The organism is Micromonospora sp. NPDC047793 (assembly GCF_040642635.1).
Taxonomy (GTDB): Bacteria; Actinomycetota; Actinomycetes; order Mycobacteriales; family Micromonosporaceae; genus Micromonospora.
On the sequence record NZ_JBEYSG010000022.1, the window covers coordinates 1 to 92792 of the forward strand.

The 92792-nt window shown below is 72.0% G+C and carries 77 protein-coding genes and 2 pseudogenes; 51 read left to right on the top strand and 28 right to left on the bottom strand.

Annotation, left to right across the window (positions count from 1 at the left end):
* Nucleotides 1-254: pseudogene (locus ABZ738_RS28870) on the bottom strand (phytochelatin synthase); the annotation flags it as partial.
* Between the two features lie 429 nt (nucleotides 255-683).
* Here ABZ738_RS28870 and ABZ738_RS28875 point away from each other — a divergent pair.
* On the top strand, nucleotides 684-2357 hold the full coding sequence (locus ABZ738_RS28875) for a right-handed parallel beta-helix repeat-containing protein (RefSeq protein WP_357218341.1): 1674 nt from the start codon (nucleotides 684-686) through the stop codon (nucleotides 2355-2357).
* A 7-nt stretch (nucleotides 2358-2364) separates the two neighbouring features.
* Here ABZ738_RS28875 and ABZ738_RS28880 read toward each other — a convergent pair whose 3' ends face one another.
* Nucleotides 2365-2544: a hypothetical protein gene (locus ABZ738_RS28880; RefSeq protein ID WP_176092180.1), complete on the bottom strand. Its 180-nt coding sequence runs from the start codon at nucleotides 2542-2544 to the stop codon at nucleotides 2365-2367.
* Between the two features lie 19 nt (nucleotides 2545-2563).
* Between ABZ738_RS28880 and ABZ738_RS28885 the strand changes: the two genes are divergently transcribed.
* The 5 genes from ABZ738_RS28885 (at nucleotide 2564) to pulA (ending at nucleotide 11000) form a co-directional block, all read left to right on the top strand.
* A complete protein-coding gene (locus tag ABZ738_RS28885) occupies nucleotides 2564-3253 on the top strand; it encodes a hypothetical protein (protein ID WP_131056377.1) in 690 nt (229 codons plus the stop codon).
* Nucleotides 3254-3290: 37 nt separating this feature from the next.
* Nucleotides 3291-3680 (top strand): hypothetical protein, encoded by a 390-nt coding sequence (locus ABZ738_RS28890; protein ID WP_131056378.1) that lies wholly within the window; start codon nucleotides 3291-3293, stop codon nucleotides 3678-3680.
* A gap of 139 nt (nucleotides 3681-3819) precedes the next feature.
* Nucleotides 3820-4551: a hypothetical protein gene (locus tag ABZ738_RS28895; protein WP_357218346.1), complete on the top strand. Its 732-nt coding sequence runs from the start codon at nucleotides 3820-3822 to the stop codon at nucleotides 4549-4551.
* A gap of 170 nt (nucleotides 4552-4721) precedes the next feature.
* Complete coding sequence (locus ABZ738_RS28900; RefSeq protein WP_176094612.1) at nucleotides 4722-5357, top strand: cellulose binding domain-containing protein; 636 nt, start codon at nucleotides 4722-4724, stop codon at nucleotides 5355-5357.
* A gap of 144 nt (nucleotides 5358-5501) precedes the next feature.
* Entirely contained in the window at nucleotides 5502-11000 is a 5499-nt protein-coding gene (gene pulA / locus ABZ738_RS28905) for a pullulanase-type alpha-1,6-glucosidase (protein ID WP_357218348.1), read from the top strand.
* Between the two features lie 73 nt (nucleotides 11001-11073).
* Here pulA and ABZ738_RS28910 read toward each other — a convergent pair whose 3' ends face one another.
* The 3 genes from ABZ738_RS28910 to ABZ738_RS28920 form a co-directional block, all read right to left on the bottom strand.
* Nucleotides 11074-12744: a hypothetical protein gene (locus ABZ738_RS28910; protein WP_131054736.1), complete on the bottom strand. Its 1671-nt coding sequence runs from the start codon at nucleotides 12742-12744 to the stop codon at nucleotides 11074-11076.
* A 322-nt stretch (nucleotides 12745-13066) separates the two neighbouring features.
* On the bottom strand, nucleotides 13067-14809 hold the full coding sequence (locus tag ABZ738_RS28915) for a right-handed parallel beta-helix repeat-containing protein (RefSeq protein WP_357218351.1): 1743 nt from the start codon (nucleotides 14807-14809) through the stop codon (nucleotides 13067-13069).
* A gap of 288 nt (nucleotides 14810-15097) precedes the next feature.
* Nucleotides 15098-16579, bottom strand: a complete 1482-nt coding sequence (locus ABZ738_RS28920; RefSeq protein WP_357218354.1) for an aminopeptidase P family protein — start codon at nucleotides 16577-16579, stop codon at nucleotides 15098-15100.
* 112 nt (nucleotides 16580-16691) lie between these two features.
* Here ABZ738_RS28920 and asnB point away from each other — a divergent pair, with 112 nt between their 5' ends.
* On the top strand, nucleotides 16692-18653 hold the full coding sequence (gene asnB, locus ABZ738_RS28925) for an asparagine synthase (glutamine-hydrolyzing) (RefSeq protein ID WP_131056236.1): 1962 nt from the start codon (nucleotides 16692-16694) through the stop codon (nucleotides 18651-18653).
* A 63-nt stretch (nucleotides 18654-18716) separates the two neighbouring features.
* Here the strand turns inward: asnB and ABZ738_RS28930 are convergent, their stop codons facing one another.
* Nucleotides 18717-19802 (bottom strand): lytic polysaccharide monooxygenase, encoded by a 1086-nt coding sequence (locus ABZ738_RS28930; RefSeq protein ID WP_176095923.1) that lies wholly within the window; start codon nucleotides 19800-19802, stop codon nucleotides 18717-18719.
* A 414-nt stretch (nucleotides 19803-20216) separates the two neighbouring features.
* On the opposite strand from ABZ738_RS28930, the gene ABZ738_RS28935 reads away from it, so the two are divergent.
* A complete protein-coding gene (locus ABZ738_RS28935; RefSeq protein ID WP_176094609.1) occupies nucleotides 20217-21152 on the top strand; it encodes a carbohydrate kinase in 936 nt (311 codons plus the stop codon).
* An 18-nt stretch (nucleotides 21153-21170) separates the two neighbouring features.
* On the opposite strand, the gene ABZ738_RS28940 is transcribed toward ABZ738_RS28935, so the two are convergent.
* Both ABZ738_RS28940 and ABZ738_RS28945 read right to left on the bottom strand, forming a co-directional pair.
* Nucleotides 21171-22001: an MBL fold metallo-hydrolase gene (locus tag ABZ738_RS28940; RefSeq protein WP_176094608.1), complete on the bottom strand. Its 831-nt coding sequence runs from the start codon at nucleotides 21999-22001 to the stop codon at nucleotides 21171-21173.
* On the bottom strand, nucleotides 21998-22402 hold the full coding sequence (locus ABZ738_RS28945; protein WP_176094607.1) for a thioesterase family protein: 405 nt from the start codon (nucleotides 22400-22402) through the stop codon (nucleotides 21998-22000). The genes ABZ738_RS28940 and ABZ738_RS28945 overlap by 4 nt, the downstream gene beginning before the upstream one ends.
* A gap of 162 nt (nucleotides 22403-22564) precedes the next feature.
* On the opposite strand from ABZ738_RS28945, the gene ABZ738_RS28950 reads away from it, so the two are divergent.
* Nucleotides 22565-23596, top strand: a complete 1032-nt coding sequence (locus ABZ738_RS28950; RefSeq protein WP_176094606.1) for a phosphatase PAP2 family protein — start codon at nucleotides 22565-22567, stop codon at nucleotides 23594-23596.
* A gap of 31 nt (nucleotides 23597-23627) precedes the next feature.
* Here the strand turns inward: ABZ738_RS28950 and ABZ738_RS28955 are convergent, their stop codons facing one another.
* The 3 genes from ABZ738_RS28955 to ABZ738_RS28965 form a co-directional block, all read right to left on the bottom strand.
* Nucleotides 23628-24947, bottom strand: a complete 1320-nt coding sequence (locus ABZ738_RS28955) for a PH domain-containing protein (protein ID WP_357218464.1) — start codon at nucleotides 24945-24947, stop codon at nucleotides 23628-23630.
* Nucleotides 24948-25273: 326 nt separating this feature from the next.
* The gene (locus ABZ738_RS28960) at nucleotides 25274-25795 is read right to left on the bottom strand and encodes a PH domain-containing protein (RefSeq protein WP_131057178.1); all 522 of its coding nucleotides are present in this window, start codon (nucleotides 25793-25795) and stop codon (nucleotides 25274-25276) included.
* 191 nt (nucleotides 25796-25986) lie between these two features.
* Nucleotides 25987-26217 (bottom strand): hypothetical protein, encoded by a 231-nt coding sequence (locus ABZ738_RS28965; RefSeq protein ID WP_357218361.1) that lies wholly within the window; start codon nucleotides 26215-26217, stop codon nucleotides 25987-25989.
* A gap of 237 nt (nucleotides 26218-26454) precedes the next feature.
* Between ABZ738_RS28965 and ABZ738_RS28970 the strand changes: the two genes are divergently transcribed.
* From ABZ738_RS28970 to ABZ738_RS28980, 3 genes are read left to right on the top strand one after another with little or no spacing between them, the layout of a single operon-like run.
* Nucleotides 26455-27558 carry a MoxR family ATPase gene (locus ABZ738_RS28970; protein WP_131057174.1) on the top strand — a complete coding sequence of 368 codons (1104 nt, stop codon included), beginning with the start codon at nucleotides 26455-26457 and terminating at the stop codon, nucleotides 27556-27558.
* Nucleotides 27537-28550, top strand: a complete 1014-nt coding sequence (locus tag ABZ738_RS28975; protein ID WP_357218365.1) for a DUF58 domain-containing protein — start codon at nucleotides 27537-27539, stop codon at nucleotides 28548-28550. The genes ABZ738_RS28970 and ABZ738_RS28975 overlap by 22 nt, the downstream gene beginning before the upstream one ends.
* A complete protein-coding gene (locus ABZ738_RS28980; protein WP_131054927.1) occupies nucleotides 28547-29497 on the top strand; it encodes a VWA domain-containing protein in 951 nt (316 codons plus the stop codon). Before ABZ738_RS28975 ends, ABZ738_RS28980 begins: the two co-directional genes overlap by 4 nt.
* A gap of 30 nt (nucleotides 29498-29527) precedes the next feature.
* Here the strand turns inward: ABZ738_RS28980 and ABZ738_RS28985 are convergent, their stop codons facing one another.
* On the bottom strand, nucleotides 29528-29683 hold the full coding sequence (locus ABZ738_RS28985) for a hypothetical protein (protein WP_161595013.1): 156 nt from the start codon (nucleotides 29681-29683) through the stop codon (nucleotides 29528-29530).
* 400 nt (nucleotides 29684-30083) lie between these two features.
* On the opposite strand from ABZ738_RS28985, the gene fabG reads away from it, so the two are divergent.
* The 4 genes from fabG (at nucleotide 30084) to ABZ738_RS29005 (ending at nucleotide 33576) form a co-directional block, all read left to right on the top strand.
* Entirely contained in the window at nucleotides 30084-30788 is a 705-nt protein-coding gene (gene fabG / locus ABZ738_RS28990; RefSeq protein ID WP_357218369.1) for a 3-oxoacyl-ACP reductase FabG, read from the top strand.
* Nucleotides 30789-30811: 23 nt separating this feature from the next.
* A complete protein-coding gene (gene fabI / locus ABZ738_RS28995; RefSeq protein WP_357218372.1) occupies nucleotides 30812-31579 on the top strand; it encodes an enoyl-ACP reductase FabI in 768 nt (255 codons plus the stop codon).
* 146 nt (nucleotides 31580-31725) lie between these two features.
* On the top strand, nucleotides 31726-32757 hold the full coding sequence (locus tag ABZ738_RS29000; RefSeq protein WP_176094603.1) for a ferrochelatase: 1032 nt from the start codon (nucleotides 31726-31728) through the stop codon (nucleotides 32755-32757).
* A gap of 39 nt (nucleotides 32758-32796) precedes the next feature.
* Nucleotides 32797-33576, top strand: a complete 780-nt coding sequence (locus ABZ738_RS29005) for an HAD-IIA family hydrolase (RefSeq protein ID WP_131054931.1) — start codon at nucleotides 32797-32799, stop codon at nucleotides 33574-33576.
* A 15-nt stretch (nucleotides 33577-33591) separates the two neighbouring features.
* Here ABZ738_RS29005 and ABZ738_RS29010 read toward each other — a convergent pair whose 3' ends face one another.
* The gene (locus ABZ738_RS29010) at nucleotides 33592-34386 is read right to left on the bottom strand and encodes a hypothetical protein (RefSeq protein WP_131054932.1); all 795 of its coding nucleotides are present in this window, start codon (nucleotides 34384-34386) and stop codon (nucleotides 33592-33594) included.
* Nucleotides 34387-34581: 195 nt separating this feature from the next.
* On the opposite strand from ABZ738_RS29010, the gene ABZ738_RS29015 reads away from it, so the two are divergent.
* Nucleotides 34582-35388 carry a DUF3097 domain-containing protein gene (locus tag ABZ738_RS29015; RefSeq protein ID WP_131054933.1) on the top strand — a complete coding sequence of 269 codons (807 nt, stop codon included), beginning with the start codon at nucleotides 34582-34584 and terminating at the stop codon, nucleotides 35386-35388.
* Between the two features lie 15 nt (nucleotides 35389-35403).
* On the opposite strand, the gene ABZ738_RS29020 is transcribed toward ABZ738_RS29015, so the two are convergent.
* Nucleotides 35404-36723, bottom strand: coding sequence for a serine hydrolase domain-containing protein (locus tag ABZ738_RS29020; protein WP_357218381.1), 1320 nt, complete (start codon nucleotides 36721-36723; stop codon nucleotides 35404-35406).
* An 82-nt stretch (nucleotides 36724-36805) separates the two neighbouring features.
* Here ABZ738_RS29020 and ABZ738_RS29025 point away from each other — a divergent pair, with 82 nt between their 5' ends.
* From ABZ738_RS29025 to ABZ738_RS29040, 4 genes are all read left to right on the top strand, one after another.
* Nucleotides 36806-37276, top strand: a complete 471-nt coding sequence (locus ABZ738_RS29025) for an NfeD family protein (protein WP_131057656.1) — start codon at nucleotides 36806-36808, stop codon at nucleotides 37274-37276.
* A gap of 4 nt (nucleotides 37277-37280) precedes the next feature.
* Nucleotides 37281-38390 carry an SPFH domain-containing protein gene (locus ABZ738_RS29030; RefSeq protein WP_357218385.1) on the top strand — a complete coding sequence of 370 codons (1110 nt, stop codon included), beginning with the start codon at nucleotides 37281-37283 and terminating at the stop codon, nucleotides 38388-38390.
* Nucleotides 38391-38563: 173 nt separating this feature from the next.
* Nucleotides 38564-39379 (top strand): hypothetical protein, encoded by an 816-nt coding sequence (locus ABZ738_RS29035; RefSeq protein WP_131054794.1) that lies wholly within the window; start codon nucleotides 38564-38566, stop codon nucleotides 39377-39379.
* A 220-nt stretch (nucleotides 39380-39599) separates the two neighbouring features.
* On the top strand, nucleotides 39600-41789 hold the full coding sequence (locus ABZ738_RS29040) for a transglycosylase domain-containing protein (RefSeq protein ID WP_131054799.1): 2190 nt from the start codon (nucleotides 39600-39602) through the stop codon (nucleotides 41787-41789).
* Between the two features lie 107 nt (nucleotides 41790-41896).
* Here the strand turns inward: ABZ738_RS29040 and ABZ738_RS29045 are convergent, their stop codons facing one another.
* The 6 genes from ABZ738_RS29045 to ABZ738_RS29070 all read right to left on the bottom strand — a co-directional run bounded on the left by ABZ738_RS29045 (nucleotide 41897) and on the right by ABZ738_RS29070 (nucleotide 47804).
* Nucleotides 41897-43738, bottom strand: coding sequence for a thiamine pyrophosphate-requiring protein (locus ABZ738_RS29045; RefSeq protein WP_131054795.1), 1842 nt, complete (start codon nucleotides 43736-43738; stop codon nucleotides 41897-41899).
* Between the two features lie 171 nt (nucleotides 43739-43909).
* Nucleotides 43910-44707, bottom strand: a complete 798-nt coding sequence (locus tag ABZ738_RS29050) for an IclR family transcriptional regulator (protein WP_357218390.1) — start codon at nucleotides 44705-44707, stop codon at nucleotides 43910-43912.
* A gap of 64 nt (nucleotides 44708-44771) precedes the next feature.
* A complete protein-coding gene (locus tag ABZ738_RS29055; protein ID WP_131054797.1) occupies nucleotides 44772-45266 on the bottom strand; it encodes a RidA family protein in 495 nt (164 codons plus the stop codon).
* On the bottom strand, nucleotides 45263-46102 hold the full coding sequence (locus ABZ738_RS29060) for a creatininase family protein (RefSeq protein ID WP_161595010.1): 840 nt from the start codon (nucleotides 46100-46102) through the stop codon (nucleotides 45263-45265). The genes ABZ738_RS29055 and ABZ738_RS29060 overlap by 4 nt, the downstream gene beginning before the upstream one ends.
* Nucleotides 46099-47145, bottom strand: coding sequence for a pyridoxal-phosphate dependent enzyme (locus ABZ738_RS29065; RefSeq protein ID WP_357218394.1), 1047 nt, complete (start codon nucleotides 47143-47145; stop codon nucleotides 46099-46101). Before ABZ738_RS29065 ends, ABZ738_RS29060 begins: the two co-directional genes overlap by 4 nt.
* 2 nt (nucleotides 47146-47147) lie before the next feature.
* Nucleotides 47148-47804 carry an RraA family protein gene (locus tag ABZ738_RS29070; RefSeq protein WP_161595072.1) on the bottom strand — a complete coding sequence of 219 codons (657 nt, stop codon included), beginning with the start codon at nucleotides 47802-47804 and terminating at the stop codon, nucleotides 47148-47150.
* A 160-nt stretch (nucleotides 47805-47964) separates the two neighbouring features.
* Here ABZ738_RS29070 and ABZ738_RS29075 point away from each other — a divergent pair, with 160 nt between their 5' ends.
* Genes ABZ738_RS29075 through ABZ738_RS29120 form a run of 10 tightly spaced genes read left to right on the top strand, consistent with a single transcriptional unit; the run spans nucleotide 47965 to nucleotide 58595 of the window.
* On the top strand, nucleotides 47965-48954 hold the full coding sequence (locus ABZ738_RS29075; protein ID WP_161595071.1) for a Gfo/Idh/MocA family oxidoreductase: 990 nt from the start codon (nucleotides 47965-47967) through the stop codon (nucleotides 48952-48954).
* Nucleotides 48951-50387 (top strand): aldehyde dehydrogenase family protein, encoded by a 1437-nt coding sequence (locus tag ABZ738_RS29080; RefSeq protein WP_357218399.1) that lies wholly within the window; start codon nucleotides 48951-48953, stop codon nucleotides 50385-50387. Before ABZ738_RS29075 ends, ABZ738_RS29080 begins: the two co-directional genes overlap by 4 nt.
* Before the next feature lie 36 nt (nucleotides 50388-50423).
* On the top strand, nucleotides 50424-51347 hold the full coding sequence (gene nikB / locus ABZ738_RS29085; protein ID WP_131051982.1) for a nickel ABC transporter permease: 924 nt from the start codon (nucleotides 50424-50426) through the stop codon (nucleotides 51345-51347).
* A complete protein-coding gene (locus ABZ738_RS29090; RefSeq protein WP_131051981.1) occupies nucleotides 51347-52225 on the top strand; it encodes an ABC transporter permease in 879 nt (292 codons plus the stop codon). Before nikB ends, ABZ738_RS29090 begins: the two co-directional genes overlap by 1 nt.
* Before the next feature lie 41 nt (nucleotides 52226-52266).
* The gene (locus ABZ738_RS29095; RefSeq protein WP_161594912.1) at nucleotides 52267-53784 is read left to right on the top strand and encodes an ABC transporter substrate-binding protein; all 1518 of its coding nucleotides are present in this window, start codon (nucleotides 52267-52269) and stop codon (nucleotides 53782-53784) included.
* A 39-nt stretch (nucleotides 53785-53823) separates the two neighbouring features.
* Complete coding sequence (locus tag ABZ738_RS29100) at nucleotides 53824-54816, top strand: ABC transporter ATP-binding protein (protein ID WP_357218405.1); 993 nt, start codon at nucleotides 53824-53826, stop codon at nucleotides 54814-54816.
* Nucleotides 54809-55810, top strand: coding sequence for an oligopeptide/dipeptide ABC transporter ATP-binding protein (locus tag ABZ738_RS29105; RefSeq protein WP_357218408.1), 1002 nt, complete (start codon nucleotides 54809-54811; stop codon nucleotides 55808-55810). The genes ABZ738_RS29100 and ABZ738_RS29105 overlap by 8 nt, the downstream gene beginning before the upstream one ends.
* Entirely contained in the window at nucleotides 55807-56622 is an 816-nt protein-coding gene (locus ABZ738_RS29110; RefSeq protein ID WP_131051977.1) for an SDR family oxidoreductase, read from the top strand. The genes ABZ738_RS29105 and ABZ738_RS29110 overlap by 4 nt, the downstream gene beginning before the upstream one ends.
* Nucleotides 56622-57455 (top strand): SMP-30/gluconolactonase/LRE family protein, encoded by an 834-nt coding sequence (locus ABZ738_RS29115; RefSeq protein WP_131051976.1) that lies wholly within the window; start codon nucleotides 56622-56624, stop codon nucleotides 57453-57455. Before ABZ738_RS29110 ends, ABZ738_RS29115 begins: the two co-directional genes overlap by 1 nt.
* 9 nt (nucleotides 57456-57464) lie before the next feature.
* Complete coding sequence (locus tag ABZ738_RS29120) at nucleotides 57465-58595, top strand: crosslink repair DNA glycosylase YcaQ family protein (protein WP_357218413.1); 1131 nt, start codon at nucleotides 57465-57467, stop codon at nucleotides 58593-58595.
* On the opposite strand, the gene ABZ738_RS29125 is transcribed toward ABZ738_RS29120, so the two are convergent.
* Entirely contained in the window at nucleotides 58547-58999 is a 453-nt protein-coding gene (locus ABZ738_RS29125; protein WP_357218416.1) for a hypothetical protein, read from the bottom strand. The two genes, ABZ738_RS29120 and ABZ738_RS29125, sit on opposite strands and share 49 nt — an antisense overlap.
* Nucleotides 59000-59141: 142 nt before the next feature.
* On the opposite strand from ABZ738_RS29125, the gene ABZ738_RS29130 reads away from it, so the two are divergent.
* Nucleotides 59142-60236, top strand: a complete 1095-nt coding sequence (locus ABZ738_RS29130; RefSeq protein WP_357218419.1) for a glycosyltransferase — start codon at nucleotides 59142-59144, stop codon at nucleotides 60234-60236.
* 244 nt (nucleotides 60237-60480) lie between these two features.
* The gene (locus ABZ738_RS29135; RefSeq protein ID WP_357218422.1) at nucleotides 60481-61059 is read left to right on the top strand and encodes a hypothetical protein; all 579 of its coding nucleotides are present in this window, start codon (nucleotides 60481-60483) and stop codon (nucleotides 61057-61059) included.
* On the opposite strand, the gene ABZ738_RS29140 is transcribed toward ABZ738_RS29135, so the two are convergent.
* Nucleotides 61045-61611 carry a hypothetical protein gene (locus ABZ738_RS29140; RefSeq protein WP_254876928.1) on the bottom strand — a complete coding sequence of 189 codons (567 nt, stop codon included), beginning with the start codon at nucleotides 61609-61611 and terminating at the stop codon, nucleotides 61045-61047. The genes ABZ738_RS29135 and ABZ738_RS29140 overlap by 15 nt on opposite strands.
* Before the next feature lie 70 nt (nucleotides 61612-61681).
* Between ABZ738_RS29140 and ABZ738_RS29145 the strand changes: the two genes are divergently transcribed.
* From ABZ738_RS29145 to ABZ738_RS29165, 5 genes and pseudogenes are all read left to right on the top strand, one after another.
* Nucleotides 61682-62545, top strand: a complete 864-nt coding sequence (locus ABZ738_RS29145; protein ID WP_176094587.1) for a LysR family transcriptional regulator — start codon at nucleotides 61682-61684, stop codon at nucleotides 62543-62545.
* Nucleotides 62542-63102 carry an RNA 2'-phosphotransferase gene (locus ABZ738_RS29150; RefSeq protein ID WP_176094586.1) on the top strand — a complete coding sequence of 187 codons (561 nt, stop codon included), beginning with the start codon at nucleotides 62542-62544 and terminating at the stop codon, nucleotides 63100-63102. The genes ABZ738_RS29145 and ABZ738_RS29150 overlap by 4 nt, the downstream gene beginning before the upstream one ends.
* A 245-nt stretch (nucleotides 63103-63347) precedes the next feature.
* A complete protein-coding gene (locus ABZ738_RS29155; RefSeq protein ID WP_176094585.1) occupies nucleotides 63348-63905 on the top strand; it encodes a hypothetical protein in 558 nt (185 codons plus the stop codon).
* A pseudogene (locus ABZ738_RS29160) lies at nucleotides 63872-64821 on the top strand (RNA methyltransferase). The gene ABZ738_RS29155 and the pseudogene ABZ738_RS29160 overlap by 34 nt, the downstream one beginning before the upstream one ends.
* A 40-nt stretch (nucleotides 64822-64861) precedes the next feature.
* Nucleotides 64862-66613, top strand: coding sequence for a PucR family transcriptional regulator (locus tag ABZ738_RS29165; protein WP_357218429.1), 1752 nt, complete (start codon nucleotides 64862-64864; stop codon nucleotides 66611-66613).
* 243 nt (nucleotides 66614-66856) lie between these two features.
* Here the strand turns inward: ABZ738_RS29165 and ABZ738_RS29170 are convergent, their stop codons facing one another.
* A complete protein-coding gene (locus ABZ738_RS29170) occupies nucleotides 66857-68212 on the bottom strand; it encodes a hypothetical protein (RefSeq protein ID WP_357218432.1) in 1356 nt (451 codons plus the stop codon).
* A gap of 89 nt (nucleotides 68213-68301) precedes the next feature.
* On the opposite strand from ABZ738_RS29170, the gene murD reads away from it, so the two are divergent.
* Nucleotides 68302-69651 (top strand): UDP-N-acetylmuramoyl-L-alanine--D-glutamate ligase, encoded by a 1350-nt coding sequence (gene murD / locus ABZ738_RS29175; RefSeq protein WP_357218435.1) that lies wholly within the window; start codon nucleotides 68302-68304, stop codon nucleotides 69649-69651.
* Nucleotides 69652-69656: 5 nt separating this feature from the next.
* On the opposite strand, the gene ABZ738_RS29180 is transcribed toward murD, so the two are convergent.
* On the bottom strand, nucleotides 69657-72281 hold the full coding sequence (locus tag ABZ738_RS29180; protein WP_357218438.1) for an MXAN_6230/SCO0854 family RING domain-containing protein: 2625 nt from the start codon (nucleotides 72279-72281) through the stop codon (nucleotides 69657-69659).
* 151 nt (nucleotides 72282-72432) lie between these two features.
* Nucleotides 72433-73494, bottom strand: coding sequence for a hypothetical protein (locus ABZ738_RS29185; RefSeq protein ID WP_236145614.1), 1062 nt, complete (start codon nucleotides 73492-73494; stop codon nucleotides 72433-72435).
* 423 nt (nucleotides 73495-73917) lie between these two features.
* Between ABZ738_RS29185 and ABZ738_RS29190 the strand changes: the two genes are divergently transcribed.
* Both ABZ738_RS29190 and ABZ738_RS29195 read left to right on the top strand, forming a co-directional pair.
* Nucleotides 73918-75222, top strand: coding sequence for an aspartate aminotransferase family protein (locus ABZ738_RS29190; RefSeq protein WP_357218442.1), 1305 nt, complete (start codon nucleotides 73918-73920; stop codon nucleotides 75220-75222).
* A 122-nt stretch (nucleotides 75223-75344) separates the two neighbouring features.
* Nucleotides 75345-76835: a CoA-acylating methylmalonate-semialdehyde dehydrogenase gene (locus ABZ738_RS29195; RefSeq protein ID WP_357218468.1), complete on the top strand. Its 1491-nt coding sequence runs from the start codon at nucleotides 75345-75347 to the stop codon at nucleotides 76833-76835.
* Here the strand turns inward: ABZ738_RS29195 and ABZ738_RS29200 are convergent.
* The gene (locus ABZ738_RS29200; RefSeq protein ID WP_357218445.1) at nucleotides 76807-78258 is read right to left on the bottom strand and encodes an acyltransferase; all 1452 of its coding nucleotides are present in this window, start codon (nucleotides 78256-78258) and stop codon (nucleotides 76807-76809) included. The genes ABZ738_RS29195 and ABZ738_RS29200 overlap by 29 nt on opposite strands.
* An 85-nt stretch (nucleotides 78259-78343) precedes the next feature.
* Here ABZ738_RS29200 and ABZ738_RS29205 point away from each other — a divergent pair, with 85 nt between their 5' ends.
* Nucleotides 78344-78895, top strand: a complete 552-nt coding sequence (locus tag ABZ738_RS29205; protein WP_161594911.1) for a GrpB family protein — start codon at nucleotides 78344-78346, stop codon at nucleotides 78893-78895.
* A gap of 297 nt (nucleotides 78896-79192) precedes the next feature.
* Here ABZ738_RS29205 and ABZ738_RS29210 read toward each other — a convergent pair whose 3' ends face one another.
* Nucleotides 79193-80182 (bottom strand): BadF/BadG/BcrA/BcrD ATPase family protein, encoded by a 990-nt coding sequence (locus ABZ738_RS29210; RefSeq protein WP_357218471.1) that lies wholly within the window; start codon nucleotides 80180-80182, stop codon nucleotides 79193-79195.
* 191 nt (nucleotides 80183-80373) lie between these two features.
* On the opposite strand from ABZ738_RS29210, the gene ABZ738_RS29215 reads away from it, so the two are divergent.
* From ABZ738_RS29215 to ABZ738_RS29255, 9 genes are all read left to right on the top strand, one after another.
* Complete coding sequence (locus ABZ738_RS29215; protein ID WP_131055506.1) at nucleotides 80374-81336, top strand: MurR/RpiR family transcriptional regulator; 963 nt, start codon at nucleotides 80374-80376, stop codon at nucleotides 81334-81336.
* The gene (locus tag ABZ738_RS29220; protein ID WP_176094577.1) at nucleotides 81333-82082 is read left to right on the top strand and encodes an SIS domain-containing protein; all 750 of its coding nucleotides are present in this window, start codon (nucleotides 81333-81335) and stop codon (nucleotides 82080-82082) included. Before ABZ738_RS29215 ends, ABZ738_RS29220 begins: the two co-directional genes overlap by 4 nt.
* 25 nt (nucleotides 82083-82107) lie before the next feature.
* Nucleotides 82108-83511, top strand: a complete 1404-nt coding sequence (gene ngcE / locus ABZ738_RS29225) for an N-acetylglucosamine/diacetylchitobiose ABC transporter substrate-binding protein (protein WP_131055511.1) — start codon at nucleotides 82108-82110, stop codon at nucleotides 83509-83511.
* Nucleotides 83512-83548: 37 nt separating this feature from the next.
* Nucleotides 83549-84490, top strand: a complete 942-nt coding sequence (locus tag ABZ738_RS29230; RefSeq protein ID WP_131055513.1) for a sugar ABC transporter permease — start codon at nucleotides 83549-83551, stop codon at nucleotides 84488-84490.
* 13 nt (nucleotides 84491-84503) lie between these two features.
* Nucleotides 84504-85466, top strand: a complete 963-nt coding sequence (locus tag ABZ738_RS29235) for a carbohydrate ABC transporter permease (RefSeq protein ID WP_131055515.1) — start codon at nucleotides 84504-84506, stop codon at nucleotides 85464-85466.
* A 99-nt stretch (nucleotides 85467-85565) separates the two neighbouring features.
* A complete protein-coding gene (locus ABZ738_RS29240) occupies nucleotides 85566-85967 on the top strand; it encodes a VOC family protein (protein ID WP_131055517.1) in 402 nt (133 codons plus the stop codon).
* 20 nt (nucleotides 85968-85987) lie between these two features.
* Nucleotides 85988-87697: a bifunctional 3'-5' exonuclease/DNA polymerase gene (locus ABZ738_RS29245; RefSeq protein WP_357218473.1), complete on the top strand. Its 1710-nt coding sequence runs from the start codon at nucleotides 85988-85990 to the stop codon at nucleotides 87695-87697.
* A gap of 273 nt (nucleotides 87698-87970) precedes the next feature.
* Nucleotides 87971-89071, top strand: a complete 1101-nt coding sequence (locus ABZ738_RS29250) for a hypothetical protein (RefSeq protein WP_357218454.1) — start codon at nucleotides 87971-87973, stop codon at nucleotides 89069-89071.
* A 163-nt stretch (nucleotides 89072-89234) separates the two neighbouring features.
* On the top strand, nucleotides 89235-92411 hold the full coding sequence (locus ABZ738_RS29255; protein WP_357218457.1) for a hypothetical protein: 3177 nt from the start codon (nucleotides 89235-89237) through the stop codon (nucleotides 92409-92411).
* A 165-nt stretch (nucleotides 92412-92576) separates the two neighbouring features.
* Here the strand turns inward: ABZ738_RS29255 and ABZ738_RS29260 are convergent.
* The coding region (locus ABZ738_RS29260; RefSeq protein WP_357218460.1) for a methionine adenosyltransferase domain-containing protein at nucleotides 92577-92792 on the bottom strand (216 nt) is incomplete at its 5' end.

Below are 92792 nucleotides of genomic sequence, written 5' to 3' on the forward strand. Positions count from 1 at the left end.
ACGTCGATGTTCTTGCCTTGGACGCTGAGGGCGTTGCGGGCGGCGGCGGGGCCGCAGTAGTAGAAGTTGGGCTGGGCTTCGTAGCGGACGTCGAGTTGACGTTCGCCGTGGCCCTTGCGGTCGGCCTGCACGACGGCGGCGGGCTGACCGGCCGGCGCGGCGTACGCGGTGGTGATGGGGCCGGCGATGGCGCCGCCGGTGAAGGCGAGGCCGGCAGCGGTCAGGGCGGCCTTGCGGAAGATAGCGGTACGCATGATGATCTGAACCTTTCGTCGGGGGTGCGCGCGGCCCACGTGGGGGTGTGCCGGGGCCGTGCGAAAGGGGGGATGTGCGGATCGGAACCGTCGGGGGCCGGGGGCCGCTCACGACGTCCGAGCCAGGTGTAACGCCGGGGGGTGCGGGGTCATTCCGACCCGGGTCCCGGGGGGTGCGGCGCCGGGGGAGGCGTCGCGGTCATGCCATGTACAACCCCCGGCCCGGCCCGATGATTCCGCGATCGCCGCGGCCACGGCCACCCGGCGGGCGGCCGGCAAACCAGACACGCGGGTACGAACCTCCGGGTCAGCCGCCCTAGCCCGCGCCGGCCCGCCCGACGTCCCGCACAGAGGGCGCGTTTCCGGCACATCGGAGCGGGAAAGCGCCCGGCTCGCGAGGAGGCCGTCGACTTTCAGGGGGAGCGCGTCGTGTGGCAGGAGAGCCGGTACATCGCCACCCGGGAGCGGCTGTCCCCGGTCGCCGGGGCGCCGCTCTGGTGCGACGCGCACGAATTCGGCCTCCGAGGTGACGGTGTCACCAATGACCAACCCGCGTTGTCCGCCCTGGTCGACCGGCTCGGCGAGGGGTACGCCGCCGACGGCCGGGCCCGGGTCATCTACTGCCCGCCGGGGATCTACTCGATCCGGGACGCGGGCACCGTCTGGCGCAGCGGTGTCTCACTGATCGGAGCGGGGTCGGGCGCGACCCGGTTCCTGCTGAGCAACGAGGGCAACCGGGCGGACCCGACTCCGTTGGCCTTCTGGACCACCGTGCAGCACGGTGCGGACCGGGACCGGCACATCGCCGACTGCACCTTCGCCGACTTCGAGATCGACGGCTCGGGTGTGGCCATGGCCGAGTACAGCTACCTCGCCAAGGGACTCGGTCTCCAGTACGTGGTGCGGGGCGTGTTCCGCAACCTCTACATCCACCACACCGGCGCCACCGGCCTGGGGTGCGACTTCCTGCAGGACAGCCTGATCGACGGTGTGGTGGTGGTCGGCTGCGGCCGGCTGGACAACGGCGAGGAGATGGGCGGCGCGGGCATCGGCATCGGCATCGGCGGCTGGGGCGAGGTGGAACGCTGCACGATCGCCAACTGCACCACCCTCGGCAACGGCACCAACGGGATCTTCCTGGAGTTGCAGAAGCCGTACTGGACGCCCCCGCGCGGCTACCGCATCATCGGCTGCCACAGCCAGGCCAACCGGTTCGGCATCTCCGACTGGGGTGCCGACGGGTTGATCGTCTCGGCCTGCACCATCACCGGCAACCTGGAGGCCGGCTTCGACGTCTCCGCCAACGGCACGGCGGGCATCGCCGGCCGGGGCGGCATCCTCAGCAACTGCGTGATCGACCGCAACGTCCGCGACGGGATCAGCATGGGAAACACCCCCGGGCCGTACGCCATCCGGGGCAACCGGATCAGTGGCAACGGCTGGTACGGCTATCACCAGCACGATCTGGGCGCCGGCTATCAGGGCCCGTCGTCGGACGTGGTGATCAGCGACAACGAGTTCTGGGACAACGGCCTGGACGCGATCCGGATCGACCGGCCGATGGTCGACGCGGCCGTCCTGGACAACCGGATCCGCAACAACGGCCGGCAGTGCGCCCCGGCGTCGACCGGCTCCGGGGAGTCGGTGCGCTACGCCCGTCGGGCGATGACCGACCGGTCGGCGAACTGGCCGACGAACGGGCACCGGGGCAAGGTGCTGCGGGTGGGCTCCCGGGTGGCGGTGGTGGTCGGCAACAGCGACACCGACCTGGATCTGGCCGAGCTGCGACCGGACGCGGCCACCGCGTGGAACGAGGACGTCCCGGAGCCGGGTACGGCGTACGAGTTGTCGGCGGCGGCTCCGGTGCGCGCCGGCATCGTCGTCAACGCGCACTTCGACTCCGCCTCGGTGCGCGGGAACCGGATCTGGGACAACCGTGAGAAGCCGACGCAGACGCACGGCCTGTGGATCACCGAGCGGGGCTCCTGCGTGTCCTGCCGGGTCGAGGAGAACGACCTCGCCGGCAATGCCGAGAGCGCGCTGCGGTTGGACAGCCCGCCGGTGGGCGGTCGATGGGACCGCAACCACGTGGAGATCGACTGAGCGGGTCTCAGGCCGCGTCGTCGGGTGCGGCGGCCTCGGCGTGGCGGTCACGCAGCCGGGCCCGGATCTCCTCGGGGGTGTACGCGCGCCGTCGCCGTTCCGCCCGGGCGATGACCACGCCGGAGGCCGCCACCCCGGCCAGTCCGGCCATCCCGAGGACCTTCCACCACCGCATTCCTTGCCGCATCCGCTTAGGGTAGTCCCCCATGAGCATCAGCCTGGACGAGGCGGTGGAGCTGACGCGTACCGGTGACGTGTGGGTCTTCCGCGGCCGCAGCGTGCCCGACCGTGCCATCCAGTCGATCACCAACAGCCCGGTCAACCACGTGGGTATGGCGGTCGTGCTGGACGACATGCCGCCGTTGATGTGGCACGCCGAGCTGGGCCGGTCGCTGCCGGACATGTGGACCGGCACCCACCAGCGCGGGGTGCAGTTGCACGACCTGCGCGACGCGGTCTGCGTCTGGGCCAACCGGTACGGCCAGCGGGCCTGGCTGCGTCAGCTCGACCCACCGGCGGACGCCGAGATGGAGGGGTCGGTGCTGCGGACCATCGCCCGGCTGGACGGCACGCCGTTCCCGTCGACCGCGCAGCTCGCCTGGCGGTGGGTGCGGGGACGGGTACCGGCGGTGCGGTTGCCGGCGGTGCGGTTGCCGGTGCCGCAGCGGCAGCGGGCGACCACCGCCCGCGAGCGGACCGTGGAGCGCGATCGGACACTGGAGACGGCGTACTGCGCGGAAGTCGTGGCGGTCACCTACGAGGCGATGGGCCTGCTGCCCCCGGGAAAGCGGCCGAACTGGTACGACCCGGGTCGGTTCTGGAGCGGTGACGACCTCGGCCTGCAGGGCGGTGCCCAGCTGGGCAGCGAGATCGAGGTACGCATCCCGACGCGCTGAGGTTTCGCCGACCGGCGCGGCGGCAATTGCATGCGACGTGAATGCTTCCACCGATCTCGACACGCTCACCGAGTTCTTCGACCGGTACGGCGTGGCCCTGACCGTCGGCGACCTGCCCGCGATCGCCGGTTGCTACGCACTGCCGGGGTTGGTGGTCGCCGACACGTACAGCTTCTCGTTCACCTCGCCGGCGGCGGTGGCGTTGTCCTTCGTGGGCGCCGCCCCCGACTACGCCGAGCGTGAGCTGGTGGCCGCGCACGCCGACATCGAGGAGGTGCAGCAGGTCTCCGCGCTGCTGACCGAGGTGGCGGTGCGCTGGGAGTTCCTGGACAGCCAGGGTCGGCAGGTGCCCGGTGAGCGATACCGCTATCTGCTGCGGGCCGCCGCGGAGGGTCCGGTCATCTGCACGGTCATCCGTACCGGCTGACCCGGGGTGCGGCGCGGTCGCCCGGTGCTCGGCCGTCCCGGGGACCGATCCGGCGGGTCGGACGATCCGCCCCCACCCGTTTCGTCCCCGCCCCCGTCGTGACTAGGCTGTCGCGTCGGTGCGACGAGGGGGGACCTCAATGGCAGTGCGGCCGTCGGGTGCCGAGACCACGGAGACGGCCCGTCGACGGGCGCTCCCTCGGATGATCGCCTCGGCCCCCTGGGTCGTGGTCTCGGTCGGTGTCGCGGTGCTGGCGGTGCTGCTGGTGGTCGCGGCGCTGGCCTTTCGTGGCCCGGAGCAGCCGTCGGCGTGGAAGCCGGGGCCGGCGATGACGCTGCCGGCACCGTCCACCTCGGATTCGGTCACGTCGGTCCCGTCCGCTCCCGAGCGGCTCAGCCCGGCGCCGGGCGGCTCCGCCACGTCCGCGTCACCCGCAGCGTCGGTGCTGCCGTCCCCGTCGTCGCGGACCGCGTCCCCGGCCGGACGGTCGGAGGCCAGCCGAGCGCCGGACCGACCGACGTCCGCCCCGCCGGGACCGCCCGTCGCCCAGGGAGCGCTCACCGCCACCTATCGGGTCAGCGGCGCGGTCGAACCGGATTCGTTCCGGGCGCAGATGGTGGTGCGCAACGGCACCGCCGAGTCGCGTGACTGGCAGGTCGAGTTGCGCTTCACCGGAGACGTCACCGGCATCCGGGCCTCCAGCGGGCCGGGCGTGTCGGTGAGCATCAAGGGTGGTGGATGGTACCTGCTCAGCGGGACGGTGCCGCTCGCCGCCGGGGCACAGCAGGCGGTGGATCTGCGGTTCAGCCGCACCGGTGGCGGTGAGTACCCCGCCCACTGTGTGGTCAACGGTTCCTCGTGCGCCCTGTGAGGACCGTACTCTTAGGACGGTTCGGTGTTTCCCTGGGGACTTTTCCCTTTCGCTAAAGATCGTTACGCTTGCCCGGCTGCCCGCTGAGGAGATTCATGTCCGGTATGCGTCGCGCTCCGCGTCATCTTTCATCCCCTGGCCCCGCCGTCGCGTCCTCTCCCTGGGTCCTGATGTCGATCGGCCTGCTCGCGATGGTGATGCTGTTCGTCATCGCGATCGGCGCGTACCGGGGGCCGGGTCCGGAGTTCGATCCCGTGCCGCCGGGAGCGGCCGCCGCCCCGCCCATTCCCGAGCGCGCGTCCTCGGCCGGGCGGGAGGCCGCGAGCCCACCGGCGCCGGCGGTGCCCGGGCTCTCGCCGCGCAAGACCGACCCGCCGAGCGAGGCCGGTACCCCCTCGCCGGTGCCGTCACGGCCGGGTCCGGCGACGCCGGAGCCGCCGCCGGTCGCGTCGGCGCCGCCGCGAAGCAGTGCGCCACCGGCGGCCAAGCCCGCGCCGTTGGAGGCGCGGTACCGGGTGATGGACACCTTCCAGGGTGGCTTCATCGCCGAGGTGCTGATCCGCAACACCTCGCGCGGCGATCTGGAATGGGTGGCGCGGGTGGAGTACGCGGGCGGCCGGGTGGTGACCGCGTGGCTGGAAGGGGTTCCGCAGGGCACGTTCACCGGGCGCCGGGGCACGTTGACCTATAGAAGTGGTCCCGACCTGTCGGCGGGTGCCTCGGTGGCGCTGCGCTTCCACATCGAGTACGCCGATTCGTCGCCGAGGAGCTGCTCCGTCTCGGGGCGTGCCTGTAGTCGTCGGTGACGTCCGGTCCGCCGATCGCGGACCGTCCTCGACCTCATCCTTGCGCAAGAGACTGCTCTGTTGCCGCCATGTTTGCAAGGCATTGCAGAATGTTTCGGCAAGGGCTAGCGTGCGGGCCAATCAGCAGCCAGAGGAAGGCCGTCGATGAAACCCCCGCCGTTGTCGCGTAAGGCCCTGCTCGCATTCGTCTTCCTGCTCACCCTGACGCTGGCCGGCGCGCCGGTCGCGGTTCCCGAGAGCGCCGGCGCCGCCGGTCGGTCGGCGGCCGGGGCGCCCGGCGCCACCGACGCCGTCACCTGGCCCACCGAGCCGTCCGCCGCCGCCCTGCTGGCGGCGGGCACCGACGAGCGGGCGAGGGCGGAGCAGTTCTACTTCGTCCTGCCGGACCGGTTCGCCAACGGAGACCCGCGCAACGACCGGGGCGGTCTGACCGGCGACCGTCTGCGCACCGGTTACGACCCGACGGACAAGGGCTTCTACCAGGGCGGTGACCTCAAAGGACTGATCGATCGGCTCGACTACATCGAGGGGCTGGGCACCACCGCCATCTGGCTCGCACCGGTCTTCGCCAACCGCCCGGTGCAGGGCGAGGGCGACGACGCGTCGGCCGGCTACCACGGCTACTGGATCACCGACTTCACCCAGGTCGACCCGCACTTCGGCACCGCCGCCGACCTCAAGCGTCTGGTCCAGTCGGCGCACCGACGCGGCATCAAGGTCTACCTCGACGTGATCGTCAACCACACCGCGGACGTCATCAGCTACGCCGAGAACCGGCAGACCTACGTGGACAAGGCCACCACGCCGTACCGGGACGCGCAGGGTCGGCCGTTCGAGGACGCCAACTTCGCCGACGGCACCCGTCCCTTCCCCGAGGTGAACAGCCGGTCCTTCCCGTACACGCCGACGTTCCGCACCCCGGCGGACGCGACGGTCAAGGTGCCCTCCTGGCTCAACGACCCGACCATGTACCACAACCGGGGCGACTCCACCTTCGTCGGCGAGAACAGCGAGTACGGCGACTTCGTCGGTCTGGACGACCTGTGGACCGAGCGACCCGAGGTGGTCCGGGGCATGACCAAGATCTATGCCGACTGGGTGCGCTCCACCGGTGTGGACGGCTTCCGGCTGGACACCGTCAAGCACGTCAACATGGACTTCTGGCCGCAGTTCAGCCAGGGCGTCACCCAGGCCGCCGCCCGCGCCGGCAAGCCGGACTTCTTCATGTTCGGCGAGGTGTACAGCGCCGACCCGGAGATCGCCTCCCGCTACGTCCGACAGGGCGGCCTGCCGGCCACCCTGGACTTCGGCTTCCAGGAGGCGGCGCGTGGCTTCACCGCCGACGACGGCCCCGCCACGGCACTGGCCGACCTGTACGCCCGCGACGACCTGTACGCCGCCCGCAACACCGACGCCGGCCGGCTGCCCACCTTCCTCGGCAACCACGACATGGGCCGGATCGGCTCGTTCATCGCCGGCGGCGACACCGACCCCGCCACCCACCTGCGCCGCGACCAGCTCGCCCACGAACTGATGTTCCTCACCCGAGGCCAGCCGGTCGTCTACTCCGGCGACGAACAGGGCTTCACCGGCGCGGGCGGGGACAAGGACGCCCGACAGCCGATGTTCGCCTCCCGCACCGCCGACTACCTCGACGACGACCTGCTGGGCACCGACCGCACCCACGCCCAGGACCAGTTCGACCCGGCGCATCCGCTGTACCGGACCATCGCCGGGCTGGGCCAGCTGCGCCGGGCACACCCGGCGCTGCGCGACGGTGTACAGGTGACGCGCCACGCCGCCGACGGCCCGGGTGTCTTCGCCTTCTCCCGGTTCGACCCGCGTGACCGCACCGAGTACGTCGTCGCGGTCAACAATGCGCGGACCACGCAGACTGTCACCGTGGACACCTGGTCGGCCGGCACCCCCTTCACCGCGATCTACGGCGCATCCGGTCGGCGGGCCGCCGCCGCTGACGGCACGCTGACCCTGACCGTGCCCCCGCTCTCGGCGGTGGTGCACCGGGCCGGTCGGCCGGTCGCGGTGCCCGCCGCGAAGCCGGGCCTGACCATCACCACCCCGACGGGTACGCCGGTGGCCACCCGGGCCGAGGTGACCGCGCAGGTCAGCGGGGACCCGCTGGCCACCGTCACGACGGCGGCCCGGGTGGCGGGCGGCAGGTGGACACTGCTCGGCTCGGCGCACCGGGCGCCGTACACCGTGCACCACGACCTGACCGGGCTGGCCGCCGGCACGAGGATCGAGTACAAGGCGGCGGTCCGGGACGGCCGGGGCCGCACCGCCACCGCCCGCTCCACCGCCACCGTCGGCACCCCGCCGACCGGGTCGTCCCGCGACTGGCTGGTGGTGCACCACCACCGCCCGGACGGCGACTACGACGACTGGGGCCTGTACGCCTGGGGCGACATCGATCCGGCGTACGCCACCGAGTGGCCGCAGGGCCGTCCGTTCGACGGCACCGACTCGTACGGGCGGTTCGCCTGGGTGAAGCTGAAGCCGGGGGCGAAGTCGGTCGGTTTCCTGGTGGTCGACGCGGACGGCAACAAGGACGTCGACAACGACCGGACGGTGGACGTGACGCGCACCGGGGAGGTCTGGGTCAAACAGGGTGATCCGGCCACCTACCCGAGCCGGGAGGAGGCCGCCGGAGCACCGGCACCCCCGGTCGAGGAGGGTGTGGCGGTGATCCACTACCACCGGCCGGACGGCGACTACGACGGCTGGGGACTGCACCTGTGGGACGGCGCGGCCACGCCCACCGACTGGGCCCGACCGTTGCCGCCGACCCGCGTCGACTCGTACGGCGCCGAGTTCCGGGTGCCGTTGGCCGAGGGCGCGACCGGGCTGAGCTACATCATCCACTCCGGGGACACCAAGGACCTGCCACAGGACCAGCGGCTCGACTTCGCCGAGTCCGGTCGGGAGGTCTGGTTGCTCGCGGCGACACCGGGGCGGCTGCTGCCGGCGACGACCACCGGCGACAGCGGCGGTGACACCGACATCACCCGGCAGGCGGCGCACTGGATCGACCGCAGCACCGTCGCCTGGCGGACCGGCCCCACCGACGGCCGGGCGTACGCGCTGGTGACCGCACCCGCCGGTGGGGTGCGCGTGGTCGACGGCGAACTGGTCGGCACGTACACCTCGGTGCCGTTGACCGCGCGCCGCAACGGTCTCACCGAGGCGCAGCGCGACCGGTTCCCGCACCTGTGGGACCGGCACGCCTTCACCCTGGATCAGCGGGACCTGGCGACGGTGCCGGCGGCGCTGCGCGGGCAGGTGCTGGTGACCGAGCGGGCCGCCGACGGCACCCTGCTCGGTGCCACCGGCGTGCAGCTGCCGGGGGTGCTCGACGACGTCTACGCCCCGGCCACCACCGCCCGCCTGGGCGCCACCTTCACCGGCGGCGTGCCGTCCCTGGCGGTCTGGGCACCGACCGCGCGGACGGTGTCGCTGGAGCTGTTCGACTCGCCGACCGCCACACCGCGCGTGGTGGCGATGCGCCGCGACGACCGCACCGGGGTCTGGTCGGTGCGCGGGGCGCAGGACTGGGCCGGTCGCTACTACCGGTACCGGGTGCAGGCGTGGCAGCCGGCCGCCCAGCAGGTGCTGACCGCCTCGGTCACCGACCCGTACTCGGTGGCCCTGGCGGCGGACTCCACACACAGCCAGATCGCCGACCTGACCGACCCGAAGCTGGCGCCGACGGGTTGGTCGAGCCTGCACAAACCGAGTGCGGTGGCCCCGGCCAAGGTGCAGATCTCCGAGCTGTCGGTGCGGGACTTCTCGATCGCCGACAGCACCGTGCCGGCCGACCGTCGCGGCACCTTCCTCGCCTTCACCGACCCGGGCACCGCCGGGATGCGGCACCTCAGGTCGATCGCCGACGCCGGGGTGACCCACCTGCACCTGCTGCCGGTCTTCGACTTCGCCACCATCCCCGAGCGGCGTGCCGACCAGCGCCGCCCCGACTGCGACCTGGCCGCCGCGCCGCCGGACTCCGAACGGCAGCAGGAGTGCGTCGCGGCGGTGAAGGACACCGACGGCTACAACTGGGGCTACGACCCGCTGCACTACACCGTCCCGGAGGGCGGGTACGCCGTGGACCCGGACGGCACGCGCCGGACCGTGGAGTTCCGGCAGATGGTGGCCGGGGTCAACGGTGCGGGCCTGCGGGTGGTGCTGGACGTGGTCTACAACCACACCTCGGCCGCCGGCACCGACCCGCGCTCGGTGCTCGACCAGATCGTCCCGGGCTACTACCACCGGTTGCTCGACGACGGCGCGGTGGCCAATTCCACCTGCTGCGCGAACACGGCGCCCGAGCACGCCATGATGGGCAAGCTGGTGGTCGACTCGCTGGTCACCTGGGCCCGGGAGTACAAGGTCGACGGGTTCCGCTTCGACCTGATGGGCCACCACCCCAAGGCGAACATCCTGGCCGTCCGCGCCGCGCTCGACCGGCTGACCGTGGCCCGCGACGGTGTGGACGGCAGGAAGATCCTGCTCTACGGCGAGGGCTGGAACTTCGGCGAGGTGGCCGACGGCGCGCGGTTCGTGCAGGCGAACCAGGCGAACATGGCCGGCACCGGGATCGGCACCTTCAACGACCGGCTGCGTGACGCGGTGCGCGGTGGCGGCCCGTTCGACGAGAACCCGCGCCACCAGGGCTTCGCCTCCGGTCTGTTCACCGACCCCAACGGCGACCCGGTCAACGGCTCGGCGGCCGAGCAGCGTACCCGGCTGCTGCACCAGCACGACCTGGTCAAGGTCGGGCTGACCGGCAACCTGCGCGGCTACCGGTTCACCGACACCGGCGGCCGGGAGGTGACCGGGGCACAGGTGGACTACAACGGCTCGCCGGCCGGGTACACCGACGCGCCGGGTGAGGCGATCACGTACGTCGACGCGCACGACAACGAGATCCTGTACGACGCGTTGGCCTACAAGCTGCCGCAGGGCACCTCGGCCACGGACCGGGCCCGGATGCAGGTGCTGGCGTTGAGCACGGTGGTGATGGGGCAGGGTGCCGGGTTCGTGACCACCGGCACCGAGCGGCTGCGATCGAAGTCGCTGGACCGCAACTCGTACAACTCGGGGGACTGGTTCAACCAGATCCGGTGGGACTGCACCCAGGGCAACGGGTTCGGCATCGGGTTGCCGCCGGCCGAGGACAACCGGGACAAGTGGCCGTACGCGCGGCCGCTGTTGGCCGATCCGGCGCTGGTGCCGGACTGCGCGGCGATCGCGCTGACCGACGCCCGGTACGCCGAACTGCTGCGGATCCGGTCCTCCACGCCGGTCTTCGGGCTGCCCACCGCGCAGGAGGTGCAACGACGGGTCGCCTTCCCGCTCTCCGGCCCGCAGGAGACGCCCGGGGTGCTCACCATGACCCTGGACGCGCGTGGTCTGGGCGGGGCGTGGCGGTCGGTGACGGTGGTCTTCAACGGCACACCGCAGGAGGCGACGCAGCGGGTCGACGCCCTGCGCGGGGCGGACGTGTCCCTGCACCCGGTGCTGCGGTCCTCGGCCGATCCGGTGCTGCGGAGCGCGGCGTTCGAGCGGAACAGCGGCACGTTCCGGGTGCCGGCGCGCAGCGTGGCGGTGTTCGTCACGCGGTGACACGTGGTCCGGCCCCGCCGGTCCGATCCGTGGATCGGTCCGACGGGGCCGGGTCGTCACCTCGGCGTGAGGATCAGCCGAAGCAGTTCGGAATCGCGGTGATGCTGCCGGCGCAGTTGGTCGGCTTGTTGGCGGTGATCGCGGACTTGTCGTCCACGTTGACCACGCCGATGAAGCTGAACACGCCGCCCGGCGCGAGGGTGGCGAAGTTGTGCGACACCTTCGTCCGCTCCAGGTCGATCTCGCCGGAGACGGTGAAGACGCCTCCACCGACACCCAGCGGGCCGACGGCCCGGTTGCCACTGATCTCGCTGTTGCGGAAGGTCGCCTCGCCGGTGCCGTTGAAGACACCGCCACCGAAGAAGCCGGCCTTGTTCTCGACGATCTTGCTGTCCGTGACGTTGGCGATGGCGGTGAAGCCGAGCGCCAGGCCGCCGCCGACACCGACGGTGGTGTTCTTGGCGACCTCGACGTGCGCCAGCTCCAGGGTGCTGTCGTCGCCCGCAGCGGCCACACCGGCACCGGCCAGGACCGCCGTGTTGTTGACGACCTTCGAGTGCTGCACGGTGGTGTTGCCCTCGATGTCGAGCAGGCCGCCGCCGAAGCCGAGCACCTCGTTGCCGGTGATCTCGGTCTTCTCGATCAGTGCGGTGCCGCCGTCGATGTCCTCGCGGAAGATGAAGGCGGCACCGTTGGCGACGCCGCCGCCGCCGATGATGGCGTCGTTGTTGACGATCCTCGACTCGGCCACCCGCAGCACGCTGGCGTTGAAGATGCCGCCGCCGTACAGGAACGCGGTGTTGTCGGCGACCGTGGTGTGGTGCAGGTCGGCCTTGCCGAAGTTGGCCAGGCCCCCACCGACTCCACCGGCCTGGTTGGCGACGATGTGCGTCTCGGAGAACGAGGCGGTGCCGCCGGGCTGCACGAGCACGCCGCCACCGTCGTTGGACTCCGGCTCCAGCAGCACCGAGGGAGCCGCCTTGGCCTGGGCGGCCTTGAGCGCGGCACCCTTCGGCGCGGCCTGCAGCAGCGGCAGGTACGCCTTCTTGGCCTCGGCGGCCTTGGTCGCCTCCACCGAGTTGGAGAATCGCGACCACACCGCCTCGGGGGTGTCCCCGCCGACGGGCAGTGCCCGGGTCTGGCCGTTCTTGATGGTCAGGCCCTTGACGGTCAGGTTTCCGCCGCGGCCCACGTTGAGGATGCGGAACTCCTCGGCCGTGGCGTCCCGGACGATCTTGGTGTCGTGCCCCTTGAGGACGACGTTCTCGGTGATGACCGGCAGGCCGTTGGGGCCGGTGCCGTCACCCAGGTCGGAACGGGTCAGTGTGTAGGTGCACCCCTTGGCGAGGTTGAGCACGCCGCCGTGGTTGTCGTTGGCGAAGACCAACGCCTGGATCAGCTTGTCGGAGTCGCAGGGCACCTCCTTCTCGCGGTCCTTGCGGTCGTCGCCACCACGGTCCTTGTCGTGGCCACCGCGGTCGTCGCGCTGGTCGCCACCGCGGTCCCGCTTCTTGCCCTCGTGCCCCTCGGCGGCGTCCGGGCCCCGGTCACTGTCGGAGCTGACCTGCTGGGCGGTGGACCAACGCAGACCGTCGGCGCTGACCGCGCCGGCGCCGATACCGACGGCGGCGATGCTGACCACGCCGGTGAGACCGGCGACGCCACTGGCGAGCCAGAAGGCGCGACGCCGCTTCGGCGCCACCTCCGGCTCCGCGGCGTTGTTCTTAGCTTGGTAGTTGGACATCGGAGCTCTCTGCCCTCTCGTCGTACCAGACAGGGTCGTCACACGCGGGTGAGCTTCCCCTGCTACAAATCGGTTGTAGCTCCCACATGCACCGTATGAGAGTGTTCCTCGCTTCGCGCCCATATCCGAGATAACCCCACATTGGGTACGGGCTGCGCGGGAGTGGTGCAAGCGCTCTGAAGGGTGCAATCCGGGCCAATTCCGTGGCGATCGGCCGCCGACGCCCGTCGGGGCGGGTACGCGACCCGGGCTCCTCCGCACGCGGCGGAGGAGCCCGTCTATGTGGTCGTGCTCTGGAATCACCCGTACGCAGAAGGAACGATCAGCCGAAGCAGCGCTCCGGCACGACCGGACTGCCGGAGCAGTTGGTCGGTCGGTTGGCGGTCACCGCGGAGCTACGGTCGATCCGCACGCCGTCGTTGGTGGTGTAGATGCCGCCGGGCGGCAGCACCGAGAAGTTGGCCTGGACCGTGGAGCGTTCCAACCGGACCTGGCCGCCGTCGTTGTAGATGCCGCCGGCCACCGAGTTCTGGCCGACCACCCGGTTGGCCACGATCGCGGTGTCCCGCACGACGGCGGTGCCCCCGTAGGTGGCCAGTCCGCCACCGTTGCGCTCGGCGACGTTGTCGGTGATCTCGCTCTGCGCGATCACCGCCGTACTCTCGGGTCCCACGCCCAGCCCGCCGGACGTGTCGTCGGCGGAGTTGCGGGCCACCAGGACCTTCTCCAACGCGAGCTGGCCGTCGCCCAGGGCGAGCAGGCCACCGCCGTCCTCGCCGCTGTGGTTGCCGACGACCCTGCTCTGGGTCAGCGTCGCGGTGCCCCGATAGGTGAGGACGCCACCGGCGTTGTCGGTGGCCCGGTTGTGCTCGATGGTGCTCTTCCAGACCCAGAGCGTGCCACCGGCGCCGGGGAGCCCGAGGCCGGGCACACCGTTGCCGATGCCGCCGCCGGCGACCGCGCTGTTGTCCGTGATCGAGGATTCCTCGAGCCGGAACACCCCGGCGTTGAACACGCCGCCGCCGACACCACCGGCGCTGCTGGTCGCCACCCGGCTGTGGGCGACCCGTGCGGTGCCGAAGTTGGCGATCGCGCCGCCGTTGCCGCCGGCGTGGTGCAGCAGGAACTCGCTGTGCTTGACGTCGGCGCGGCCGCCGCGCTGCACGAGCAGGCCGGCGCCGTCGCCCGGCGCGACGTCGACGAGTGTGGCGTCGCCACCGGCACCCCGGGCGGCCTCGGTGGCCGAGGCACCCGTGGCGGCGGGGACCTTCGCGGCGGCCTTGGCGGCCGGGGCCTTCGTCGGCGTGGCCGCCTTCGCGCCCGCCTTCGCGTTCGTGCCGGCTCCTGCCTTCGCCGGCTTCGCGGCGGCCTTCGCGGAGAGCTCGACCTTCGCCCTCGACGCCGCGATCGGGTCAGCCTGGGTCAGCCCACCCTTGACGACGACGTTCTTCAGGGTCAGGTGACCGCTGCGGCCCACGTTGAGAATCCGGAACGGCTCGGCGTTCGCCGCCCGGACGATCGTGGTGTCGCGCCCGGCGAGCGTGACCGCCTGGGTGATCACCGGCAACCCGTTGGGGCCGGTGCCGTCGCCCACGTCGGAGCGGGTCAGCTCGTAGGTGCACCCCTTGGCCAGCTCCAGCGTGCCGCCGCGGTTGTCGTTGGCGTGCTCGATGGCCTGGATCAGTTTGTCGCTGTCGCAGGGCACCTCGTGTCCCCGCTCCTTGTCGTCGCGACGCTGCTCGCCGGAGGACGCCTCGCGGCCCTTGTGCTCCGCGCCGGTCCGGGCGGCCTTGTCATCGCCCCGACCGGCCTCCTCGTCGCCCCGGCCGTTCTCGCCGGTGGTCGGGCCGGGAGCCTCCGATTTCGGCGCGGCCGCGGGTTGGGCGTCCGAGGCGTTGTTGCGGTCCCCGGACTTCTGGTCCCGAGCGGCCACGCCGCCCAGGGCGGCCAGTCCGACCACCCCGGTGAGGCCGGCGACTCCGGCGGCCACCCATATCTTGCGTCGTCGTCGACCTGGCGGGACCGGAGGCGGCCCACCGTACGAAGTCAACTCGTCATTGGACATCAGAGCCTTCCGCCCTTTCCTCCTACCAGACTGACCCGCACCCGTACGAAGCGGCGCGAGTAGCTACAAACAGCCTGTAGCTTCTGATGACCACCGTATGAGAAGCATCTTCGCGAGGATGACTAATACGAAAAAACCCCATAACTGCCTCAGTTCGGGCGTGCGGCTGCCAATCGGGGGGAGTGGCACCGAAAGCGCCGGACAACCCGGGACATGACGAAGGGCGGGCCCTCCGCAGCGGCGAGCGTCCGCCACTGGAAAGGCCCGCCCTTCGGCGGGTCGTACGGGTCAGCCCGGCAGGCGGGGGCCCGCCTCGCGCTGCTCGGCCAGCCAGGTCTCCACCTCGTCGGCCCGGCGCGGCAGGCCGGCCGACAGGTTCACCGCACCGGCCGAGGTGACCAGGATGTCGTCCTCGATCCGGACGCCGACACCCCGCAGCTCCTCCGGCACCAGCTCGTCCTCCGGCTGGAAGTACAGCCCCGGCTCGACGGTGAGCACATACCCCTCGCCCAGCTCCCCGTCCCGGTACTTCTCCTTGCGCGCGTGGGAGCAGTCGTGCACGTCGATGCCGAGCATGTGCCCGAAGCCGTGCAGCGTCCACCGCCGGTACACGGTCGACGACTCGTCCATCGCCTCGTCCACACTCACCGGCAGCAGCCCCAGCTCGGCCAACCCCTCGGCGAGCACCCGCATGCAGGTCAGGTGGACGTCCTTGAACTTCACGCCCGGCTTGATGACGTCGATGCCGGCCTGCTGAGAGGCGTACACGATGTCGTAGACCTGGCGCTGCAACGGGGTGAACCGGCCGTCGACCGGGAGTACCCGGGTCACGTCGGCGGTGTAGAGGTGGTGCCCCTCCACGCCCATGTCCATCAGCAGCAGCTCACCCGGACGGGTGACACCGTGGTTGTGCACCCAGTGCAGGATCGTGGCGTGCTCGCCGGAGCCGACGATCGAGCCGTACCCGACGTCGTTGCCGTCGTGCCGGGCGCGCAGCGCGAAGACGCCCTCCAGCAGCCGCTCCGAGACGCCCCGGTCGGCCGGCAGCACCCGGGCCACGTCCTCGAAGCCGCGTACCGTCGCGTCGATCGCGTCCTGGAGCTGGGCGATCTCCCACTCGTCCTTGACCAGCTTCAACTCCGCTACGGCGATCGCGAGCTCCCGGTCGCGGGCCGGCTGACCGTCGGCCCGCGACCCGTCGTACGGGCGCACGGCCGAGTCCACCGAGGCGTCGAACCCGCGCAGCACCCGGGTCCGCGCCGGGGCCAGGTCGCCCAGCGTCGCCTCCAGCTCCGTCAGGTCGGCGGTGGGGAGCCCCAGCTCGGTCGACTTCTCCGCCAGCGTGTGCCGGCGGCCCACCCACAGCTCACCGTGGCGGCTGCGGAAGAACTCGTCGGTCTCGCGTGAGGAGCGGGGACGCATGAACAGGGTGGCGTCGTGCCCGGAGCCGTCGGGCCGCAGCACCAGGACCCCGTCCGGGTCGTAGTCCCCGGTCAGGTACGCGAAGTCGCTGCCCGGACGGAACCGGTACTCGGTGTCGTTGGCGCGGACCTTCTCGCCGCCGGTGGGGATCACCAGCGTCTCGCCGGGGAAGGCCGCGGAGAGCGCCGCGCGACGCTTGGCGTAGTTCGGTACCTCCGGTCGGGGGCCGACCGGCAGCCCGGTGTCCCGCCACCCCTGCCGCATGAACGACAGGAACGCCGGTGGGAAGTCCGGGTCGTGCGACTCCGTGCCGTCGGCCGGCTTGCCGTCGGTGCGCTCCTCGGTCATTCCCCGCTCCCTTCGCCGCATCGCTGGTGCCGACGGTACCCCGAAACCCGTTCCGGTCCAGAGGCCGGCAGTGCCGCGCCGCCCGATCCGGACGCGTGGAAAGATGACGGCCATGTGCGGACTCCTGGCCTTTTTCAGTGCCCGCGGCGACGCCGCCGCCCACCGCGACAACATCGCCGCAGCGCTGGAATGCCTGCACCACCGTGGCCCGGACGAGACCGGCGTCGAGGTGGTCGGGGACGCCTCCGGCCGGTACGCGGACGGGGTGTTCGCCCACAAACGGCTCGCGATCATCGACGTGGCGCTCAGCCACGAGCCGCTGCCCTACGCCGACGGCCGTTACCTGCTCACCTTCAACGGCGAGATCTACAACTACATCGAGCTGCGCGAGGAGCTGATCCGCGACTACGGGGCCCGGTTCGCCACCAACGGTGACGGCGAGGTGATCGTCGCCGGCTACCACTACTGGGGCGAGCAGGTGCTCACCCGGTTGCGTGGCATGTTCGCCTTCGTCATCTGGGACCGGCAGGAGCGCCGGGCGTTCGGCGCCCGCGACTACTACGGCATCAAGCCGCTGCACTACCTGGAGACCGCCGACGGGCTCTACCTCGCCTCGGAGAAGAAGGCCCTGCTGCCGTTCGCGCAGTCCGCGTACGCCGGGGACGCCGGGGTGGACACCGCGAACCTGAGCCACTACCTGACCCTGCAGTACGTCCCCGAGCCGGGCACCCTGCACCGGGGGATCAGCCGGATCGGCTCGGGTGAGTACCTTACCTGGACCCCGGGTGGCCGGATCGACGTGCGGCGCTGGTACCGGCCGGTGTTCCGGCCCGGCCCGGTCGCCGACGAGCAGAAGCTCTACCACGAGATCCGTGAGACGCTGCGCGAGAGCGTCCGCATGCACATGCGTTCGGACGTGCCGGTCGGGTCGTTCCTGTCCAGCGGCATCGACTCCACCGCCGTGGTGGCGTTGGCCCGCGAGTTCAACCCGAACATCCTCACCTTCACCGTCGGCTACGACGTGCCCGGATACTCGGAGATCGACGTCGCCCAGGAGTCGGCCCGCCACCTCGACGTGACCACGATCCCGACGAAGATCGGGCCGCAGGACATGATCGACGCGCTGCCGAAGATCGTCTGGCACCTGGACGACCCGGTCGCCGACCCGGCGCTGGTGCCGCTCTACTTCGTCGCCAAGAAGGCCGCCGAGCACGTCACCGTGGTGCTCTCCGGCGAGGGCGCGGACGAGTTCTTCGGCGGGTACACGATCTATCGTGAGCCGCTGTCGCTCAGCGGCGTCAACGGGCTGCCCGGCGGGGTCCAGAAGGGTCTGCGGGCGGTCTCCAAGGCCATCCCGCAGGGCGTCAAGGGCAAGAGCTTCCTGGAGCGCGGCACCACCCCGATCGAGGAGCGCTACTACGGCAACGCGCGGATGTTCACCGAGGAGGAGAAGCAGCACCTGCTGCGTCGCTACGACCCCTCGGTGCGCTACACCGACGTGACCGCGCCGATCTACGCCGAGTGCGCCGAGCTGGACGACGTCACCAAGATGCAGTACGTCGACCTCTACACCTGGCTGCGCGGGGATATCCTGGTCAAGGCCGACCGGATCTCCATGGCGCACTCGCTGGAGGTGCGGGTGCCCTTCCTCGACCGGGACGTGTTCGAGGTCGCGGCGAAGATCCCGGTCGACCTCAAGCTGCCGCCCCGCTCGGACGCCACCAAGTACGCCATGCGCCAGGCGTTGCAGGGTGTGGTGCCGCCGGCCATCGTCAACCGCAAGAAGCTGGGCTTCCCGACCCCGACCCGGGTCTGGCTGCGCGGCGAGATGTACGAGTGGGCCCGGCACGTGTTGAGCACCTCCGGCGCCGGAGACCTGCTCGACCTGTCGTACGCGCTGCGTCTGCTCGACGAGCACAAGCGCGAGGAGGCCGACCACTCCCGCAAGGTGTGGACGGTCCTGATCTTCTGCGTCTGGCACGCCATCTTCGTGGCCAAGACGCTGGACCCGGGCATCCAGCGCAACCAGTCCGCGCTGCTCACCAAGCCCGTCGTCGGCTCCATGGTGCGCTGACCCCGGACACGAACGAGCCCCCCTGCGGACATCCGCAGGGGGGCCGTTTCGCGTTCGACCGCGTCAGCGGGCGGCGCAGGTGGCCGTCGGTAGCGAGGTACTGCTACCGCTGGCCAGGAAGCCGAACGTCGTGCTGCCGTTGACGCCGAGACTTCCGTTGTAGGCGACGTTCGTCGCGGACACCGTCGACCCGGACGAGGTCTGGGTCGCGTTCCAGACCTGGCTGATCTGCTGGCCGCTCGGCCAGGTCCAGCTCGCGGTCCAGCCGTTGAGCGCTGCGGTGCCGTTGTTCCGAACCTCGACCTCGCCCTGGAAACCACCGGACCAGGTGCTGGTCACCCGCAGGGTGGCAGCGCAGCCACCGGTGCCGGGCGGCGGGGTGGTGGGCGGAGGCGTGGTGGGCGGCGGGGTGGTCGGCGGAGGCGTGGTGGGCGGCGGGGTGGTGGGCGGCGGGGTCGTGCCGCCACCGATCCCGGTCACCTCACCGTTGCCACCGTCGAAGGCCACGTCGGAGCAGCCGAAGAAGTTCTCCTGGCTGTCCGAGCGGACCCACCGCGAGTAGATGATGTGCCGGCCGGTCTTGTTGGCCGGCAGGGTCCCGGTGAAGTAGTAGTGGCCGTCGTTGGTGCCGACCGCGCCGCGCTGCGGCGGGTTGGTCACCGTCAGGAACGGCTGCTCCTCCAGGTCGCTCCAGGCCAGCGCCCGGGTCGGGCTCCAGCTGTTCTTGGTCACGTAGAAGTAGAACGTGCCCGGGTGGTGCGCCCAGTTGCTGTACCGGAACTCGATGGACCGGCCGGCGGTCAGGTGGGTGATCGGCCAGTCGTTACGGGCCAGGTCGAAGCCGCGGAAGCCGGTGGCGCCGCCGCTGCAGAGCTGGCCGTCGGGGATGAAGCCGGTGGTCCGCCCGTTGGCGTCCGAGCGCAGCACGCTGAACCAGTTGTACAGCGAGTTGGCACCGGACTGGGCGACCGCGGCGGAACAGGCCGGGTTCTGCGGCCGGATCTCCCCGGTGGGGGAGAGGCCGTCGCGCCAGCACAGGAACGTACGGGCGCCCGGCGTCATCGCCGCGCCGTGCGCGGCGGCCGGGTCGGGGCTGGCCGTCACGGCGACGACCGCGCTCGCGGCGAGGGTGACGGCCGCGAAGAACATCGCGGCCAGACGAGGTCGGTGCACAGGTTCTCCTGACTCGCGGGGCACACCGTGCGGGGTGGCCCCGCCGAAGCGCGCGGGAGGATGAAAGCTCGCTCCCGCAGCTAGGGGCGAATGCGACGAAGCGGCGACGTGTGCACGGGGTCTATGCCCTCCCGGCACGATGCCGCCGGTGATATGTCGACGCGTACGTATGCCCTCGCGTCCATGACCCGGCGCCGATGACGCGCAGCCCCCGCGCCATCCGGCACCACCATCCCAGCACGCCGACGCGGTCGACGCAATAGCTGTTCCTCGATGTGCACGACGTCGGTTCGCGTCGGCCGGTACGCGCCAATACCGTGGCGTGCATGCCCGGCGGCGGATCGTTGTGCCAGCCTGGGCGGCAGCGGACGGCCGACGAAAGGGACCGGGATGGGATACGCAGTGGTGCTCGGTGAGGCGCTCGTCGACCTGCTCGACACCGAGAGCGAGGGTGGCCGCGTCTTCCGGCAGGCCGTCGGCGGCGGCCCGCTGAACGTCGCCGTCGGCGTCGCCCGCCTCGGGGGCGCGGTGCAGTTCGTCGGCTCGCTCGGCGACGACGTGCTCGCCGGGCGGATCCGCGACCTGCTGGCCGCCGAGCGGGTCGGCACGGCCGGGACGCTCACCGCCCCGGTGCCGACCACGTTGGCGGTCACCACCTTCTCCGGTCCGGAACCGGACTTCCGCTTCTACGGCGATCCGCCCTCCTACGCGGTGCTCACCGCCGACGACGTCGACGCGACCCTGGTCGAGGACGCCGACGTGCTCTACTGCGGGTCGATCGTGCTGCTGGCGCCGACCACCCTGGCCGCCGCCCGCCGGGCCTGGTCGCTGGCGCCCGGGCTGCGGGTGTTCGACCCCAACGTCCGTCCGCGACTGCTGGACGGCCCGCAGGCACTGGCCGAACTGCGCGGGGTGGTCGCCGAGTTCGCCGCCGGTGCGCACCTGGTCAAGTTGAGCACCGCCGACGCGGAACTGCTCTACCCCGGCCAGCCGGTGGAGTCGGTGGCGGCGTACCTGCGCGAGGTGGGCGCGGGCACCGTCGTGGTCACCCTGGGCCCCGAGGGCGCGGTGGTCGCCGCCGCCGGCGCCGATCCGGTACGCGTACCCGCGCCGAGGGTGCACGCGGTCGACGCCACCGGCGCGGGCGACTCGGTGATGGCCGCGCTCGTCGCCGACCTGCTCGTCGACGGCGAGCCCGCCGAGCCGGGCGGCTGGACCGAGCGGGTGGCCTTCGCGTTGCGCGTCGCCGGTCTCGTCTGCGAACGGCCGGGCGGGGCCGTGGCCATGCCGACCCGGGCGCAGGTCCGCGAGCGCTTCACCGGCTGAGAGCGCCGGGTCCACGGATCAGGCGGTGCCGTCCAGCTCGGCGTAGCCACGGCGGGCCGCGATCAGCGCCGGGCGGGCCGGGAAGGGTGCCTCGGCGGCGACCCGCTCCGGCGGTGCCCCGCCGGTGTGCCCGGCCCGGATCAGCCAGGCCAGCTCGGCCAGCTGGGTGTGCTGTGCCCGGACGAACTCGACGTCGACCGGCTCACCGTGCCCGGGCACCACGACCGTCGCCGGGGTGGTCCACCGCAGCAACTCGGCCACCGCGTCGGGCCACTGCAACGGGAAGGAGTCCTCGAACGCCGGTGGGCCGGACTGCTCCACCAGGTCCCCGGCGACCAACACGTCGGCGTCGGGCACCTGCACCACCAGGTCGGCGTCGGTGTGGCCGTGCCCCGGATGCCGCAGCACCACCCGTCGGCCGCCGACGTCGAGGGTCGCCTCGGTCCGGACCGTACGGGTGGGTGCCAGCAGCGGCGTGTCGGCCAACTCGGCGGCCAGCCCCGGATGCGCGTCGCGCAGTTCCGCGTACGCCTGGCGGCGCAGCTCGTCCGGATCGCCGCTCATCACCTCGGCGGCGCGGTCGTGCGCCCACACCGGGCGGGGCGGGTCGGCGGCGAACGCGGCGTTGCCGAACCAGTGGTCGTAGTGGTGGTGGGTGTTGACGATCGTCAGCGGGTCACCGGTGACCGCCCGTACGGCGGCGGCCAGCTCGGCGGCCTGCCGCGCGCTGGAGAGCGTGTCGACCAGCAACGCCTCGCCGTCGCCGCACACCAGCGTGACGTTGACCGCGAGCAGGGGCTCGCGCAGGACGTGCACCCGGTCGGCGACCTCGACGAAGCGGACCGTCACGACGGTCGGCCGGCGCGTTCGACGAACCGCTGCCGGTCGACCACGACCCGTTCCACCCGGCCCTCGGCCACCCGCTGCCCGTCCTCGCTCACCTCGACGTCGAAGACCAGCCGACGCCGGTCGACCGTCGTCAGGGTGGCCTGCGCCACCACCGTCCGGCCCACCGGCGTGGCGGCCAGGTGCGTCAACTCGACCCGGGTGCCCACGCTGGTCGCACCGGCGGGCAGGTGCGGCGCGCTCGCCGCCACCGTGGCCGCCTCGACCAGCGCCAGCACCCGGGGGGTGCCGAGCACCGGTACGTCACCGGAGCCGACCGCCTCGGCGGTGTCGGCGTCGGTGACGGTCAACTCGACCCGGGCGGACAGACCCGGCGTCAGGGCGAGATCCGACTGCACCTGCATGGCCACAGCGTAGGGGCTCGCCGCGTCCTCGGCGACGCGTGCCGTCGGATGGCCCCCGTCCGGCTCCGGCCTGCAGCGCCGCGAGCGGCCCCGACACGGTGGCGCGGCACGCAGGTGGTCCTGCGTGGGGCGGCCCAGGGTCCGCCGTTAACCTTGTCCGCGATGTCTGCCGTGACCGACCCCCAGCCCCCGGCCCCGACCGAGCCGTCCGCCTCACCCGACGGCGGTCGCCGCCGCGTGATCGCGATGTCGCTGTGGAGCGTCGCCTTCGTGGCGGGCTGGCTCGTCATCGGCCTGCCCACCGACCCGCTGTACGCGTTCTTCTGGATCTGGGCGGGGACCATCGCCTGGAACTCCGCCCGCCCGTGGCGCAGTCACCTGCGCTTCGCCCGGGACTGGGTGCCGGTGGTGCTGCTGCTGGTCGCCTACAACCTGTCCCGGGGCTTCGCCTACCACGACGGGACGGTGCCGCACGCGTACGAGCTGATCCTGGCGGACCGGTTGATGTTCGGCTGGGCCATGGACGGCCAGGTGCCCACCGTCTGGTTGCAGCAGCACCTGTACCACCCCGAGGTGCGGTGGTGGGACGTCCTGGTCAGCTGGGTGTACTTCTCGCACTTCGTGGCGGCACTGGCCGCCGCCACCGTGCTCTGGATGCGGGAGCGCAGCCGGTGGGCGGCCTTCATGCGGCGCTGGTTCTTCCTCTGCGCCACCGGCCTGGTCACCTATTTCCTGTACCCGGCCGCGCCGCCGTGGTGGGCGGCGCAGAACGGGCTGATCGAGGAGGTCGCCCGGATCTCCACCCGGGGCTGGCGGGCGTTCGGCATGCACGGCGCCGGCAACCTGCTCAACGCCGGGCAGCTCGCCTCGAACCCGGTGGCCGCGATGCCGTCGCTGCACACCGCGTTCGCGCTGTTCGTGGTGCTGTTCTTCATGAACACCGTGCGACGCCGGTGGTGGCCGCTGCTGCTGTCGTACCCGCTGGCGATGACCTTCACCCTGGTCTACAGCGGCGAGCACTACGTGATCGACGTGCTGGTCGGCTGGGCGTACGTCGGGATCACCTTCCTGGCGGTCGGCGCGGCCGAGCGGTGGTGGTCGCGCCGCAAGGCCCGCCGGGCCGCCGCCACCGACCCACCTCCGGACGACCGGGACGCACCGGCCGCACCACCGGTGGTCCCGGCCACCCACTGACCGGTCGTCGCGCGGGCAGGCGCCGGCCGCCCTAGCCGCGACGGGCGGCCCGACCCCGGGCGGTCAGCTCCGCCGCCAGCGCCCAGGCGTCGGCGAGGTCACGGTCGACCGCCGCCGCGCCGGCCCCACCGGCGGTGTCCACGTGCACGGTCGCCAGGCCGAGCAGCCGCTGGATCGGGCCCTGCACCACCCGGACGCTCTGGAACCGGGCGTACGGCACCATCGTCAGTTGGCGGGTGAGCAGCCCGGACCGGACGGCGAAGACCTCGTCGGTCAGCCCCGCGCCGAGCACCTGACGGCTCAGCGGGTTCACCCAGCGGGCCCGGGTCGGCGGCGGGACCAGCGGCAACGATGCCAGGGTGACCCCGGGCAGCACCTCGGCGAGGATGATCTCGCCGGTCGCCAGGTCCCCCACGGGCAGCAGACGGTCCGGTCGGTTGCGCTGGTCGGCCTCGCCCGCGGCGTAGCCCGCCACCTCCAGGCGCATCCGCAGCCAGCCCTTCATCCGCCAGAGCAACGGCCAGGTCATCCCGACCGTCTGCACCCGGTGCAGCGGCACCGTCTGCACCCGCGTCTCCAGCAGGCCGTTGCGGATGCGCAGCCGGTCGGCGTCCCGCGCGAGCTGGAACCGCCAGTCGTCGAGCACCCGACGCACGGGTTGCAGCAGGATGCCCGCCATCGCGGTCAGCGTGCTCGCCACCGCGATGAACGACCACGATCCCTCGGACAGGAACTGCACGGTGACGAAGGCCACGCCGATCGGCAGCAGGAACGCCTGCGGGGTCAGCAACTGGCTGATCAGCAGGTCCCGGTTCTCGACCGCGTGCAACGGGCGTCCCGGCGGCGGGCCGGCCGCCCCGTCGTCCGCCGGTGCCGTCTCCTGGTCCGCCGACTCGCCCGACGCCACCGCGTCCGGACGGGCCGGGGCGACGGCTGGCCCGCCCGCGAGCGCCAGCAACCGCTGCCGCAACGCGGACGCCTCCGCGACGCTGAGGTACGCCAGCGGCGCCTCCGTCTTGCCGCCCCCGACCACCTCCAGCCGCAGTTCGGCCAGGCCGGTGAGCTGCGCCAGCAGCGGGCGGACCACCTCGACGGCCTGGAGCCGTTCCAGCGGAATGGCCCGGGTCCGTCGCCAGAGCAGCCCCTCGTGGATACGCAGTTCCCGGCCCACCACCTGGTAGCCCGTGTAGTACCAACTGATCACGGCCAGCACGGTCGCGCCGAGCGCGAGCACGATCACCATGGTCACGAACCACCCGAACCCGACCCGGGACAGCGTCGACCAGGACAGCCCGGCGATGACCACGGCCAGCGACTTCGCGCCGTGCAGCGCCGGGCTCAGCGGGTGCAGCCGCTGCCGCGCCTGCGCCGTGTCCGGCGCACCGCCGGGATACGGCGGGTACGGCCCCCCGTGCGGGTACGGCGCCCCCTGCGGGGAGGACGCGCCCGGCTGGTGGGGCGTCCCGGGCGGATACGGCTGGTGGGGCGTCGCGTGCGGGTACGGCGCACCGGCGACGACCGGTGGGGCAGGTGTCTCGGGCCGTGCCGGTGGCCCGCCCAGGGACTGCTCCGGCGGCGGCGCCGTGGGGGTGCCGGGCGGTCCCGGATGGGCGACCGGTGGCGCCACGTCGCCCGTACGGGGCTCGGGCCGGTCCGGTGCCGACCCGACCGGGCCCGTCACAGCCCTTCCGCCCGGTCCTCGCCCAGCGCGGTGAGCCGGTCACGCAGCCGGGACGCCTCGGCCGGCCGCAGACCCGGCACGCGGGCGTCACTGGCGGCCGCCGCAGTGTGCAACTGCACGGTCGCCAGGTCGAACGCGCGCTCCAACGGACCGGCGCTGACGTCGACGAACTGCATACGGGAGTACGGCACGATGGACAGGCGGCGCACCAGCAGCCCGTGCCGGACCAGGAGATCGTCCTCACGTTCGGCGTAGCCCCAGGCGCGTACCGCGCGGACGATGGTCACCGCCCGCCAGACCGCGAACAGCAGCACGGCACCGAGCGCCGCGCCGAACGGCCAGGTGCCGCTGAGGGCCCAGCCGATGCCGATGCCCGCCGAGACGACGACCACCACGGCGGACAGCCGCAGCAGCTCCACCCAGATCAGGTCGGACGAGATCGACTGCCACCGTACGGTGTCCGGCCAGGGTTCGAGCGGCCCGGCCGATGCCGGGGCGTTCGGGGCGTCATCGCTCACTGAGCACGTCTTTCGTTCGCGACTGCGGGGCTCGCAAGCTCACTCCTCGCGCTCACCGAGCTGGCCTTTCGTTCGCGACTGCGGGGCTCGCAAGCTCACTCCTCGCGCTCACCGAGCTGGCCTTTTGTTCGCGACTGCGGGGCTCGCAAGCTCACTCCTCGCGCTCACCATCAAGTAGCCGTTGTACGCGTTCACTCTTCGAGCGTAGGCGATCCCGGGAGCGGGGTGACCTCGCGCAGGAAGCCCCGCGCGGTGAGGAAGTCGCCAAGTGAGGGGCGGTGGAGGTCACAGGCGAGCCACGTCTTGCGTCGCTCGGGCGTGTGCAGGCGTGGGTTGTTCCAGCGCAGTGCCCACCCGGCGGAGGCGCGACATCCACGGGCCGAACAGATCAGAGCCTCGGCGGAGGTGTCGGAATCGTCCATCGCACCCAGTCTAGGGCGACGGGAATGAGTGAGCGCCGGGCGGCCACGGGGGAAGCCGCCCGGCGACGAAAAGAATGGTACACACGCGGGGGCGGCATCTGTCCACTGGCGATCGGCGATTCGCCTGGCGGGCAACGGCGTGGCGGAAATCGGTCGCTCCCACAGTCGGTACTCAGTCGGGCATGCGAGGCTTGGTGACGCACACGCCGCTACGACCGAGCACGCTGTGGAGGACCGGTGGCCCAGCCGACCACGCCCGACGCTCCGACGCCGAACGGGGCAACGCCCCCGGCGGTCTCGCCGCCGACCACTCCGGCCCAGGACGCCACGCTGCTGGAGCGGGCGCTGTTCGAGATCAAGCGGGTGATCGTCGGGCAGGACCGGATGGTCGAACGGATGTTCGTGGCGCTGTTGGCCCGGGGACACTGCCTGTTGGAGGGCGTACCCGGAGTGGCCAAGACGCTCGCGGTGGAGACGCTCGCCCGCGTGGTCGGCGGGTCGTTCGCCCGGGTGCAGTTCACCCCGGACCTGGTGCCGGCCGACATCATGGGCACCCGGATCTATCGGCAGTCCAGCGAGAAGTTCGACGTCGAGCTGGGGCCGGTGTTCGTCAACTTCCTGCTCGCCGACGAGATCAACCGGGCGCCGGCGAAGGTGCAGTCGGCGCTGCTGGAGGTGATGAGCGAGCGTCAGGTCTCGATCGGCGGCGAGACGCACCGGGTGCCCAACCCGTTCCTGGTGATGGCGACGCAGAACCCGATCGAGCAGGAGGGCGTCTACCCGCTGCCGGAGGCGCAGCGGGACCGGTTCCTCATGAAGATCGTGGTGGGCTATCCCACCGACGCCGAGGAGCGGGAGATCGTCTACCGGATGGGGGTGTCCCCGCCCGAACCCACCGCCGTCTTCGACACCGCCGACCTGATCGCCCTGCAACAGAAGGCGGACCAGGTCTTCGTGCACAACGCGTTGGTCGACTACGCGGTCCGGCTGGTGCTGGCCACGCGTACGCCGGCCGAGCACGGCATGCCCGACGTGGCGCAACTGATCCAGTACGGTGCCAGCCCACGGGCCTCGCTCGGGTTGGTCCGGGCGACCCGGGCGCTGGCGCTGCTGCGGGGCCGGGACTACGCCCTGCCGCAGGACGTGCAGGACATCGCGCCGGACATCCTGCGTCACCGCCTGGTGCTCAGCTACGACGCGCTCGCCGACGACGTGCCCGCCGACCACGTGGTGCACCGGGTGATGTCGACCATCCCGCTGCCGTCGGTCGCGCCCCGGCAGCAGGCCACGCCACCGGGTGCGGTGGCGCCGACCTCGGGGTGGCCCGGGCAGCGGCCGTGACCCCGAGCACCCCTCCATCCCAGCAGCCACCGAACGTGGCGGACAACCGCTCCGGCGCGGTGCTGTCCCGCTTGCAGCTGATGGTCACCCGGAAGCTGGACGGGCTGTTGCAGGGCGACTACGCCGGTCTGCTGCCCGGCCCGGGCAGCGAGGCGGGGGAGTCGCGGGAGTACCGGCCCGGTGACGACGTCCGGCGGATGGACTGGCCGGTGACCGCGCGGACCACCACGGCGCACGTGCGGCGTACGGTGGCCGACCGGGAGTTGGAGACGTGGCTGGCGGTGGACCTCTCGGCCAGCCTGGACTTCGGCACCGGCCGGTGGCTCAAACGGGACGTGGTGGTGGCCGCCGTGGCGGCGATCACGCACCTGACCGTGCGGGGCGGCAACCGGATCGGTGCGGTGGTGGGCAGCGGCGGTGAGCGTCCCGCCGCCCGGCGGGGCTGGCGGGCGACGCCCGAGCCGGCCGGGCCGGGGCGTCTGGTCCGGCTGCCCGCCCGGTCCGGGCGCAAGGAGGCACAGGGCATGCTGCGCGCCATCGCCGGCACCCCGATCCAGCCGGGTCGGGGCGATCTCGGTGCGCTGATCGACATGCTCAACCGCCCGCCGCGGCGACGCGGTGTCGCGGTGGTCGTCTCCGACTTCCTCGCCCCGCCGGCCCAGTGGGCCCGGCCGCTGCGCAAGCTGCGGGTACGCCACGACGTGCTGGCGATCGAGGTGGTCGACCCGCGTGAGCTGGAACTGCCGGACGTGGGGGTGTTGCCGGTGGTGGACCCGGAGACCGGGGAACTGCACGAGGTGCAGACCGCCGACCCGAGCCTGCGGCACCGCTACGCGGCGGCCGCCGCCGCCCAGCGGGCGGAGATCTCCGCCGCGATGCGCGCGGCCGGCGCCGCGCACCTGCGACTTCGTACGGACCGAGACTGGCTGCTGGACATGGTGCGTTTCGTGGCCGCCCAGCGGCACGCCCGCACCCGGGGGACGACACGATGATCCGACTGCTCCAACCGTGGTGGCTGCTGGCGGTGCTGCCGGTGCTGGCCCTCGCCGCGTTGTACGTGTGGCGGCAGTTCCGCCGCCGCGAGTACGCGATGCGGTTCACCAACGTCGACCTGCTGCGGACCGTGGCGCCGAAGGGGTTGGGCTGGCGTCGGCACGTACCCGCGACCGCGTTCCTGCTGGCCCTGCTGGTGCTGGCCGGTGCGCTGGCCCGTCCGGCGATGGACACCCGGGAGCCGCTGGAGCGGGCCACGATCATGCTGGCCATCGACGTGTCGCTGTCGATGCAGGCGGACGACGTGGCGCCCAGCCGGCTGGAGGCCGCGCAGGAGGCGGCCAAGCAGTTCGTCGGGGAACTGCCCGAGAGCTACAACGTCGGGCTGGTGTCGTTCGCGAAGTCGGCCAACGTGCTGGTGCCGCCGACCAAGGACCGCCCGGCGGTGACCAGTGCCATCGACGGGCTGGTGCTGGCCGAGGCGACCGCCACCGGTGAGGCGGTCTTCACCTGCCTGGAGGCGATCCGCTCGGTGCCGGCCGACGGTGCGGCGGGTATCCCGCCGGCCCGGATCGTGCTGCTCTCCGACGGCTTCCGCACGGCCGGTCGGTCGGTGGAGGAGGCGGCTGCGGCGGCGCAGGCGGCGAACGTACCGGTCTCCACCATCGCCTTCGGCACCGACACCGGGCACGTGGACATCGGTGGGCAGTTGCAGCGGGTGCCGGTGGACCGGATGGCGTTGGCCGAGTTGGCCGAGACGACCGAGGGCTACTTCTACGAGGCGGCCACGGTCACCGAGCTCAAGCAGGTGTACCAGGACATGGGCAGCTCGATCGGTTTCCGGACCGAGGCGCGGGAGATCACCCAGTGGTACGCCGGCATCGCCCTGTTGCTGGCGCTCTGCGCCGGGGCGTTCAGCCTGCTCTGGTCGTCCCGGATGCTCTGACCGGCGTGGTCGTGCGGTCGGGGCGCGTGGTCAGTGGGTGCTGCTGGCCAGCACGAAGAGCACGGCCACCCAGACGGCGGCGAGGGTGAAGCCCAGCGGGGCGACGTAACGGCTCATGGAACGCTCCGGGTGGCGACGGCGGTCCGGGCGGGGTGGACCGCGTGGGGGTGGATCGAGGAGGCGCACACGAAGTCGTGACCGAACGGCTTCCGGGCGCACCCGCGCGTTCCGTCGCCCCGGCGGGTGGGCCGGGCGGTGGCGCAGGGGGTGCGTGGGGAGCGGGGCCAGATCAGGCGGAGCGGTGCTCAGCGTGACTGGCGGTCGGCCCGGCCACGACTGGGAGGATCGCTATCTCGCACAGCGATCACCTCCTGCGGTCGGGGTCCGGACGAGCGGTGCCGCCGGGCGGCCCGCAAACGCGATGATCGTACACCCGTGGTGGCGTACCGGCCCACTCGGCCGACCGCACCGGCGGCCCGGCTCCGATCGGCGCGGATGGTGCCGGTGTCGGGCGGGGCGGGTTAGTGATTACCGTGCGGTAGCGCCTAGTCTCCAACCCGCAGCGATCTTCCGGAGAGGACCCACCGTGTCTCGAACTGTGCTGGTTACCGGCGGCAACCGCGGAATCGGTCTGGCCATCGCCCAGGCGTTCGCCAAGCAGGGCGACCGGGTGGCGATCACCCACCGGGGCAGCGGGGCGCCGGAGGGGCTGTTCGGTGTGCGGTGCGACATCACCGACGCCGAGTCGGTCGACGCCGCGTTCAGCGCGGTCGAGGCGGAGTTGGGGCCGGTGGAGGTGCTGGTCGCCAACGCCGGTATCACCGACGACACGCTGCTGCTGCGGATGTCCGAGGAGCAGTTCACCCGGGTGCTGGACACCAACCTGACCGGTGCGTACCGCTGCGCCAAGCGCGCCTCGGGGAAGATGCTGCGGGCCAAGTGGGGACGCATGATCTTCGTCTCCTCGGTGGTCGGCCTCTCCGGCGGCGCCGGGCAGGTCAACTACGCGGCCAGCAAGGCCGGCCTGGTCGGGGTGGCCCGCTCGATCACCCGGGAGTTGGGCACCCGGAACATCACCGCCAACGTCGTCGCGCCCGGCTTCATCGAGACCGACATGACCGCGGGACTGAGCGCGGACCGCAAGGCGGAGATCCTCAAGTCGATCCCGGCCGGTCGGATGGCCGCGCCGGACGAGGTCGCCGCGGTGGTCACCTGGCTGGCCGGCGACGGCGCCGGGTACGTCTCCGGCGCGGTCATCCCGGTCGACGGCGGCCTCGGCATGGGCCACTGACCCTGAGCACGGAGGAATGAGTAATGTCCGGACTGCTGGCCGGTAAGCGGCTGCTCGTCACCGGCGTCATCACCGACGCCTCCATCGCCTTCTCGGTGGCGAAGCTCGCCCAGGAGAACGGCGCGCAGGTCGTGCTCACCGGGTACGGCCGGCTCTCGCTGGTGCAGCGGATCGCCAAGCGGCTGCCGGAGCCGGCGCCCGTCATCGAGCTGGACGTGACCGACCCCGAACACCTGGCCGGGCTGGCCGACAAGGTCCGGGAGCACGTCGACGGGCTCGACGGCGTGGTGCACTCGATCGGGTTCGCCCCGCAGAGCTGCCTCGGCGGCGGCTTCCTCGACGCCTCCTGGGAGGACGTGGCGACCGCGCTGCACGTCTCCACGTACTCGTACAAGTCGCTCGCGACGGCGGCGCTGCCGCTGATGTCGCCGGGCGGCGCGGTGGTCGGCCTGACCTTCGACGCGACTCAGGCGTGGCCGGTCTACGACTGGATGGGCGTGGCCAAGGCCGGGCTGGAGTCCGCCTCCCGCTACCTCGCCCTGCACCTGGGCAAGCAGGGCATCCGCAGCAACCTGGTCGCCGCCGGGCCCCTGCGCACCATGGCCGCCAAGTCGATCCCCGGCTTCGAGCAGTTCGAGGACGCCTGGTCCGAGCGGGCCCCGCTGGGCTGGAACCTGGCCGACCAGGAACCGGCCGCGCGCGCCTGTCTGGCGCTGCTGTCCGACTGGTTCCCGGCCACCACGGGCGAGATCGTGCACGTCGACGGCGGCTATCACGCCATCGGTGCCTAGGCATGTAAGGCATGTAAGGAAGGGTCCCCTGCTACCGCCTGCGGTATAGCAGGGGACCCTTCCTAACGTCCGGGACCCGGCGGCGTTACCGCCGGCGACCCGGGGGCGTTGCCGGGGCGCCGCCGGCCACCGGCAAGAATGGGTCCATGGCGTACGACGCGGTGGTCCTGCTCTCCTTCGGTGGCCCGGAGGGGCCGGACGACGTGCTGCCCTTCCTCCAGAACGTGACCCGGGGCCGGGGCGTGCCGCCGGAGCGGCTGGCCGAGGTGGCCGAGCACTACCAGCACTTCGGTGGGGTCTCGCCGATCAACCAGCAGTGTCGGGACCTGCTCGCGGCGATCCGCGCGGACTTCGCCGCCCACGATCTCGACCTGCCGGTCTACTGGGGCAACCGGAACTGGCACCCGATGCTCGCCGACACCGTGGCGCAGATGCGCGACGACGGCGTACGGCGGGCGCTGGCGTTCGTCACCAGCGCCTACGGCGGGTACTCCTCCTGCCGGCAGTACCAGGAGGACGTCACCGCCGCCCGGGCGGCGGTCGGTGCCGACGCGCCGGTGATCGAGAAGCTGCGCCAGTTCTGGGACCATCCCGGTTTCGTCGAGCCGCACGTCGACGCGGTACGCGAGGCCCTGACCCGGCTCGACCCGGCGCGTCGGGACAGCACCCGGCTGGTCTTCACGGCCCACTCGGTGCCGACCTCGGCGGCCGACAGCGCCGGTCCGCACGGCGGCCGGTACACCGCCCAGCTCGCCGAGACGGCGCGGCTGGTGCACGCCGCAGCGGCCCCGGACCTGCCCTACGACCTGGTCTGGCAGAGCCGCTCCGGCCCGCCGCACGTGCCGTGGCTGGAGCCGGACGTCAACGACCACCTGACCGCCCTCGCCGAGCAGGGTGTGACCGGCGTGGTGGTCAGCCCGATCGGGTTCGTCTCGGACCACCTGGAGGTGGTGTGGGACCTGGACACCGAGGCGTTGGACACCGCCAAGCAGCTCGGCCTGGACTTCGTCCGGGCCGCCACCCCCGGCGTCGACCCGCGCTACGTGACCATGGTGCGGGAACTGGTCCGGGAGCGGATCGACCCGGACGGCGCGCAGATGCGCCGTCGCCTCGGCGAGCTGCCGATGTGGGACACCTGCCCCACGGTCTGCTGCGTCCCGCCGCGCCGTCCGTCCTGACCGCACCGACGGCCCGACACCCCAGGGATGATGACGACCATGCATGACCGTAAGCCCGTGCAGAGCTGGCTCACCGACATGGACGGTGTCCTGGTGCACGAGGGGCAGCCCGTGCCGGGCGCGCCGGAGTTCGTCAACCGGCTGCGTGCCTCCGGAAAGCCGTTCCTGGTGCTGACCAACAACTCGATCTACACCCCGCGCGATCTCCAGGCCCGGCTCGCCCGGATGGGGCTGGACGTGCCGGAGCAGGCGATCTGGTCGTCCGCCCTGGCCACCGCCCAGTTTCTGGCCGACCAGCGGCCGGGCGGCACCGCGTACGTGATCGGGGAGGCCGGGCTGACCACCGCCCTGCACGCGGTGGGCTACGTGCTCAGCGACTTCGCGCCCGACTACGTGGTGCTGGGGGAGACCCGTACCTACAGCTTCGAGGCGATCACCAAGGCGATCCGGTTGATCGACGACGGCGCGCGGTTCATCTGCACCAACCCCGATGCCACCGGCCCGTCGGTGGAGGGCGCGCTGCCGGCGGCCGGGTCGGTGGCCGCGATGATCTCGAAGGCGACCGGGGTGGAGCCGTACTTCGTCGGCAAGCCGAACCCGATGATGATGCGCTCGGCGTTGAACACGATCGACGCGCATTCGGAGAGCACCGCGATGATCGGCGACCGGATGGACACCGACATCCTCTGCGGCCTGGAGGCCGGGCTGGAGACGATCCTGGTGCTGACCGGGATCAGTACCCGCACCGAGGCGGAACGCTACCCGTACCGGCCGTCCCGGATCGTCGACTCGGTGGCCGACCTGATCGACGAGATCTGAGCCGGCGGGTCGGTCTCAGGGCCGCAGGGGAGCGTTGCAGGCGGCGACCAGGGCCTGCCGGCAGGCGGTGGTGAGCGGGCGCAGCGCGGCGTCGCGCTGCTGGGCCTCGTAGTTGTTGACCGCGCCGCCCGGTGCCGCGTGTCCGGCCAGTGCGAGCACCCGGTCGAGCACGGCGGCGCGGGCGAACAGCCGGCGGGAGCGTGGGTCGAATCCGGGCGGCAGGTCGGTGGTGCCGTCGGGGCGGCGCAGTGCCTCCAGGGCGCCGGCCAGTTCGGGGCGCCACTGGGCCACGTCGAGTCGGGTGAGCGCGGCGGTGGTGTCCGCCAGCGCGGCGGCCAGTTCCGCCTCGGCCTCGGCCGCGCCGGGGAGGGTGAGCGACGCCGCCGCGGCGTTGGGCGGCAGCGGGTAGACCCGCCAGAGCACCGTCTCGAAGGTGTCGCCGGAGCCGGACGTGTGCACGCGTACCTCGGGGATCAGGCCGAGCGTACCGGCGATCACCGCCTCGCCGACGACGAGCGCCGCACCGGCGAAGTCGCCGGGGCCGGGCAGCCCGCGTGGGTCGCCCGGGGCTGGCAGCACCAGCCGGATCTCGTCCGGCGAGAGCTTGGCCAGGGTGGGCAGGGCCTGCCGTAGCGGCACGTCCGTCCAGGTGCCGGGCGCGTCGGCGACGTGGTGCTCCTCGTCACCGGCGACCTCGTCGGCGACTTCGTCGAAGGGCACGAGCCCGGCGCGCCAGGCGCGCACCCAGGCAACGAACCGGCTCGACCGGCGCGGCGCGAGGATGGCCGCACCCGCAGCGGGGGTGGACATGCCGAAAGAGTACGTGCTGACGCCCACCCCTGTCTCGGCTGCCGCGCGCCCACCTCCTCGGCGCGCCGATCACGCGACCTCACCGCGTGATTTGTTGCCACACGCGGCTTTTGCAATGCATCGCACCCTGTGGCCCGGACGGCGTGGCGGCGAGTCGGTGGCGGCGCGGGCCGGACCGGCGGTTAGCGTGATCGGATGGGGCGGCGGTATGGCGACGACGTGTTGGCGGGGGACTGGCGGCGGCGGAAGGTGACCCCGGAGGTCGACGCCGAGCCGGATCTGGTGGTCGAGGACGCCGACTCGGGCTTCTGCGGCGCGGTGGTCGGCTTCGACTCCGGCGCGGTCGTGCTGGAGGACCGGCACGGCAAACGGCGCAACTTCCCGTTGCTGCCGGCCGCGTTCCTGCTCGACGGTCGTCCGGTGACCCTGCGTCGACCGACCCGCGCCCCGGTGCCGGCCGCGCGTCGGCGTACCGCGTCCGGCTCGGTGGCGGTGGACGGGGTTCGCGCCCGGGTCGCCCGCGCCAGCCGGATCTGGGTCGAGGGCGTCCACGACGCCGCGTTGGTGGAGCGGATCTGGGGCGACGACCTGCGGATCGAGGGCGTGGTGGTGGAGCCGCTGGAGGGCGTCGACGCACTCGACGACCGGGTACGGGAGTTCGGTCCCGGACCCGACCGTCGGCTCGGTGTCCTCGTCGACCACCTGGTGCCCGGCTCCAAGGAGAGCCGGATCGTGGCCCGGGTGAACTCCCCGCACGTGCTGGTCACCGGGCATCCCTACGTCGACGTGTGGCAGGCGGTGAAGCCGTCGGCGCTGGGCATCGCGGCGTGGCCGGTGGTGCCGCCGGGACGCCCGTGGAAGGAGGGTGTCTGCGCCGCGCTCGGCGTCGCCGAGCCGGCCGACATGTGGCGGCACATCCTGTCCCGGGTGGACACCTTCGCCGACGTGGAGACCCCCCTGATCAACGCCATGGAACGCCTGATCGACTTCGTCACCGAGTGAGCCGGCCCGCCCCCGTCACGGGACGTCGTCGGGCGTGCGGGTGAACAGGAACGTGGCGATGTCCAGCGCGGCCGGGTGGCCGGCGGGATCGCGGTGGACGCGCAGGATCTCCCCGATCTCCGCGCCGCTGTGCCCGCGCCAGCGGTCCGGGCCGTCCGGGCGGTAGCGGCTGACCCGGTCGCCGCGCAGGGTGCCCACCAGGTCGCCGGTGGTGTGGTCCCAGGTGACGTCGAGCGCGGTGCCCATCCACCACCAGCGGCCGGTCAGCGCCGCCACGTCGGCCGGGGGCGGGGCGTCGGCGGGTCGCCACGGCCGGGCCGGTGCCGGCTCGGCGTCGAGGACCCGGGTCAGCACCTGGACGCCGAGCGGACTGATGCCGCCGGTGCGGAAGCCGTACGAGTTGGCGAAGCCGACCAGACCGGTACGGCTGGACCGGTGCACCAGCAGCACGGCGATGTGACCGGGCATCGAGCCGCCGTGCCCGACGTAGACGCGTTCGCCCTGGCGGGTGAGTTGGATGCCCAGGCCGTAGCCGCCCCGCCAGGAGTCGAGGTCGCTGAGGAACACCGGGGCGCACATCTCGTCGAGGGTGTCCGGGGCCAGCACCACGGGGTCGGGGTCGGCGAGGAACGCCGCCCACCGGGACAGGTCGGCCACGGTCGACCAGAGTTGCCCGGCGGGGGCCATCGCCCCGGTGTCGGTGTGCGGCTCCTCGCGGAGCGTGTCGTGCCACGGGTGCACCACGTACCCGGGGGCGTACGGCGTGGTGGCGGCGTACGTGGTGCGGTGCATGCCCAGTGGCGCCAGGATCCGTTCCCGCACCAGCTGGGCCCACCCGGTGCCGGTGATCCGTTGCAGCGCGCCGCCGAGCAGTCCGAAGGCCAGGTTCGAGTAGTGGTGGGTGCGGTACGCCGGCAGCGCGATCTTGGGAGCGCCGAAGTCGGCCAGCAGGGTGTGCAGGTCGATGCCCTCGCTCCGCTCCCACCACGGCCCGTCCGGCTCGCGTTGCAGCCCGCCCGCGTGCCCCAGCAGTTGGCGCAGGGTGATCGGTCCGGCGGCTCCGGCCTCGGGCAGGTGCCGTCGCAGCGGATCGTCCAGCGCCAGCCGTCCGGCGTCGCGCTCCTGCATGATCAGCACGGCGGTCATGGTCTTGGTGATCGAGCCGATCCGGTACTGCAGGTCGGCGTCCGGCCGGGGATGGTCACCGGCGGCGGCCAGGTGCGCCAGTGTGCCGTCGCGCACCACGCCGACGACCAGCGACGGCACGTGGCCGGCGGACTGCGCGTCGGCCACCAGGGCGTCGACGTGCCGTACTGTTTCCGGACGCAGGGACACGAAGGCTCCTTCGAGGCGGTGATCGGGCGCCTCCGATCATGACAGTTCGATGACACGTGCATTGTCATGTCACGATCAGTACGTGGATGCCGTGCTGTGGATCGTGCTGGGTGTGGTACTAGCGGTCGCTGAGATCTTCACGGCGACCCTGTTCTTGATCATGTTTGCGGTCGGTGCGTTCGCCGCCGCAGGCGCCGCCGCGTTCGGAGCGCCGGTGGCGATACAGGCTGTCGTCTTCGCCGTGGTGTCGGCGTTGACCGTGCTCGCGGCGCGGCCGGTCATCCAGCGGCACAAGCAGACCGCGATGGAGACCGGCGAGACCGCCTTCGGGGTGGAGGCGATCGAGGGTTCGTCGGCCCTGGTGCTGGAGCAGGTCGACGCCGCACAGGGCATGGTGAAGATCGACGGCGAAGTGTGGAGCGCGCGGGCCTACGACGCCACGCAGGTTTTGGCACCCGGAGAACGGGTGCAGGTTATTCAGGTCAAGGGAGCGGTAGCCCTGGTCTGGCGGGACGTTGCGGCGCCCGGCGAGCTACCCGAAGCGGAGAGGTGAACGGATGGAACTAGTCATACCCGTCCTTTTGATAGCATTTGCCCTGATCTCGGTGATCACCCTGGCGAAGTCGGTGCGGATCGTGCCGCAGCAGCGTCAGGACGTGGTCGAGCGGCTCGGCCGGTACAAGCGGACGCTCAACCCCGGGCTGAACATCCTGGTGCCCTTCGTCGACGCGGTGCGGACGAAGGTGGACATGCGCGAGCAGGTGGTCAGCTTCCCGCCGCAGCCCGTGATCACCTCGGACAACCTGGTCGTCTCGATCGACACCGTGCTCTACTTCAAGGTCGTCGACTCGGTCCGGGCCACCTACGAGATCTCCAACTTCCTTCAGGCGATCGAGCAGCTCACCGTCACCACGCTGCGGAACGTGATCGGTTCGCTCGACCTGGAGCGCGCGCTGACCAGCCGTGAGGAAATCAACCGGCACCTCTCCGGGGTGCTGGACGAGACCACCGGCCGGTGGGGCATCAAGGTGACCCGGGTCGAGATCAAGGCGATCGAGCCGCCGCCGAGCATCCGCGACTCCATGGAGAAGCAGATGCGCGCCGAGCGGGACCGCCGTGCCGCGATCCTGAACGCCGAGGGTCACAAGCAGTCGCAGATCCTCTCGGCCGAGGGTGAGAAGCAGGCCGCGGTGCTGCGCGCCGACGGTGACCGGCAGGCCCGCATCCTGCAGGCCGAAGGTCAGGCCAAGGCGGTCCGGACGGTGTTCGACGCCATCCACCAGGCCAACCCGAGCCAGAAGGTGCTGGCCTACCAGTACCTCCAGGCCCTGCCGCAGATCGCCAACGGCACGGCCAACAAGGTGTGGATCGTGCCGGCCGAACTGACCAAGGCCCTGGAGGGCATGGGCGGCGCGCTCGGCGGGCTGAACCAGATGGTCGGCGACGCCCCCACCCAGCAGGCGTCCGCCGACGCCAGCGCGGTGGAGCGGGAGGCGGCCGAGGCCGCGCAGGCCGCCGCCCGGGCGGCCCAGGAGATCCACAACGAGGTACGCGTCGCCGAGGCGCAGGCCACCGGCGGCAAGGAGCCGCAGGGTCTGCCCGCACCCGAGCCGGTCTCCCCGGGGAGTCTGCTGAACGACCCGGCCGACCAGCGCGAGCGAGGCTGATCCGAGGTCGGTCCGGGCCGGGGTGACCCGGTCCGGACCGGCGTCCGGACAAATGCGAGAAACGCTCATGAGGCGCTCCGGTGCCTGCCACCATCGGTCCTAGGCGGGTGGTGACCAGGCATCGGGGCGCCTCGGCGTGTCCCGGCACCGCTCGTGGATGAGCGAGGTGACCGATGGATCCGCTGAAACGGTTGTGGTCCCCGCCGGACGTACCCGGGGCACACGACCCCGCCGGGCCGCTCGGCACCCGACGGACCGGTGGGGGCTTCGGCGTCCTGCCCTTCGTCGACGATCCGGGACCACCCGGACCGGCCACCAACGCGAGTTGGGCGTGGTCGCTGCGCCGCCTCGCCCGCGCCGCGGTCTGGCTGCTGCCCGCGTACGCGATCCTCTACGGCGCGGTGGCCATGGCCAGCGACGGCGGGGTGGGCAACGACCCATACCCGGCCGACGGCCGCGCGGTGTACCTGATCGGCTGGGTCGCCGCGATCTGGCTCGGGCTGCTGGCCCTGCTCGGCCTGGCCGGCCTGCTCGCGGCCACCCGCAGTCGCCGCAGCGCCGTGGCCGGCCTGTTGGTCAGCATCGCCGGCACGGTGCTGATGCTGCCCTTCGCCGGGTTCGCCGAGGACACTCCGGTCTTCGGTGCGACCGCCCGGTCGCTGGTGCTGGTCGGCGCGACCTTCTACAGCGTCGGTTGGCTGCTCACCGGATGGGCGGTGGCGCGGTCGGGGATGTTCAGCATGGGCGACGGCACGATGCTGATGATCGCCAGCCCGCTGCTCGGCCTCGGCGGGGCACTGATCGGCTCCCTGCAGACCTTCGGGGCGATCTTCGTGCTGATCGCCGGCATCGGCATCGCCTACCGTTCCGGCCGGCTGCTGCCCCGGGAGATCCTGCGCGACGCCACCAGCGCCAGCGTCGCGACGGCAGGTCCGACCGGTGTGGGCCCGGCGGGCCCCGGCGGCCCCGGCCCGCTGGGCACGGCATGACCCCCGCCGGATGTAAGGAAGGGACCCTTCCTATACACGAGGCGTTAGTAGGGGGCCCTTCCTTGCGCCGGTCGTCTGCGTCGGGTGTCCGGTACGTCCGCATTTCTTCTGTCCAGTGGTGCTGGCCAGCGCAAAGACCGCTGGCATCTGGCCGTGAATTGGCTGACAACTGGGCCGATTCGGTGGTCGGAACGTGGCATTCGCGGCAATCCTGGTGACCATGGCCACCCCTACGCCACTGTCGCGACTGTTCACCGTCCTGCTGGCCGGCGGGCTCGTCGGCCTCGTCGTGGCGGGCCTCATGCTGCCGGTGAACCTGGTGTTCGGGCTGACCGCCAAGGCGGCACTGGGCAGCTACGCCGAACTGCCGGACGTGCTGCGGACCCCGGCCACCCCGCAGCGCTCCTACCTCTACGCCAACGACGGCAAGACGCTGATCACCACGTTCTACGACGTCAACCGGACGGACGTGACGCTGGACGAGATCGCGCCGGTGATGCGGCAGGCGATCGTGGCCGCCGAGGACCGGCGCTTCTATGACCACAGCGGGGTGGACCTGCGCGGCATGGCGCGCGCCCTGGTCACCAACGTCACCGAGGGCGGCACCGAGCAGGGTGGCTCGACGTTGACCATGCAGTACGTACGCAACGTGCTCAAGACCGACTCGACCCGCACCAGCGAGGAACAGGCCGCGGCCACCGAGCAGACCGTCGGGCGCAAGCTCCAGGAGATCCGGTACGCCAACGCGTTGGAACAGCGCCTCGGCAAGGACGAGATCCTCACCCGCTACCTGAACATCGCGTACTTCGGTTCCGGTGCGTACGGGATCGCCGCCGCCAGTGAGCGCTACTTCTCCAAGGTGCCGGCGGACCTGACCCTCGACGAGGCGGCACTGCTGGCCGGTCTGGTGCAGGCGCCCGAGGCGTACAGCCCGATCGACGGCGACGCCGGCGCGGCGCTGGCCCGGCGCGCGTACGTGCTGGACTCCATGGTCGCGACCGCCGCGATCACCGCGGAGCAGGCCACCGACGCCAAGGCCGAGGAGTTGGACCTGGACCCCAGCGAGCAGGCCAACGGCTGTGCGGCCACCGCCGGTGGTCGGGACGGCTGGGGCTTCTTCTGCGACTACCTGCGCCGGTGGTGGATGGAGCAGCCGCAGTTCGGCGAAACCCCCGCCGAGCGCGAGCAGGCGTTGCGCCGGGGCGGCTACACGGTGGTCACCTCGCTGGACCCGGAGATCCAGGCCACCGCGCAGGAGGAGGCCACCAGCGTGTACGGGTACGGCAATCCGCGCGCCCTGCCGATCGCGGCGGTCGAGCCCGGCACCGGCCGGGTGCTCGCCATGGCGGTCAACCGCCACTACAGCCTCGCGGAGAACCCGGACGGGCAGGCCAACTACCCGAACACGGTGAACCCGCTGATCTCCGGTGGACCTGGCGTGACCGGCTACCAGGGCGGCTCGACGTTCAAGCTGTTCACCATGCTCGCCGCGCTGGAGTCCGGCCGGACGCTGTCCACCGGGTACGACGCGCCGAGCCGGCTGCCCACCCGGTACCCCGGGGAGGGGGACAGCAGTTGCGACGGCCGGTGGTGCCCGGCCAACGCCAATCCGGCCTGGATGGACGGGTACCGGATGATGTGGGACGGCTTCGGCCGCTCCGTGAACACGTACTTCGTCTGGTTGGCCGAGCAGGTCGGGCCGGACAAGGTGGTGGAGATGGCGCAGCGCCTGGGCATCACGTTCCGCGCCGAGGCGGACGCGACCTTCGCCGACCAGCGTGCCGCCGACTGGGGCGCGTTCACCCTGGGGGTGTCCGCCACCACCCCGCTCGACGTGGCCAACGCGTACGCGACGGTGGCGGCGGAGGGGACGTACTGCGCCCCTCTGCCGGTGGTGTCGGTGACCGGCCCGGACGGTGCGCGACTGCCGGTGGGTGACCCCTCCTGCCGGCAGGTGCTCGACGCCGACGTGGCCCGGGCCGCCACGGACGCGGCCCGCTGCCCGGTGGGCCAGCAGTCCGCGTTCGGGCAGTGCAACGGCGGTACCGCCACGGCGGTGAACGGGATCCTGGACGGTCGCCCGGTGGCCGGTAAGACCGGCAGCTCCGACGGTGCCGCCACGGAGAGCTTCGTCGCGTTCACCCCGCAGGTCGCGGTCGCCGGCATCGCGGCGAACCCGGACGACCCGAACGACTCGGTCGGTGCCACCGTGCAGCCCCGGGTGATCTCCGGGGTGGCCCGGATCATCGCCACGGCGGTCGACGGCGAGCCCGAGCAGGCGTTCACCGCGCCCAGCCGGGAGCTGGTGGGTACGCCGCGCCGGCCGGTCGAGCGGGATCCGGGCGTCGACCGCCGGACCGGCGACAATCCGCTGTCCGAGCTGCGTCGCTGGTTCCAGGGCCGAGGCTGATCTCCGCTGCATCTCGCGCGGGGCGTGCCGGCGCACGGTAGTTAAGTTAGGAAGGGTCCCCTGCTATACGCGAGGCGATAGCAGGGGACCCTTCCTTGCGCGCAGGCTCAGCGGCGCGGGCGGTACGTGCTGACGACGCTGGGCAGGCCGCGGCGGATGATGCCCGCCCAGTCGGTGTCGCCGCGCAGCATCGCGGCGGCGGTCTTGCGGGCCTGCTCGGTGGTGAAGTGCGGCGGCATCATCAGTTCGGCCGGGTCCACCAGGGCGTTGATCACCGTCGGACGGTCGGCGCGCAGCGCCCGGTCCCACGCCTGCGACACCTGGTCGGGGTGGTCGACGAGTTCGCCGCGCAACCCCAGCACCTCGCCCCACTGGTGGTAGGCGATGTCGGGCAGTTGCTGGCTGTCCGGGAACATCGGGGTGCCCTCGGTGGAGCGCTGCTCCCAGCTGACGAACGCCAGGTCCCGGTTGTTGAGGACCAGCACCACGAAGCGCGGGTCGGCCCAGCCGCGCCAGTACTTGGCCACGGTGATCAGCTCGTTGACGCCGTTCATCTGCATCGCGCCGTCACCGATCAGGGCGATCAGCGGACGGTCCGGGTGGGCGAACTTCGCCGCCAGGGCGTACGGCATCGCGCCGCCCATGGAGAGCAGGGTGCCGGAGAGGCTGGCCAGCATCCCGGGCCGGACCTGGAGGTGGCGGGCGTACCAGGCGGTGGCGGTGCCGCAGTCGACGGCGAGCATGACGTCGTCCGGCAGCCGGTCACTGAGGCTGGCGAAGAGCATCTGCGGGTTGACCGGGTCGGCCTGCTGCGCGGCCAGGTCCCGCTGGGCCTGTCGCCAGGCGGCGGTGGCGCCGGCGATGCTCTGCCGCCAGCGGGTCGGTCCCGGTCCCGGCCCGAGTTCGCGCAGCAGGGCCCGCAGGGTGGGTGCGGCGTCGCCGGTCAGGTTCACCTCGGTCGGGTAGCGCAGGCCGAGCTGGGTGCCGTCGATGTCGATCTGCACCGCGCGGGCCTGCCCGGGGGCCGGATAGAACTCCGAGTACGGCATGTTGCTGCCCACGATCAGCAGCCGGTCGCACTCCTTCATCAGCTGCCAGCTCGGGCGGGTGCCGAGCAGGCCGATGGCGCCGGTGACCCAGGGTTCCCGGTGGTCGACCGTGGTGAACCCGAGCAGCGCGGTGGCCACCCCGGCACCGAGCCGGTGGGCGATCTCGCGGACCTCGTTCTCGGCGCCGAGGGCGCCCTGCCCGACCAGCATGGCCACCCGCTCGCCGCTGCCCAGCACCTCGGCGGCGTGCCGGACGTCGGCCTCCGGCGGCACGGTCGGGCTGCTGCTCGGCACGCTGCTGGTGTGGTAGTAGCCGTGCGCGTGCGGCGGGTCGGGGACGGCGGCGAGGTCCTGCACGTCGAGCGGCAGCACCAGCGCGGTGACGGTACGCCGGGCCAGCGCGGTCCGGCAGGCCCGGTCGACCAGGTGGCGTACCTGGGAGGGGTGGTCGAGTTGGGCGAGGAAGGCCGCCGCGACGTCCTTGTAGAGCGCGAGCAGGTCCACTTCCTGGTAGTAGCCGCCGCCCTCGGCGGTGGTGGCGGTGTGCCCGACCAGCGCCACCACCGGCTGGTGGTCCAGCTTGGCGTCGTAGAGACCGTTGAGGGCGTGGATGGCACCCGGACCGCTGGTGACCAGCACGCAGCCGATCGGCCCGCCGCCGTACTTGACGTGGGCGGACGCGGCGAAGCCGGCGGTCTCCTCGTGGCGTACCTGGACGAACTGCGCCTGCTCGTCGGTGCGTTGCAGGGCGGAGGTCATGCCGTTGATGCCGTCACCGGGGAAGCCGAAGTACCGCCGCACCCCCCAGCAGGCGAGCCGCTGCACGATGTGGTCGGCGACGGTGGCGTCCCGGGGTAGTGGCCACGGGTCCGCCGGTACGAGGGTGTGGTCTGCGCTCACCTGGTCCGCCTTTCCGGTCGGGCTCACCCCGCGAAGGGTGGGCCCGGCTTTCCCCGGCTTTCCAGGACAAAACCATGCATTCCTCGGGTACGCCGTCGAGGCGCCCGGCCGACCTACCCGGCTCTCGGGGGGCGGTAGGGGCCGTGCGCCGGGGACGTCCGCCGGCAGTGCTCAGCGTTGGCTGACGATGACCCGGGCGGGGCCGTGGTGGCCGAGGGCGACGCTCACCGCGTCGGCGGCCTCGATCACCGCGGTCGCCAGGGCGGCCTCCCGGGCGGCCAGGTTGATCGCGGAGAGCGGGCCGGAGATGGAGAGCGCGGCCACGATCTCGCCGGAGGCGTTGCGGATGGGCGCGGCGAGGCAGGCCCGACCGAGGGCGAGTTCCTCCTCCTCGGTCGAGTAGCCGCGCGACCCGCTCGTGGCCAGTTCGGCGTCGAGGCGGTCGTGGTCGGTGATGGTGCGGTGGGTGAACCCGACCAGGTTCTCGCCCAGCAGCGCCCGCCGCTGTGCCGGGTCGACGCCGAGCAGTAGTGCCTTGCCCAGGCCGGTGGCGTGCAGCGGGATCGACTGACCGATCAGCGAGAACGCCCGGGGTGCCGAGCGACCCTCGAAGTTGCCCAGGTAGAAGCCCTGGTCGTCGCGACGGATCGCGAGGTTGACGCCGAGACCGTGCTCGGCGGCGAGGTTCTGGGCGGTCTGGCGGGCGGCGCGGTAGACGGGGGACTGGTTGAGGGCCACACCGCCGAGGGTCACCGTCTTCGGACCCAACCGATAGAGGTTGGAGATCGGGTCGCGTTCCACCAGGCCGAGGGATTCCAGGGTGCTCAGCAGCCGGGACGCGGTGGAGACACCGAGCCCGGCCTGCCGCGCCACGTCGGTGACCCGCAACTCGGGGCGCCCGAGCAGGAAGGCGTCGAGGATCGCCACTGCTCGCAGGATGCTCTGATTCGATCCGTTGTCGGAAGTCACGTGCGTCCTCTGATATCGGGTTGCGGCATCGACACTGTAGCGGCCGGCCGGGCCAATCTCGGTTTCAGACCTGGGTATTTCGGCCCCGGATCCGGGCGGTCAACGCCAGTGACACCGGGACGTCGAAGGGCAGTGACGAGTGCCCCAGCGCCGACCGCGCGTGCCGCCCCCGGTCGCCGAAGACGTCCCGCAGCAGCTCCGAGGCGGTGTCGGCGACCGGGACGTGGTCGGTAAACGCGGGCGTGGCGTTGATCGCCACGGTGAGCGTCAACAACTGCTCCACGTCGTCGAGCGAACCGGCGGCGGCGCGCAGTGTGGCGAGCAGGTTCAGCGTCGCCTGGCGTACCGCCGCCTGCCCGTCCGGCACGCTCAGCTCGGCGCCGAGCTTGCCGGTGGGCAGCGGGTGCCCCGGGCGGACCGGGCCGTGTCCGGAGAGGACGGCCAGGTCGCCGCTGACCACCACCGTGTCGTACGCCCCGGAGGCGGTACGGGCCGGTGGCAGCGTGATGCCGAGGTCGGCGAGGCGGCGCTCGGGGGAGGTGTCCTCGGTGCCGCTCATCCGCGCGTGCCCCAGTCCGTGCTGATCGCGGCGGCCCGCTCGGCACTGATCGTGCCCGCCGTCGGTGCCTCGGCGAGGTGCCGGATCAGCGTGACCGTCCGGTCCCGGACCGCCTCGAAGAGTTTGCGGCCCTTCTCCACGTCGTGCTTGGCCGGGTCGCCGAGCGCGCCGTTGGTGCTGAACTCGGCCAGCGACCGGGGCGTGAACCCGCCGACGGCCCGGTCCGGGATGGCCTGGCCGCGCAGCAGCTCGTGTGCCGAGGGCAGCAGGGGAGCGGGGCCGCCCAGTTCCTCGGTCACCACCACGTCCGGCACCAGGTGCAGCGCCAGGCTCGTCTCCACCTCGCAGGCGTGGCCGTACATCTCGGACTGGGCGATGTCCACCACCACGTCGCGGCCCATCATCGACCAGTGGACCACTGCCACGGTGTGCCCGGTGCGCTGCTTGTACTCGGTCAGGAAGGCGGGCAGGAAGGCCAGGTTCCCGCCGTGGCCGTTCATGATGACGAACCGTTCCAGGCCGTGCCGGGCCAGGCTGGACAGGTAGTCCTCCAGCAGCGAGCAGAGGGTGCTCACCCGGGCGGTCAGGGTGCCGGGGAAGTCCATGTGGTGCGGGGAGAAGCCGACCGGGATCGGTGGCGTCATCAGGGCCGTACCGTCGGCGGCGGCGACCACCTCCTCGGCCAGCCGTTCCGCGATCCGGTAGTCGATGCCGGCCTTCAGGGCGGGGCCGTGCTGCTCGGTGGCGCCGAACGGGATGACACCGACGGTGGCCGTGGTCAGCGCCTCGCGTACCTGCGGCCAGGTCATGTGGTGGAGTCGGTAGTCGTTGATCACGGTGCTCCTTCGTCGGTGTGCGGGACGTCGGCCGGGAACGGGTGCGGGGCGAAGACGTTGGGTGAGCCGCCGGTGTGCAGGAACAGCCACGAGCCGGGACGGTCGTCGGCGAGCAGCGCCGCCATCGCCTTGCTGTTGTAGGTCAGGTCGAGGAACGCGCCGCTGGCCCGCGCGGTGGCCCGTTGTGCGGCGACGGCCGCCTCGGTGGGCACCCCGTGGCCGCCCCCGAGTTGGCCGTCGGTGACCTCCAGGTCCACCTCGTCGAGCAGGTCGGCGGGCAGCCCGACCCGGTCGAGCGCGGCGGCTGCCCGGTCGCGGACCAGTGCCCGCAGTTGGGTCGCCGGGGCGAGCGCCGAGGCGACCACCAGTCCGACCGTGGCGCGGCGGGCGGCCAGCGCGGCCAGGACGCCGCCGGCGGTGTTGCCGGCGCCGCCCGCGAGCATGATCCGGTCCGGTGGCCGGTCGGCGAGGGTGTCGGCGAGTTCGTCGACGGCGGCGGTGGTGGCCAGCGCGCAGAGGGTGCTTCCGGGCGCGGTCCGCACGTCGATGACGGCGGTCGTGGCCCCGGTCGTGCGGCCCTGCTCGGCGATGGCGGTCATGGTCTGCGCCTGGACGGGATCGAAGGCGTCGGTGGTGCGCACCCAGTGCAGGCGGGCCCCGGCCAGCTCGTAGAGCACCTGGTTGCGGCTGGGTTCGGCCGGTGGTTCGCCGCGCAGCACGAGGTGCACGTCGAGGCCGGCGGCGCGGGCGGCGGCGGCCACCACCCGGCAGAGGTTGGAGTGCGGTCCGGCCGAGGTGACGACCGTGTCGGCGCCGGCCTCGCGGGCCTGGCCGAGCAGGACGTCCACCTGACGGACCTTGTTGCCGCCGAAGGCGAACCCGCCGTGCTCCTCGGCGATCACGACGGGGTTGCCGGCCGGGTGCAGGCGGGGCGCCGGCCAGCAGGTGACCGGCCAGCGGTGGATCCCGACGCGGGGCAGGGCCCGCACGGTGTCGGTCAGCCGGGGGTCCGGGCGGCCCCAGGAGGGTGCACTGCCACCCATGGTCAGAACCGCTCGTACTGCTGGTAGAGGGCGCCCACCGACTCCCCGGCCCGGACCCGCTGCCGGATCTCCGTCTCGGTGCGGACCGTCGCCTCGGCCTCGACGAGCACGTCCATCGCGATCGCGCGGGGGACGACGACGACCCCGTCGCTGTCGCCGACGATGATGTCGCCCGGGTGCACGGGGACGCCGCCGCAGACCACCGGGGACTGCATGTCGACGACGTTCCAGCGGCCCTTGGCGTCGCGGGCGCTGCGGAACCGGTTGAAGACCGGGAACTTCAGCGGCAGGATCGCGCCGGTGTCGCGGACACCGCCGTCGATGACGGCGCCGACGGCGCCGCGCGCCATGGCGCCGTTGGTCAGCAACTCGCCCCAGTGGCCGACCGTCCGGTCACCGGCGCAGTCGAAGACCGCGACCTCGCCTGCGGAGAGCTCGTCGATCATCCGGGCGCCCAGGCGTACGGAACGGTCGGTGCTTCGTTCGGGGCGGCCCAGCGCGGTGAAGGCCACGCCCGCCACCGCCATGTCGGTGGTCAACGGCAGCACATCGGTCATCACCTGGTGCCACAGCCCGGCATCGTCCAGCGCGTCGGCGATCGCCGCCACGTAGAGCTTGCCGAAGCGGCGGCAGATCTCCTCGACCGGCGGGGTTTCCATCGAACTCCATTCATTGATTGGAACGTGGTTGCACGGACAGTACATGACGTTCCATTCTCAGAACATCCCTTGCAGCCTGTGGAATGGGCTGGTAGGAATCCCTGCAACAGGTTGCGCTGGCTGCATCCGAGCCGACCGAACCGCGAGAGACGGAGAGACGATGTTGAGAGCGGCAGTCGTGGGGATGGGCTGGATGGGTCAGCTCCACGCCGGGATCTACCACCAGCACCCGGGGGTCGACCTGGTCGGTCTGGTCGAGCCCGATCCCGCTGCGGAACAGCCGCTCCGCGACCGGTTCGGCGTACCCGTGCACCGCGACGTCGAGGAGCTGCTCGACCGGGTCGACGTGGTCAGCGTCTGCACCCCGGACCACCTGCACCCGCAGACCACCATCCCGTTCCTGCGGGCCGGGGTACGGGTGCTGGTCGAGAAGCCGCTGGCCACCAGCTCGGCGGACGCGCAGAAGATCCTCGACGCCCGACCCGACCCGCATGCCCTCTCGGTCGGTCACATCCTGCGCTTCGACCCCCGCGTGGTCCGCGCCCGCGAGCTGGTCCGCTCCGGTGAGCTCGGTCCCCTGTGGCACGTCGACGTCTGGCGCGACACCACCCGCACGGTGGCCGTACGCCCCTCGGAACGCACCAGCGTGGCGTGGTTCCTCGGCATCCACGACGCCGACCTGGTCCGCTTCGTCACCGGACTGACCGCGGTCCGGGTGTCCGCCCTCGGCCGGGCCGTGCTCTCCGCCCACGCCGACGCCGTCTACGCGACCGTCCGCTACGACGGTGACGTCATCGGCTCGATGGAGAACAACTGGACGCTGCCCGACGGGCGACCCAACCGGGCGTTGGCCGGGCTGCGGGTGGTCGGTGAGCACGGCTCCGTCGAGATCGACCTTGGCCACGTCGACCTGCTGCACGCCACCTCCGACGGCGCGGTCAACGGCGACACCCGCAACTGGCCCAGCCGCGCCGCCACCGGCGTGTCCAACATCCGTACCGAGGTGGAGGAGTTCGTCCGGGCGGCTGCCGAGGGCGCACCCGCGCCGGTGCCCGGTGAGGAGGGCCTCGCCGCCGTCCGGGTGGTCGAGATGATCCACGCCTCGCTGGCCGCCGACGGCGCGCCGGTCGGTGCCGGAGACGCCCGGTGACCGCCGACGTCCGATCCTGGCTCGGTGGCCGGTACACCGACCCGGCCGCCGCGCGCTACCGGGTGCGCAGCCCGGTCGACGGCGAGGTCGTGGCCGAGGTGCACCGCGCCGGGCCGGACACGGTGGACGAGGCCGTCCGGGCGGCGTCGGCGGCGGTCGTCGCCGACCGGCGCAGCAGCCCGTACGCGCGCCGCGACCGCTGCCTGGCCGTCGCCGACCGGCTGATCGCCCGGCGCGAGGAGATCGCCGCCCTGGTCACCGCCGAGACCGGCCGCACCTATCAGGGCACGCTGGCCGAGGTGGACAAGGCCGCCGAGGGCTTCCGGCTGGCCGGCGAGGAGGCGATCCGGTTGGCCGGGCGTACGCCGCCGGTCGCCGCCACCGACAAGCTGGTGACCACCCGCTGGCGGCCGACCGGGGTGTGGGCCGTGATCACCCCCTGGAACTTCCCGGTGAACATCCCGGTCGAGTACCTCGGACCGCTGGTGGCCACCGGCAACGCCGCCGTCTGGAAACCGGCACCGACCACGGTGGCCTCGGCCGACCTGGTGCTGCGGTGCATGGTCGAGGCGGGCCTGCCCGAGGGGCAGGTGACCCTGGTCGCCACGGACGACACCGCCGTTGCCGAGTACCTGGTGGGTCACCCGCGCGTGGTGGGGGTCGGGTTGACCGGCAGCACCGCCACCGGCACGGCGGTGGGCCGGCGGGCCGCCGGTAAACGGCTCCTGCTCGAACTGGGCGGCAACGGCCCGATCATCGTCTTCGCCGACGCCGACCTGGCGCACGCCGCCGACGCGATCGCCGTGTCCTGCTTCACCGCGTCGGGCCAGATCTGCAGCGCCGGTGGCCGGGTGCTGGCCGACGCGCGGATCGCCGGTCCGCTGGCCGAGGCGGTCGCCGCCCGTGCCGGTGACTACCCGACCGGCGACCCGTACGCCCCGACCACCGTGCTCGGGCCGGTCCACCTGCCCGCGCTGGCCACCCGCTTCGAGGAACAGGTCGGCGCGGCGGCCGGCGCCGGCGCCCGGGTGCTCACCGGCGGCCGGCACCTGTCCGGCTTCCCCACCGGGCAGTACCTGCCGGCCACCGTGGTCGGCGACGTCGCGGTGGACGCGGCACTGAGCCGGCAGGAGTCCTTCGCGCCGGTCGCCCCGATCGTCCCGCTGCCCGCGTCGGAGCTGGTCGCCGAGGCCAACCGGAGCGGGTACGGGCTCTCCACCGCCGTGTTCACCGCTGACCTGGGCCGGGCCCTGGACGCCCTCGACGACCTGGAGTTCGGCAGCGTCGTCGTCAACGACCGCTCCACCTACTGGGAGCTGCACCTGCCCTTCGGCGGATGGGAGGGCAAGGACTCCGGGACCGGCCGGGTGGGTGTCCCCGCCGTCGTCCGCGCCGTCTGCCAGCAGCAGACCCTCTCCCTGTCCCGCCCGTGACCCCGCCCAGCGGCAGAACCGGAAGGTGGTGACCCTTTGATCAACTACACGGTCCGGAGACTCCTGCTCGCCCTGGTCATCCTGTGGGGCGCGCTCACCCTGGTCTTCGCGGTGGTCCGGCTGGTGCCCGGTGACCCGGTCAGCGTCATCCTCGGCCCCGACGCCACCGCCGAGGAGGTCGCCGACGCCCGCCGGGAACTCGGCCTGGAACGCAACGTCGTGATCCAGTACGCCAGCTTCCTCGGCCGGGTGACCCAGCTCGACTTCGGACAGTCCTTCCGGCACAACCGGGACGCCTTCGAGATGGTCATCGAGCGACTGCCCGCCACCGTCACCCTGGCCCTCACCGCGATCTGCATCGCACTGGTGGCCAGCTTCCTGCTCGGCATCGCCGCGGCGCTGCGTCCGCGTGGTCTCGCCGACCGGGCGATCTCGGTGCTGTCGCTGATCGGCCAGTCGCTGCCCAGCTTCTGGGTCGGCATCATCCTGCTGCTGATTTTCGCCCGGCAGCTCGGATGGCTGCCCAGCGCCGGCAACAGCACGCCGCAACACCTGATCCTGCCGGCGGTCACGCTGGCACTCCCCTTCACCAGCATCCTGGTCCGGCTGATCCGGTCCGGGCTGTTGGAGGTCCTCGGCGAGGGCTACATCCAGACCGCCCGATCCAAGGGCCTGCGGGAGAGCGTGGTGCTCTTCCGCCACGCGCTGCGCAACATGTTGATCCCGGTGGTCACCGTCGCCGGGCTCCAACTCGGCGCGCTGCTGGGCGGCACGGTCGTGGTCGAGGAGGTCTTCTCCTGGCCCGGCCTGGGACGGCTGCTCGTGGACGCGATCGGTAACCGGGACTACACCGTGATCCAGGCCGCCATCGCCTTCGTCACCACCGCGTTCGTCCTGGTGAACCTGGTCGTGGACCTGCTCTACGCGTACATCGATCCTCGCGTGCGGGTGGTGAACTGATGGCTGACGCAACCTCGACCACGGCGCTGCGGACCCGGTCCCGGCGTCGCCCACCGGCCCTGTTGTTCTGGTCCTGTCTGGGCGTCATCGGCCTGGCCGTGCTGGCCGGCACGCTCGGCCCGCTGCTGGTGCCGTTCGACGTCACCGAGACCAACCTCGCCGACCGGCTGCAACCACCGGGCGCCGTGCTCTCCGACGGTTCCCGGGCCTGGTTCGGCACCGACGACGTCGGACGCGGCATGCTCAGCCAGATCCTCATCGGCGCCCAGGTCTCCCTGCTGGTGGGGGTGGCGACCCTGCTGATCTCGGGCCTGTTCGGCACCGCGGTCGGCATCGTCGCCGGCTTCGTCGGCGGATGGGTGGACGGCCTGCTCATGCGGCTGGCCGACATCCAGCTCGCCTTCCCCTCCATCCTGTTGGCCATCCTCATCGCGGCCCTGCTCGGGCCCAGCCTGGTCAACGTCATCGCGGTGCTGGCGGTGACCATCTGGGTGATCTTCGCCCGGGTGGCCAGAGCCCAGACCATGGCCGTCCGCAACCGCGAGTACGTCGACGCCAGCCGGGTGCTCGGCGCTCGACCGCTCTTCCTGATCTGGCGGTGCATCCTGCCCGCCTGTGCCGCGCCACTGCTGGTGGTCGCCACCGTCGAACTCGGCATGGTGATCATCACCGAGGCCGCCCTGAGCTTCCTCGGGCTCGGCACTCCGACCGCGACCCCGAGTTGGGGGTTGACCATCGCCAACGGCCGCGGCTACGTGGCCGACGCGTGGTGGATCTCCACCCTGCCCGGTATCGCGCTCTCCCTGCTCGTCGTCGCCTGCGGGGTGGTTGGCGACGAACTCCGCGACCGGCTCGATCCACACCTGAAGCACCGGTGAGGTCGCGGCCGACCCTTCACGAGCGAACGATGGAGGAGACAATGACATGGACAAGCAGAGCACGTCGGTCCCTGGTGGCCGGCCTGCTCGCGATGACCGTCGTCGGTGCCGGGGCCGCCTGCGGCGGTGGTTCCGGTGACGGCGACCAGGACCAGACCCTGCGGGTCGGGATGCCGATCCGGATGCTCTCGGTCGACCCGCACGGCACCGCCATCTCCGACCGCAGCACCCTGACCCTGGCCCTGCACCTGTTCGACCCGCTGGTCGCCTCCTCGGACGGCGAGATCACCGGCCGACTGGCCGAGAGCTGGGAGAACGTCAACGACACCACCACCCGGTTCACCCTGCGTCAGGGCGTGACCTTCCACGACGGGTCGCCGCTGACCAGCGCCGACGTCAAGGCGTCGCTGGACCGGCTCTTCGCGGCGAGCACCGCCCTGGCACCGCTGTTCGCCACCATCGAGGAGGTCAAGGCCCCCGACGAGCAGACCGTCGAGATCATCACCAGCCGGGCCACCGGCTCGCTGCTGACCAATCTCTCGATGGCGTACATCGGCAGCAAGGCCCAGATCGAGTCGGGCGAGATCGAGAGCCGCCCGGTCGGCACCGGCGCGTTCAAGCTGGAGGACTTCCGCTCCGGCGAGCGGGCCCACATGGTGGCCAACGAGTCCTACTGGGACGGCGCGCCCAAGTACGAGCGGCTGGAGTTCCAGGAGATCTCCGAGGACGCCGCCCGGCTCACCGCGCTGCGCACCGGCGAGATCGACGTGACGTACGCGTTGCCGCCGGACCAGCTCAGCCAGGTACGCGGATTCGACCAGGTCACCGTGGAGAGCGGACCGAGCGCCACGTTCTATGTGATCTGGCTGAACAACGCCCGCAAGCCGTTGGACGACCCCAAGGTCCGGCAGGCGTTGTGGCACGCGGTCGACTTCTCCTCCATCCAGGAGAACCTGTTCGGCGAGAGCGCCGTCCTGGCCAAGGCGCCGGTGCCGCAGCCGGTGTTCGGCGCGGCGCAGTTGCCCGGCTACACCTACGACCCGCAGCGGGCCCGGCAACTGCTGGCGGAGGCGGGCTACCCGAACGGCTTCAGCACCAGCATCCAGTGGAGCGCGAACTGCTGCGCCAACATCCGCCCGCTGGTCCAGTCGATCCTCAGCGCCTGGAAGGAGGTCGGCGTGAACGTGGAGATGCAGGAGAAGGAAGCCGGGCAGTGGCTCGACGACCTGCTGGCGCTCGACTGGGACATGAACATCCAGGACGGCGTCGTGGTCACCCAGGACGCGGAGTTCGTGCTCGGCCGGCTCTACACCTGCGCCGCCAAGCGACTCGGCTACTGCAACGAGGAGTACGACCGGGTCATCGCCGACGCCTCCGCGGAACTGGACCCGCAGGAGCGGCAACGCAAGCTCCAGCGGGCACAGGAGATCCTCTGGGCCGACGCACCCGGCGCCTGGCCGTTCGAACTCACCGCCTCGGCCGCCTGGCGTGACCGGGTCAGCGGCTTCGGTCCGCCGCCGACCAACGTGCCCGACTTCCGTGGTGTCTCGCTGAACTGACCGCACCGGCCGGGTGCACCGGCCGACGAGGAGGACCTGATGTCCCTGCTGTCCCTGCACGACGTCGTCGTCGAGTTCGACTCCCGGGTGGGACCGGTGCGGGCTCTGGACGGGGTCAGCCTGGACGTCGCCGAGGGGGAGACCCTCGCCCTGCTGGGCGAGTCCGGCAGCGGCAAGAGCGTCACCGCGCAGGCCATCCTCGGCCTGCTGCCCCGGCCCGCCGGCCGGATCGCCGCAGGCCGGATCACCTTCGACGGTACGGAGCTGACCACGGCCTCGGCACGGCGGATGCGCGCCGTACGCGGTGGCGAGATCAGCATGGTCTTCCAGGATCCGCTCTCCTCGCTCAACCCGGTGCACCCGATCGGTCGGCAGATCGGTGAGACGCTGCGGGTGCACCGGGGCCTGTCCAAGGCCAAGGCCCGTGCGGAGGCGCTCGATCTGATGCGCCGGGTCGGCATCCCCGACCCGGCGCGCCGGATCGACGACTACCCGCACCAGCTCTCCGGCGGGATGCGGCAACGCATCATGATCGCCATCGCGATCGCGCTGCGCCCGCGCCTGATCATCGCCGACGAGCCGACCACCGCGCTCGACGTCACCGTCCAGGCGCAGATCCTGCAACTGCTGTCCGAGCTGCAACGCGACTACCGGATGGCACTCATCCTGATCAGTCACGACCTCGGCGTGGTGGCCGCGCACGCCAGCCGCATCGCGGTCATGTACGCCGGGCGCATCGTCGAGACCGGCCCGCTGCGCCAGGTGTACGAGAACCCGGCCCACCCGTACACCCGCAGCCTGCTCCAGTCGGTGCCGACGCTCACCGCGCCCACCGCACGACTCACCCCGATCCCGGGTACGCCGCCGTCGCCGGAGGCCCTGCCGCCCGGCTGTCCGTTCCACCCCCGGTGCGCGTGGCGGGTCGACCTGTGCACGCAGCAGCGGCCCACGCTGGAGGTGCTGCCCACCGTCTACGGCCCGGGACGCGCCGCGGCCTGCCACCGTTCCGAGGAGGTACGCGACGATGCCTGACCCCACCGCGCCCGCCCTGCTGGAGGTCGAGGACCTCCGGGTGCACTATCCGATCCGGTCCAGCGTGCTGCGTCGCACGGTCGGTCACGTCCGCGCCGTCGACGGCGTCTCCTTCCGGATCGGGGCCGGCGAGACCCTGGCGCTGGTCGGTGAGTCGGGCTGCGGGAAGACCTCCACCGCCCGCGCCCTGATCGGTCTGGAACGCGCCACCGCTGGCACCATCCGCTTCGACGGCCGGGACCTGAGCCTTCTCAGCGCGGCCGAACGGCGCCAGCTCACCCGCCGGGTGCAGTACGTCTTCCAGGACCCGTACGCCTCGTTGAATCCCCGGCTCACCGTCCGGGAGATCCTCCGCGAGGGCTGGTTGATCCACCGTGATCTGGTACCGCGCCGCGACCAGGCCGACGAGGTCGTCCGGTTGCTGGAGCAGGTGGGGCTGACCGCCGCGCACGCCGACCGGTACCCGCACCAGTTCTCCGGCGGGCAGCGGCAGCGCATCGGGATCGCCCGGGCGCTGTCCATGCGGCCCGCCCTGATCATCTGCGACGAGCCGGTCTCCGCGCTGGACGTGTCGATCCAGGCGCAGATCCTCAACCTCCTCGCCGACCTGCGCGCCGAGATGGGACTCTCCTACCTGTTCATCTCGCACGACCTGCACGTGGTGCGCCACGTCAGCGACCAGGTCGCGGTGATGTACCTCGGCACCGTCGTCGAGCAGGGCCCGACGCGGGAGGTCTTCGAGTCGCCGACCCACCCGTACACTCAGGCGCTGCTCTCCGCCGCGCCCGACCCGTTCCCGTGGCGGCAGCAGGGTCCGGAGCCGATCGTGCTCTCCGGGGACCTGCCCTCCCCGGCGGACCCGCCCTCCGGTTGTCCGTTCCGCACCCGCTGCTGGCTGGCCCGACCGGAGTGCGCCGAGCACCGGCCGCCGCTGGTGGGGGAGCGACACCAGTGGGCCTGCCCGGTCGTGTCCGCTCCGGCGGTCTCCCGATGAGCAGACGCGTCCTGGTCACCGGTGCCGCCGGGGCGATCGGCACCGCCCTGGTCGCCGCCTTCCTGGCCCGGGGCTGGCGGGTCGCCGCTCTGGACCGGCGGCAGCCGGAGCCGGCGGTTGCTGCGGGGCCCGGAGCACCGGTCGCCGAGTCCCCGACCACGGACGGGCCGACCTGGCTGACCGCCGACGTGACCGACGCGGCGGCCGTCGAGGCCGCCGTCGAGCGGCTCCGCGCCGACTGGGGTGGACTCGACGTGCTGGTCAACAACGCCGCGGTCGGTCCGCCCCGGGCGCCGGTGGGCCGGGAGACGGCCGCGCACCTGCGCACCGTGCTGGAGGTGAACCTCGTCGCTCCACTCGCCCTGGTCCAGGCCACGTTGCCCCTGCTCACCGCCGGTGACGCGCCCGCCGTCGTGCAGCTCTCCTCGATCGGCGGGTCCCGGGCGTTCCGGGGCAACGCCGCGTACGTGGCCAGCAAGGGCGGCCTGGAGGCGATGACCCGCGCTCTGGCGCTGGACCTGGCCGGACGCGGCATCCGGGTCAACGCGGTCGCCCCGGCGATGGTGCGTACCCCGGGTTGGGACGACGCCGGCCCGGAGGAGGTCGCCCGGCGCGCCGGCCTCGTCCCCCTCGGTCGCGCGGGCACCCTCGCGGAGGTCGCCGACGCGGTGGGCTTCCTCGCCGGTCCGGAGTCCGGCTACATCACCGGGGTGGTGCTGCCGGTCGACGGTGGCCTTAGCGTTCAGGCGTACAGCCCGGTGGAGGAACCCGGGGTCGCCGCAACTCTAGAACCGTCCGGCGGGGACGCCTGATGCGGATCTCCACGCTGGCCCGGATGCTGCCGCACCCGGAGACGGTCTGCGTCGGCGCGGACGGACACCTCTACGCCGGACTCGCCCTCGGCAGCCCGCAGGGGCGTGGCCCGATAGTGCGGATCGACCCCGACGACGGCACCGCGCAGCGGTTCACCGACACCGGCGGACGCATCCTCGGGCTCGCCCGCGCCGAGGACGGCCTCGTCGGGTGCGACGTGGCCCGCGCGGAACTGGTCCGGATCTCCTCCGACGGCACGGTCACCGCCCGCATCGGCACCGCCGACGGCCGGCGGCTGCTCCGCCCGAACGGCTGCGTCGTCGATGCCGCCGGAGGTGTCTGGTTCACCGACTCCGGCACCGCCACGGCCGGCGAACCGACCGGCTCGGTCTGCTACGCCGCACCGGGGGAGAGCGACACGTGCCGGGTCGCCGCCGCCGACCTGGTCTATCCCAACGGCATCGGGATCAGCCCCGACGGCGGCACCCTGTACGTCTCCCTGACCCGGGACGACACCCTGCTCGCCTTCGACGTGACGGGCCCCGGCCGGCTCTCCGGCCGCCGGACGGTCGCCACCGGCGGTGCGCTGTCCGCCGGGCCGGACGGGCTCACCGTCGCCCCCGACGGGACCTGCTACCTGGCCGTCACCCGGGGCTCCCGGGTCGTCCGGATCACGCCCGACGGCCGAGTCGACACCCTGATCGAGGCACCCGACCTGCTGCGGATGCCGTCCCATGCGGCGGTGCACGGCACCCGGCTGCTGGTGCCCTCGCTGTTCGGCGACACCATCACCGCCGTCGACCTCGCGCCGAGCGGGGTGTCGGCCGAGTAGGGTCGGCACGTGGTCGTGCACCGGTTGAGCAGAGGTGAGGCACGGCGGATCGCGGTGCACGCGCAACTGCTCGCGGCACCGCGCCCGACCGATCTGGTGGCGGTCGTCGAGCGCCTGACGTTCCTCCAGATCGACCCGACGGCGGCCGTCGCGCCGAGTGCGGACCTGGTGCTGTGGAGCCGGATCGGCTCCACCTACGACCCTGCCGACCTGATCCGGGCCGTCGAGACCGATCGGACCCTCGTGGAGACGGTCGCCTACATCCGCTCGCCCCGCGACCTGCCCGCCGTGATCGCCGAGACACGCGGTGCCGAGATGCACCCGACCATCGGGGAGTGGCTGCACGGCAACGAGCCGTTCCGCCGCGACATCCTGGCGTTGCTGGCGGAGTCGGGCCCGCTGCTGTCCCGGGACATCCCCGACACCAGCGTCGTGCCGTGGCCGTCGTCGGGGTGGACCAACAACCGCAACGTGACGAAGATGCTCGAATCCCTGGCGCTGCACGGACACATCGCGATCTCCGGTCGGAAGGGACGGCAGCGCTACTGGGATCTCCCCGCCCGGGTCTACGCCGTCGAGCTGCCCGAACTCGATCACGATCACGCGGTCCGGCTCCGCAACGAGCGCCGACTCGCGGCCCTCGGCATCGCCCGGTCCACCGGCCCGCAGATCCCGGGTGAGTCGCCGTACGTCGGTGACGTGGGAGAGGAGGCCGTCGTCGAGGGCGTACCCGGCACCTGGCGGGTCCACCCGGCGTACGTCGGGCTGCCGTTCGAGGGCCGCACGGCGTTGCTCTCCCCCTTCGACCGGCTGATCCACGACCGGGTACGCACCGAGCAGCTCTTCGACTTCGAGTACATCCTGGAGATGTACAAGCCCAGGGAGAAGCGCCGGTGGGGCTACTTCGCCCTGCCCGTCCTCCATCACGACCGGCTCGTCGGCAAGCTGGACGCGACCGCCGACCGCAAGAGCGGCCGACTCGTGGTCAACGCCGTCCACGAGGACGTCCCCTTCACCGCCGCGATGACCGCCGACGTCCACGCCGAGATCGAGAGCCTCGCCGCGTGGCTCGGACTCACCGTCGACATGTCTCAGGTGTCGTACTCGCCGAGATCCCACGGCGGGCTGAACGCCATGTAGTCGCCCGGCTCGACGATGACCCACCAGGTGTCGTCGTCCTGCTCCGGCGCGCGGGGGATCAGCCCGAAGGTGGTGCCGTACCGGTCGACCGAGAAGGGCGCGACCTCGATGCGGCCGAAGGTGACCGGGCCGAGCGCGGCCAACCGTGCCTCGTACGCCGCCCGCCGCGCCTCGCGGTCCATCAGCGCCCTCGGGCCGAAGGCGTCGATCCTCGCCTCCAGGAACCGCCCGTCGCCGTCGAAGAGATAGAGGGCGACGAACTCCTGGCCGTCGTCGTTGCCGTGGGTGCCCGGCTCGAACGGAGTGGTGAGGAAGAACTGCCGGCCGTCGCCGGTGTGCCCCACGTGCTCGGCGTGGTAGTCGTCATGGTCGATGGCCAGGCGGCTCGGTGGTCCGGCGTCCATCCGGCGGGTCCTCTCGCGTCCACGGGTGAGCCGCAGCGGTCACCCCGGCCACATGATGGCCTCAGGGTGCGACACGATCGCCGAAGCGACCGGACGACGAGGTCGACGTCGGGCCGGTGCGGCAGCTTCTATGCTGCGGCTCATGCGCATCGTGTTCGTCGCCGCGCCACTGCAGGGCCACGTCCTGCCACTGATCCCGCTCGCGGCGGCCTGTCGCGACGCCGGCCACGACGTGATCGTGGCGAGTGGGGGCTTCCCACCCGATCTCCGCGGCCTGCGCACGGCCGACATCGGAGCCTCCTTCAGCCTGCCGCGAAGCGCGATCCGGGTCGCGCTGCGCCATCCGGGCATCGCTCGCGCCGAGCTGCGCGGCACGGCCGGCCACGCCATGGTCGGCGAACTCTTCGGTCGTGCCAACGTGGCACTGGTCGACCCGCTGTTGGCCCTGGCCGAGCGGGAACGCCCTGACCTGATCGTCTACGAGCCGCTGGGCGAGGCCGGTGCCATCGTGGCCGGACGACTCTCCATCCCGTCGGTGCTTCAGGAGAACACCCTCTGGTCGGCCACCGACCTGTTTCGGGCGGTGACCACCAGTACGGCGCTGGCCAAGCAGGAGATCCCCGGCCCCGATCTGACCATCGCCGTCACGCCGCCGAGCCTCCGCGACGCCCCGACCGGGAAGGTGGTCATGATGCGGCCGGTTCCCTTCTCGGGCGGTGGTCCGGTTCCGGACTGGCTGCTCACCTCCGGCGACCGGCCCCGCATCCTGGTCAGCCGCAGCACCCTGAAAGGCCCGAACGACGGTGACCCCGGCCCAGCGATCGTCAGGGTGGCCGCACAGGTCGACGCCGAGTTCGTGCTTGTACGCCCGGTGAGCACGCGCCACCTGCCGCCCAACGTGCGGACAGCCGACCGCGTACCCCTCGACCGGGTGCTGCCGACGGCGGCGGGCTTCGTCCACCACTCCGGCGCGGGCAGCGTGCTCGGCGGCCTGGCTGCGGGCGTACCGCAACTGACCACCCCCGGAGCGGGCGATCGCAGATACAACGCCGACCTGCTGGCCCGGCGCGGTGCCGGCCTGGCCGTCGAGGCGAAGGTGATCAGCGCGGCCGACCTGACCCGGCTGCTGACCGACGAGGCACTGCGCGTCGCCGCACAGCAGGTCGCGGCGGAGATCGCCGCAATGCCCGCGCCGACCGCAGTGGTCCCCGTGCTGGAAGAGGTCGCCGGTGGCTGACAGATCCCGGACCGTCTATGGATTCGGGTCCGCTGACGGCTCACAATCTGTTATGGACTGTCGCGTGGGTTCGACGTAGCCGGCCCGGGCGGCAGGGGAGACAGCGAGCGGGCCGCCGACCACCGTCCAGCACACCGGCCGACAACGGGAGGCCACCGTGGCGTACCCCCGGCACCCCGACGAGGCGGGCGGCCCGCCATCGCATCCCTTCACCGTTCCAGGACCGGCGGCAGCGTACCCCCGCATGCCGCCGCCGACGCGCCGCAAGAACCAGAACGTGGTGGTGTGGATCGTCGGGGCTGTCGTGTGTCTGCTGCTCCTCTGCTGCGGGATCGGCGTGGGCGGCGTGCTGCTGTACACCTTCCGGTCAAACCAGGTCGCGGAGAGCGCCGCGAGCCCGCCGACGCCGACGACGACGCAGGGGTCGACCGTCACGCCGACGACCACACCGCCCTCCTCGGCTGCCGCGCCCGCCCTGCCCGACACCTTCGAGACGATCACCGAGGGGCAGTGGAAACGGGTGGCCGAGCGGCCGGACGATCACAGCGGCCGGACGTTGGTCGTGTACGGCCAGATCACCCAGTTCGACGATGCCACCGGTAAGGACAGGTTCCGTGCGCTGGTGGGCGCGCGGAGAACGACCGACGACGGTGGCTACGACACGAACACGCTGCTGTACGGCGATCCGAAGGTGCTCGGCGACATCGCTGCGGACGACGAGTTCCAGGCGAAGGTGACGGTGCTGAAGGCGTACACGTACCAGTCGTTGGTGGGTCCTACCAGGGTGCCGCTGCTGCTGGTGCACTCGTTACGGGTGTTGTAGCCGACCGAGGGGCGTGGCGGTCACCTCGGTCCCGTCATGGGGGTGCTCCCGCCGCAGTGACCGGAGGGCGAGGCGTTCGACGTCGGCCCAGGTGGGGGTGGCGTGCCCGTAGCCGGGGACCGGGCGGCGCTGCGGCCCGAAGAAGTACTGGTGGGCGACGGCGCCCCGGATGGCGGAGTGCACCTCGGGGTGGTCGTCCACGAAGTGGGTGAGGCCGAGGTCGAGGCAGTGCCCGCGTTTGTCGGCGCGGGCGCGACAGAACCGGACCCGGTCGCGGCCGATCCCGGTGTGCCGGTAGAAGTCGTGGGCGTCGAGCCAGCGCAGCGTACGGGCCTGGACGCGCGGGCCGCACTTGGAGACCAGCCAGACCCGGCCGCCGAAGCGGGGGACGAGGCGGGCGATCGTGTCGAGGGCGCCGGGCACCTCCGGGGTGGCCAGCATGGTGGCCTCGTCGCCGGTGAAGAAGGCGGTGTCACCACCGCGGGGATGGCGGGATCCGTCGATGACGACTCGGCCGATGTCGATGCCGAGCCGGGGCACATGATCGTTCATGCCACCCAGGATGGGGGCCGGAGAACCAGGGCAGAACTATCGATCGGCGACTGTTCTATAGTCGCATGCTATGAATGGGCGGGACCTGCTGGAAGCCGACGCACTGCGGTCGTTCGCGGTCTTCGCCGAGCACCGCAACTTCACCGCCGCCGCTGCGGCGCTGCACATCAGCCAGCCCTCGCTGCACGTGAAGATCCGCAAACTGGCCGCCGCACTCGGCGTGGACCTCTACGAGCGGGACGGCCGGCGGCTGACCTTGACCGTCGCCGGGGAACGCCTCGCCGCGTACGCGCTGGACACCCGTCACCGCACCGACGAGTTCCTGCGGGAACTGCACCAGGACGCGGCGCCCACCATGACCATCGCGGCCGGTCGCGGCGCGCTGCGCTGGGTGATCGCCGAGCCGATCCGGTGGATCGGCCGCCAGGGCCGCCGGGTGCACGTGATCACCGCGGACCGGGACGCCGCCCTCGCCGCGATCTCCGCCGGTCGCGCCGACCTCGCCGTGGTCGCGCACGATCCACCGGGACGGCAGTACGAGTCGACGCAGATCGCCGCGTACCGGCAGGTGCTCGTGATCGACGACGGACACCCACTGGCCGAGCGGCGGCAGGTCCGACTCCGTGACCTCGACGGGCTGGACCTCGTCGTACCCCCGGCCGGGCGCGCGCACCGGCGGGCGCTGGACCGTGCGCTACTCGACGCGGACGTCACCTGGCAGGTCGCCGCCGAGGTCGACGGCTGGGACCTGCTCGTGCACCTGGCCGCGCTCGGTGTCGGTGCCACCGTCGTCAACGGGTGCGTGGAACTCCCCGACGGTCTGCGCGCCGTACCCGTGCACGGCCTGCCGACGATCCGCTACTGGGCGGCCTGGCGCCCGCAACGCGAGCCGGTCGTACGGGACCTGCTCGACCTGCTCGGGGCACGACCGTGACCGACCGCACCACCGCGACCAGCAAGTTCCTGGCGTACGTACTGCGTCACCAGCCGGCCGCCATCGGGATCACGCTCGACTCCGCCGGATGGGTGGAGGTGGACGTGCTGCTCGCCGCGTTGGCCCACCACGGTCGGCCGATCAACGGTGCGTTGCTGGCCCGGCTGACCGGCGACACCGACAAACAGCGGTTCGAGATCCGTGACGGGCGGATCCGCGCCGCCCAGGGCCACACCGTCCCGGTCGACCTGTGCCTGGCACCGGAACCGCCTCCGCCGCTGCTCTACCACGGCACCGTCGCCCGCTTCCTGCCCGGCATCCGCGCCGACGGCCTCCGGCCGCGCGGCCGTACCCACGTGCACCTCTCCGCAGACCGGCAGACCGCCGCGACGGTCGGTGCCCGGCGCGGCGAGCCGATCGTCCTCACCGTCGACGCCGCCGGCATGCATGCGGCCGGCAACGTGTTCCACCGGGCCGCCAGCGGCGTCTGGCTCACCACCCACGTCCCACCCGACCGGATCATGGTCGACAGTGCGGAAGAGGCCGCCGGTAGCTGACAGATCCCGGATCGTCTATGGATTCGAACCCGGTGGCGGTCCACAATCTCCTGTGGACCGTCGCGTGACTCTGCCACAGTCGACTCTCGGGGGCAGGGGGACAGCGGGCCGGGCCGGCGACCACCCTCCAGCACACCGGCCGACACCAGGAGGCCACCGTGGCGAACCCCCGGCACCCCGGCGAGGCGGGCAACCCGTCGTCGTACCCGTCACCCGTCCCCGGGCCGGCGGGAGCGTACCCCGGTATGCCGCTGCCGACGTACCGCAAGAACCAGAGCACGCTGCTGTGGATCGTCGGGGCTGTCGTTGTCCTGCTGCTCCTGTGCTGCGGGATCGGCGCGGTCGGCGCCCTGCTCTACGCCGTCCAGTCGAACCAGGTCGCGGAGAGCGCCGTGAGCCCGTCGTCTTCCCAGCCGCCCACCGCCACACCGATGACCGCAGCGCCCACCCCGTCCGACATCTACGTGACGTTCACGCAGCGGCAGTGGAAACTGCTCGCCGAGCGGCCGAACGATTACATCGGCCGCACGTTCGTCGTGTACGGCCAGGTCACCCAGTTCGACGATGCCACGGGTGAGGACACATTCGCCGCGAGGGTGGGACCGCGGAGAACGACCGACGAAGGTGGTTACGACACGACCATGCTGTTGGACGGCGATCCGAAACTGCTCCGCAGCCTCGCTGAAGGCGAAGAGTTCCAGGCTGAGGTGATGTTGCTGGGGACGTACCTGTACAGCCCGCCGACCGGTGGCCCGCTCAGAAACGTGCCGTGGCTGGTGGTGCGGTCGTTGCAGGAGTTGTAGCCGGCCGAGGAGCCCGTGGCCGACGTGGTGTCGCCGGCCGGCTCGGCATCCCCGGCTGATCCCGGTACGCCGGTGTGGCAGGCGAGGACCGGTCCGGCAGAATCGGCGGGTGCCCGTCCACCTGATCACCGACCCGGACGACGAGCGGATCGGCGACTACCGTGCGCTGACCGACGTCGAGCTGCGGACCCGCTGGGAGCCCCCGCACGGCCTGTTCATCGCCGAGGGTGAGCTGGTGCTGCGCCGGGCGTTGCGGGCCGGGTACCCGGCCCGGTCGTACCTGGTCGACGCCAAGCGGGTCGACCAACTCGCCGACCTGGACACCGGAGACGCCCCGGTCTACGCCGCCAGCCAGGACGTGCTGCGTGAGGCCACCGGGTTCCACGTGCACCGGGGGGTCCTCGCGTCGTTCCGGCGTACGCCGTTGCCGAGCGCGGCCGAGGTGCTCGCGACCGCCCGCCGGGTGGTGATCCTGGAGGACGTGAACAACCATACGAATCTCGGTGCGATCTTCCGGGCGGTCGCCGCGCTCGGGGTGGACGCGGTGCTGCTCTCGCCGTCCTGCGCCGACCCGCTCTACCGGCGCAGCGTCCGGGTCAGCATGGGGGAGGTCTTCGCCGTGCCGTACGCGAAGCTGGAGCCCTGGCCGGCGGCGCTGGACGAGGTGCGGTCGGCCGGGTTCACCGTGCTGGCGATGACGCCGGCCCCGGACGCGGTGCCGATCCAGCGGCTCACGCCGGAACAACGGGCCCGCGCCGCGTTGCTGCTCGGGGCGGAGGGGGCCGGGTTGACGTCGGATGCGATGGCGGCCAGCGACGTACGGGTGGTGATCCCGATGCGGCGCGGCGTGGACTCGCTCAACGTGGCCGCCGCCACCGCCGTGGCCTGCTGGGAGTTGGGCCGCGACGACGCCTGACCGTCGAGGTTCGGGCCGATCTGCGGGTACCGTTTCGCCCGTGTTCCCTACCGTCCGTGAGGTCCTCGCGCTGGACCCGGTTCGCCACGGTGCGCCGCGCCTGGTCGCCGGGGAGGCGGGGCTGGACCGGCCGGTGCGCTGGGTGCACGTCGCCGAGGTGCCGGACATCGCCACCCTGCTGCGGGGTGGCGAACTGGTGCTGACCACCGGCATCGGACTGCCCGGCGAGGACGCCGGGCTGCGCGCCTTCATCGGGGATCTCGCCGGGGTCGGCGTCTCCGGGCTGGTGGTGGAGCTGGGGCGCCGGTACCACACCGGGGTGCCCCGGGTGATGGCCGCCGCCGCCGAACGGGCCGGAATGCCGTTGGTGGAGCTGCGCCGGGCCACCCCGTTCGTCCGGGTCACCGAGGCGGTGCACGCACTGATCGTGGACGCGCAGCTCACCGAGTTGCGGGCGGCGGAGGAGATCCACCAGCGGTTCACCGAGCTGTCGGTGGAGGGCGCCGACCCGGGCGAGGTGGTCCGGCAGGCCGCTGAGCTGTCCGGCTGCCCGGTGGTGTTGGAGAACCTCTCCCGGCAGGTGCTCGCGTACGACCCGGCGCGGGAGAACGCCGAACTGCTGCTCGACCGGTGGGAGCAGCACTCGCGGCGGATCCGGCCGGCCGGGCGTACGGTCTACGACCCGGACAGCGGCTGGCTGGTGACCATGGTCGGCGCCCGGGGCGAGGACTGGGGTCGGCTGCTGCTGCGCTGGCCGGGCGGCGGCGAGTGGAACTCGGCGCGGGACGCGGTGACCGGCGCGATCTCGCCGCCCACCCGGCTGACCATCCTGGTCGAGCGGGCCGCGTCGACGCTGGCGCTGGGCCGGCTGATCCGGCGGGACGCCGAGGGACTGGAACGGCAGATCCACCGCACCCTGCTCACCGCGTTGCTGGACCGCTCGCGGCCGGTGGACGAGGTGGCCCTGCGAGCTCGGGGCCTCGGGCTGGTCCTGGAACGCCGGCACCTGGTCGGGGTGGTGGTCCGGCATCGGGCCGACGAGCCGGACAGCGGCTCGACCGGGACCGGTGACGGCGACGAGCCCGGCCCGGCCCGGCTGCGGGACCTGGCCGAGGCGGTGGGCCAGGCGGTGCGGGAGGCGAACCTGACCGGCCTGACCAGTGCCGTGGACGACCAGGCGGTGGGGGCGCTGCTGGCCCTGCCGGACCCGGCGGCGGAAGAGCGGGCGCTTGCCTCCTTCGCCGCCGCGCTGCGCCGGACCCGCCCCGAGTCGAGACCGTCCGATCCGGCTGCCACCCGGGCTGTCGGAGGCGGGAAGGGAGCCGAACCGGGCCGAGGTGCCGGCGGGCTCATCATCGCGGCCGGCTCCGGGGTGAGCAGCCTGCGCGAGGCGGGCCGGTCGCTGATCGAGGCCCGGCAGGTCGCCGAGGCCGCCCGCAACGACCGCCGGGACCTACCGATCTTCCGGTTGCCGCATGTCGGGCTCGCCGGGCTGCTGCACCTGCTGCGCGACGAGCCGCGCCTGCAGACCTTCGTCGAACGCGAGCTCGGGGCACTGCTGGCGTACGACGCCCGGCACCCGCGTGAACACCTGCTCGGCACGCTGCGGGCGTACCTGGAGCAGGGCCGCAACAAGTCGGCGGCGGCTGCGGCGGCCCACCTGTCCCGGCCGGCGTTCTACGAGCGGCTGGCCCGCATCGGCCGCATCCTCGACGTCGACCTCGACTCCGTCGACGCCTGTCTCTCCCTGCACGTCGCCCTGCTGGCCCTGGACGCCATCCGCACCTCCTGACCCCCGCCGCCCCCGCCTCGCCGTGCCCCGCCCGCCTCACCGTGCCCCGCCCGTGTCCGCCGCGTCGATCATGGAGTCGTGGCGGGAACAAAAGCCGTCTACATGTCGATATCGACTACCACTAGTCCATGATCGCCGGGCACGGGCACGGGCACGGGCACGGGCACGGGCACGGCATGGGGGTCGGGGTGGGGGTGGGGCGCTTGCGGTGGGGGCGTGCGGAACCGGCTCGCCTGACGGCCGTCACTCGCTCAGCGAGTGCAGGGCCTTGGTGTAGGCGGGCGGGACGTAGCTGGGGCCGCCGCCGGGGGTGAAGACGTCGGAGGTGGCGGCCGTGGCCCACGCGCTGTCCGGTACGGCGGCGACCAGCGTGCGGACGACCGGGGCGTCCCGCCAGTCCGGCTGCTGGGCGAGCAGGCTCAGTGCCACCACCGACTCCTCCACCTCGCCGACGCACTCGAACGGCTTGTGCCCGTCCACGCCGAGCAGTTCCCGGTAGCCGGGGATCTGCGACTCGTCGGCGAGCAGGTCACCGCCGAAGATGTGGGTGATCCGCTCCCGGGACATGAACGGTGCCAGGGCCAGGAAGACGAACCGGCACTTGGGGCAGTCGCGGCACCAGCGCTCGCTGGCGTCGCGCAGCTTGAACGCCGCGTTGCAGCTGGTCACCACGTCGTCGTACCGGTCGATGGTGGCGAACAGTCGGGCGATGTGCAGCTCCGACAGCGGGCGCAGCAGGGAGAAGTACGGTTCGGTGAGCCCGGCGTGCTCCGCCAGCGCCGCCCGGAGCAGCCCCTCGGCCTCGACGCCCTTGGACCACTGGTGGTTGACCTCGTGGCCGTTCCAGATGAGGTTCGGGTCGGAGGCGGAACGCTCGTTGGACATGACCACCGGTCCGAGCCCGTGCAGCACGGCGGTGGCGACCGCGATCAGCGAGTTGATCGCGGTGACCGGGATGTGCCCGTTGCGGGCGCCGGCGGCGTTCAGCTCGAACAGCACCGGGTCGAGGCGTCGCCGGGCGGCCAGCGGGGTGAGTCCGGAGGCCGCGTTCACCGCGTTGATCACGTGGTTCGGGTTGACCGAGAAGGGGACCGGGTCCAGGCCGGCGCGACGCATCGCCTCCAGGCTGACGATCGAGTCCTTGCCGCCGCCGACCGCGCTGAGCGGTCGGCGGTCCGAGTTGTCGTACTCGGCGACGGCGGCGACCCGGCCCTCCGGGATCACCGGGGACAGGTCGAGCACGTACGGCAACTGGTTGCGGTAGGCGTACTCGGCCAGGCCCTTGGTGTAGACGGCGGTGACGAACCCGGCGGCGGCCGGGCCCAGCGGCGTCGGCAGCACCAGCTGCCCCGGCGCGGCGGCCTTGTAGTAGCTGACGCCGGCCACGACGTGCAGCAGCTCCAGCACCCGGCCGAGCGCCGCCACGGCGGCGTCCGACGGTGACTCCTCCGGCACCGGAAGCGTGATCACCTCGGTGAACCGTTGCTCGCCGTCGGGCCCGGTCAGGGCGTAGTCGAACAACGCCTCCCCGGTCGAGAGATCGATCGAGTAGGACGGGAAGGTGAACGCGTCCATCCGCGCCAGCTGCGTATTGGGCACACGCCATACTAGGCCCTGGTTCGTCCGGCCGTGCCCGGCTCCGCCGGACCCCGCACGTGCCCCGTTGCCGTCGCACCCGAGGAGAAGCTGTGCGCCTGTCTGACCTGCGCGGACGTACCGTCGCCGTCTGGGGGGCGGGTCGGGAGGGACGAGCCGCGGTGATCGCGATCGCCGCCCACGGCCCGGCCGACCTCGTCGCCGTCGACGACAGCGCCAACTTCCTCTCGCTGCCCTGGGAGGGGCCGCTGGCGGAGGCGGCCCCGCTGGTCACCGGCGAGGAGGGCCTCGCCCGGTTGGCCGCCGCCGACGTGGTGGTCCGGTCGCCGGGTGTGCCGCAGACCCACCCGTGGCTGGTGGAGCTGCGTCGCCAGGGTGCCACCGTCACCCAGGGCACCTCGCTCTGGATGGCCGACCACGGCCCGCGCACCGTCGGGGTGACCGGCAGCAAGGGCAAGAGCACCACGTCGAGCCTGATCCACCACCTGCTGACGGCGGTGGACCGGCCGAACGTCTTCGGCGGAAACATCGGCGTGCCGACGCTGGACCTGCCCGAGGCCGAGCTGTACGTGCTGGAACTCTCCAGCTACCAGTGCAGCGACCTGACCGACTCGCCCCGGGTCGCGGTGGTCACCGCCCTGTTCCCGGAGCACCTCGACGCGCACGGCGGTGAGCGGGAGTACTACCGGGACAAGCTCAACCTGCTGGCGTACGGGCCGAACACCGTGGTCGTCAACGGTGGCGACCCCCGGTTGCTCGTCGAGCTGGGTGACCGCGCGGCGGTCCGCGCCGGCACCGCCGAGTCGGTGAACGTGGCCGCCGGCCCGGACGGTACGCCCTGGTTCCACCGGGTCGACCAGCCGCTGTTCCCCCGGGCGGTGCTGCCGCTGGTCGGCCGGCACAACGAGGGCAACCTCTGCGTGGCGCTGGCCGTGCTCGACGCCCTCGGCGTGGACCTGGTCGACCGCAAGGACACCCTGGCCGTGGCCGTCGCCGGCTTCCAGGGGCTGGCCCACCGGTTGACCGAGATCGTCGACCCGTCCGGCCTGACCTTCGTCGACGACACGCTGGCGACCAGCCCGTACGCGGCCATGCACGCCATCGACGCGTACGACGGGCGGCCGTTGACCGTGATCGTCGGTGGTGCCGACCGGGGCGTGGACTACACCCCGCTGCGCGAGCACCTGGCCGAGCGGGAGCTGACCGTGATCGGCATCCCGGACAGCGGAGCGCGCATCGTCGAGGCGTTGGACGGGCTGCCGAAGGTGCGCACCGAACTGGTCGAGGACCTGGCCGACGCGGTCCAGTTGGCCCGGCAGGTCACCCCGGCCGGTGGCGTGGTCCTGCTCTCCCCGGCCGCGCCCAGCTACGGTCGGTTCCGCAACTTCGAGCACCGCTCGGAGGTGTTCGCCGAGGCGATCCGCGCCACCGCCCCGGTCTGACCGCCCTACCGGGTCTGCCGCACAGGCGCGGGCTCCGGCGGAGGCGCGAGGTCGGCGACCAGGTCGGCGGCGTCGAGCAGACGGACCCGGTCGGCGTCGAGAGCGGCGGCGTGCAACGCGTACACCGGCGCGCCCTCGGCGACGGTCAGGTCACCCCTGAGCAGTGCGGCGAAGCCCGGTGCGGCGGTCGCGTCGTCCGGCACTCCGTCCCCGTCCGGCGGGCCGAGCGCGACCAGTCGTGCGGTGAACGCCTCGACGGACTCGTCAGGAGCCCGTCGGTAGGTCACCCTGGCGTCGCCGTCATAGCGGACCATCACCGTCCGGGCCCGGGCGGCGGCATGCCAGCAGGCGAGTTCCCAGAGACTGACCCGCTGTCCGGCGGCGAAGTGGTCGTCGGCCGCCACGCTGAGCCGGGCCAGCGTTCGGGAGTAGCGGGCCACCGAGTGCTGTTCGCCGCTACCGGTCATCGCGGCGTCGATCCAGCGCATCGTCCCCGTCTGCACGTCGATCACCAGCGGGGTGGACACCTTGACCTGGCCGGTGAGGTCGAAGCGCTGCTCGACGGCCTTCGGCTCGAACGGCGCACCCCGACCGGGGTCGGCCATGAACCCGGCGAAGGCGTCGGTCATCGCCTCGAAGGGCACGTCGTTGTAGCTCAACACCACCATCGTGGCGTACCGGACGCCGCGCTTGCGCAGCTCGGGCAGGTCGAGGTCGACGAACTCGCTGGCGCCCAGCGGTGCCGGCGCGGAGGTCAGATCGCCGGAGTGCACCGCAGCGCGGTCACCGAAGCGCAGCCGGGTGTAGTCGCACCATCCGACGAAACCGCCGTCCGGGGCGATCATCGCCACCGACAGGTCGAGGTCGACCCGGGTGCCGACCGGCTCGGTCCAGTGCAGGAACAGCCGAAGCCGGCGTCCGGTGGGCAGCGGCTGGCGGCTGCCCCGAGGTAGCCGGACCAGGGCCGCCGATGCGGTGCGTTCGGTGAACGGGGCCACGAGGTCGACCAGGCCGGCGTCGAGCACGGCCAGTTCCGTGCCCGGCAGCAGCGCGGCGCGTCGGCGCAACTCGCCGGTGATTACGGCCTCCACCTCGCCGCCGAGACCGGCCCGCAGGCGGTCGCGGCGGTCCGGCATGGCCCACAGGCGGGCCCGGCCGCCGCGTGGGAAGAACAGCCGGGTGCCGGCCGGCCAGGTCGCGCCACGGACCGCGCCGACGGCCGCGATCAGCACCCCCGGCGAGACGGTACGCACCGCGTCCGTCACCGCCGTCAGCAGCGGCTGCGGCTGCGCGGTCCGGGCCGCCAGCGCCACCGTCCGACGCAGCAACTCGCCCGGTCGACGGGCCAGCAGTGCCAGCGCGGCGGCCGTGTCGCCGGTGCCCAGCGCTGCCTCGACCCGGCCGGCCCACGTGGTGAATCGCAGCCGGTCGCTTTCGACGCGCAGCAGCGGCACGTCGGCGGCGGTGGTGAGCAGCAGACGGCCGAGCGGGGTACGCCCGTCGAGCCGGGTGCCGCGCAGCACGGCGAAGCCGACAGCCGTCCGGGGGTGCCGCTCGGCGTGTGCGAAGGGGTGCAGCGACTCAGCGGCCCGCAACCACCGGCGCCGGTGCCGTAGCAGGTCGTCGATGAGAGCCGTCGGGTCCAGCGCGTCCAGCCGGGCGAGCAGCGCCCGCCGCAGCGGCCGGGGCAGTGAGTGGTGTCGGGCGGGTGGCTCGACCAGGCCGGCGTCGCCGCCGTGCAGCACCCACAGCAGCCGCAGCGCGTCGGTGGCGGTGCCGACGTGGCGGTCGAGCAGTTCGGTGATCTGTTCGACCGGCTGCGGCTGGCCGAGGATCCGGCCGAGCACCAGGGCCCGGGTCTCGCGTACCGGGAGGTCGGCGGGGAGCCAGTCCAGCCGGGTGGTGCCGGCGTGGTCGATCAGGAAGGTCAGGTCCGTCCGGTCGACGTCGGACAGCGGCGTATGGCGGGCCAGCAGCGTCGCCAGGGCCTCGTGCACGGCCCGCCCGGCGTCCTCGGCGAGTTCGAGCACGGCGGCACGGCGCGGCATCGGCAGGGTCGGTCCCGCGCTCGGCGGTGTGGCGACGGTGAGGAACGGGCCGTCGCCGGTGATCCGGCGGTGGCACAGCGGACAGCCGGTGTAGCCGTGGTCCCAGCACGCGGTACAGACCAGGTGCGCGCAGGGAGAGACGGCCGCCACCGTGTCGAGCGTGCCGCAGAGCACACAGGGCTGTTCCGGTCCCTGCAACAGCAGCGTGAAGATCCGGCGTACGTAGAGCTGTTCGGTGTCGGCGGGCACCCGGCGGGGGAAGTCTCGGAACAACGGCACGTGTGGCGCGTCCGCCCCGACGACCCGCTCCAACACGGTGAGCAGCGCCAACCCGGTGGCGGCCAGCCGGTCGGCGGGCAGGCCGACGAGCCAGCCCCGCAGCCGTGGCCCGAGCAGCCAGCCGAGCCCGAGCACGTCGGCCTCCAGCGCGGCGAGCCCTTCGGAGACCGTGGCCGGTCGTCGGCCCGTCCGCTTGACCTTGCGCCCGGCGCCGGTGAGCAGACCGGGCGCGATCAGGTTCGCCCGGCGGACCAGGGTGACCGCCAGCGGGTCCACTGCCACGTTCGACGCCAGTGCCGCCACCGCCACCCCCCGGGTATCTGGACAGACAGCGAGGGCGGAGATCGGGCGCGCTAGTTCTTCAGAAAAGAGCCCAGAAGGAAGCACGCCCAGGAGCCGCCCTCGCCGCCGGAAGGCTACCGGGCGACGCTGCGGCGGCGCACTGCGGTATTCGTCAGGACCTCGTGGACGGTCGCTGGACCAGCGTGGTGTGCAGCGTACGCATGGAACGAATGGCCGAGCGGATCTCCTGGAGGTACCGGCCGGGGGTGAGGGTGGGCTCGGGCAGGCAGGTCAGGTCTGGCCGGGCGGGGTCCACTCCGACGGTGTCGATCTCGCAGCCGTACGGCACGGCCAGGGTGCGCAGCGCGTCGCAGTGCTGGAACGGTACGTAGATCGGTGCGGTGACCAGCAGGACCGGCTCGCCGGGGGAGAGCCGGGCGTGTTCGGCCCAGAACCGCTGCGTGTCGGCGGTGTGCGCGCGTCGTCGCTGCGGCTCGCTCGACGGGGCGGCCAGCACCCGCACCGGCGGCAGCCCGGCCGGCCGGTAGGTCCGTGACGACCAGGAGTGGTGCGGATGTCCGGCGTCGATCCCGTCGGTGGCGTCCGGTCCACGCAGCCCGAAGGTGCGTCGGACCGCCGCGTCGAGCACGTCGACCTCGGTGTCTCCGCCGGCCACGTCGGCGTCGGCGAGTGTCCGGCGTTCCGTCTCGGACAGTGGCCGGAAGCTGCCCAGCACGGCCACCTCGCCGGTGACGTCGACCCGGTCCCGCAGTAGATGGGCGGCGTAGGTCACCCGGCGCAGGCAGGCGTGGGCCAGGCCGCCCAATACCACCAGGTGCGCGTACCGGGTGCGGGCCGGTGGGCGGGGACGGACCAGACCGAGCGCGTCCGCAGCGGTGAGGATCCGGGCGCGGCGCGGCGGGTCGAGGTCGGGTTCGCGGGCCTCGGGCCGCTCCCGACCCGCGCGGAAGTCCCAGTGCGCGGCGGAGAACTCGTCGAGCGCGGCCAGCACGGCACCGAGGTCACCGGCGGGCCATCGGCCGTCGAAGTCGGCGACCAGTTCCCGCATCGGCGTGCTGTCGACCCAGCGGCTGATGCCGTCGGTGATCGCGGCGACCGGGTCGGTGGGGTCGCCGCACGGCAGCGGGACGGGATCGCGTGTGCCGGTGGGTGGCGGCGGTCCGGCGGCGGGGGGTGACGCGGCCACGGGCGGTGGGACGGGACGCTCGGGCACGGATCGGATCGTACCGGCCGACGGCCCGGCACGACGGTCGAGCGGCCCGCAGGGGCGGTGTGACGTGGGCCGGGTCGTTCACGGCGGTGGTCTGGACGGTCGCTCGCGGCGGCGGTACGGCCGTTTGCCCTGTCGTTCCTGCCCGCGCTGGCCTCTCCGCAGCGGTCGCTCTGACCGCCGGGTGGGTGGGCTTCGCCCTGGTCGCGGTGGCCCTGCACGCCCCGGCATACCGGCGGAGGGCTGGCGGAAAACGTGGGCCGGTGCCCGAGCCGGCGACCGGAAGCGTGGTCGAAACCGCCGTAGACGACGGAAAGCGTTGACGTTCTGTCAACGGCTGCCGACCACCGGGCGACACGTTGGCTCTTGTCCGGGCAGCGACGGTGGTGACACCGTCGCGGTGACCGCGAACCGAAGGGTGCGACGATGACCGACGACCTGCTGGCCCGGCACCGGGCCGTGCTCCCGTCCTGGATGCCCCTCTACTACGCCGAGCCGATCGAAATCGTCTCCGGCGAGGGCCGCCGGGTCACCGACGCGCAGGGGCGCACCTACCTGGACTTCTTCGGCGGGGTGCTGACGAACATGATCGGCTACGACATCGCCGAGATCCGCGAGGCGGTGCAGCGGCAACTGTCCACCGGGATCGTGCACACCTCGACGCTCTATCTGATCCGACAGCAGGTCGAGTTGGCCGAGAAGATCGCCCGGCTCTCCGGGATACCGGACGCCCGGGTCTTCTTCACCAACTCCGGCAGCGAGGCCAACGAGGCCGCGCTGCTGATGGCCACCAACTACCGCCGCTCGCACCAGATCCTCGCGGTCCGCAACAGCTACCACGGCCGCACGTACGCGACGATGGGCGCCACCGGCAACCGGGGCTGGTCGGCCAGCGCGCTCAACCCGCTCCAGGTGGCCTGGCTGCACTCCGGTGAGCGGCTGCGTGGCCTGCTCGCCCGACTGCCCGAGGGCGACCGGGTCGACGCGGCGGTGGAGGACCTGCGCGAGGTGCTCGCCACCCAGACCTCCGGCGACGTGGCCTGCCTGATCGCCGAGCCGATCCAGGGCGTCGGCGGGTTCGTGCACGGGCCGGACGGCCTGTTCGCCGGATGGAAGAAGGTCCTCGACGAGCACGGCATCCTGCTGATCTCCGACGAGGTGCAGACCGGCTGGGGGCGCACCGGCGAGCACTTCTGGGGCTACCAGGCCCACGGTGTCACTCCCGACCTGCTCACCTTCGCCAAGGGCGTCGGCAACGGGTTCGCACTGGCCGGGGTGGTCGGCCGGGCGGAGGTGCTGGAGTCGGTGCCCGCGATCAGCTTCTCCACCTACGGCGGCAACCCACTGAGCACCGCCGCCGGCAACGCCGTCCTGGACTACCTGCTCGACCACGACCTCCAGGCCAACGCCGCCCGGGTCGGCGCGATCCTCGGCGACGGCCTGCGCGCCGCGGTGGCCGGTCTCGACCAGGTCGCCGAGGTACGCGGCAAGGGCCTGATGCTCGCCGTGGAGTTCGTCCGGCCGGGCACCGACGAGCCGGACCCGGCGCTGACCGGGCGGGTGTTCGAGGCGTGCCGGCAGGGTGGGCTGCTCGTCGGCAAGGGCGGGTTGTACGGCAACGTGCTGCGGATGGGGCCGCCGTTGACGCTCACCGAGGAGGAGGCCCGCGAGGGGCTGGCCGTCCTGGTCGAGGCGATCCGGGCCGCCAGCAGCGGGGAGGTTGACCAGTGAGCGCGAGCGCGAGGAGTGAGCCGGTTCTGCGAGCCCCGCAGTCGCGAACGGAAGGTGGTGCAGTGAGCGCGAGGAGTGAGCCGGTTCTGCGAGCCCCGCAGTCGCGAACGGAGGGCGGTGCCCTGAAGCTGATCGGGCACTTCGTGGACGGCAGGCGGGTCAGCGGCACCTCCACGCGGCGCGGGGACGTCTTCGACCCGGCCACCGGTCGGCGTACCGCAGAGGTGGAGCTGGCCTCCGCCGCGGACGTGGCGGTGGCCGTCGAGGCGGCCGCGCGCGCCGCGCGGACCTGGCGGGACGCGTCGCTGGCGAAGCGGACGGCGGTGCTGTTCGCCTTCCGGGAGCTGGTCAACGCCCGCCGGGACCGGCTCGCCGAGGTGATCACCGCCGAGCACGGCAAGGTGCTCGCGGACGCCGCCGGGGAGGTGCAGCGCGGCCTGGAGGTCATCGAGTACGCGTGCGGCATCCCGTCGGCGCTGCGCGGCGGTTTCAGCGAGAACGTCTCCACCGAGGTCGACTCGTACAGCCTGCGGCAGCCGCTCGGGGTGGTCGCGGTGATCAGCCCGTTCAACTTCCCGGTGATGGTGCCGCTGTGGTTCGTGCCGGTGGCGGTCGCCGCCGGCAACGCGGTGGTGCTCAAGCCGAGCGAGAAGGACCCGAGCGCGGCGCTGCTGCTGGCGGAGTGGTTCGCCGAGGCGGGCCTGCCCGACGGGGTGCTGAACGTGGTCAACGGTGACGCCGAGGCCGTGGACGCGTTGCTGGACCACCCGACGGTCAAGGCGGTGTCCTTCGTCGGTTCCACGCCGGTGGCGCGGCACGTCTACCAGCGCGGCACCAGCGCCGGTAAGCGGGTGCAGGCGCTCGGCGGTGCGAAGAACCACATGGTGGTGCTGCCCGACGCGGATCTGGACCTGGCCGCCGACGCGGCGGTCAACGCCGGGTTCGGGTCGGCGGGGGAGCGGTGCATGGCGATCTCGGCGCTGGTCGCGGTGGGTCCGGTCGCCGACGACCTGGTGGCCCGGATCGCGCAGCGGATGGCCGGGTTGCGTACCGGTGACGGGCGGCGCGGGTGCGACATGGGTCCGTTGGTCACCGCCGCGCACGCGGACCGGGTCCGGTCCTATGTGGAGGCGGGCGTGGCGGCCGGTGCGGTGGCGGTGGTCGACGGCCGGGACGTGACGCCCGACGGCGACCCGGACGGCTTCTGGCTGGGCCCGACGCTGTTCGACCGGGTCACCCCGGACATGTCGATCTACACCGACGAGATCTTCGGCCCGGTCCTCTCGGTGTTGCGCGTGGGCTCGTACGACGAGGCGGTCGAGCTGGTCAACGCCAGCCCGTACGGCAACGGCACGGCGATCTTCACCAACGACGGCGGTGCGGCCCGCCGCTACCAGCACGAGGTGGAGGCGGGCATGGTCGGTGTCAACGTGCCGATCCCGGTGCCGATGGCGTACTACTCCTTCGGCGGCTGGAAGGCGTCCCTCTTCGGTGACCTGCACGCGCACGGCGCCGACGGGGTGGCGTTCTTCACCCGGGGCAAGGTGGTCACCAGCAGGTGGTTGGACCCCCGCCACGGTGGGGTCAACCTCGGCTTCCCCACCCAGACCTGAGCAGGCGCAGGACGCCCGCCCCGGCCAGGTAGGCCACCAGGGCGGCGACCGGCAGGCCGAGCGGCTCGGGTGCGGTCTTGGCGGTGGCGCTGTTGGCCACCAGGGCGTACCCGACGGCGGCGAAACCGGCGACGGTCAGGACGCCCCGCACGGCGACCCGTCGTCGGTGCGGCCGTCCGTCTTCCGGCGGGCGGTCCGCATCGGCGTCGGGTCGGCCCGGTGCCGGGGTGGCGGACCCGTACCGGCGACTCGCGGTGGAGCGGCCGGTGCGGGCCTCGATCGGGCCGAAGACCGCGACCAGTGCGGCGAGGACCACGGTGAGCAGCAGTACCCAGGGCAGACGCCAGGCCAGCCAGGCGGCCGACCCGGCTGGTGGGGTGGGCAGGACACCGAGCCGGTCCAGCGCGCCGACCAGCAGGATCACCGCGCTCAGGTGCCACAGGAAGACGGTGAGTACGACCGAGTTGACGGCGATCACGGCCTGCCAGGGGCGGCTGCGGTGCAGCCAGCGCTCGGCCCGCTCGCGCAGCAGCAGGATCAGCCCGAGCTGGGCGGTGGCCACGGCCAGCAACGCGACGCTCGGCGGAGCCGCGTTGTCCAGTCGCTGTCCGGGCAGGTTGATCATGCTGACCGGGTACGGGCCCACGGCGGTGAGCAGCACCGCGACGCCGAGACCGGCGGCGGTCAGCACCACGGCGGCACGGCGGGACATCGGCAGGCAGCGGGTCCACCGGCTGCCCGCGCCGGACCCGGCCGGGTCGCAGTGCCCCCGGCGGGCGTCGTACCAGGCGAAACCGACCTGGTGTACGGCCAGCCAGCCGAGCAGGTAGTTGGGCAGTGCCGCCGTCTCGTACCCGATCGCCCGCCCGAGGTCTCCGGCAGCCACGAGCAGCGCCATCGCCACCGGTACGGCCAGTCCGAAACGGCGGTGCAACGCGTACATGAGCGGGGTCAGCGGCACCACGACGAGATAGGCGGCGAGGAACCACAGCGGGATCGTGGCGAACCAGACGACGGTGCGGACCATGCTCGGCTCGACCCCGACCAGCCGGGCCACCACCGCGCCCCCGGCCAGCACCAGCACCAGCGCGCTGGTCGGACGCAGCAGCCGGGCGCTGCGCCCGAGCAGCCACCCACCGGCGTCTCCGCCACGATCCCGGTGCGCGGTCAGCGAGGCGGCGTTGGCGTAGCCGCCGACCAGGAAGAACACCGGCATCACCTGGACCGCCCAGGTCAGCGGGTAGGCCCACGGGATCGCGGGCAGGGCGGAGTGACCGTCGGGCTGCCCGTGCTCGTCGTAGCCGATCGTCGCGACCGCCCAGTGCCCGAGGACGACCATCATGATCGCCACGGCCCGCAGCAGATCGAGGTAGCGCGCGCGGTCGGCCGGCGTCCGTGCGGCGAGTCGGGCCAGGCGGCGCATGGTCCGAGGGTATGCGCCCGTGAAGCGGAGCGGGCGGCCGATCGCCGTCGCGGAGGGCATCGCCGAGACTGGGACGATGAGACGCATGGAGGGCACACCGGTCACTCTCTGCCCGCACGATCCGCACTGGGCGGTGCTGTTCGCGCAGGAACGGGTCGCCCTGGAAACCGTTCTCAGGCGGTGGCTGGTGGGGCCGGTCGAGCACATTGGCTCGACATCGATTCCCGGCCTGGCAGCAAAACCGATCATCGACATGATGGCGCCGGTACGCAGCCTGTCGGAGGCGGTTGCGGCGATCGAAGTGGTGACCGCTCTCGGCTACCGCAACGGTGTGCACCGCCCGGAGGAAGCGCACTATTTCTTCAAGCCGGCGACCGACAACTGGTGGGAGCGCACCTGTCAGCTCCACCTCACCGAGCCGACCTCACTGCTCTGGCGGCGACGCATCGCGTTCCGCGACGCGCTGCGGGGGCGTGTGGACTACCGGTCCCGGTACGAGCAGCTCAAGCGCGATCTCGCGCGGGCGCACGGCGCCGACCTGGCAGCCTATGCGCGCAACAAGGACGACTTCGTCAACGAGGTCCTCGGCGTCCGTGACAGGACGCAAGCGCCAGCCGTCGACTACCCGGACCGGTGACTCGGGGAGTCCGGCAGGATCTCGCCATCGGCCCTCTGCCGGCGGTTCAGAGTGTCCTCCCGGCCGCCTTTGCTCTGCTTCAACCAGCGCAACGAATTCGAGCCGATCATGTGGCGTGGGTTGAAGCAGAGCAAAGGCGGCGAAGGAGGGTCAGGTAGCCGCGCCTGCGGTGATCGGATGGCCGATAGCAAATGGCGCAGATCGATGAGTGTCGCCAATGTGCGCGAATGCGGGGCAACGTGCTCCCGCTGCCGGCCGGGGTGGCCGGGGTGGCCAAGGCCGACGGTGGCGCGGGGGTCAGGTGGGTGGCGGGACCAGGCGGGCGTGCAGGGCGGTCGGGTCGGTCACCTCGGGCAGTTCGCGGGCGGCCAGCCAGGCCGCGGCGGCGGCGCCGTCCCCGGCCGGTCGGACCGGGGCGTACGGCCAGCGTCGTCGGGCCTCGGCGTGGACGGCGGCGGCCAGCGGGGTGTCGCCGGTCAGCAGCCCGCCGCCGAGCACCAGGACGTCGGTGTCGTCGGCCGCTCGGATCCGGCCGACCGTGTCGGCGAGGTGGGTGCCGGCCGTGTCGAGCAGTGCGACCCCGGTCGGTTCGCCGGCGGCGGCGGCGTCGAGCACCAGCGGGGCGAGGCGGGAGAGTTCCACCGGTGGGCGACGGGTGGCGGCCTGCACGACCGCGTCGACGGTGTCGCGGGGGCGGGCCGCGATCTCGGCAGAGCCGGTCAGTTCGGTGAGCACCCGTCGGCCGAGGTCGCCCGGGTCGGTGCCGCTGTCGAGGGCGGTGAGCAGTCGGCGTACCGCCTGTCGTCCGAGCCAGAAGCCGGAGCCGGCGTCGCCGAGCAGCCAGCCGTGTCCGTCGGCGACGCGGTCCAGGCGCAGGTCGCGGACCTCGGCGGCGATGGCGCCGGTGCCGGCCACGAGGACGGTGCCCCGAGGGGCGGCGGTGGCGGAGGCGTACGCGATGAGGGCGTCGCCGTGTACCGCGTACGGGCAGCGGAGGCCGGCGGTCCGCCAGGCATCGGCGAAGGCGGCGCGTCCGGCGGGGTCGGCCTGGAGGCGGCCCGCTCCGGCGAGGCCGATGGCGCCGGCGCGTACCCGGGTCGGGTCGATGCCGGCGAGTGCCGCGCGTAGGGCGGTCAGGAGCTCCCCGGCGGCGCGGGTGGCGCCGTGGCTCGTGGGGTTGCCGCCGCCGGCTCGGCCGGTGCCGAGACGGCCGCCGTCGAGGGTCACGGCGAGCGCCCGGGTGGATGTGCCGCCGACATCGAGGCCGATCACGACGGTGTCGGACATCGGCATCCAACCTCCTTGATCGATCTGCGTTCATGCTGGTCGCGGTGCCTCTCCGGGGCAAGAGGCGGATCCGGGCCCGGACAGTGCGTCAGGTAACAGTTTGAAAACTTCGCCCACGGTCTTGACACGGAGGTGGCTTCAGTAAGAACTTTTACCACTATCAGTTAACAGTCTTTTCCGAAAGGCGTCCCATGGTTGATCACGAGGCGGACACCTCCGCGGGCACCGCGGTGGCCGACGCCGACCGGGTTGACCGGCGGGGCGCCATCGGCGTCGCCTCGGGCGGGATACTCGCTCGGGTGCGCAGCGGGTCCGACGAGCTGACCGGCGCGCTGCGCCGGGTCGCCGAGCACGTCCTCAGCGACCCGGAGGCGGCGGCGCGGGCCACCATCGTCGAGCTGGCCGAGCGCAGTGGCACGTCACCGGCCACGGTCACCCGGTTCTGCCGGGCGATGGGCTTCGACGGCTACGCCGACCTGCGGTTGGGCATCGCCTCCGAGACCGGCCGGGCCCGCTCGGCCGGGTGGACCGTCGACATCGGACGCGAGATCCAGCCCAGCGACCCGCTGGACCGGGTCCTGGAACAGATCATGGCGGCCGACACCCGGGCCATGCACGACACCGCCGCGCTGCTCGACCTCGACGAGGTGGAACGGGCCGCGAACGCCATCGCCGGGGCCAGCCGGGTCAACATCTTCGGTGCCAGCGGCAGTGCCCTGGTCGGCGAGGAGATGCAGTTCAGCCTGCACCGCATCGGGGTGGCCGCCTGGGCGTGGAACGACGTGCACTCCGGGCTCGCCTCCGCCGCGCTGCTGCGCCCAGGCGACGTCGCGCTGGGCATCTCGCACAGCGGCCAGACCCGGGAGGCCATCGAGATGGTGGCCGAGGGCGGCAGCCGGGGCGCGACCACCATCGCGCTGACCGGGTTCCGTCGCTCGCCGCTGGCCGAACTGGCCGACGTCGTGCTGCTGACCGCCAGCCACGCCACCACGTTCCGTCCGGACGCGCTGTCGGCCCGGCATCCGCAGCTGGTCGTCCTCGACCTGCTCTACATCGCGGTCGCCCAGCGCACCCACGACCGCGCACACGCGGCCTTCCGGCGTACCGCCCAGGCCGTCGACGGGCACAAGGCCGCGAGGGGAGCCAGCGCATGATCAGCGCCCAGGGGTACGCGGACGCCGTCCGCCCCGTTCTCGACCGTCTCGTCGACCGGGGGCACGAACCGCTCGGCCGGGCCGCCGACCTGATCGCCGGCAGCCTGCGCGACGGTGGGGTGCTCCAGGCGTTCGGGGCCGGGCACTCCGAGGCGTTCGCGGCCGAGCTGGTGGCCCGGGCCGGCGGGCTGGTGCCCACCAACCGGCTCACCCTGCACGACCTGGTGCTGCACGGCGACGCCCCGCGCGACCTGCTCGCCGACCCGAAGCTGGAGCGCGACCCGGCCATCGCCCACCAGCTCTACGAGATCGCCGCGCCGCAGCCGCAGGACGTGTTCGTGGTGGCGTCCCAGTCCGGCATCAACGGCTCGGTGGTCGAACTGGCCCTGCTGGTCACCGGTCGCGGTCACCCGTTGATCGCGGTCACCTCGGTCGAGCACACCGGACGGGTCGCTCCGCGCCACCCGTCGGGCCGGCGGCTCGTCGATCTCGCCGACGTCGTGCTGGACAACGGCGCGCCGTACGGTGACGCACTGCTGCCGCTCGAGGGCGGCGGCGCGGTCTGTGCGGTCTCCTCGGTCACCTCGGCGCTGCTGGCGCAGCTGCTGACCGCGGAGGTCGTACGACGGTTCCACCAGGCCGGAGAGGCACCCCCTATCTACCTCTCCGCCAACGTCCCCGGTGGGGACGAGCACAACCTCGCCCTCGAGTCGCGGTACGCCGGTCGTCTCCGGCGCACCGCCTGACCCGACACCACAAGGAGAGTCAGAGATGTCCGTTTCCCCCGATCTGAACCGCCGGACCCTGCTGCGCCGCGCGGCCGCCGCGGGCCTCCTGGTGACCCCGGCCGCGGGTCTGCTCAGCGCCTGCGCGGGCAGCACGCCCAGCGAGAACACCGACAACGCCGGGGAGAAGAGCACCGACAACCCCTTCGGCGTGCAGGCTGACAGCGCCGTGAAGGTGGTCATCTTCAACGGTGGGCTCGGTGACGCCTGGGCGAAGGAAGATCAGGCGATCTTCAACGCCAAGCACCCGAACATCACCGTCAACATGAGCTCCACCCAGAAGATCAAGACCGAAGAGCAGCCCAAGATGGCGACGCAGCCGAGCGACGTCGTGATGAACTCGGGCGCCGACATGATGGACATCAGCACCCTGGTCAACGAGGGCGCCATCGAGCCGCTGGACGACCTGCTCGCCGCCCCGGCCTGGGAGGGCGGGGGCACCGTCGCCGACACCCTGCTGCCCGGCACCGTCGCCGACGGCACCTTCCAGAGCAAGTTCTACGTGGTCAACATCGCCTACACGGTCTGGGGCAACTGGTACAACTCGGCCCTGTTCGACCGGGAGGGCTGGGCCCCGCCGAAGACCTTCGACGAGTTCTTCGCGCTCGCCCCGAAGATCAAGGCCAAGGGCATGTCGCCGTACGTCTACGACGCCGTGCACGGCTACTACCCGCGCTGGGCGCTGATGGCCACGGTCTGGAAGTCGGCCGGCAAGCAGGCGGTCATCGACATCGACAACCTCAAGGAGAACGCCTGGCGGGCCGACGGCATCCTGCCTGCCCTGGAGGTGTGGGAGAAGCTGGTCAAGGACAAGCTGGTGCTCCCGGGCAAGCTCGACCACACCCAGTCGCAGCAGGCCTGGCTCGACGGCAAGGCGGCCTTCATCCAGGTCGGCACCTGGCTCAAGAACGAGATGGCGGCGACCATCCCGCCGGGCTTCGAGATGAAGATCTCCGACTACTGGGGCCTGGGTGCCACCGACAAGGCGCCCAACGACGTCTACGCCGGCGCCGGCGAGGGCATCGTGGTGCCGAGCAAGGCCCCGAACAAGGCGGCGGCCAAGGAGTTCCTGCGGGCCGTGCTCTCCAAGGCCGGTTCGGCGAAGTTCGCCGAGCTGACCAAGTCCCTCGCCTCCACCACCGGCTCCGGCGACAACGTCCAGGACTCGGCGCTGGCCAGCGCCAACGACCTGATGAAGAACGCGCCCAAGGACCTGGTCTCGATCAAGTTCTGGAACTTCTACGCGGACCTGGACAAGGAGAGCCAGAACCTCTCCCAGGAGCTGATGGCCGGCCGGCTCACCGCCGCGCAGTTCGTCGACAAGATGCAGGCCGCCGCCGACAAGGTGGCCAAGGACTCGTCCATCACCAAGCAGACCCGCGACGCGTGACACCCGCCGGACCCAACCGAACGAGGAAGTGAGAGACATGCGGCACGGTGTTGGCCGTTTCGTCACGGGTTTCCTGGCACTGCCGGTCGGCCTCTACGTCTTCTACGTGGTGTGGCCCTTCCTGCAGGCCGCCGGGTACTCGCTGACCGACTGGGGAGGCTACTCCGACAGGCAGCAGTTCGTCGGGCTGGACAACTACATCCGGTTGTTCTCCGACGAGCTGATCAGGAAGGCGTTCTGGCACAACGTCTTCTTCCTGATCACCGTGCCGCTGTTCACCATCGCGCTGGCCCTGTTCCTCGCGTTCCTGCTCAACGTGGGCGGACGCGAGGACAAGGCCGGCATCCGGGGCGTCTTCGGCTCCGGGTTCTACAAGGTGATCTTCTTCTTCCCGCAGGTGCTCTCCCTGGTCGTCATCGCGGTGATGTGGCAGCAGATCTACCGCGCCGACAGCCAGGGCCTGATCAACGGCCTCCTGATGAAGATCGGGCTGGTCAGCGAAGAAGACCCGATCACCTTCATGTACGACCCGGAGCCCTTCCTCGGCGTACCGGCGGTGTTGTGGTGGTTGTTGCTGATCGCGGTCTGGAGCGGCGCCGGTTTCTACATGGTGCTGTTCTCGGCGGCCATGCAGTCGATCCCGAAGGACGTCTACGAGGCGGCCATCCTCGACGGCGCGGGACGCTTCCACACCTTCTTCCGGATCACCCTGCCGCTGCTGCGGGACACCGTCTCGGTGGCCTGGGTCTACCTGGGCTTCATCGCCCTGGACATGTACGCCCTGGTCTTCGTGATGACGCCCAGCCAGGGCGGACCCAACCACGCCAGCGAGATCTTCGCGTCGGTGCTGAACTTCACCGCCTTCCAGAAGGGCCAGTTCGGCTACGCCTGCGCCATGGGCGTGGCGCTGGCGATCTTCACGATCCTGCTGGCCGCGCTCCAGCTCCGGATCACCCGTCGTGAGCGGATCGAGTACTGAGGAGACCTGGACGATGAGCACGGTGACCCACACCCCGGGTGGCCAGGCCGGGCCCGACCAGGCCCCGCCGCCGGGACGTACGCCGGCCGAACGCGCCGCCGTCGGTGGCGGTCGTGCCGGGGCACGGTTCTTCAACGGCTTCTCGCACCTGTTCCTCGCCGTCTGGGCGATCATGGTGTTCTACCCGCTGCTGTGGGTGGTGATGTCGGCGCTCAAGACCGACTCGGAGGTGATCCGCAAGCCGCTGTCGCTCATCCCGGAGCAGTTGCAGTGGCACAACTTCGGTAGGGCCTGGACCGAGGGGCACATCGGCGAGTTCTTCCTCAACACCGTGCTGGTGTTGACCGGCAGCGTCTTCCTCACCATGCTGCTCGGCTCGATGGCCGCCTACGTGCTCGCCCGCTACGAGTTCCCCGGCAACCGGCTGATCTACTACATGTTCCTGTCCGGTCTGACCCTGCCGATCTACCTCGCCGCGGTGCCGCTGTTCAAGGGCGTCTACAACACCGGTGTGGCGCTGCCGTTCCTCGGCCCGAACAAGCACCTGATGCTGATCCTGGTCTACGTGGCGTGGTCGCTGGCGTTCACCGTCTTCTTCATGCACTCGTTCTTCCGGACGCTGCCCAACGCGATCGCGGAGGCGGGCATGGTCGACGGGGCCTCGCACAGCCGGCTCTTCTTCAGCGTGATGCTGCCGATGGCCAAGCCCGGCCTGATCAGCATCGGCATCTTCAACGTGCTCGGCCAGTGGAACCAGTGGTACCTGCCGACCCTGCTCATGCAGTCGGTGGCCGGCGAGCCGAAGAACCAGGTCATCTCCCAGGGGCTGATCGAGCTGTCGGTCAACCAGGGCTACCGCTCCGACTGGTCCGGCCTGTTCGCCGGGGTGACGATGGCGATGCTGCCGGTGCTCATCGTCTATATCGTCTTCCAGCGCCAGGTGCAGTCCGGCCTCACCGCCGGCGTCAGCAAGTAGCGCACACCGTCCGCCCCCGGCCCACCGGTCGGGGGCGGACTTGACCTCGACGTCGGTTGAGGTTGCACGATTCTCGCTCGGTCTACCGAGGGAGCAACCGTGATCGACCCCGCCGCCAGCATCCGGATCGCCCGACCGTCCCGTGACCTCGCGGTCGCGGAGCACTTCTATCGCGACGGGCTCGGCCTGCACGTGCTCTGGCGAGGGCAGGGCGGTCCCGGCGAGCACGACCTGATCATGCTGGGCTGGCCGGAAGCCTCCTGGCACCTGGAACTGGTCGGCGGCCCGCACCTGGCGGTCCGACCGACACCGAGCCCCGAGGACCTGCTCGTGATCTACCTCGGCGAAGCTCCCGACGAGAAGCTCGTCCCCCGACTCGAATCCGCCGGTGGTCGCCGGGTCTCCCAGGGCGCCTACTGGGACCGGTGGGGGATCACCGTCGAGGATCCGGACGGCTACCGCCTCGTGCTGTCCCACCGCTCGTGGTCGAACGCCGACTGACTCTGCTCCTGCCCGCGGGGGTGTCGTACCCGGGCGGAAGAATGCTGTTCGTGCTGGTGGCGGTGGTGCCCGACGAGCGGGGCGGGGGAGTGCTGCAACCCCTCGACCCGGCGGGCGCCGCCGTGGGGCAGCCGGAGCCGACCGCCGACCTGGCCGCCGCGGTGGCCGCCCGGGAGCGGGCCGACTCGCCGCGCTGGGTCTGGGCCTGCGGCACCACCCTTTATCCGGCGCTGCTGCGGGCCGGTGTCCGCGTCGCTCGCTGCCACGACGTGGAGCTGACCGAGGCGTTGCTGCTCGGCTACGCCGGCCGCTTCGGTGAGCCCCGCGCGTTGGCGGCGGCGTGGGCGCGGTTGACCGGAGCGCCGGTGCCGGCCGATCCGCCGCCGCGCGTGGCCGCCCCGCCGGGCGGTGGGCAGGGCGCGCTCTTCGACGCCGTGGCCGGGCCGCCGGGTCCGGGCATCACGGCGTTGACCGGGGTGTACGCCCATCAACTCGACCGGATCGCGGCGACCGGGGCACCGGGGCGGTTCCGGCTGTTGGTGGCGGCCGAGTCGGCCGGTGCGCTGATCGGGCCCGAGATGGGTGCGGCTGGCCTGCCCTGGCGCGCTGACGTGCACGACGCGATCCTGACCGAGCTGCTCGGGGAGCCGTCACCGGTGGGCGGGCCGCCCCGCCGACTGGCCGAGTTGGCGACGCGGATCGCCGAGGCGTTCGGCGTACGGCAGGTGCACGCGGACAGCCCGGCGGAACTGCTGCGGGCGTTCGCGCGGGCCGGGGTGGAGCTGCCGAACACGCGGGCCTGGGTGCTGCGGGGAGTGGACCATCCGGCGGTGCCGCTGGTGCTGGAGTACAAGGAGCTCTATCGGATCTGGACGGCGCACGGGCGGGCCTGGCGGGACGCGTGGGTCCGCGAGGGGCGGTTCCAGCCGGAGTACGTTCCCGGTGGAGTGGTGTCGGGCCGGTGGGCGACCCGTGGTGGTGGCGCGTTGCAGATCCCGAAGGTGATCCGTCGTGCGGTGGTGGCCGACCCGGGGTGGCGGTTCGTGGTGGCCGACGCGGGGCAGTTGGAGCCTCGGGTGCTGGCGGCGGTCTCCGGCGACACCCGGCTGGCGGCGGCGGGTGCCACCGGTGACCTGTACGCCGCGCTGGCCCGGGACGCGTTCGGTGGTGACCGGGGTCGGGCCAAGCTCGCCCTGCTGGGGGCGATGTACGGGCAGACCGGTGGTGCGGCGGTGCCGGCCCTGGCGGTGCTGCGGCGCAACTACCCGACCGCGTTCGGTCATGTCGAGGCGGCGGCCCGCACCGGTGAGGCGGGTGGGCTGGTGCGGTCGTGGTTGGGGCGTACCTGTCCGCCGGGGACGGCCGGGTTCGGCGCGGGTGACGACGGGCCGTCCGACCCGGATGCGGCCGGTGACCCGCAGTCGCCCCGGGCCCGGGCGGCCCGGTCCCGGGGGAGGTTCACCCGCAACTTCGTCATCCAGGCCACCGCCGCCGAGTGGGCCTCGACGCTGCTCGCGGTGCTGCGGGGCGAGTTGGCCGGCACCGAGGCCGAGTTGGTCTTCTTCCAGCACGACGAGGTGATCGTGCACTGCCCGGCCGCGCAGGCCGAGCGGGTCGCCGAAGCGGTCGACCGGGCCGGGCGGCGGGCCACCGCGCTGTTGTTCGGCGAGACCGCGGTGCGGTTCCCGTTGGACCTGTCGGTGGTGGAGTGTTACGCCGACGCGGCGTGAGCGGCGCGCGGCGGGCCGGGGTGAGGCCGTCGACGTCCGGTCGGCGTCGATGGTGGGCGTGACGCGTGGACGGGGCGGCTTCCCGGGCTCGCCGTGCTCGTCGGCGCGGGTCGCGTCGCGCAGAGTTCACCCTGATTTCGGCTGCCGGGCATTGTGCAAATGAGCCGGTTGACCGTGTCTGACCTGCGGTTTCTTCCACGCGTTCGGTGTGCCACCCTGGTGCCTCCAACTTGACCACTCCGGTCGGGGAGGTGGCGATGCCGGGGAGGCGGAATGGCCAGACGCGTCTATGTGCACATCGGTGCCCCGAAGACGGGCAGCACCTTCGTGCAGAACGTGCTCTGGAGCAACCAGAACGTGTTGCGCAAGGCCGGGATCCTGCTGCCGGGCAGCGCGGTGGCGCACGACCAGGCGATGGCGGATCTGCGTGCGGCGCACTGGCGTGACGCCGGGGTGTACTGGACGTGGGACCGGCTGGCCGAGAAGGCGCGCCGGTGGTCCGGCGACGTGATCATCAGCAACGAGGGGCTGGGTGCGGCGACCAGTGCGCAGGCGGCCCGGGCGATCGAGAGCCTGCAACCCGCCGAGGTGCACGTGATCGCGACCGGGCGGGACCTGTGGCGGACCTTCCCGTCGACCTGGCAGCAGAGCATCCGGGCGCGCAGCACCTGGCGCTTCGACGGTTTCCTGCGGGCCGTCGAGGCGGGCCGCTTCGACACCTTCTGGGACAACTACACCGCGCCCCGGATGCTGCGCCGCTGGGGGGACCTGGTGCCGGCAGCGCAGCGGCACCTGGTGGTCGTGCCGCCGCCCGGTGCCCCGCGAGACCTGCTCTGGCACCGTTTCGCCGGGGTGCTGGGCATCCCGGACGGCCTGTGCGAGCTGACCGCACCGACCTCGAATCCCTCCCTGGGTGCTGCGGAGAGCGAGTTGCTGCGCCGGGTCAACCAGGCGCTGGGGGACAGACATCCGCTGCGGACGCCGTACCAGAAGGTGGTGCAGCGGCACCTGGTCGACGCGGTGCTCAAGGAGCGCGCCAACGACCTGCGGTTCGGTGTCGGCCTGGACCGGGCTGCGTGGGTGTGCGACCTCGCCGAGCAGCAGATCGCGGAGATCCGGGACTATCCGTGCACGGTGGTCGGTGATCTGGACGAGTTGCGGCCCACCGAGATGGAGCGGACGGTCAGTCCCGACGAGTTGGACGACGGGCAGTTGCTCGACGTGGCGATCGAGACGATCGTCGCGATGCTCGGGCATGCCGATTCTCTCGGTCGGCGGGCCGAGGGCCAGGCCGACGAGATGCTGTCGCGCCTGAAGGCGCGAGCCGCTGGTGGCGTCAAGCGCCGTCTTCGGCTGGCCGGTCGACGGTCCTAGGTCAGACCGCGCAGGTCAGGCACGGGTTCAGCCCGGTGCCGGGATGCCTGTCCCGGACACAGGGATGCCTGTCCCTGTCCCTCGGGACGCTGGGCGGGGGACGGTCAGCGGCGGGACGTAGGCGTGTGGCCTGCCCCGTGAGGGAGCTGTGGTGCGTACAGGAATGAGATCTGGGATCAGAACGCGACCCGGCGTAGGCAGGTGGTGGCGTGGCTGGGCCGCCGTCCTGGCCGGGGTGATGGTGGCGACCGGCGCGCAGGTGCCGGCCCAGGCCGACGACTCGGTGGAGTTCGACGACGCGGCGGCACACGCTGCGCTCTTCAGCGCGGCGGTACAGCTGACCGGCCCGGACACGGCGGGCGTCAAGAACGCGGTGCTCACCGCCGAGCTGCTGGACTGGCGGCGGGTCAACCCCTCCGCCAGTAGCGAGCAGATCGCGGCGCATGTGGCGCTCACCCGGAACCGGGCCGACAAGGCGGTGCCAGACGGCGACGGCGACTCGAAGTCCCGCTTCGCCCTGATGTCGGCGGTGGCAGCGGGGATCGGAGTCAAGGACAAGGACGAGCAGGGCGGCGACGCGCCGGTACTCAACGGGCCGCATCTGCGCGAGATCCTGACCAGCACGGTCGGTGTCCAGGGCGCCAATGTGGTCAAGGACGCGCTGAACCTGGTGCGGGGCGGATTCCAGGATGCGGCATGGAACGCGCACATCCGAGGGGCCACCGACGCCACCTTCGCCGCCCTGCGACGGACGGCCACCACCGACGCGGCGCTGGCGACCGGGTGGGACGCGGCGTTCGCGGCCCGGACCGGAACCAGCGTGCGGGCCAGTGAGGCCGCCCTGCTCGCCATCCAGATCCACCCGCCGCAGCCGAGCAACCCCGGCACGATCGGTCACTACGTGCCGCTGGCCCAGATCAAGGCGGCCCGCGGTGACAAGGACAACTACCGGTCGTTCGTGCAGCAGCAGGCCACCCGGGTGCTCCAGGTGCTGGACCAGAATGCGAACACCCGGACCACGGAGGTGATCCACTACTCGACGACCTACCTCATCCACGGCAACAGCCCGGACGAGGCTACCCGCAACGCCGAGAAGCAGAAGACCGACAGCAACAAGATCCTGTTCGAGGGGCTTGGCAAGTCGGTCAGCATCCTCTCCACCCTGATGGGCTTCACCGACGAGAAGTTCGGCGGTCAGCTGAAGATCGTCGGCGATGCGATGGTCACCTCGGTCAGTGCGATCAACACGTACATGACTACGGTGCTCAATGCGGGACTGGGCACGGCCGCGAGTGTGATGGGTACCGCGGTGATGACCGGGAACCTGCTCGGTGCGGGAATGAGCCTGGTGAAGCTCTTCACCGGGGTGGACGATGACCCCCACGCCATGATCCTGGCGGAGATCCAGAAGCTCCATCTCCGGATCGACCAACTGGCAAAGGGGATGGACCAGCGCTTCGACCGGATCGAGACGGCGCTCAACGTCATGTACGGCGACCTCGTCGGTCTGCTCGGAGACCTGTCGAAGTCGGTCGCGGAGGTCAGGGCCAAGATCGGCGAGATCGCGACCCAGTTGCAGACGATCGAGCGCAAGATGGACTCGATGGCGCTGGCGATCCACGTTGCACTCGAGGGAATCGCGAAGAGTGACCTGAACAAGGTGATCAACACCTACGTGCACTACGAGGCCATCACCGGCCGACCGATGGCAAGTTACTCCGACTACCACGAGAAAGCGGAGGCACCCACCTTCGACTTCGCCACGTCGACGGCAATGAGCCCGGGCACCTTCACGGTGCCCGAGGGAACCAGCCTGGACGACCCGGTCACCGTACTCAACACGAACCTGCCCGAGGCGTCCATCAACTACCTGACCACGTGGGCGGCCAAGGAGTTCCATCTGCCCTATTCCAACCCGCGGGTGGCCAATCCGGCGGCCTGGGGCACCGCGGCTCGCACCTACAACATCCTGCAGTTGCAGAACCCGGAGTTCGCGGGCCAGATCCTCGCCTATCGGGCGGCGGAGATCGCGACCACCGGTGACGAGATCAACAAGCAGGTCCGCCAGTTCAGTGCCCCGGGCGAGGGCGGCGGTACCAACAAGCTGTTCACCGAACTGGTCGGCAACTATCGCACCGCCATGGAGGGCTGGGCCAAGCAGGCCGACGGCATCCGGGGAGCGGTGATGTGGAACGGCGTCGGCGTCCCGATGCCCGAGTACGACCTGTGGGGCAAACCAGACCAGGCGATCGAGGCCAAGATTCCGGAGGCCTCCACGATGCCCGCCTGCTCCGGCTACCTCGGCAACCGTGCCATACCGGCCACCCTGCGGCGCTCCACCCTGCCCAATCCCTTCCACCTGGCCGACCACGGGCTGCCGACCGACAAGCGGCCGCAGTTCGCGACCTGTTTCGAGGCGCAGTTCGTCAACGTCGTGGAGAACCAGACGCCACGGCTGCAGACCAGCAGCGGCGACCTGCAGATCACCGTCCGGTCGCGGGTCCGCTGGCACGGCGGTGAGTGGCAGGACGCCCAGACGGCGACCCAGGTCTTCCCGGTGGGGGTCTTCTGCTCCATGCGGGTGGTGAACAACGAGCCGAGCGGCTACTGCCACGACGAGAAGTACTTCCTCGACGAACGCTGGAACGCCAGCTACCGGACGGCCTTCGAGTCGGCGCCGGTCCCGCCGATCGGCGCGGTGGCCCAGACCGCGTACAACAAGGCCGCCGCCATGTTGGCCGGCCGGCAGAAGTACTTCTACACCGTGATGGTGAACGGAAGTGGGGTGAACCGGCCCGTCGAATTCAAGTGGGACAACGCCCGGCTGCTGTGGGAGAGGGGCCAGGAGGTGACCACCGCGATCCGGCTGCTCCAGGCGTACTCGGAGTTGGGCTGGGCTTCCGCGCTGGAGCGCGACGACGCCCTGAATGCGCTTCTGTTCGGCGAACACGGCCTGCCCGGCGACTGGGCTGCGCCGCGCACCGACGTCGACCAGTCGCACAACCTGCACTTCGGCAAGACCTTCCAGCTTGCCCTGGCGAACTACGCCGGCTGCGTCCAGGAAGGCTGGGATCCCTGCGCCAACGACAAGTTCGACTTCCGACCGCAGCACGAAATGGTGCGCTACGGCGTGGACTGTGAGCAGGTCGAGGTGGAGGGCAAACCTCGGGATCCGATCAGCGCCTGCATCGTCAGCGCTGCCAGCTTGCGCTCCGAGCAGCTCAGCGGCCGGTACGACCACTGGTCGGCCCGGATCGAGGCGGGCAGCCACGTCGAAGGGCTGCCGAAGGTGAAGGCGCTCGTCGACTCGACCCGCGCCACCAACACCAACGTGCACTGACAACCTCAGATCACCAGGTCACCGGCCGCATCGCCCCGACTGTCCGGTACGGACGCTCGGGTGTCGGGTGCGGCCGGCGACCTCCGGGTAACCCGGACGGCGTCGGTCCCGGTCCCGGCGGCTCTGGCAGCCGCCGGGACCGGGACCGGCCTCTCGTGTTTGTCGTCAGGCTCCTGCGGCCGACTTGAGGTCGGCGGCCCGGTCCGTGTTCTCCCACGTCAGATCCGGCAACTCCCGACCGAAATGCCCATACGCCGCCGTCTGCCCATAGATCGGCCGCAACAGGTGCAGATCCCGAATGATCGCCGCCGGACGCAGATCGAACACCTCCGACACCGCCCGCTCGATCGACGCCACCGACACCGTCTCCGTACCGAACGT

Excerpts from the sequence above, each read along its gene's own strand:
- ABZ738_RS29110 (WP_131051977.1), top strand. The coding sequence starts at position 55,807 with ATGAGCAGACGCGTCCTGGTCACCGGTGCCGCCGGGGCGATCGGCACC.
- ABZ738_RS29130 (WP_357218419.1), top strand. The coding sequence starts at position 59,142 with ATGCGCATCGTGTTCGTCGCCGCGCCACTGCAGGGCCACGTCCTGCCA.
- ABZ738_RS29010 (WP_131054932.1), bottom strand. The coding sequence starts at position 34,386 with ATGTCCACCCCCGCTGCGGGTGCGGCCATCCTCGCGCCGCGCCGGTCG.
- asnB (WP_131056236.1), top strand. The coding sequence starts at position 16,692 with ATGTGCGGACTCCTGGCCTTTTTCAGTGCCCGCGGCGACGCCGCCGCC.
- ABZ738_RS28965 (WP_357218361.1), bottom strand. The coding sequence starts at position 26,217 with ATGGACGATTCCGACACCTCCGCCGAGGCTCTGATCTGTTCGGCCCGT.
- ABZ738_RS29255 (WP_357218457.1), top strand. The coding sequence starts at position 89,235 with ATGAGATCTGGGATCAGAACGCGACCCGGCGTAGGCAGGTGGTGGCGT.
- ABZ738_RS28980 (WP_131054927.1), top strand. The coding sequence starts at position 28,547 with ATGATCCGACTGCTCCAACCGTGGTGGCTGCTGGCGGTGCTGCCGGTG.
- ABZ738_RS29115 (WP_131051976.1), top strand. The coding sequence starts at position 56,622 with ATGCGGATCTCCACGCTGGCCCGGATGCTGCCGCACCCGGAGACGGTC.
- ABZ738_RS29035 (WP_131054794.1), top strand. The coding sequence starts at position 38,564 with ATGGATCCGCTGAAACGGTTGTGGTCCCCGCCGGACGTACCCGGGGCA.
- ABZ738_RS29040 (WP_131054799.1), top strand. The coding sequence starts at position 39,600 with ATGGCCACCCCTACGCCACTGTCGCGACTGTTCACCGTCCTGCTGGCC.
- ABZ738_RS29220 (WP_176094577.1), top strand. The coding sequence starts at position 81,333 with ATGATCAGCGCCCAGGGGTACGCGGACGCCGTCCGCCCCGTTCTCGAC.
- ABZ738_RS29215 (WP_131055506.1), top strand. The coding sequence starts at position 80,374 with ATGGTTGATCACGAGGCGGACACCTCCGCGGGCACCGCGGTGGCCGAC.
- ABZ738_RS29100 (WP_357218405.1), top strand. The coding sequence starts at position 53,824 with ATGTCCCTGCTGTCCCTGCACGACGTCGTCGTCGAGTTCGACTCCCGG.
- ABZ738_RS29205 (WP_161594911.1), top strand. The coding sequence starts at position 78,344 with ATGGAGGGCACACCGGTCACTCTCTGCCCGCACGATCCGCACTGGGCG.
- ABZ738_RS29095 (WP_161594912.1), top strand. The coding sequence starts at position 52,267 with ATGACATGGACAAGCAGAGCACGTCGGTCCCTGGTGGCCGGCCTGCTC.
- pulA (WP_357218348.1), top strand. The coding sequence starts at position 5,502 with ATGAAACCCCCGCCGTTGTCGCGTAAGGCCCTGCTCGCATTCGTCTTC.
- ABZ738_RS29105 (WP_357218408.1), top strand. The coding sequence starts at position 54,809 with ATGCCTGACCCCACCGCGCCCGCCCTGCTGGAGGTCGAGGACCTCCGG.
- ABZ738_RS28935 (WP_176094609.1), top strand. The coding sequence starts at position 20,217 with ATGGGATACGCAGTGGTGCTCGGTGAGGCGCTCGTCGACCTGCTCGAC.
- ABZ738_RS29090 (WP_131051981.1), top strand. The coding sequence starts at position 51,347 with ATGGCTGACGCAACCTCGACCACGGCGCTGCGGACCCGGTCCCGGCGT.
- ABZ738_RS28880 (WP_176092180.1), bottom strand. The coding sequence starts at position 2,544 with ATGCGGCAAGGAATGCGGTGGTGGAAGGTCCTCGGGATGGCCGGACTG.
- ABZ738_RS28920 (WP_357218354.1), bottom strand. The coding sequence starts at position 16,579 with ATGACCGAGGAGCGCACCGACGGCAAGCCGGCCGACGGCACGGAGTCG.
- ABZ738_RS29190 (WP_357218442.1), top strand. The coding sequence starts at position 73,918 with ATGACCGACGACCTGCTGGCCCGGCACCGGGCCGTGCTCCCGTCCTGG.
- ABZ738_RS29125 (WP_357218416.1), bottom strand. The coding sequence starts at position 58,999 with ATGGACGCCGGACCACCGAGCCGCCTGGCCATCGACCATGACGACTAC.
- ABZ738_RS28910 (WP_131054736.1), bottom strand. The coding sequence starts at position 12,744 with ATGTCCAACTACCAAGCTAAGAACAACGCCGCGGAGCCGGAGGTGGCG.
- ABZ738_RS29250 (WP_357218454.1), top strand. The coding sequence starts at position 87,971 with ATGGCCAGACGCGTCTATGTGCACATCGGTGCCCCGAAGACGGGCAGC.
- ABZ738_RS29235 (WP_131055515.1), top strand. The coding sequence starts at position 84,504 with ATGAGCACGGTGACCCACACCCCGGGTGGCCAGGCCGGGCCCGACCAG.
- ABZ738_RS28895 (WP_357218346.1), top strand. The coding sequence starts at position 3,820 with ATGGCAGTGCGGCCGTCGGGTGCCGAGACCACGGAGACGGCCCGTCGA.
- ABZ738_RS28930 (WP_176095923.1), bottom strand. The coding sequence starts at position 19,802 with ATGTTCTTCGCGGCCGTCACCCTCGCCGCGAGCGCGGTCGTCGCCGTG.
- ABZ738_RS29055 (WP_131054797.1), bottom strand. The coding sequence starts at position 45,266 with ATGAGCGGCACCGAGGACACCTCCCCCGAGCGCCGCCTCGCCGACCTC.
- ABZ738_RS28900 (WP_176094612.1), top strand. The coding sequence starts at position 4,722 with ATGTCGATCGGCCTGCTCGCGATGGTGATGCTGTTCGTCATCGCGATC.
- ABZ738_RS29015 (WP_131054933.1), top strand. The coding sequence starts at position 34,582 with ATGGGGCGGCGGTATGGCGACGACGTGTTGGCGGGGGACTGGCGGCGG.
- ngcE (WP_131055511.1), top strand. The coding sequence starts at position 82,108 with ATGTCCGTTTCCCCCGATCTGAACCGCCGGACCCTGCTGCGCCGCGCG.
- ABZ738_RS28915 (WP_357218351.1), bottom strand. The coding sequence starts at position 14,809 with ATGTCCAATGACGAGTTGACTTCGTACGGTGGGCCGCCTCCGGTCCCG.
- ABZ738_RS29005 (WP_131054931.1), top strand. The coding sequence starts at position 32,797 with ATGCATGACCGTAAGCCCGTGCAGAGCTGGCTCACCGACATGGACGGT.
- ABZ738_RS28945 (WP_176094607.1), bottom strand. The coding sequence starts at position 22,402 with ATGCAGGTGCAGTCGGATCTCGCCCTGACGCCGGGTCTGTCCGCCCGG.
- ABZ738_RS29230 (WP_131055513.1), top strand. The coding sequence starts at position 83,549 with ATGCGGCACGGTGTTGGCCGTTTCGTCACGGGTTTCCTGGCACTGCCG.
- ABZ738_RS29145 (WP_176094587.1), top strand. The coding sequence starts at position 61,682 with ATGAATGGGCGGGACCTGCTGGAAGCCGACGCACTGCGGTCGTTCGCG.
- ABZ738_RS29155 (WP_176094585.1), top strand. The coding sequence starts at position 63,348 with ATGCCGCTGCCGACGTACCGCAAGAACCAGAGCACGCTGCTGTGGATC.
- ABZ738_RS29070 (WP_161595072.1), bottom strand. The coding sequence starts at position 47,804 with ATGGAAACCCCGCCGGTCGAGGAGATCTGCCGCCGCTTCGGCAAGCTC.
- ABZ738_RS29065 (WP_357218394.1), bottom strand. The coding sequence starts at position 47,145 with ATGGGTGGCAGTGCACCCTCCTGGGGCCGCCCGGACCCCCGGCTGACC.
- ABZ738_RS29200 (WP_357218445.1), bottom strand. The coding sequence starts at position 78,258 with ATGCGCCGCCTGGCCCGACTCGCCGCACGGACGCCGGCCGACCGCGCG.
- ABZ738_RS29135 (WP_357218422.1), top strand. The coding sequence starts at position 60,481 with ATGCCGCCGCCGACGCGCCGCAAGAACCAGAACGTGGTGGTGTGGATC.
- ABZ738_RS29075 (WP_161595071.1), top strand. The coding sequence starts at position 47,965 with ATGTTGAGAGCGGCAGTCGTGGGGATGGGCTGGATGGGTCAGCTCCAC.
- ABZ738_RS29000 (WP_176094603.1), top strand. The coding sequence starts at position 31,726 with ATGGCGTACGACGCGGTGGTCCTGCTCTCCTTCGGTGGCCCGGAGGGG.
- fabI (WP_357218372.1), top strand. The coding sequence starts at position 30,812 with ATGTCCGGACTGCTGGCCGGTAAGCGGCTGCTCGTCACCGGCGTCATC.
- ABZ738_RS29140 (WP_254876928.1), bottom strand. The coding sequence starts at position 61,611 with ATGAACGATCATGTGCCCCGGCTCGGCATCGACATCGGCCGAGTCGTC.
- ABZ738_RS29030 (WP_357218385.1), top strand. The coding sequence starts at position 37,281 with ATGGAACTAGTCATACCCGTCCTTTTGATAGCATTTGCCCTGATCTCG.
- ABZ738_RS28885 (WP_131056377.1), top strand. The coding sequence starts at position 2,564 with ATGAGCATCAGCCTGGACGAGGCGGTGGAGCTGACGCGTACCGGTGAC.
- ABZ738_RS28950 (WP_176094606.1), top strand. The coding sequence starts at position 22,565 with ATGTCTGCCGTGACCGACCCCCAGCCCCCGGCCCCGACCGAGCCGTCC.
- ABZ738_RS29210 (WP_357218471.1), bottom strand. The coding sequence starts at position 80,182 with ATGTCCGACACCGTCGTGATCGGCCTCGATGTCGGCGGCACATCCACC.